This is a genomic window from Streptomyces johnsoniae (assembly GCF_031845565.1).
Taxonomy (GTDB): Bacteria; Actinomycetota; Actinomycetes; order Streptomycetales; family Streptomycetaceae; genus Streptomyces; species Streptomyces johnsoniae.
On record NZ_JAVREV010000009.1, the window covers coordinates 115,344 to 230,225 of the forward strand.

Consider the following 114,882-nt stretch of genomic DNA (forward strand, 5'->3'; position numbering starts at 1 on the left):
TGTCGCTGTTCGACGAGCACACCTGGGGCGCGAGCGACCCGTGGACGCACGGGCACGACCACGGGCACTCGGGCGAGGACCAGTGGCACTGGAAGTACGGGCAGGCCAGGCGCGGCCACGACGACGGGCAGTCGCTGCTGAACCGCGCCACCGCGCGGCTCGGCCAGCGGCTGGCGCGCCCGGCCGGCGCGGCGGCCGCGTTCCACGTGGTCAACACCTGCTCGTGGACGCGCACGGAGGTGGCGCGGATCTTCCTGCCCGAGAGCAGCGTGCCGCTGGAGCAGCCGGTGGCGGTGCTCGACGCGCGCACCGGGGAGCGCCTGGCGCACGAGGAGGAGCCGCAGGCCAACGACACGCACCGGGACGCGGGACGGTTCCTCGTGCTGCGCGTGACGGACGTGCCGCCGGCCGGCTCGGTGCGGCTGGACGTGGTGGCGACCGCCGAGGACGGGAACGGCGGGGACGGTGCGGTGCCGGACTCCATCATGCGCCGGAACCCGACGGGCACGACGGACCGGCAGGACCCGGCCGGGACGGCGGCGCGGGCGCTGGCGCGGCCGGACGCGACGGTGCTGGAGAACGCGCACCTGCGGGTGTGCGTCGACCTGGCGCGGGCGTGCGTCGCCTCGATCGTCGACAAGGCGAGCGGGGCCGAACTGGTGCGGCAGGACGCGGTGGTCGGCTTCAACGGCTACCTGCACGACAGCTACACCACGGCGGGCGCGTTCAACCACAACTCAAGCCGCACCACGGCCTCCGACCGGCTGGAGCACCTGGGGGTCCGCGCGGTGGCGCCACCGGCGGCACTGATCGACCGGCGGTCCACGGCGGTGGCCGAGATCCTGGTGTACGAGACGCACCCCGCGGGCGCGAACCGGGTCCGCACCACGCTGACGCTGCCGCACGGCATCGCCAGGCTCGACGTGGCGAACAGCGTGGACAAGGACGCCACGCTGGGCAAGGAGAGCGCCTACTTCGCGTTCCCGTTCGCCTTCGGCAGCCCGCGGGTGCGGATGGAGGCGTCGGGCGGGGCGACCGGCAGCGGGCTGCCCGTGGTCCCCGGGTCCGCGCGGCACATGCGGGCGGTGCGCCGCTGGGTGACGCTGGAGGAGGACGGGCTGGCGGTGGCGTGGTCGACGCAGGACGCGCCGCTGGTGCAGTTCGGCAACATCGCGCTGCCGTACGCGCCGTTCCCCGCGACCCTGGAGAAGGACGAGCCGGCGACGGTGTTCTCCTGGATTCACAACAACCTGTGGGACACCAACTTCCCGAGTCAGCAGGGCTTCGAGTTCCCCTTCCGCTACAGCGTCGCGTGCGCCCCCGCGGAGCGGGCGGCCGGTCTCGGGCCGCGCACCGCGGCCGCGTTCAGCCGCCCCCTGCACGCGGTGCGCGCCCGCGGCGAAGCCGTCGCCGACGGCGCGGCGGCTGCCGCGCTCGGGTTCGCCGAGGTCGGGGACGCGCGCGTCCGGCTGGTCGGGGCGATCACTCCGGCGGGCGGGCGTTCGGTGCTGCTGCGGCTCCAGTCCTTCGCGGAGGAGCCGTTGTCCTGCCCGGTGCGCGTCCACTTCCCGGTCACCGCCGCGCACGAGGCCGACTACCTGGGAACGGCCCTTGGCGCGCTGCCGGTCGAGGACGGCCGGGTGACGGTGCCCGTTCCCGCGCTCGGCACGGCCGCGGTGCTGCTGGAGCGCCCCTGACCCGGGGCGGCTCCCCACCCCCTTCTGCTTCACGAGAGCAACGAACGCAAGGAGAACGCGTGTACCGGCTCGATCCGCGCTACCCCGCGGCGCCGCAGGCGGCCCTGGCCACCGGGTGGTCCGCCGTGGCGGCGCGACTTCCGTCAGGCCCCGCGGTCGTCGCGGTCGAAGGACCGCCGTCCGTGAACTGGCCCGCCCTGGCCGCCCGGCTGCGGGAGGAGTTGACCGGCCGCGGGACCGCGGTGCAGGTGCTGGACGTGCGCACGCACTACGCGCCGCCGGGAACGGTGAGCCGCCGCACCCTCCCCGATGAGGCCGACGACCCCTATTTCCCCCGCCTGGCGGAAAACGCCCTGGACGACCTGTTCGACGCTCCGCCGTCCGTGCCGCGGCCCGCCGACGGGCTGCTGCTGGTGTACGGCCCGGGGGCGGCACTGACCGCGCACGACGTGCTGTGGTACGCGGACCTGCCGAAGCGGTACGCGGAGGCCGCGGTGGCGGCGGGCGGCGGGGAGAACCTGGGCCTGCCCGGCAGGCCGGCCGATCCGCGGCGGCTGTTCTACGTGGACTGGCCGATGCTCGACCGGCACCGGGACGCCCTGGCGCCCCGGATCGACGGGTGGCTGGACGTGCAGGAGGCCGGGGCGCCGACGTGGCTGGACGGGGACGGGATGCGGGCCACGCTGGCGCGGCTGGCCCGCCGCCCGGTGCGCACCAGGCCGTACTTCAACTCCACGCCGTGGGGCGGCCACTGGGCGCAGCGCGAGCTGGGTTTCGCTCCGCGGGCCCGCAACACCGCCCTCGGCTACGAGCTGATCGCCCCGGAGTCGGGCATCCTCGTCGGCGAGGGGCCGGGGCGCCAGGTGGAGCTGCCGTTCCAGCTGATGTGCGTGCTGCATCCGCGGGAGGTGCTGGGCGAGGCGGTGCACGCGGCGTTCGGCACCTCGTTCCCGATCCGCTTCGACTACCTGGACACGGTGGACGGCGGCAACCTGTCGGTGCACTGCCATCCGCGGGAGCGGTACATGCGGGAGCGGTTCGGCTGGTCCTACACGCAGCACGAGACGTACTACGTGACGTACGGCGGCCCCGACGCGCGGGTGTTCCTCGGCCTGCGCGAGGACGTGGACCTCGACCTGTTCCGCACGGAGGTCGAGAAGGCCGCGGCCGAGCTGGTGCCGATGCGCCCGGAGGACCACGTGCTGACGTTCCCCGCGGAACGCGGGCAGCTGTTCATGATCCCCGCGGGCACCCCGCACTCCAGCGGCGCGGGGAACCTGGTGCTGGAGATCAGCGCCACGCCCTACCTGTACAGCCTGCGGTTCTACGACTGGCAGCGCCCCGACGCGAACGGCCGCCCGCGCCCGCTGCCGTTCCGGCACGGCCTGGCCAACCTCGACACGGCGCGGCGCGGCGCGGCGGTCGAACGCGACCTGGTGCCGCGCCCGCGTACGCTGCGCCGCGGAGAGGGCTGGGAGGAAGAGGTGGTGGGCGCGCTGGACGAGATGTTCTACGAGGTCCGCAGATTCACGCTCCGGGCGGGGGCACGCGCCGAGGACGACACGGCCGGCCGGTTCCACGTGCTGAACGTGGTGGAGGGCGCGGGCGTGACCGTGGAAACGGCGGCGGGCGACCGGCACGAGCTGGCGTTCGCCGAGACGCTGACCGTGCCCGCGGCCGTCGGCGCCTACCGGCTGGTGCCGCACGGCGGCCCGGCGCGCGTGGTCAAGGCGCTCGTGCGGTGATTCCGGTACTCGACATCGGCGGCACCCACGTGACGGCCGCCCTGGTGGACCCGGCGCGGGCGGTGGTCGCCGCCCGCCGCCGGGACCCGCTCCTGCCGCACGGCGCCGCGGACCACATCCTGGGCGCGGTACTCGGCTGCGCCGCGGCGCTGCCCGCGCCGCCGGACGGCGTGTGGGGGGTCGCGGTGCCGGGCCCGTTCGACTACGCGGCCGGGATCGCGCGGTACGAGGGGGTCGGGAAGTTCGACAGCCTGCGCGGGGTGGACATGCGTGCCGCGCTGCTGACCGGGCTGCCCGGCCGTCCGGCGGGCGTGGTCTTCCTCAACGACGCGCACGCCTTCCTGGCCGGCGAGTGGCACGCCGGTGCCGCCCGGGGGCACCGGCGCTGCGTGGGCATCACGCTCGGCACGGGCGTGGGCTCGGCGTTCCTCGACGGCGGCCGGGTGTGCCGCGCGGGGCCCGGGGTGCCGCCGGACGGCCGCGTCGACCTGCTGACGCTGCGCGGGCGCCCGCTGGAGGACACGGTGTCGCGCCGCGCCATCCTCGCCGCGTACGGCGATCGGGACGCCGACGTCGCCGACATCGCCGAGCGGGCGCGCTCCGGCGAGGAACGGGCCGGGCGGGTGCTCGGGGAGGCGCTGCGCGACCTTGGCAGTGTCCTGGCACCCGCTCTAGACTCCTTCGGTGCTTCCGGGCTCGTGGTCGGCGGATCGATGGCGGGCTCCTGGGACCTCGTGGGTCCCGCGCTGCGGGCCGGCCTCGGCCCGGTGGCGACCGCCGTGACGGCGGCCGCCCTGGGCGCCGACGCACCGCTGCTCGGCGCGGCGCATGCCGCGGCCGGGAGCCGATAGCCGAGAAAGGACAGCCGGGCACGATGCCGCACGCGCCAGGGCACAGGGCCGATCGGCCGACTCTCCGGGACGTCGCCAAGCGGGCCGCGGTCAGCGCCATGACCGTCACCCGCGTACTGCGGGACGATCCGCGGGTGCTGCCGGGGACCAGGGAACGGGTGCTCGCCGCCGTCGCCGAGCTGGGGTACCGGCCGAACACGGTCGCGCGCAGCCTGCGGCTCGGGCGCGGCAGCGGCCTCGTCGGACTGGTCGTCACCAACCTGGCCAACCCGTTCTACTCGCGGCTGGCGCTGGGCGTGGACAGCGTGGTCGGGCCGCACGGTCTGAAGACCGTCATCGGGAACACCCGTCAGGATCTGGACGTCGAACGGGAGCTGGTGGCGGACCTGGTGGGCCGCCGCGTCGACGGCATCATCGCGGTGCCCGCGGGCACCGACCAGCGGCACCTGGCCGCCGCGGTGGCGCAGGGGGTGCCGGTGGTCTGCGCCAGCCGGCCGCCGGCGGGGTTCGAGGCGGACCACGTGCTGGTGGACGACTTCGGCGGGGCGCGGGAGGCGACGGAGCGGCTGCTCGCGCTGGGGCACCGGCGGATCGGCTTCCTCGGCCCGCCGGCCGCCGTGTACACCAGCACCGAGCGGCTGCGCGGGTACCGGGCGGCGCTCGAAGCTGCCGGCCTGCCGGCCACGGACGACGTGATCAGCCAGGGGCAGCAGGACATCGCCACCGCGGAGCGGGCCGCGGCGGGGCTGCTGGCGCTGCCCGCGCCGCCGACCGCGCTGTTCTGCTCCAACAACCGCAACACGATCGGCGCCTTCCGGGCGGTGAGCGCGGCGGGCGGCGACACGGCGCTGGCCGGTTTCGACGATTTCGAACTGGCGGACTCGCTGGGTCTGCCGCTGACCATCCAGGCGTACGACAGCGACGAACTCGGCCGCGAGGCCGGCCGGTTGCTGACCGACCGCATGCGGAACGCACCGGCCGCCGGGGGGGCACCGCGGCGGACGGTCGTGCCCACCCGGGCCGTTCAGTACGGCACACCGCGGCCCGCCCGGGCCACGGGCGGGAGCGGGACGGCACCGGCCTGACCGGAACGGTGACCGGGGCGGTGCGGCGCCCGCCGGCCGGGCTGCCGGGCGCGCCCGGCAGCCCGCGGGCGCGGGGCGTCAGCCTTCGGCGTCCGCCGCCGAGAACGTCACCCGGTGCAGGCCGCCGGGCAGGTCGTTCACCACGTACAGCTCGCCCTCCGGCGTGGCGCCGAACGCGGTGACCTGCGTGGGGAACTCGCCGATGGTCGCGCTCTCGTAGCTGCCGTCCTCGGCCTGGCGCAGCCCCCACACCGTGTTCGAGCAGTAGTCGGTGGCGACGTAGGTGCCCTCGGCGAGGTCGGCGAACTCCGCGCCCCGGTACACGTGGCCGCCGATGACCGCGCAGCCCTCGACGGACGTCGGATAGGTGAACACCGGGTCGGTCAGCTCGGCGTCCGGCGCGCACTGGTCGGGGTTGAACTCCTCCAGGCCCTCACGGCAGGACCAGCCGAAGTTCGCGCCGCCCTCGTCGGCGCCGATGTGGTCGATCTCCTCCTGACCGCCCTGGCCGACGTCGCCGATCCACAGCGAGCCGTCCGCCGGGTCGAAGGAGAAGCGCCACGGGTTGCGCAGGCCGTAGGACCAGATCTCGCCGCGCGCGCCCTCGACGCCCGCCAGGGGGTTGTCCTCGGGGATGCAGTAGGCGAGCTCGCCGCAGGTGGCGCTCACGTCGAGGCGCAGGATCTTGCCGAGCAAGGTGTCCGTGCGCTGCCCGTTGCCCGCGGGGTCGCCGGCGCCGCCGCCGTCCCCGATGCCGAAGTAGAGGTGGCCGTCGCTGCCGAACGCCAGCTGGCCGCCGTTGTGGTTGGCGTACTGCGCGTGCTCCTGGGTGAGCAGCACCTCGTGGCCGCCGTCGGCGAGGTCGTGGCGGGCCAGCGTCACCGCACCGTCGGGCAGGGCGGTGTAGGCCAGGTACACCTGCCCGCTCCCGGCGAAGTCGGGCGGCGTGGCGATGCCGAGCAGCCCGCGTTCGTTGCCCGAGTTGTCGACCCGGTCGCCGATGTCGAGCAGCGGCTCGGCGGCGAGCCCGCCCTCGGGGTCGTAGGCACGGACGGTCCCGGCCTTCTCGGTGATGAACAGCCGGCCGCTGCCGTCGTCGGGGGCGGCGACTGCGGTGGGGCGGGCGAGCCCGGAGGCGACCTGGGTGGCGCTCGCCGCCAGTTCGTCGAGCGGGAGGGCCGCCGCCCGGGCGGGCGGCTCCTGCCCCGGGTCGTCGGAGGCACCGGCCGTCCAGCCGGTGAGAGCCAGGGGGATCGGTACGGTCAGGGCGAGGGCCGCGAGCAGGCGGCCGGTCCGGCGGCGTGGCATATCGACTCCAGGAATGTGGGGGCTTCCTTGTGACGATGGCGCTGAGGCCGTCATGTGACACGTGCGACGGGCGAGTTCGGACGCTACCCCGACTGCCGCCCGCCCCGCCAGAGGCCCTCGTCCGGTAAGGCAGGCCGACGCCGCCGCGGAGCGCCTGCGGGAAAACGCGTGCGCCGGGTGGCGGCGTGCCGCTGCGCGGGGGCGCCGCCCCTGGGTGCCGGTATACCGGTGCCATGACCGGCATCAGGCTCCTGCGGCGGGCGCTGCCCGCCGCCGTTCTTCTGCCCCTCGCCCTGCTCGGCGGCGCCCCGCCCGCGGCGGCGGCCCCGGCCGATCCGCTCCACCGCGTGGCCCAGGCGTCCGAACGGCGGCTGGCCACGGCCGCCGACGTGGCCGCGGTCAAGTGGGCCACCGGGGCGCCCGTGGACGACCCGGCGCGCGAGGACGAGGTGCTCGCGCGCGGGCGCGCGCTGGCCGCGGGCGCCGGACTCGATCCCGCCGTGGCGGAACGGGTGCTCGCCGACCAGATCGCGGCGAGCAAGACGGTGCAGCGGGCGTTGCACCGGCGGTGGGCCGTAGGGCCCGCGTCGCGCCCGGCCACGGAGCCCGGCGGGCTGGCGGGGGTGCGCGGGGAGATCGACGCGGCGGACCGCGCGCTGGTGGCGGCGCTCGCCGCGGCGGCGCCGCAGCGGGACGCGCCCGCGTGCGCCCGGCGGCTGGCCGTCCGGCGCACGCACGTCGCCCTGGAACGCCGCCTCGACGGCCTGCGTTCCAGGGCGCTCGCGCAATCGCTCGCGTCCGTGTGCCCGGGGGCCGGTCCCCGGGCACCGGGCGTCAGCGCGCCGGGGTGACCGGCGCCTCGTCCTGCGTCTCGCCGGCGTCCCGCGGCCCGTCCTTGGCCAGGCTCCGCGGCTCGGCGCCCAGCTCCGCCGCCGCCTCCCCGGACGTCTCCTCCGGCGTCTCCCCGGCCTCCTGAAGCCGTGCGGCCTCGGCCTCCTCGGCGAGCCGCTCGGTGCCGCTGGTGGTCTTGAGCGGCTTCTCCTTGATGAAGAGGACGACGATCAGCGCGATGGCGGCGAACGGGGTGGCCACCAGGAACAGGTCCGCGGTGGCGGTGCCGTAGGCGTCCTGCACGACCTCCCGCACCGGCGCGGGGAGCATCGCGATGTCGGGCACGGCGCCGTGCCCGCCTCCGCCGCCCTCGCCGCCGCCCTCGGCGCCCGGGAGGTTGGCGGACATCTCGCTGGCGACCCGGTTGGCCAGGATCGCGCCGAGGACGCTGGTGCCGATGGTGCCGCCCATGCTGCGGAAGAACGAGAGCACGGAGGTGGCCGCACCCAGGTCGGCGGCCGGCACGTCGTTCTGCGCGGCCAGCACCAGGTTCTGCATGAGCAGGCCGACGCCGATGCCGAGGACGGCCATGTAGAGGCTGAGCAGGCCGAAGCCGGTGTCCGCGTCGACGGTGGCGAGCATGGCGAGTCCCGCGGTCATGGCCACGCCGCCGACGACGAGGTAGATCTTCCACTTCCCCGTGGCGGTGATGAGCTGGCCCGCGACGGTGGACGACACCAGCAGGCCGAAGATCATCGGCAGGCTCATCAGCCCGGCCACCGTCGGGGACTTGCCCAGCGCGACCTGGAAGTACTGGGACAGGAAGACGGTGCCGCCGAACATCGCCAGGCCGACCAGCAGGCTGGCCACGGTCGTCAGGGTGACGGTGCGGTTGCGGAAGATGCCCATCGGAATGACCGGTTCGGGCACGCGCGTCTCGACGATCACCGCGGCCACGAGCAGCAGCACGCCGCCGCCGGTCAGTACGGCCGTCTGCCAGGACGCCCAGTCGAACTGGTTGCCCGCGAGGGAGGTCCAGATCAGCAGCGAGCACACGCCCGCGACGATGAGGAACGCACCCAGGTAGTCGATCTTGACGTCCCGCCGCAGAGTGGGGAGCGACAGGGTCCGCTGGAGCAGGAAGATCGCGGCGGTGGCGAAGGGCACCCCGATGAAGAAGCACCAGCGCCAGCCGAGCCAGGAGGTGTCGACCAGCAGGCCGCCGATCAGCGGCCCGGCGACGGTGCCGACGGCGAAGACGGCACCGAAGATCCCGGCGTACTTGCCGAGCCGGCGCGGCGGGATGACGGCGGCCATCACGACCTGGACGAGCGCCGTCAGACCGCCCGCGCCGATGCCCTGCACGACGCGGCTGAAGATCAGCACCTCGATGCCCTGCGAGAAGCCGGCCACCAGCGAGCCGACGACGAACAGGGCGAGCGAAGCCTGAAGCAGCAGCTTCTTGTTGTACAGGTCGGAGAGCTTGCCCCACAGCGGGACGGTGGCGGTCATCGCCAGCAGTTCGGAGGTGACGACCCAGGTGTAGGAGGACTGGCTCGCGCCGAGGTCGGTGATGATGCGGGGCAGCGCGTTGGCCACCACGGTGCCGGCCAGGATGGCGACGAACATGCCGGCCATGAGACCGGACATGGCCTGGAGTATCTGGCGTTCTGTCATGGGCGACGGTGCGTTTTCCGGCACCTCTGTTGTGGTCACAACGTCCTTCTTCATGAACTGTGCGGTGAGGGAAGAGGGGAAAGCGGTCCGACGCGGGCCCGCGGGGGTCAGCGGTCGTCGGGGGGCGGCGCCGGCAGCCCGGCGGCCAGGTGCGTGAAGACCCGCTCGAACACGGCGAGGAACGGCACGGTGGCGCCGGCGGCGCTCCAGTGCTCGATGGAGATGCGCACCGCGGTACCGGCGACCGCCGCCAGCAGGCGCGGGTACAGTCCTGGCCGTTCCGGCTCGGGGGAGCCGGGGTCGAGGCGCTGGGCGATGGCTCTGGCCAGGCCCTGCTCGTCCTCCAGGTGGGCGCCGAGGGTGCGGACCATCAGGTGGGGGGCCTGCTTCAGCACCTCGGCGCGCAGGTTCCACACCTCGTGATGTCTCTCGACGTCGGCCAGTTCGTCCGCGAAGGCGCGGTGGACCGCGGTCAGCGGGTCGAGGGACGGCGGCGCGGCCAGGACGGCCTCCCGAATCCGCGTGCCGACCTCGGCGTCGATCGTGACGAAGGCGTCGTCCCGGCTGTCGAAGTAGTTGAAGAAGGTCCGCGGCGAGACGTCGGCCGCCTCGCTGATCGCCTCCACGGTGACGTTGTCCACGCCGTGCTCGGCGGCGAGCCGCACGGCCGCCTCGGCGAGCGCCGCTCGCGTGGCCCGCTTCTTCCGTTCCCTGAGCCCCACCGGAGCGCCCGCATCCTTCACGCCTTGCAGAGTATGAAAAAATGCAGAGAATGCAAAATCCCTTTTCCGGTCCACGAGCCCCGGGGAACGACCACGGAACGCGTCGAGATCAAACAAGTATCCGCAAGATACTTCGCCAACCCACGGAAACCTCCATAGAGTGCCGGAGGCATCCGGTGTTCGGATGCACACCACCAGGAAAGGACCAGTGCGTTGGCCATGCCGACCTCGACGAACGGCACCCACCGCCGGTACGCGCTCCTCGGCACCGGGAGCCGGGGCCGTGACTACGTGCGCGCCCTGTGCCGCGACCACCGGGACGTCGCCACGCTCGCCGCGTTCCTCGACCCCAACCCCGGACGGCTCGACTTCTACCAGGACCTCGTGCGCGACCTGGGAACGGGCGTGGCCCCGCCCGCCCAGTACGGCGCGGACGACGTGGAACGGATGATCACGGAACAGCGGATCGACCGGGTCATCGTGACGGCCCCCGACCACGCCCACGCCGACATCATCGTGCGGGCGCTGCACGCCGGCGCCGACGTGATCACGGAGAAGCCCCTGACCATCGACGCCGAGGGCACGCGGCGCATCGCCGCCGCGCTCGACGCCACCGGACGGGACCTGGTCGTCACGTTCAACTACCGCTACTCCCCCAGGAACAGCGCACTGCGCGAGCTGATCGCCTCAGGGGCGGTGGGCGAGGTCACCGGCGTGCAGTTCGAGTGGGTGCTCGACACCCAGCACGGCGCCGACTACTTCCGCCGCTGGCACCGGGAGAAGCCCAACTCGGGCGGGCTGCTGGTGCACAAGGCGTCCCACCACTTCGACCTCGTCAACTGGTGGCTCGACGACGCGCCCCGGCGCGTGTTCGCCTCCGGCGGGCTGCGCTTCTACGGCGCGCGGAACGCGGCGCGGCGCGGGCTCGGCCCCCGTCCCGAGCGCGGCACGACCGAGGGCAGCGCCGAGGACCCGTTCCTGCTGGACCTGCGCGACGACGAGAGCCTGCGCCGCCTCTACCTGGAGACCGAGCACCACGACGGCTACCTGCGCGACCTGGACGTGTTCGGCCCCGGCATCACCATCGAGGACAACCTCGCGCTCGTCGTCGACTACGCGGGCGGCGCCGCCCTCTCCTACTCCCTCAACGCCCACAGCCCCTGGGAGGGTTACCGGGTCGCGGTCAACGGGACGGCGGGGCGGGCCGAGCTGGAGGTCGTGGAGCGCGCCGCCGTGGTCACCGGCAAGGACGGGCACGTCGCGGTCGACCCCAGCGTCACCGCCAGGACCGCGGGCGCGGCGGAGGACAGCAGGACCGAGGGCGAACGGCTCGTGCTCCAGCGGCACTGGGAGCCCGCGCGCGAGGTGCCCATCCCTCAGGCCACCGGCGGCCACGGCGGCGGCGACGCGGAGCTGTACCTGGCCCTCTTCCGCGAGGTGCCGCCCGACCCGCTGGGCAGGGCGGCGGGCGTGGCCGACGGGCTGCGGGCCGTCGCGGTCGGCATCGCGGGCAACCGTTCGCTCGACACCGGCCTCCCGGTCCTGATCCACGACCTCGGCCTCGGCGGCGGCAGCCACACGCCTGGCTGACCGGCCGGCGGCGGGGCCGTTCCGCACCTCTTGACACTCCCTCACCTCGCGCCTATGTTCCTCGGCACGTGTTTGAATCGTTTCACGACGCGTTGCACGTGGAAGAACATGTGGAAGAAGGAGTGCCATGTCTGGCCCCGCCGCCGCATCGCCACTGCTCCACCTACGGGACGTCGCCAAATCCTTCGGACCGGTCGCCGCCGTGCAGGGGGTGTCGTTCGCCCTGCACGGCGGGCGCGTGCACGCCCTCGCGGGCGAGAACGGCGCCGGCAAGTCGACCGTCGTCAAAATGCTGGCCGGCGTGCACCGGCCCGACTCCGGCGGCCTCGAACTCGAAGGCCGTCCCATCTCCCCGGACGGCCCGGCCGCGGCGCAGGCGGCCGGCATCGCCGTCATCCATCAGGAACCGACCCTCTTCCCCGATCTGCCGGTCGCCGAGAACATCTTCATGGGCCGTCAGCCCACCGGCAGATTCGGCCGCATCGACCGCGGCGCCATGAACGAGGCGGCCGGCCGCCTCTTCGCCCGGCTCGGCGTCGCCATCGACCCCGACCGGCAGGCCCGCGGCCTGTCCATCGCCGACCAGCAGCTCGTCGAGATCGCGAAGGCCCTCTCCCGCCGGGCGAAGGTCTTCGTGATGGACGAGCCCACCGCCGCGCTGTCCGGCGTCGAGGCCACCCGCCTCTTCGCCGTCATCAGGGGCCTCACCGAACGCGGCGCCGCGGTGCTCTTCATATCCCACCGCTTCGACGAGATCTTCTCGTTGTGCGACGACATCACCGTCATGCGCGACGGCGCCTGGGTCTCCACCGACCGCGTCGCCGACGTCACGGTGGACACGGTGGTGCGGCGCATGGTGGGCCGGGAGGTCTCCGCGCTGTTCCCCAAGCAGGACGTCGATCCTGGCGACGTCGTCCTCGACGTCCGCGGGCTGACCAGAACCGGCGTCTTCGAGGACGTCTCGCTCACCGTCCGCCGCGGCGAGATCGTCGCGCTGGCCGGGCTCGTCGGCGCCGGGCGCAGCGAGGTCGTCCGCGCCGTCTTCGGCGTCGACCGCTACGAGAGCGGCGACGTGCGGGTCGGCGGCCGGCTCCTGCCGCCGGGCTCCCCGGCCGCGGCCATGGCGCAGGGCATCGCCCTGGTGCCGGAGGACCGCCGCCAGCAGGGTCTGGTGATGGAGCTGTCCGTGGAGCGGAACGCGACGCTGACCCGGCTGCGTCCGCTCGCCACGTTCGGGCTGCTCTCCGGCCGCGGCGAACGGCGCGCCGCCGCGGACCTGGCCCGTCGGCTGCACGTGCGGCACGGCGGCCTCGGCGACGCCGTGGGCACGCTGTCCGGCGGCAACCAGCAGAAGCTGGTGCTGGCCAAGTGGCTGGCGACCTCGCCGCAGGTACTGATCCTCGACGAGCCGACGCGCGGCATCGATGTGGGCACCAAGGCCGAGGTGCACCGGATCATGTCCGGCCTCGCCGCCGAGGGCATGGCGGTGCTGATGGTGTCCTCCGAACTGCCCGAAGTGCTGGGCATGGCCGACCGGGTGCTCGTGATGCGCGAGGGCCGGATCACCGCGGAGCTGCCGGGCTCCCGGGCCACCGAGGAATCGGTGATGTTCGCCGCCACCGGGCAGCCGGGGGCGGGGGCATGAGGCGGCCGGGGGAAGGGGCGGCGCCCCCGCGCTCCGGGGCGCGCCGCGTGTGGGCGGCGCGCGAGCTGGGCGTGCTCCTGGCGCTCGCCCTGCTGGTCGCGGTCACGGCGGCGGACAACTCCCGTTTCCTGTCGGCCCAGAGCATCAGGGACGTACTGCTGAGCGCGTCGATCCTGATGGTGCTCGCGGTGGGGCAGACGGTCGTCGTCGTCACGCGCAACATCGACCTGTCGGTCGGCTCGGTGCTCGGCCTGACCGCGTTCGCGACCGGCAAGCTGTTCGTCGCGGCGCCCGGTACGCCGATCCTGCTCGCGGTGCTCGCCGGGGTCGGTCTCGGCGCGCTGTGCGGGCTGCTCAACGGCGCGCTGGTCGCCGCGGCCCGGGTGCCCGCGCTGGTCATCACGCTGGGCACGCTGTACGTGCTGCGCGGCATCGACCACTCCTGGGCTTCGGGCGAGCAGATCAACGCCGCGGACATGCCGCGTTCGTTCCTCGACCTGGGCACGGCCACGCTGCTCGGGGTGCCCGTCCTGGCGCTGCTCGCCGCCGCGGTGCTGGTCGTGGTGGCGGTGTGGCTCTCCTCCTACCGCAGCGGCCGGGAGCTGTACGCGATCGGTTCCGAACCGGCCGCCGCCCGGCTGGCCGGCATCGCGGTCGGGCGCAGGGTGTTCACGGCCTTCCTGGTCAGCGGCGCCCTGGCCGGCCTGGCCGGCGTGCTGCACGCGGCCAGGTACGGCACGGTGGACGCCACCGTGGGCACCGGGCTCGAACTCCAGGTCGTGGCCGCCGTCGTGGTCGGCGGCGTGGCCATCTTCGGCGGCAGCGGAACGGCCTGGGGCGCCGCGCTCGGCGCCCTGCTGCTCGCCACGATCGGCAGTTCGCTCGCGGTTCTGCGGGTCGACCCGTTCTGGCAGCAGGCCGTGGTCGGGGCGCTGATCCTCGCCGCGATCGGCCTGGACCGGCTGCTCGCCGCGCGCATGGCGGCGCGTGCGGTCCGTTCACAGGGACGCGCAAGGGAAGGGGCGAGCCATGGCGCATGACACCCTGTACGCGCAGCCGCAGGAGCCGAAGGGCCAGGCGCCGGGGCGCGGCGGCGGGCGGCTCGCCGCCGTGCTGCGCCGCTGGGACACGACGGTCGTGCTCGGGCTGATCGCGGTGGTGGTGGGCGCGGCGCTGCTGGTGGACGGCTTCGCCACCGGCCGCAACGCGGAGTTCCTGCTCCTGGACGCGGTGGCCATCGGCCTGGTCGCGCTGCCCATGACCCTGATCGTCGTCACCGGCGAGATCGACCTGTCGGTGGCGAGCACGCTGGGCCTGTGCAGCGCGGTGATGGGCCAGCTGTGGCTGTCCGGCTGGCCGCTGGAGCTGATCGTGCCGGCCGCCGTGGCGCTCGGCGCGGTGCTCGGGGCCGTGAACGGGCTGTTCGTGACCGGCTTCGGGCTGCCGTCGCTCGCGGTGACGATCGGAACGCTGGCCGCCTACCGCGGTCTCGCGTTCGTCGTGCTCGGCGACCAGGCGGTCGCGGACTTCCCCGGCGAGTGGACGGACGCCGCCGTCGGGACCGTTCCCGGCGGGGCGCTGCCCTGGGCGATGGTGGGCACGGCGCTGCTCGCGGTCGTCTTCGGCATCCTGCTGCACGCGACGCCCCCGGGCCGGGAGCTCTACGCGATCGGCAGCAACGCCGAGGCCGCCCGCTTCTCCGGCATCGCGGTGGCGCGCCGGAAGTTCTGGCTGTTCGTCGCGTCGGGCGCGGTGTCAGGACTGGCCGGCGTGTACTGGACGCTGCGGTACGCGAGCGCCCGCGCGGACAACGGCGAGGGTCTCGAACTCGCCGTCGTGGCCGCCGTGCTGCTGGGCGGCGTGTCCATTTTCGGCGGCCGGGGCACGCTGGCGGGCGTGTGCGCGGGTGTGCTGCTGCTCGGCACGCTGCGCAACGCGCTGCAACTGGCCGACGTGCCCTCCGACACGCTGGACATCGTCACGGGCTCGCTGCTGATCGCCTCCGTCGTCGTGCCGAACGCCGTGGTACTGCTGCGGGCGCGGCTCGGGCGCCCCCGCGCCGGCTCCGCCCCTCCCCCACGGCCGGGGAACGCCCCGTAGCCGCCCGCGTTCCGCGGCTTCGCCGCGGCACCACGAAGCACCCAGGAACCAGCGAAAGGAACCTTCCGATGAACCTGATTCCTCGCGGTCCGCGCACCGGTGGCCCGCGTACCGGTCCGCGCGTCGGCATCGCCCTGGCCGCCTGCGCGGCCCTGCTCGCCTCCGCGGCCTGCTCGGGAACGACGCGCGGTGACGACGACGAAGACACCGACGACGGCGCGGAGTCCACCGCGCAGGCCGACCCCTCCGCGCCGCTGGCGGAGGATCTGGCCGTCGCGTTCCTGCCCAAGCAGGTCAACAACCCTTATTTCACGGTCGCGGACGAGGGCGGCCGGGTCGCCGTGGAGGAGTTCGGCGGGGAGTACAAGGAGACCGGCCCCTCGGAGGCCAGCGCCTCCTCCCAGGTCAGCTACATCAACACGCTGTCCCAGCAGCAGACCGACGTCATCGCCATCGCCGCGAACGACCCGGGCGCCGTCTGCGGCGCGCTGGACGGGGCGCGCTCCGCGGGCGCGCGGGTGGTGACGTTCGACTCGGACACCGGCCCCGAGTGCCGCGACCTGTTCGTCAACCAGGCGACGGCCGAGGGCATCGCGCAGACGCAGGTCGAGCTGATCGCGGAACAGATCGGCGGCGAGGGCCAGATCGCGATCCTCTCCGCGACCCCCAACGCGACCAACCAGAACGCCTGGATCGCGCTGATGGAGGAGGAGCTGGCGAAGCCCGAGTACGCGGGCATCGAGCTGGTGACGGTGGCCTACGGCAACGACGAGGACGAGAAGTCGTTCCAGGAGACGCAGGGCCTGCTGCGCTCCTACCCCGACCTGGCCGGGATCGTCTCGCCGACCACCGTCGGGCTCGCCGCCGCCGCGCGCTACCTGTCCGGCTCCGAGTACGGCGGCGAGGTCGCGCTGACCGGCCTCGGCACGCCCAACCAGATGCGGGAGTTCGTCGCGGACGGCACCGTGGAGTCGTTCGCCCTGTGGAACCCGGCCGACCTCGGCTACCTGGCCGCCTACGCGGGCGCCGCGCTGGCCTCCGGGCAGATCACGGGCGCGGAGGGCGAGACGTTCACGGCCGGGGAGCTGGGCGAGTACACCATCGCCGAGGAGAGCACGGTCGTCCTCGGCCCGCCGACGGTCTTCACCGAGGAGAACATCGACGACTACTCCTTCTGACCCCGCGCGGCGCACCCCGGGGGCACGGGCGGCCTGCGGCCGTCCGTGCCGGGCCCGGCCGGATCGGCCGGCCCCGGCACGGCGAAGACGACGCCGGCCAGCGCGGCGGCCGCCGACCGGTCGAGGAGCACCGCGGACGCGCAGCCCGCGGGCAGCCGGCCCGCGACCACGTCCGCGACCAGCCGGGCGATGGCCCGCCGGTGCCGCGCGAACACCCGCGGGGACACGGCCCGGCCGCGCTCGCGCTGACCGGCCAGGGCCGTGTCCGCGGGCACGTCGAGGATCAGCAGGTGGAAGCCGGTGCCGCGGCGCCGTGCGTCGCGGCCGAGCCAGCGGCGCACCCACGCCGTTCTGCCGCAGTCGTGCACCAGCACGGCGGACGGCGAGCGCAGCGCCAGCCACAGCCTGGCGTAGTGCGCCAGGCGCACCGCGGGGCGGTACACGGGGTAGGGGAGGCGGCGCGGCAGGCGGCGCGCCCAGCGCTCCCTGACCTCCTGGGAGTCGATGAGCACGGCCGCGGCGCCGCGGGCCCTGAGCATGAGGGTCGACTTGCCGCTGCCGGGCAGGCCGGAGACGACGACGCGCTCGCCGGGCGCCCACCGCAGGGTCTCCGGCAGACCGGCGGCCCCCCGCAGATCGCACACGCGCGGACCGGCACGTTCCTGAACCTCGCGGCCGGTCAGATCCTCGCCGTGCGCCATGACGGTGTCCCCTTCTGGGCGATGGCGCGTTCCCGCGCGGCGGCGCCCGGCCGTGGCGCGGCGACAAGACGTGACCGCGAATCCGAAAACGGTAACCGGCCCTGGGGTTGGTCCGCAATGTCGCCCAAATCCCGTACGGCGGGCAGCAGTCAGGCCGCACCGATATGACCGCTGACCCGGTAGGCCAGCGCGAGAACGGTGAGGACCGGGTTCACGCCGCCGTTGGTGACGTGCAGGGACGCGTCGGCGACGTGCAGGTTGTCGTGGCCCCAGACCGTTCCGAAGGGGTCGGTGACCGAGACAGCCGGGTCGGTGCCCATCCGGCAGGTGCCGGCCTGATGCTGCCCCGCGCTCGGCCCCGCGGCCGGCGGCCCGCCGTGCGGGAACACCGTGGTGGCCCCGGCCGCCGTCAGCCACTCGGCGGCGCGACCGGAGAGGAACGCCGCGTTCCGCGCGTCCTCGGGGTGGAGGTTCCCGGCCAGGCGCGCGACCGGCACGCCGAAGCGGTCGCGCGTGCCCGCGTCCACGGTGACCCGCACGCCGGCCCGCGGGATCTCCTGCACCGGACCGGTGACCAGCGCGAGCCGCGGGTAGAGGGCGCGCATGCCCTCCTTGGCCGCCGCGCCCCACGCCGGAACGGCGCCGAGCGCGGTGAGCGTACCGAAGGTCTGGAGCGGCGTCGGCACGAAGTCGTTGGCGAGCATCCCGCCGCCGACCAGTCCTTCGTTGTGGTGCCTGAAGTCGTTGGTGGCGATGCTCGGTCCCGGCCCGACGCAGTCCTGCACCGGCTCGTCGAACAGGCCGAACGCCCCGGCGTACACGTGGCCCTGGAGATGGCGGCCGACCTGGTCGTGGGCGTTGCCAAGGCCCCGCGGTTCGCGGTCCGAGGCGCTGTTGAGTAGCAGCCGCGCCGTCTCGACGGCACCGGCCGCCAGGACGACGTGGCGGGCGGCGACCTCGCGGCGCAGGACCCGGCCGCCCGCCTCCGCGGCGAGCGCGACACCGCTGACGCGCCCGGCGGGGCCGCCGGTCAGCACGCGTGTGGCCTGCGCGCCGGTGAGCACGTCGCAGCGGCCGGTGGCGACCGCGCGCGGGATGACCGTGTTGTGCGTACCGTTCTTGAACTCGCCTGGGCAGCCGAAACCCACGCAGGTCGCACAGCCGACGCAGCCGCCACGGCCGTCGCGGGGCACGGAGTTGATCAGCAGCGGCACGGGCGAGGTCGCGAGACCGAGGCGCCGCGCGCCCGCGGCCAGCACGCGGGCCGTTCCGTTGGGGCGCACCGGCGGCATGGGGTAGCCGCGGGTGCGCGGCCCGGCACAGGAGTTGCCCGCGGGGTCGCCGCTGACCCCCAGCTCCCACTCGGCGCGGTCGTAGTCGGGGGCGAGGTCGGCCTCGCCGAACGGCCAGTCGGCGAGCGAGCTGTCCTCGGGAACGCCGTAGGTGGTGGCCATCGCGAAGTCCTCCGCGCAGAACCGCCAGGACTGCGCCCCGTACACGCGGGTGCCGCCGCCCGCGGTCATCGCGTTGTTGGACCAGCGCGGGTCGGCGGGCCACACCACCTCGTCCCCCGAAGCCCCGGCGTGGACCCGGGGATTGCCGCGGGCCGGGGGCCCGGCGGGGGTGTCGTAGGCGCCGCCGACCCGCGGAACGCCCCGCTGGTTGCGCAGGTGGTCGGGTATCAGCTCCTCCGGCGTCAGCCACGGGCCGCGCTCGACCAGCAGCACCCGGTGCCCGGCCTCGGCGAGCACGCAGGCCGCGACGCCGCCGCCGGCGCCCGAGCCGACGACGACGGCGTCGTAGCGGTCCGCGACCCGCTCCCATGGCGTCGTGGGCGGCGTCGCGGAGGCGGGCTCGGGCGGGGCGGCGCCCCCGGGCACGGGCCGGTAGCCGATCATGCGCCAGGAGGCGGCGTTCCGGTTGCCGCCGTTGCCCGGATCGCCCCAGTAGCCCTGCGCGCACAGCCGGATCACCGCCAGGACGAACGTGTCGGGCGCGACCTCGCCCCACGGCACGCGGGACCGTCCGGCGAGCAGTTCGGCCACGATGCCGTCCTGCCGCGCCGCGTCCAGGGCCGCGAAGGCGGCGCCCTCGTGGCGGGCGGCGGACTCGGCGTCGAGCAGGACGAGCCCGGCCTCGATCAGGGGCGCGTCGGCCCGCGCCTCGCCGGCCAGCATCCGCGGCAGGAAGCCGTCGGCGCCCGCCTCCCAGGCACCGGGGTGACCGTCCCCTTCCGGGACGATGCGGTCCACCAGGGCCCGCAGGGTCTGGCGCGGTGTCATCGGTACTCCTCGGTGGTCGTCGTCGTGGCGCCGGGCCGCGCCCCGCAGAGAATGCCAGCTCGTGGGCACTTCCCGAAGAGGTTTCCCGTACCGGCCGCCGCGGCACCGGCGCTGCCGGACGCATTGACAGCCACCTGGGCTTGCGGTGCAATCCGCGTTGGGAGCGCTCCCAGACGATCTGTGGGAGGTGAGAGACCTGATGCAACTCCGCACTGCTGTCAGAGGATGCGCGGCCGCCGCGGTGGCGGGCGTGCTGGCGCTGCTCGGCGCACCGTCGACGGCCGGAGCCGCCTCGGCCGGGTCCGCGGGCGGGTCCGCGGGCGGCGACGCCGCCCCGGCCGAGGCCGAGGTGTACGAGGCCGAGGACGGCGAACTCCAGGGGGTGTCGGTCGGCACGACGGCACCCGGCTACTCAGGCACCGGCTATGTGGAGGGCTTCGACGAGGCCGGTGACCAGGTGACGGTCACCATCCCGGACAGCCCGGGCGGCCTGTACGAGCTGACCGTGCACTACCGCGCGCCGTACGGGCAGAAGAACGCCGGACTGCTGCTGAACGGCGCGGGCATGGGCGAGGTGACGCTGACCGAGACGACCGAGTTCGCCACCGCGGCGGCCGGGAAGGTGCTGCTCGAACCCGGGGCCAACACCCTCACCGTCGTCAGCAGCTGGGGCTGGTACGAGATCGACGCGCTCGCCATCGCGCCCGTTCCGCCGCGCCCGCCGCACCAGGTGACGGGCGAGCCGGTGAACCCGCGGGCCACGCCCGAGGCGCGAGCCCTGCTGCGCTACCTCACCGACGGGTACGGCAGCCGCATCCTCAGCGGGCAGCAGGACATGTCCGGCATCACGTGGCTGGAGGAGAACATCGGCCGCACCCCGGCCGTCGCGGGGCTCGACATGATGGACTACTCACCGAGCCGCGTGGAGCGCGGCACGGTCTCCCAGGAGGTGGAGAACGCGCTTGCCTGGGACGAGCGGGGCGGCATCACGACGTTCGTGTGGCATTGGAACGCGCCCACCGGCCTCATCGACGAGCCGGGCCGCGAATGGTGGCGCGGCTTCTACACCGACGCGACCACGTTCGACCTCCAGGCCGCGCTGGCGGACAAGGAGTCCGAGGAATACCGGCTGCTGCTGCGCGACATCGACGCCATCGCCGTCGAGCTGGCCCGGCTGAAGGACGCGGGCGTGCCCGTACTGTGGCGCCCGCTGCACGAGGCGGAGGGCGGCTGGTTCTGGTGGGGCGCCAAGGGGCCGGAGCCCGCCAAGGAGCTGTGGCGGATCATGTACGAGCGGATGACCGAGGTGCACGACCTGCACCACCTCATCTGGGTGTGGAACTCGGTGGACCCGGCCTGGTACCCGGGCGACGACGTCGTGGACATCGTCAGCGCCGACTCCTACCCGCCCGCGGGCGACCACGGCCCGGTCAGCGCGACCTACGAGAAGCTGGTGGAGCTGGCCGACGACCGGAAGCTGGTGGCCCTCACCGAGGTCGGCCCGATCCCGGACCCCGACCTGCTGGAGTCCTACCAGGCCGACTGGGCCTGGTTCGTCACCTGGTCCGGCGACTTCCTGACCGACGGGGTGACCAATTCGCGCGAGCACCTGGAGCACGTCTACAACCATCCACGGGTGATCACGCTGGACGAGCTGGGCGACTTCAAGAACCACGGCGGCTGCACGGCCACCCACCGGGTCGTCGAGGGCTGGGGCACGGGGCATCTGGCCGATGTCACCGTCCGCAGCACCCGCGGGGCGCCGGTCTCCGGCTGGGAGGTGGCCTGGCGGGTGCCGTCCGGGGACACGGTCGGGCAGGCGTGGAACGCCACGCTGTCCACCACCTCGGACACCGTACGGGCCACGCCGAGGCCCTGGAACGCGGAGCTGCCGCCGGGCGGCGAGGTGTCCTTCGGATACCTCGGCACGGCCCCGGCCGCCGCGGAGGTCGTCCCGGCACCAAGCTGCTCCGCGGGGACGCCGTCCGGCGGGTAGGCCCTGGCCCACGCTTCGCGCCGTCCGCCGCGGGCAGGTACGCGACGGACGGCGCCGAGGCGCGGCTGCGCCGCAGCGGCGCCTGTCCTTCCCGTCTCCCGGACCCGCGCGACTTCCTGAACCGGGTTCACACACCTGCCTGACTGAGGCGGAACGGCAGTTTCATCGCCGCACTCACCTGCGCAGGCGGGGATCAATGCGGCGGGCGGCCCACAGCACGGTGGTCGGGTTCATCATGAACATCTCGCCAGTACTGAATTCCAAGCGCTTGCGGCCCGGGCCCACCGCGGTCATATCGCTGACGGTGAATGCCTGGCCCCCGATCATCAGTTGATCATCGCGCTGCACGATACGGGCATCGACCTCGACGGACACCAGGACGGAGGCGCCCGGTGGGATGGTTATGCGGCGGACAGGACGAGCGCTGATTCATGTCGGCTCTTCGGCACCTGTGCATCGTCTCACGCCAATTCACCCTCGGGAAGTCCCTGAATTCGGCGTGATTCAGGCGGCGGGTTTCTCGGTTTTCTCTCCGACATCCTTGAGCGGAATTCCGCCGGGCCGGGCGGGCCGTCGCCGGTCAGCTGCCCTCCGCCTTCTCGGGCAGGCGGACCGCGACGCGGCCGTCTGTTATCCGGGTTTCGAACGCCGGTTGCGGGGCGGTGGCCGGGCCGCCCACGTGCCAGCCGTCGGCGAGCCGGAACACGCTGCCGTGCCAGGGGCAGCGCACGCAGCCGTCCTCGACCTCGCCCTGGGACAGCGGCCCGGCCTGGTGGCTGCACCGGTCGGCGAGGACCCGCACGACGGCGTCGGTCTCGCGCACCACCAGCACCGGCACGTCGCCGATGGTGCGCTGGACGGGCTGCCCGACGGGGAACTCGCCGAGGTCCCCGAGGCGGTGCCAGCCCGGCTCCACCAGGTCGGGCACCGGCTCGGCGTGGTTGACGCCAGCGGCCTGCCGGTAGGCGAGGTGCCCGCCGAGGGCGCCGCCGAGGCTGACGACGGTCAGCCCGGCGAAGCCGAGCCCGCGGCCCGCCATGCGGCGGCCGCGGAGGCGCGCGGTCAGCGACGCGGCGTAGAGGGCGATGGCCGCCGAGTTGGCGGCGGCGTGCACCAGGCCCACGCGCATCTGGGGCTTGCGCAGGTCCGCCCAGTCGGCCCAGCCCGCGACCGCGGCGGGGGCCGCGGTGGCCAGACCGACGGCGACGAGCGCGCCGGCGCCGCGGCGGCGCCCCGGCGCGAGGTCGAGCACGGCCGCGGACAGCCAGGTGCCCATCGGCACCTGCACCATCAGCGGGTGCACCGGATGGCCGAGCCAGGTGCCGTGCAGGACGTCGCGGGCCCCGGCGGGGATCGTGTGCACGGCGCCCCGCAGCACCCGGATCAGCGGGTCGGCCCACCGGGTCGACTCCACGGTGTCCATGGCGGACAGCACCCGCCCGGGCCGTTCGCGGTCGGGCAGCAGGGCGCGGACGGCGGATGAGCTACTGGGCAGTCTCTGGAAGAAGGCCATGCCGCCGAGTTCCCGTCCGGCGGGGAACGAAACGACCCGCCGGTTGCCGGGTCCGGGCGGCCCCGAGCAGATCGCCCGGGACGTGACGGCGACCATGCGTCTGATGGACAACGTGCTCTGCGAGGCCATCGCCCGGCGCTGATTCTCCTTTGCCGACGGCATGCGGGGACTGCCAGGGTCGGGGGCATGCCGATTGATCCGCTGCTCTCCGCGGCCCGCGCCCTGTGGACAGGGTGGGCACGGGTGCCCGTGTCGTTCGCCCCGGTCGGAGGGCTGAACGTGGTCGTCTCACCGGAATCGGGCATGTGCCCGCCCGGCTGGGTCGGTGTGGTCGCTCTGGGCGGATCGGCGATCGCGACCGCGCCGGACGGGAGGACGGCCGCCCTCGTTCGTGACGGCCTGGCTCCTTTGCCCTCGGAGGCGGTCGTGGACGCGGACGCGGTCCGCCAGGTGCTGCCGGTGGCCGGTCTGCTCGGTCCTGCGGCGTTGGCGTATGTGTCGCCCGTGCACTTCCGGCCCGCGGAGGCCGGTGCGCCGACCGTCGAACGACTGCCCGGCAGCCACGCGGACCTGCGGGACCTGGCGGCGTCCGTGGGCGAGGACGAGTCAGGTGAGGCGGAGTTGGACGGGATCACCTCGCCGGCGTTCGCGGTCAGGGAGGGCGGTCAGGTGGTCGCCGCTGCCGGCTACCAGCTCTGGCCGGGCCGGGCGGCCCATGTCAGCGTGCTGGCCGGACGGGAGTGGCGGGGGCGAGGGCTGGCCCGGCTGACAGGTTCGGCGGCGGTCGCCCACGCGCTCGCGGCCGGGCTCCTGCCGCAGTGGCGAGCCCGCGTTCCCGCGTCTCGGCGCGTCGCGGCCGCACTGGGCTTCCAGGAGCTGGGTGCCCAACTCAGCATCGAGATTTCCCGGGGGACGCCCGGGGCGAGCGGCCCGTCGTCCGGTTGAGGCAGAATGCGGCGCATGGAGCAGCGGATACTCGGGAAGTCGGGACGGCCGGTTTCGGTCGTGGGCCTGGGCACGTGGCAGCTGGGCGCGGACTGGGGGGACGTGCCGGAGCAGGCGGCGATGTCCGTCCTCGACGCGGCGGCCGAGGCGGGTGTGACGTTCTTCGACACCGCCGACGTATACGGGGACGGGCGCAGCGAGCGGCTGATCGCGGCCTTCCTGCGGGCCTCGCCCGGTGCGGGGATCACGGTGGCCACCAAGATGGGCCGCCGGCTGCCGCAGCTTCCGGAGAACTACGTGCTGGACAACTTCCGGGCGTGGACGGACCGTTCGCGCACCAACCTGGGCGTGGACACCCTGGACCTGGTGCAGCTGCACTGTCCGCCGACGCCCGTGTTCTCCTCGGACGCCGTCTTCGACGCGCTGGACACGCTGGTGGCCGAGCAGCGGATCGGGGGCTACGGGGTGAGCGTGGAGACGTGCGAGGAGGCGCTGGCGGCGATCGCGCGCCCCGGCACGGTGAGCGTTCAGATCATCCTGAATCCGTTCCGTCGCAAGCCGCTGGAGCGGGTGCTGCCCGCGGCGCGCGAGGCCGGGGTGGGCATCATCGCGCGGGTGCCGCTGGCGTCCGGGCTGCTGTCGGGCCGGTACACGGCGGACACGGTGTTCCCCGCGGACGACCACCGCACCTTCAACCGGCAGGGCGAGGCGTTCGACCGGGGCGAGACGTTCTCCGGGGTCGACTTCGCCGCCGGGGTCGCGGCGGCGGCCGAGTTCGCCGGGCTGGCGCCCGAGGGCGCGACGCCGGCGCAGACGGCGCTGCGGTGGGTGGTCCAGCAGCCGGGGGTGACGACGGTGATCCCGGGCGCGCGCTCGCCGGAGCAGGTGCGGGCGAACGTGGCGGCGGCGGCGCTGCCGCCGCTGTCCGAGGCCACGCTGAGGGCGATCGGGGCGGTGTACGACACGCGTGTCCGGCACCTGGTGCACGGTCGCTGGTAGGGCGGGCTCAGATCTTCCGCTTGAAGACGCGCACGGACAGCGGCGCGAAGACGGCGGCGATGCCGAGGGCCCAGGCGAGGGAGGCGATCACGGGCTCGGCGACCTCGCCGCCGAGCATCAGTCCGCGGCAGGCGTCGGCCAGTTTGCTGACGGGGTTGATGTTGACGAAGCCCTGGAGCCAGCCCGGCATGGAGTCGACGGGCACGAACACGTTGCTGACGAAGGTGAGCGGGAACAGGCTGGTGAAGCCGAAGATCTGGACCCGTTCCGCGTCCTTGGCGAGCAGGCCGACCAGCACCGCGACCCAGGAGAAGGCGAGGGCGAACGCCAGCAGCAGGACCGCCGCCCCGATCACGCCGGGGATGCCGGGCGAGCCGAGGCGGAAGCCGAGGATCAGCCCGACCGCCAGCACCAGCACGATCGACCAGGCCTGCTTCACCTGGTCCGCGGCGATGCGGCCGGCCAGCGGGGCCCAGCGGGCGATGGGCAGTGAGCGCAGGCGGTCGAAGACGCCCTTGGTGACGTCGGTGTTGAGGCCCTGTCCGACGTAGAGGGTGACGAACAGCATGTTCATCACGATCATCCCGGGCAGCATGAACTGCAGGTACGCGTCGGTGGAGCCGGCGACGGCGCCGCCGAACACGTAGGTGAAGAGCAGCACGAACATGATCGGCTGAATGCTGAAGTCGGTCAGTTCGAACGGGTTGTGTCTGACCTGGACCAGGGTGCGCCAGGCCAGCGTCAGGCTCTGCCGCACGCCCTGGGCGAGGGTGACGCGCGGGGCGGGGGCGGTTCCGTTCCCAGGGCCGGTCATGCGGCGCCCGCCTGCCCGCCGCCCGCCCCGTCCTCGGCCGGGCGGCCGGTGAGGGTGAAGAAGACCTCGGCGAGGCTGGAGCCGCGCAGCGTCAGTTCGGTGACCAGGACCCCCGTGTCGTCGAGCCTGCGCACGACGGCCGGCAGGAGCGCGGCGTCGCCGACCGGCGCGGTGATCAGGTCGCCCTTGACGTCGGGGGCCGTTCCGGTCAGGTCCGCGACGGCGGCGCGGGCGTCCTGAACGCGGGCGGGGTCGGCCGGCCGGACGGCGAGGGTGCGGGCGCCGACGCGCGACTTGAGCTCCTCGGAGGTGCCGGTGGCGACGACCTCGCCGTGGTCGATCACGACCACCTCGTCGGCGAGTGCGTCGGCCTCGTCCAGGTACTGGGTGGTGAGCAGCGCCGTGGCGCCGGTGGACACCAGCCGGCGGATGAGGTCCCACAGCTCGCTGCGGGCGCGGGGGTCGAGGCCGGTGGTCGGCTCGTCGAGGAAGAGGACGGGCGGGCGGCCGACCAGGCTGGCGGCCAGGTCGAGGCGGCGGCGCATGCCGCCGGAGAAGGTGCCGACCGCGTTGCCCCCGGCGTCGGCGAGGCCGAACTGGTCGAGCAGTTCGCGGGCGCGGTGCCTGGCTTCGCGCCGGGGCATACCGAGCAGGCGGCCGATGAGCTGGAGGTTCTCCATCCCGGTGAGCTGCGTGTCGACGGAGGCGTACTGGCCGGTGAGGCCGATGAGCTGCCGCACCCGGTGGGCCTCGCGCAGCACGTCGTGGCCGCCGACCTCGGCGCGTCCGGCGTCCGGGCGCAGGAGGGTGGCGAGGACGCGCACGACGGTGGTCTTGCCCGCCCCGTTGGGGCCGAGGAGAGCGAGCACGGTCCCGGCGCGGACGCGGAGGTCGACACCGGCCAGCGCGGTGGTGTCGCCGAACCGCTTGGACAGCCCTTCCGTCAGGATGGCGTCGCCCATGGGCCTGGCTCCCTTCCGCGAGGACACCTCCACTATCCGTGCCTGGGCGGGCCGCCGCGACCTCAAGGGACCGTTCAGTCGGGGTCGCGCTGGCAGACGGGGCACCACACGGTGCCGCGCCCGCCGACGCGGTCGCGGCGCAGTGGCCCGTGGGAACGGGGGCAGCGGGGGTCGTCCGCGTCGCGGTGGCCGGTGAGCCAGTCCTGCCGCGGCGGGACGCGGCCGGCCCGCACGGACGTCCTGAGCACCTGCCGCATGGCCTCGGTCAGCCGGCGGCGCTCCGCGGCGCCGAGGTCGCCGGCCGGGCGGGCGGGGCGGATGCGGGCGCGCCACAGGATCTCGTCGGCGAGGAGGTTGCCGAGCCCGGCAAGGGCCGTCTGGTCGGTCAGGACGGATTTGACTCGGGCGCGGCGCCCGGTGAGGAGGTCGTCGAGCTGCGCGCGGGTGACGTGCAGCGCGTCGGGTCCCTGCTCGCCGATGACCCGGCCGATGTCGTCGTCGGTGGCGGCGAGCCAGATCCCCTTGAGCTTGCGCTGGTCGCGGTAGCGCAGCTCGTGCCGGTCGCCGAGGCCGAACGTGACGCGGTCGTGGCGGTCGGGCGGGTCGTCGGGGTGCTGGCAGACCAGGCGCCCGGTCATGCCGAAGTGCATCAGGGCCGTGGGTCCTTCGGTGCGGGCGACGAGCCATTTGCCGCGGCGTTCCGGCTCGGCCAGGCGGCGGCCCTTGAGGGCCCTGCGCAGCCGGGGCGCGGTCACGTCGTGCAGGACCGAGGCGTCGGCGATGCCGACGCGCGCGATACGCCGCCCGCGGCCGCACTCATCGAGAATGCGCCGGAAACCCTCCACATCAGGCAATTCAGGCATGCACTCACGTTACGTCGCGGGCCGCCGCCTCCGCGCGGGGACGGAGGATGGTCTCTATGTAGTCCTGCGCGGTGGCCTCCAGGCCGACGTCGCGCTGCGCGCGCTCCGAGAGGTACCAGCGGTGCTCCAGCAGCTCGTGGTAGATCTGCGCGGTATCGGCGCCGTCCCGCAGGTCGAGGGGCACCGCGCGCACGGCGGGCCGGAAGACGTCGCGGACCCAGCGGTGGGCGAGCACTTCGGGGCGGGCGCCGAGCGGGTCGCCCGGGGCGTAGTCCTCCTGGCCGGCCATCCACGTCTCCAGGTCGTTGAGCAGGCTCCTGGCCTGGTTCTCCTCGGCGTCGAGGCCGGTGAGGCGCAGCAGTTGGCGCTGGTGGTGGCCGGCGTCGACGACCTTGGGGAGGAAGGTGACGTGGTCGCCGTCGGGGGAACGCTGAATCTGCATCTCCGCGACGTCGAAGCCCAGTTCGTTCAGGCGGCGGATACGGCGGTCGATGTAGTGCCGCTTGTCCTTGGGGTAGATGGAGGTGCGGGTCAGCTCGTGCCACAGGTCGCCGTACCGTTCGACGATCTCCTGGCCGAACGGCACCGGGTCGACCGAGGGGTGCAGGGAGCCGCCGGCCTCCAGGTCCATCAGCTCGCCGACGATGTTGACCTGGGCCACCTCCAGGTCGTAGTCGCGCTGGCCGCGCGTCAGCCGGGGCTGGATCTGGCCGGTCTCGGCGTCGACGAGGTAGGCGGCGTAGGCGCCGGCGTCGCGGCGGAAGAGGGTGTTGGACAGGGAGCAGTCGCCCCAGGCGAAGCCGCTGAGGTGGAGCCGCACGAGGAGGACGGCGAGCGCGTCGAGGAGCCGTTTGATGGTGGTGGGGCGCATCGTCGTCTCGAACATCGAGCGGTAGGGCAGGGAGCCCTTGAGCTGCCGGGTGATCAGCACGGGTTCGAGCGGCTCGCCGTGGGCGCCGGTTCTGCCGGTGACCACCGCGACCGGGTCGACGGACGGCACGGCCAGCCGGTCCAGGTCCCGCAGCAGGGCGTATTCGCGGACGGCCGCCCACTCGCCGACCTCCTTCACCGCCACGACCTCGCTGCCGGCCCTGGCGAAGCGGACCACGTGGCGGGAGATGCCGCGCGGCAGCGCGACGAGGTGCTTCTCCGGCCACTCTGCCAGCGGGACGTCCCACGGCAGGTCCAGGAGGGTTGCGGGGTGGGCGGGGTCGGTGGCGGTGATGTGCAGCTCCATGGGGTCCAGTCTGCGCCAGGTCGCCGCCCGTACGGGCGGCGGTGCCCCGGTGCGGCGGGCCGCCGCGGGCGAACGGGCGGCGACCGGCGGGCGGCGGGGTAGCGGCCGGCCGCCGGCGGGCGGCCGGTGCGCGCCGCCCGCCGGCCCCGGTCGCTCAGCGGTTCCTGACGGTGTCGGCCGCCGAGTCCTTCAGGCTCTGCGCGGCCTGCCGCACCGTGTCACCGCCGTCGGCGCGCACATGGCGGGCGGATTCGAACGCCGCGTCCCGCACCGGCCCGGCGCGTTCGGACAGCCGTTCGGCGGCCTGCTGCTCCTGGCGGCTCGCCGGTGCGAGCGAGGCGGCCATCAGTCCGGCGCCGAAGGCGACCGCCCCGGCGGCCAGCGGGTTGCCCCGCGTGCGGCGCGCGGCCTCCTGCGGGGCGCGGCCCGCGCCGCCGCCGGCCTGGGCCGCGGTGTCGCGGGTGGACCTGGCGGCCCGGCTGCCGCGTTCCCTGGCCCCGCCGACGCTTCCGGAGGCCGAGCCCGCGATGCGCTCGCGCAGTCCTGAGGCGGTGTCGCGCACGCGTGCGCCCCGGCGCTGCGCCATGCGGCGCGGGCTGGCCCGGTCCGCGAGCCGGTCCAGGTCGCCGGCCAGTTTGTTCCTGGTGGCCTCGATGTCGGCCCTTATGCGGTCGGGTGACGTGCCCATCGTGCGTCCTCCTTGAGGGTTTCCACGGTCTGTTCGGGTGTGGGGGACACGCTCTTCATGCGAGCGCGCCCCGCGACGAACAGGACGGCGCCCGCGACCGCCCACAACCCGGCGACGATCAGCCCGGCCCACCCGGCGTCGACGACGTTGGCCAGGCCGAACATCAGCGCCAGGGAGAGGAAGAAGGCGACCATGTAGCCGGCGAATCCCGCGCCGCCGAACATGCCCGCGGCCTTCCCCGCCTTGCCGACCTCCTGGCGGACCTCGGCCTTGGCGAGCTCGACTTCCTGGCGGAAGAGCCGCTGGGCGTCCGCGGTGACCTCGGAGATCGCGCCGCCGATGGACCCGTCCCGTTCCGCGGTGGTTTCCGCCTGTCGCGGTTCCCGTGACGTCAGCGTCATGTCACACCTCCCGCTGCTCGGCCTCGCCGGACCCGTGCCCACCGGACCCGTGCCCGTCGGCCTCGGCGCGGCCGGCCTTGACCAGCCGCCCGATGGCGAGCCCCGCCAGCGCGGCGCCGCCGAGGAAGGCGGCGGGCCGGCGCCGGGCGAAGCCCTGCACGTCCTCGACGAGCCCGCCGAAGCCGTGCCGGTCGAGGTAGTCGGCGGCGCGGTGGCCCTGGTCGGCGGCCTGCGCCACCAGGCTTTTGGCCGGCGAGTCGGCGGGGGCGTTTTGGGCCAGGCCCGCCATGTCGTCGGCCCACTGCCGGACGGCGCCCGCGGTGCGGTGCGTCTGGGTGTCGGCCTCGTCCGTGACGCGGCCGCGCAGGTCGTGGGCGGTGGTCCGCGCCTGGCTCCTGGCCTGGTCCGTCACGGCCCGGGTCTGCTCCCGCGCGGTGTCGGTGAACCCCCGGGACCCGTCTCCGCTCTGCTGGGCACGGTGCGTGTCCACATGCGCAGACTCACTCATGGATCTCTCCTTCTCCGGGATGCGGGTGTGCCTCCCTGTTCCGGAGCCGGGTTACCACCGCAAACCAGACGAAAACCTCGCAAACCGCACGACGAAGGTATTCACGGCACGCGGCCGCGCTCGTATACCTGGAGCAGGCGCCGCGCCACGGCCGCGCCCTCCGACCGCCCTCCGCCCGCCCTCCGCCCGGCCACGGGCGACGACCACCGGGAGTCCCATGTCCGCACCGCGCAGCCCCGCACTGCTCGCCGCCGTCCTGCTGACCGCCGCGGCCACCGGCGGCACCGTGCAGGCGGCGGACCGTGCCGCGACGGCGATCCTCGACGTCACGGACGCCGAGGAGCTGGCGCAGGCCCTGGCCGACGCTGCCCCCGGCGACACCATCCGGCTGGCCGACGGCACCTACCAGGGCAACTTCGACGCCACCACCAGCGGTACGGAGACCGCTCCCATCACCCTCACCGGCTCGTCCGGCGCCGTGCTGACCGCGCGCGGCGGGTACGGCCTGCACCTCGACGGCGCCTCGTACTGGAACCTGTCCGGCTTCACCGTCACCGGCGGGCAGAAGGGCATCGTCACCGACGCGGCCGACCACGTCCACATCGACGCCGTCACCGTCCACGGCCTGACCATGGAGGCCGTCCACTTCCGCAACTCCAGCTCCCACGGCTCGCTCACCGACTCCACCATCCACGACACCGGCAACGACGGCCGCGGCATGGGCGAGGGCGTCTACGTCGGCAGCGCGGGCGGCACCGACGACCACAGCGACCACGTCCTCATCCGCGGCAACACCCTCGGCCCCGGCATCGGCGGCGAGAACATCGACATCAAGGAGGGCACCACCGGCGCCCGCATCATCGGCAACACCTTCGACGGCAGCGGCCTGACCGGCGCCAACTACGACGACTCCTGGGTCGACATCAAGGGCAATCACGTGCTGGTCGAGGGCAACACCGGCGTTCACACCACCAACGACGGTTTCCAGACGCACGAAGTGCAGGACGGCTGGGGCTGCCACACCGTCTTCCGCGGCAACCACGCCGACCTCACCGGCTCAGCCGGGCCCGACCGGTACGCCATCAACGTGACCAGCCACGACCCCGGCACCTGCCCCGTCACGGTCACCGGCGACAACACCGTCACCGGCGGCAACGGCCTCACCAATCCGGGCATCCCGGTCGGCTGAGCGGGCCGGCTCCGGCCCGGACGTGCGGCCCCGGGACGGCGGCCACAGAATGGACGGGCGCCCGCGGAGGAGGGGGCAACGGCCGCGTGGTGAACGGTCGCGCCGTTCTCCGGCCCGGCGGGCGCCCCGCCGACCAAGGAGGAGCAAGTGGCCGCAGCGCCCACCCACACGCTCAACGACTCGCACGACCTGCCCGCGTTCGGTTTCGGCACCTACCCGCTGGACGACGCCGCGGCCGAGACGGCGGTGGCCGGGGCCCTCGGCCTCGGCTACCGGCTCATCGACACCGCGGTGAACTACGGGAACGAGGCGGGCGTCGGCCGCGGCATCGCCGCCTCGGGCCTGCCCAGGGACGAGGTCGTGGTCACCACCAAGCTGCCGGGCCGCCACCACGGCTACGACGAGACCCTGGCCTCCTTCGAGGAGTCCAGGACACGGCTCGGGCTGAGGCACGTCGATCTGTACCTCATCCACTGGCCGCTCCCCGGCGTCGGCGCCTTCACCGAATCCTGGCGGGCGATGATCAAGCTACGGGACGACGGCCTGGTGCGGTCCATCGGCGTCTCCAACTTCACGCCCGCTCACTTGCGCCGCCTCGCCGAGGAGACCGGGGTGCTGCCCGCGGTGAACCAGATCGAATTGCACCCCCTATTTCCCCAGGACGAGGCTCGCGCTTTCCATGCCGAGCACGGCATCATCACGGAGAGCTGGAGCCCGCTGGGCCGCGGCAGCACCCTGCTGCGCGACGCGGGCATCGGGCGGCTCGCCGAGAAGCACGGCGTCACGCCCGCGCAGATCGTGCTGCGGTGGCACGTCCAGCTCGGTGTGGTACCGATCCCGAAGTCGGGCGACCCCGGGCGGCAGCGGGAGAACTTCGACGTGTTCGGCTTCGCGCTGGACGCGGAGGAGATGGCGGCCGTGTCCGACCGCCCGCACCGGCGGCTCGGCGGCGACCCCGACACGCACGAGGAGTTTTGACCGACCGCCCACCACGCCGGGATACGCTCACCGCGCTTTTTGGAAACACGGCCCGCCCGCCCGTAGTTGGGCATTACGACAGCTGATGTGACGACAGGAGTTGATGAGATGGCGCGGCAGGCACAGATCGGTGTCACCGGGCTTGCGGTGATGGGCAGCAATCTCGCCCGTAACTTCGCCAGGCACGGGCACACCGTTGCCGTGCACAACCGCACCGCCGCCAAGACGCGGGCGCTGGTCGAGGAGTTCGGCCACGAGGGGGACTTCGTTCCCGCGGAGTCCGCGCGGGAGTTCGTGGCCGCGCTCGAACGGCCGCGCCGACTGGTGATCATGGTCAAGGCGGGCGCCGCGACGGACGCGGTGATCGACGAGTTCGCCGAGCTGCTTGAGCCCGGCGACATGATCATGGACGGCGGCAACGCCCACTTCGAGGACACCAGGCGCCGCGAGGCCGCGCTGAAGGAGCGCGGCCTGCACTTCGTGGGCTGCGGCATCTCCGGCGGCGAGGAGGGCGCGCTGAACGGCCCGAGCATCATGCCGGGCGGCTCCGCCGAGTCCTACCGGGCGCTCGGCCCCCTGCTGGAGAGCATTTCGGCGAAGGTCGACGGCGAGCCGTGCTGCGCGCACATCGGCCCGGACGGCGCGGGTCACTTCGTCAAGATGGTGCACAACGGCATCGAGTACGCCGACATGCAGCTCATCGCCGAGGCGTACGACCTGCTCCGCAAGGTCGCCGGGTACGAGCCGGCGCAGATCGCCGACATCTTCCGCAAGTGGAACACGGGGCGGCTCGACTCCTACCTCATCGAGATCACCGCCGAGGTCCTGGCCCACACCGACGCGGACACCGGCGGCCCGTTCGTCGACATCGTCGCCGACCGCGCCGAGCAGAAGGGCACCGGCCGGTGGACGGTGCAGACCGCGCTCGACCTCGGGGTGCCCGTCTCCGGCATCGCCGAGGCGGTCTTCGCCCGCTCCGTGTCCGGCCACGCCGAGCTGCGGGCCGCGGCGGCGGACCTGCCGGGGCCCGAGCGGCCGGAGCTGCACCCGGACGACGCGGCCCGCTTCACGGAGCACGTGGAACAGGCGCTGTACGCCTCGAAGATCGTGGCCTACGCGCAGGGCTGGCACCTGATCCAGACCGGCGGCGAGCAGTACGGCTGGGACATCGACCGCGCCTCGGTCGCGGCGATCTGGCGCGGCGGCTGCATCATCAGGGCCAGGTTCCTCGACGAGATCCGCGCCGCCTACCGCGGCGGCCAGGCGCCGGTGACGCTGCTGACCGACCCGACGTTCGGCGAGGCGCTGCGCGCCGCGCAGAACGCGTGGCGGCACGTGGTGGCCCGGGCGACGGAGCTGGGCGTTCCCGCGCCGGGCTTCTCCGCGGCGCTGGCGTACTACGACACGCTGCGGGCGGGCCGGCTGCCCGCGGCGCTGGTGCAGGGGCAGCGGGACTACTTCGGCGCCCACACCTACCAGCGCACGGACAAGGACGGTTCCTACCACACGCTGTGGGGCGGGGACCGCAGCGAGCGCAAGGAGTGAGCCACAGGGCGGTCCGGCACCCGCGCCGGACCGCCCCGCTCTCGCCCGGGGTCAGTGACCGCGCGTCAGGCGCACCGTGTCCCGGTACCAGGCGCCGCTGTCCTTGACCGTCCTGCGCTGGGTGTCGTAGTCCACGCGCACGATGCCGAAGCGCTTCTCGTAGCCGTAGGCCCACTCGAAGTTGTCGAACAGGGACCACGCGAAGTAGCCGCGCACGTCGGCGCCCGCCGCGCGGGCGTCGGCGACGGCCCGCAGGTGGTCCGCCAGGTAGGCGGTGCGGTCCGCGTCGTGCACGGCCCCGTCCGCCGCGCGGGCGTCGTCGAACGCCGCGCCGTTCTCCGTGATGACCGTCGGCAGCCCGTAGTCCCGGTGCAGCCTCAGCAGCAGGCTGGTCAGCCCCTCGGGAACGATCTCCCAGTCCATGGCGGTGCGGGGACGGCCGAACGGCACGCCGCGCACGACGGGCCTGCCCTCCCCGTCGACCGCCGAGCCGTCCTCCGCGGTGCCGGCGAACCGGTGGCTGGAGTAGTAGTTGACGCCGAGCACGTCCAGCGGCGTGGCGATGGCGGCCAGGTCGCCCTCCCGCACCGGCAGGGTGATTCCCCGCTCCCCCAGCTCCGCCACGACGTCCTCGGGATAGCGCCCGTGGACCAGCGGGTCGAGGTAGATACGGGTGCCGAGGCCGTCGGCGCGGCGGGCCGCCTCGCGGTCCTGCGCGGAGTCCGTGGCGGGTGAGCCGTGGCCCAGGTTGAGGGTGATGCCGAGTTCGAGGCCGGGCGCGGCCTGCGCGCGCAGCCGCTGCGCGGCCAGGCCGTGGCCGAGCAGCAGGTGGTGCACGGCGTGCATGGCCGCGCCGAAGTCGCGCCGCCCGGGGGCGTGCACGCCCTGGTCGTAGCCGAGCATGGCGGAGCACCAGGGCTCGTTCAGCGTGGTCCAGTGCGCGACCCGGTCGCCGAGGGCCGCATGGGCCAGCTCCGCGTAATCGGCGAAGCGGTGGGCGGTGTCGCGGGCCGGCCAGCCCCCGGCGTCCTCCAGTTCCTGCGGCAGGTCCCAGTGGTACAGCGTGACCCAGGGGGTGATGCCGCGGTCCAGGAGGGTGTCGACGAGGCGGTCGTAGAACGCGATGCCACGCGGGTTGGCCGGGCCCCGGCCGCCCGGCTGGACACGGGGCCAGGCCAGCGAGAAGCGGTAGGCGTCCACGCCGAGGCCGGCGATCAGGTCGACGTCGTCCGTGACCCGGTGGTAGTGGTCACAGGCGACGTCGCCGTTGTCGCCGCCCGCGACGGCGCCTGGCACGCGGCAGAAGGTGTCCCAGATGGACGGGGTACGGCCGTCCTCGTCCGCCGCGCCCTCGATCTGGTACGCGGAGGTGGCCACGCCCCAGCGGAAGCCGTCGGACAGTTCGGGAATGGGCACGGCGGGCGCCCGGCCGGTGGCGGGCACGGGCGGCTTGGCGGTGGCGGTCATGAGGCTCCTGGTCAGTGGTCGGCGTGCAGCCAGCAGGCGACGGTGCGGTCGGCGCCGCCCGGGGGCGGCGGCGTGTCCCCGCCGGCCCGGGTGAGGGGCAGGAGCCCGGGCACGCGCCGTTCGCAGGGCTCGAACGCCTTGGGGCAGCGGGGGTGGAAGGCACAGCCGGCGGGCATGGCCTTGAGGTCGGGCGGCGATCCCGGGATGCCGGTCAGCTCCCGGCGCGGGCCGTGCAGCGCGGGGAAGGAGTGCAGCAGCCCGTCGCTGTAGGGGTGGAGGGCGGTCTCGTAGATGTCCTTGGCGTTGGCCTCCTCGACGATCCGCCCGCCGTACATGATCGCGATGCGGTCGGAGAACTCGATGAGCAGCGAGATGTCGTGGGTGATGAACACGACAGAGAAGTCCAGCTCGCGGCGCAGCCGCGTCAGCTGCCGCAGGATCTGCCGCTGCATCACCACGTCGAGAGCGGTGGTGGGCTCGTCGAGGATGACGATCTCCGGGTCGAGGGCGAGTGCCATGGCGATCATGACGCGCTGGCGCATGCCGCCGGAGAGCTGGTGCGGGTAGCTGGCGAGCCGGTCGCTGGAAATGCCGACCAGCGACAGCAGTTCCTCGGCGCGGGCGGTCCGCTCGGCCCGGCTCATGCCCGGCCGGTGGGCCCGGAGCACATCCGTCAGCTGGGTGCGAACGGTGTGCACCGGGTTGAGGGAGTTCATCGCGCCCTGGAAGACCAGGGAGATCTCCTGCCAGCGGAACGCGCGCAGCTGGTCCGGCTCCAGGTCGAGGATGTCGGAGCTGCCCCCGGCGCGCGGGTGGTAGCGCACCGAGCCGCCGGTGATGACGCCGGGCGGGGACAGCAGGCGGGTGACGCCGTAGGCGAGGGTGGACTTGCCGCTGCCCGACTCCCCCGCGAGGCCGAGCACTTCGCCGCGGTGCAGGGTGAGGCTGACGTCCCGCACGGCGTGCACGGCGGAGTCCCCGAGGCCGTAGTCGACGCACAGGCCGCTGATGTCGAGGACGGCTGGGCTGCTCATGTGCTGGTGTCCTTCCGGGTCGTCGTCTCGTCCCGGGGGGCGCGCACCACGGGGGTGAAGCCGACGCGCATCCGCACGGACCGGTCGGGGCGGCCCTCCGAGCGCAGCCGGGGATTGATGAACTCGTCGATGCCGAAGTTGATGAGGGACAGGGCGGTGCCGAGCAGGGCGATGCACAGTCCGGCGGGCACGAACCACCACCACGCGTCCTGGGCGAGTGCCTGGTTGCTCTGGGCCCAGAAGAGGACGGTGCCCCAGTTCCAGTGCGAGATGTCGGCGACGCCGATGAAGGCGAGGGTGATCTCGGCGAGCACGGCGAAGATCACCGTGCCGATGAACCCGGAGGCGATGACGGGCGTGAGGTTGGGCAGCAGTTCGAAGACGATGATGCGCCAGGTGGACTCGCCGGTGGCGCGGGCGGCCTGGACGTAGTCGCGGCTGCGCAGCGACAGCGTCTGGGCGCGCAGCACCCGGGCGCCCCAGGCCCACGAGGTGAGCCCGATGACCATGGCGATGGTCAGGTCGTTGGTCTCGGGCAGGAGGCTGGTCACGATGATGATGAGCGGCAGGCCCGGGATCACCAGGAAGACGTTGCTGACCGAGGAGAGCACTTCGTCCCCGACACCGCCGAGGTAGCCGGCGGTGACGCCGATGAGCACGCCGAGCACGGTGGCGACGACGGCGGCGGTGAAGCCGACGACGAGCACGCCCCGGGTGCCGACCAGGATCTGGGAGAAGATGTCCTGCCCGGTCTGCGTGGTGCCGAACGGGTGGTCGAGGGAAGGCGGCTGGAGCAGGTCGTCGCTGCGGGCGGAGGGGTCGTAGGGCGCCAGCCAGGAGCCGGCGACGGCCAGCACGACGAAGACGCCGAGGATGATCAGGCCGATGAGGGTCTTCCGGTTGCGCAGGAATCGCAGCCGGTCCCGCCGGGGGGCCTCGGCCGCTTCCCCGGCGACGACGGCGGTTTCTGTGGCTTGGAGTGCCATGGTCGCTACGCCTCCCGTCGGGTGCGTGGGTCAAGGAGCAGGTACACGAGGTCGGCAACGAGGTTGGCGGCGAGCACGGCGAGGGTGATGAAGAGGAAGACGCCCTGCATGAGGGGGTAGTCCTTGGCGCCGACACCCTGGAACAGCACGTAGCCGATGCCGGGGTAGGAGAAGACCATCTCCACCAGCAGGGTGCCGCCGACGATGAAGCCGAGGGACAGCGCGAAGTTGGAGATGTTCGGCAGGATCGCGTTGCGCGCGGCATAGGAGAACATGACGCGGCGCTCGGGCAGGCCCTTGGCGTGCGCGACGAGCACGTAGTCCTCCGCGGAGACGGAGACCATCATGTTGCGCATGCCGAGTATCCAGCCGGCGATGGCGCTGACGATGATGGTGACGCCCGGCAGGACGCCGTGGTAGATGGCGCTGGAGATGAAATCCCAGCTGAACTCGGGCACCAGGCCGTTGTCGTAGCCGCCCGAGGCGGGGAAGATCGGCCACTGCACCGCGAACAGGGCGATGGCGATGAGGCCGAGCCAGAAGTAGGGGATGGCCGAGAGGAACGTGGTGACGGGCAGCATGCCGTCCAGCCAGGAGCCGCGCCGCCACCCGGCGTAGACGCCGATCCCGGTGCCGAGGAGAAAGCTGATGATGGTGGTGATCCCCATCAGCGACAGCGTCCAGGGCATGCTCTGCCCGATGATCTCCGAGACGCCGGTGGGGAAGTAGGTGAACGAGGTGCCCAGATCGCCGTCGAACAGGTTGCCCCAGTAGTCCAGGTACTGCCGCCACAGGGACGCTTCCTGATCGAGGCCGAACAGGGTGCGCAGGGAGTCGATGGCCTGGGTGCTGAGCTGGCCCTGATAGCGGGTGATCAGGGACTGCACGGGGTCGCCCGGCATCATCCGCGGGATGAAGAAGTTGATGGTGATGGCCGCCCAGGCCGTGAAGACGTAGAACGCCAGGCGTTGAACGAGGTACCTCACGCGGGTGCCTCCTGGGGGGCGGGCCGCTCCTCGGTGGTGCCGTCGTACAGCCAGCAGGCGGCCCACTGGCCGTCGGCGAGGTCGAAGCGCGGCGGCACGTCGGTGCGGCAGCGGGCCATCGCCATCGGGCAGCGCGGGTGGAACCGGCAGCCGGGGGGCGGCGATATGAGGCTGGGCGGCTCGCCGCCGGCCTCCTCGCCCTCGGTGGCGTCGCCGGCCCCGGGCTCCTCGCCCGCGCCGGTGATGCGGTCCGGGTCGGGGGCGGAGCCGATGAGCAGCTGCGTGTAGGGGTGGGCGGGCCGCTGGGTGACGGTCTCGCTGTCGCCGCCCTCGACCATGCGTCCCGCGTACATCACCAGGGTCTCGTCGGCGAAGTAGCGGGCGGAGGCGATGTCGTGGGTGATGTACAGGATCGCCAGGTCGAGGCGTTCCTTGAGGTCGCGCAGGAGGTTGAGGATGCCGAGCCGGATGGACACGTCCAGCATGGACACCGGCTCGTCGGCCAGCAGAACCTTGGGGTCGGCGGCCATGGCGCGGGCGATGGCGACGCGCTGGCGCTGGCCGCCGGACAGCTCGTGGGGAAACTTGTCGACGTAACGGTCCGGCGGCGTGAGGTGCACGCGGCCAAGCAGCTCCGTGAGGGCCTGCTCCAGCTCGGCGGCGGTCCGGCCGGCGCGGCCGTGGATGCGCAGGGCGCGCGTGAGGTGGTAGCGCACCGTGTGCGTGGGGTTGAGGGAGCCGAAGGGGTCCTGGAAGATGAGCTGGACCTGACGGCAGTATGCGCGGAACGACTTGCCGCGGGCGGCGCGCACCGGCTTCCCCGACAGGCGGAGTTCGCCCGAGGTCGCCGGGTAGAGCTGTGCGAGCAGCCGCGCGATGGTGGACTTCCCCGAGCCGGACTCCCCCACCACGGCGGTCACGGTGCCGCGGCGCAGCCGCAGCGACACGTCGTCGACGGCGTGGACCACGGGCCGGTCGCGTTCGGCGATGCTGCGCAGCGTACGCCGCACCCGGAAGTGCTTGCTGAGATCGCGGGCTTCGAGGACCACGTCGGGATGGGGGGCGGCGCGGGGCGCATCAGGTTTTTCGGGCATGACGGATGTCCTTGGGTGACGGGCGGCGTGAGGGGCGCCCGCCCCCGCCGCGGCAGGCGCGCGGGTGGTTGCGGCGGGGGCGGGCGGGCGTGCGGGACCAGCTGACGGCGGTGTCAGTCGGCCGCGTTGGCCGGCTCCAGGTTCAGCACGACGTCGAGCGCTCCGCGCTGCGTGGGCTGCGGCGGCGCGTACGGGTCCTCTTCGGTGGGCCAGCCGACCCAGTTCTTCGTGCTGTACTCCGCCCCGATGGGCCCGGCGACGGTCGGGATCATCGGGACCTCTTCGACGAGGATGCGCTGGAGGGTGTGGAGCGCCTCGGTGCGGGTCTCCTCGTCGGTCGCGTTGGCGTACTCGTCCAGCGCCTGGTCGGCCTCTTCGTCTTGGAAGCGGCCGAAGTTGCCGGCCGGGGAGGCCTCACCGATCGGCTTGTAGCTGTCGCCGTCCATGATGTGCTGGTACATGTCGTACGGCGTGGCGCCGGTGTTGGTCCAGTGCAGGGTGGCGTCGAAGCCGCCGGCGTTCACCGAGTTGGTCCAGGCGTCCACGGTCTGCGTCTCGACGGTGGCCTCGATGCCGATCTCGGCGAGGTTGTCGGAGATGATGGACAGGGCGGTCAGGTAGTCCGACCAGCCGGCGGGGTCGGTCAGGGTGAGGCTGACGGGTTCGCCCTCGGGGGTGTTGAGGGTGTCGCCGTCCAGCTCGTACCCGGCCTCCTGAAGGACCTGCCGGGCGCCCTCGACGTCGATCTCCTGCGTGACGCCCTGGTATTCGGGCGCCAGGAAGGACTCGCCCGCGGGCAGCGGCAGGCCGGTCGGGTTCTCCAGCGCCGGGTAGAGGCCGGCGTGCGCCTGCTCGTGAATGGCCTGCCGGTCGATCACCATGGCCATCGCGCGGCGCAGCGCGGGATCGTCGAACGGCTCACGTTCCACGTTGATCCACAGCCCGTGAATGCCGAGCCCCGTGGGGAACCACAGTTTGTGGTTCTCCGGGTCCCGGTCGACGAAGACGTTCTCGTAGTCGGGCATGAAGACGAACGACCACTCGGTATCGCCGTTGGCGAGGGCCGTGGTCTGCGCGTTGTTGTCGTTGTAGGAGGTGTACCGAAGCTCCTCGACGGCCGGCAGGTCCTGCCAGTAGGAGTCGCGGCGGGTCAGCGTCACCGTCTGCGGGGTGAAGCTCTCCAGCACGTAGGGGCCGGTGCCGACCGGCTCCTGGTTCTCGAAGGTCTCCGGCGCGTCCAGCTCGCCCCATATGTGCTCGGGCACGATGTAGGTGTCAAGAATCCGCGTCTGGTTGACGAACTGGGATTCGGCAAAGTTGACGGTGACGGTGCTGCCGTCGAGGACGACGTCCTCGTAGGGGATGCCCGCGGTGTTGAGCGCGTCGTTGCTCGCGAGCAGCTCGAAGGTGAACGCGACGTCCTCGGCGCTGAACGGCTCCTCGTCCGACCAGGTGGGCCCGTCCTGGATGGTGAAGCTGACCGAGGTGAAGTCCTCGGCCCACTCCCAGGCGGTGGCCAGCCACGGCTTCGGCTCCTGCTCCGGCCGCACCACGTTCGTCATGGCGAGCGGTTCGTAGATCATGGCCCGGTAGCCGAGCGACGCGCCTGCCGAGGTGTCCAGGAACGGGTTGCTGTTGTTGGCCTGGGGCCCGTTCGGCATGCCCACGTTCAGCACGCCGCCGCTGCCGCTCCCCGGCCCCTCGGGGCCGGATGAGCCCGAACAGCCGGCGAGCACGGCGAGTGCCAGCAGGGCGCTGCCGGCGGCCGTGATGGTACTGCGCGTTCGCGCATGGACTCTCATGGGGAAACTCCCGGGATCGTGAACTGTGGGTCGGACCTGCTGGGATGTCGGGGGGACCGTGGGGATCGTCAGCCGGGAGCGGAGGACCGGATGACGAATTCGGTGGGCAGGACGGTCGGGGCCGCCTGGAGCGGGGTGACGCCGCCGAGGTGCTCGATCATGCGGCGGGCCGCCGCCTCCCCCATGGCTCGCATGGGCTGACGGACCGTGGTCAGCGGCGGCTCGGTGTAGGCGGCGATCGGGATGTCGTCGAAGCCGATGACGGCGACGTCGTCCGGCACCCGGCGGCCGGCGGCGCGCAGGGCGTGCAGGGCGCCGGTGGCGCTGAGGTCGTTGTGGGCGAAGACGGAGTCGAAGGGGATGCCCTCGGTAAGGGCGCGTTCGATCACGGTCTGGCCGCAGCGGACGGTGAAGTCCCCCGCGGCGACCCGGGCCGCGGGCTGGGCGACCCCGCGTTCGCGCAGCACCCCGACGAATCCCGTCAGCCGGTCCTGCACACACCCGAAGTGCCGGGGCCCGGTGATGATCAGCGGGGCACGGCGGCCGGAGTCCAGCAGATGCGCGGCGGCGGCCGCGGCGCCCTCGGCGTTGGTGGTCGCCACGGAGGGGAAGTCGGGGCGCTGCCCGCGGTCGTCGACCATGACCAGCGGCAGGCCCTGCCGGTGCAGGGCGGCCATGGAACGCAGCGTGTTCTCGGGCTCTATGACCAGCACCCCGTCGAAGGCGCGCGCGGACACCTGGCTGGTGAACTGGGCCATCGAGTCCTCACCCCGGTTGCAGGTGAAGAGGAGCAGGCCGTACCCGGCCGCCTCGACGGTGTCCGCGACGCCCTGGAGCACTTCCCCAACCCAGGGCCAGGTCAGCGAAGGAACGAGCATGGCCAGGGTGCGGTTGCTGCCGCGCGCCAGGCCGACGGCACGCGAACTGGGGACGTAGCCCAACTTCGCGATGACGGCGCGGACCCGGTCGGCGGTCTCCGCGTCCACCTCGCCCTTGCCGTTGAGCACACGCGAGACCGTGGTCTTGCTGACCGCCGCGTTACGGGCGACATCGGCGATGGTGACACGCATGGACGGGCTCCTCGGCAGCTGAGCAGGCTGCGCGCCGCACGTGCGGCGGCAGCGTCGACACCGGTTCCGGAACCGGTTCCGGCGAAGTTGCGTGGGAGTTAACCGCGCCTCTCACAAGCCGTCAATAGATCACACCAGATTGTTTTGAGAGCGCTCTACTTTTGATTTTGCCTTCAAGAGGTGAAGTGATAAATCCTTTTACTTGGTCTGACCAGCGAGAAGTGTGTCGTGGTCACGATGAGCCTTTGGTTCCACGCGGGCGAAGCGGCGGCCGGGCGGGACCCCGTTCCCCGCGCCGCCGCGGCGGCGCCGACCGTTACGACCGCGAACGCTTTCACGGCTGCCGCGGCCCGCCGGGACGCGGCGGTGGACCCGCGCGTCCCTGCGCCGTTCGAGCGCGCCCGTCACGGCCGGGGGCGCGCGGCCTGCGGAGACGTCGGACACCGGGCGGCACCGGCCGCGAGCGGGACCCGAGCGGGACCCGAGCGAGCCTCAAGAGGTGTTCAAATGCGGCACGTTCACCGTCGCTCGACGGCCGCGGCTCCGACCCGCCTTCGCACCGTGAACGGTCGCTCCGTCGGCCGTACGGGGGACCTGCCGCCGGTGGGCGGCCTGTCGGCCGAAGACGCCTCCCCGCGCCTGGCACCGTGCCCGGCAGGGCGCGGGACGTACGCGCGCACCAGCGGCACGGCCACGGGAATTGAGGAGCACATGCAGATCGGGTACAAGCTGGCGGCGGAGGGATACGGACCGGAAGAGCTGGTGCGGCAGGCCGAGCTGGCGGAGCGGTCCGGATTCGACTTCGTGGAGATCAGCGACCACTTCCACCCCTGGCTCGACAACCAGGGGCACTCACCCTTCGCCTGGAGCGTGCTGGGCGCCATCGCCGCCCGCACCGAACGCATCGGCCTGGCGACGGGCGTCACCTGCCCCACCGTCCGCTACCACCCGGCGATCGTGGCCCAGGCCGCCGCGACCCTCGGCCTGCTCTCCGGCGGCAGGTTCACGCTCGGCATCGGCTCTGGGGAACGGCTCAACGAGCACGTGGTCGGCCGCGGCTTCCCCGACTCCGTCCACGTACGGCACGAGATGCTGCGCGAGGCGCTGGAGATCATCCGCCTGCTGTGGCGGGGCGGATACCGCTCCTACGACGGCAGGTACCTGCGCGTGGAGGACGCCAGGATCTTCGACCTGCCCGCCGCGCCGCCGCTGATCGCGGTGGCCGCCGGCGGCGAGGAGGCGGCGGAGATCGCCGCCGCGCTCGGCGACGGCCTGTTCGCCACCGAGCCGCGCCAGGAGATCGTCCAGCGGTACCGCGACAGCGGCGGCGCCGGGCCCCGCTACGCCGAGGTGCCGGTCGCCTGGGCCGAGGACACCCACCGCGCGGCCGCGGCGGCGCTGGAGACCAGCCGGTGGGCCGTGACCGGCTGGAAGGTCATGAGCGAGCTGCCGAACCCGGTGAACTTCGAGGCCGCCTCCGCGACGGTCCGCGAGGAGGACATCCTCGCCCAGTTCGCGTGCGGCACCGACCCGGACCGTTACGCCGAGGTCGCCCAGACCTACGTCGACGCCGGCTTCGACCGGCTGGTGATGCAGAACGCAGGCCCCGACCCCGACGGCTTCGCGGACTTCTACCACCGCGAACTCGACCAGCGGCTGCGCGCCCTGACGCCGCGGGGCTGAGTCAGCTGATCTCGCTCACCTCGAACTGGAGGTCGACCGGCAGCTGCTGGCGGCCGTCGATGTTGAGCTTGCGGTAGACCCGGGTGAGGTGCTGCTCCACGGTGCTGACGGTGATGTACAGGCGGGAGGAGATGTCGCGGTTGGTGTAACCGCAGGCGGCGAGCACCGCGACCTTCTTCTCCGATTCGCTGAGCAGTGCTTCGTTCCCCTCCTTCACCGGCACCTGCGGAACGGCCTCCCAGGCCGGCTCCTCCTGGCTGAGCCGCATGCGGGCGCACAGCGGCTCGGCCCGGCAGTCCTTGGCCAGCTGCCACGCCCGGCGCGAGCCGACGGCGGCCTCGGCCACGTGCCCGAGACGCCGCTGGGTCTCCGACAGCTCGAAGAGCGCCTTGGCCAGCTCCAGCCGGTCCCCCGCGAGCTGCAACTGCCGCACCGCGCGGGTCAGCAGCGTCAGGCGCGTGCCCGGATCGGTCGAGACACCGAGCAGCCGCAGGCAGATGCCGCGCGCCCTGGCGTGGCTGAGGTCGGTCAGGGCCAGCTCCTCCCGCGCCATCCGATGCGCCTCCTCCGAGTGGCCGAGCTGGAGCCACGCCTCCGCGGCGTCGCTGCGCCAGGCCGCCCACCAGGGCCGGTCGATGCCCCAGCTCTCCACCAGCCGCCCGACGGCCAGAAAATCGTCCAGGGCGGCATGCGGCCGGTTGGTGGCGAGGTTGTAGTGGCCGCGGGCGCGCAGGTGCACGACCCCGTTGATGCTGCCGAACAGCGCGCGCGGGGCCGTGCGGTTCAGCTCCTTGGCCACCGCCTCGAAGTCCCCCATGGCCGTCTGGGCGAGTGCCTTCATCGCCTGAAGTCCGCTGGCCAGGACGCTGCCCTGCCGGTCCTGGAGGCCCGCGAGTCCGCTGTCCACGATGACCAGGACCTCGGCGAGGTCCCCCTGCTGGAAGGCGATGTCGGCCCCCAGGATGGAGACCATCGCGTGCCAGCCGCCCGCGTTCCTGCGCAGGCACTCCTTCAGCAGCGTCTCGGTCCAGTGGCGCGCCTTGTCCACCTTGCCCGCGAAGTGCAGGCACTTGGCGGCGCTGAGGATCGGCTCGATCGTCGCGTCGGTGAGCACGGACCGCCGCAGCAGCTCCTCGGCGGCGACGCTGATCTTGTCGTGGTCGCCCGCGACGAGGGTGCTCCAGGGTTTGAGGCTCTCCCGGTTCCTCGCCTCGGTGAGCGGCGGCCTGCGCCCCTCGCCCTCGGGCGCGGTGGGCGCCGGGCTGTAGGGGTCGACGGCGGCCGTCAGCCCGCTGTCCGACCAGGCGAAGGCCATCGGCGTCTGCGGGGGCGTCTTGTCCCGCAGCGCGGCGAGGATCTCGTTGACCTCGGTGAGCCGCCGGTGGCGCACGAACAGGTCGGCCAGCATGAACAGCTGGTCCTCCGGCACCCGGCCGGCCCGCATCAGGTCGAGCAGCTCCTCGGCGACCCGTTCGGAGGCCGAGGGGTTGCTGCGCCGCAGGACCATTGCCGTCCTGACGCGGATCTCGACGCGGCGCCTCGGCTCGGTCGACATGCCGTGGGCCAGGTCGAGGTAGTCGGCCGCGAGCCGGTCGTCGTCCTCCGCGAGCGCCTCCTCGGCCGCGTCCTGGAGCACGGAGACGCACCACGGCTCGTCGATGCCCTCGGCGCGGCGCACGTGGTGGGCGATGTCCGCGGCGCAGGCGCCGTCGGCGCGCAGGAGGACGGCGGCCCTGCCGTTCAACTCCCGTCGGCGGGCGGCGTCCATGCCCTCCAGAACGCCCACGCGGGTGGCGGGGTGGCGGAAGCGGTGCCCGTCGATGACGGCCGCGGCCTGGAGGGCGCGCAGCCCCTGCGCGGTGGCGGTGCCGGTGAGCCCGCAGAGCTTGCCGAGGCGGTCGAGGCCGCTCAGGCCGCCGAGGATCGCGAGGGCCTCGGCGACCTTGGCGGCCGTCGGCCCGCTGCGGTCCACACAGGTCAGCACGGCCAGGACGAACGCCTCGCTGGTGACGGGCCGCAGGGGGTCCGGCTGGGCGGGTGGCCCGGCCGGTGCCGTGGCGTGCTCCTCGCGCAGCGCGCGCACCAGGAGCGGATTGCCGCCGGTGACCTGCCAGCACTCCTGGACGGTGCGCTCGTCGGGCGGCGGGCAGCCGTCCCGGGTGAGCAGCGCCGCGACGTCCCGGCGGCCGAGGGAGTGCAGCCGCAGGCGCCGGAAGTGCGGCTGGCGCAGGAATTCGGTGCGGTAGGCCGGGTCGCGCTGATGGTGGTACAGGGCCTCGGTGAGGACCATGAGCAGGCGGGCGCCGCGGGAGCGGCCGGCCAGGTACAGGAGGTACTGGAGCGAGGGCGCGTCGACGAACTGGAGGTCGTCCACGGCGATGACGACCAGCCGGTCGCGCATCAGGTCGTGGAAGGCCGTGCCCAGCTTCTGCATGCGGGCGGTGCGCGCGGGAGTCTCCGGGTCGCCGCTGCCGGGCGTCGCCGCCGCCTGGGCGTCGTCCACGAGGGTCCGCAGCCGTTCCGCCGCGGGGGCGGGCAGCGTCGGGCAGTTGACGAGCTGCCGCAGGACGGCCAGGGGGAGAGAGTCCTCCGACCGCAGGGCGGCGGCCCGCAGAACGACGGCCGCTTCGTCGGCCGCATGGGCCGCGATGGCTTCCAGGAGTTCGCTCTTGCCGAAGCCGGCCGGGCCTTCTATGACGACTATTCGCGCCTTGCCTAATGCCGATTCAGCGAGCGCAGATTTCAATTCCCGGAGGCCTGTGTGCAGCATGCAGAACCTTTGTCCCCAGCTTCCCGAACCCATGACCGATGAACGGAACAACCAGTCTCGATACAACCCTGTACGCGGCGCCCCTGTCAACCAAAGGCCTTGAGGCCCGCTGGACGCAAAGCCTACCAATGCGACAAGAAAGACCTAACCGACCTCTCAGCTTTTAAGGGCCTTTATTAACCCTGCACTACTACATCCAGCAACCGGATGGCGACGCACCGGCGTGGCGATACGGCACGAAGGACAGAAAAGGACGTGAGATCGGATAAAAAGCAACAGAAACGTCAGGCATGTGACATGCGATGGCCACCCGACGGAGGCGCCTGCGCAACACAGTGGCAATCTTCGGGCGGCCCCGCGGGAAGTGCTCCGGCGACAGCAAGCGCACGGTTCACCGCCTCTCGAAAATTCGCCGGCTGAACAATATTTGACGCGCCACGGCATAAGCCGTCCGGGCCGCTCGCGATCCACACAAGCGGAATCACCCTTTCACATCGGCCCCACGGGCGAACACCCGGCCCACGCGCCTTCCGTATTCCCCTCCACCCCCCCGCGGCGCGGCCTCGGCGCGCGGGACGCCGTGCGAGACGAACAGGGCGAACAGGGGGCTTGTTGGCCCGTGAGGGTGCCTCGTCCCCCCACCGTTGAGAACGGTTTCGGCCGGATGAAGGGAACGAGGTGCGACCACCCTGATCGACGAACTGTGGCGTGACGCGCCGCCGCGCACGGCGGCGACCACGCTCCAGGTGTACATATCGCAGCTCCGCAAGCTGCTGCACGCAGCCGACCCGGAGGCCGGACGACGCGCCTCGCTGACCACGCGACGCCCCGGCTACCTGCTGCGGCTGACACCAAATCAACTCGACCTGACCGAATTCGAGGAGCTGCACGGGCGTGGCGGAGAGGCCATGCAGCGGCGCGACTACGAGGAGGCCGCCGCACTTGAACGGCGGGCGCTCGCGCTGTGGCGCGGTCCGCTGCTGTGCGACACCCCGCACGGCGCACTGCTCGGAAGCGCGGCGGTGCGGCTGGCCGAGCTGCGCGTCGCCGCACTCGAACGCCGGGCATGCACGGCTCGCTGGTCGGTGAACTCCAGGAGCTCGCAGGCGACTTCCCACTGCGCGAGGACATACACGCCCACCTGATGGTCACTCTGTACCGCACGGGCCGTCAGACCGACGCGCTGGGTGCCTTCGAACGCATGCGGAGCACACTGGCCAACGAGCTCGGCATCGAGCCGGGCCGGAGCCTGCCCCAGCTGCACAGCCGGATCAGGGCCGGGGACGCCGCCCCAGGGCCAGCCGGTCGAGACGGCGGCGTGCCGCGGTGAGCGAGCGCCGGTCGCGGCGCAGCCCGGCCCAGGGGTCACCCCGCTGTTCGAGACGCGCCGGCAGGGTACGCAGCGTGAAATGCCGGGGACCGATGCGCTCGTCCGCGAGTTCGTCCCACGTGAGCGGGGTGGCCACGGGGGCGTGCGGGCGGGCCCTGACGGCGTAGGGGGCGACGGCGGTCTGCGCGTAGGCATTGCGCTGGACGTCGAGGTAGAGCCGGCCGCCGCGCCGGTTCTTGCGGATCTCGGTGGTCAGCCGGTCCGGGTGGCGCGCGGCCAGCACCTCCGCGGCGAGCCGGGCGAAGTCCCGCGCCTCGTCGAAGCCGGCCTTGCCGTCCAGGGGCGCCAGCACGTGCGCCCCGCGGGAGCCGGTCGTCATGGGCGCGGGGCGCAGGCCGACGTCGCGGAGCAGGTCACGGACGGTGAAGGCGGCCCATCGCACCACCCCGAAGTCGTCGCCCGGCGGGTCGAGATCGAAGATCAGCCGGTCCGGCCGGTCGAGGCCGCCGGTGCGGCTGAGCCACGCGTGCGGGGTGAGGCACGCCTGATTGGCCAGGTAGGCCAGGGTGGCCGCGTCGTCGCACACGGCCATGTCCAGCGTGCCGCCCTCCTTGGGGACTTCGAGGCGGTGTATCCAGTCGGGGAAGTAGTCCGGCACGTCCTTGTGGAAGAAGGACCTGCCCCGGTAGCCGTCCGGGTACCGCTCCATCGCCACCGGCCGGTCGCGCAGGTGCGTGAGCATGGGACGGGCGACGGACCGGTAGTAGTCGACCAGGTCCGCCTTCGTGATCCCCTCCTCGGGGAACATCTCCTTGTCCGGGCGGGTGACGGCGACCCGCCGCCCGCCGGCCCGGACCTCGTACCGTCCGCTTCGTGCGCTCATGGCCGACGACGGGTTCCCCGGCCCATGGCCGGAAAACGCCACGCGCCCGGGTTTCCTGCCCGCCCCGCCGGTTACCCGGGTCGCGGGCCACAGACCCGACAGGCACGAAGGACGGTGAAACCCCATGCGTATCGCATTCCTGATGGCACCGGAAGGTGTGGAGCAGATCGAGCTGACCGAGCCCTGGCGGGCGTGTACCGAGACGGGCGAGACGCCTCAGCTGATCTCCACAAGCCCCGGCACCATCCAGGCGTTCGACCACCTCGACAAGGCGGACACGTTCCCCGTGGACGGCACCGTGGACGAGGTGTCCGTGGACGGGTTCGAGGCGCTCGTGCTTCCCGGCGGTGTCGCGAACCCGGACGCGCTCAGGACGCACCCCGGGGCGGTGGCCTTCGCCAAGGGCTTCTTCGACGCCGGCAAGCCGGTCGCCGCGATCTGCCACGCGCCGTGGACGCTGATCGAGGCCGATGTCGTGCGCGGGCGCACCCTGGCCTCGTGGCCCAGCCTGCAGACCGACATCCGCAACGCCGGGGGCACCTGGGTGGACGAGCAGGTGCAGGTCTGCCACGAAGGGCCCAACACCCTGGTCAGCAGCCGGAAGCCGGCCGACCTCGACTACTTCGGCGAGGCGATGCTGCGCGAGTTCGGAAAGGTCGCCGCATAACCATGAATCTCGGATTCCTCAACCCGCTGCTGCACCGGCCGGGGCCCTGGGCCTCGGTGTACATGGACACTTCCGCGATCGCGGAGGACGCGGTGGCGGTCCAGGAGCTCCAGGCCCGCGACGCGGGCGACCGGCTGGCGGGCCTCGGCGCGGACGAGGCGACGTGCCACGCCGTGTACGGCGCGCTCGCCGGGGCCTCCCGCGACGACGCCGGGCGGGCGGTGTTCGCCACGGACGGCGAGGTCGTCCTCGACGTGCCGCTGGCCTCGCCGCCGCCCGCCCCGCCCACGGCGGACTGGGCCGTACTGCCGCGCCTGGCCCCGCTGCTGGAGTACGGCGGCGAGCCCGCGTGCCTGGTCGCGTTCGTGGACCGCAAGGGCGCGGACCTCCAGCTGCGCGGCGGGCACGGCAGGCCGCGCCCGGCGGGCGAGGTCACAGGGCAGCAGTGGCCGTTGCACCGCACCGGCCGCGACGACTGGTCCGAACGCCATTTCCAGCTCGCCGTGGAGAACACCTGGGAGGAGAACGCGGCCCTCATCGCCCGGACGCTGGCCGACGAGGCCGGTCGTACGGAGGCGGAAATCCTGGTCCTGGCCGGGGACCCGCGGGAGCGGCGGGCCGTGCGCGACCGCCTGCCCGAGGAACTGCGCGCGGCGGCCGTCGAGAGCGAGCACGGCGGCCGGGCGGCCGGGTCGTCCCAGGAACTGCTGGACGCGGACGTGGAACGGGCCCGCGCCGACCGGAGCCGCGCGCACGCCGAGGAGGCGCTGAGCCGCTTCCGCGCCGGCCGCGCCCCGGCCGGGGACCGCATCGACGCCGCCGAGGGCGTGCCCGCGCTGGTGGATGCCGCGCGCGAGCACCGCATCGACGAGCTGCTGCTGCGGCCGGGCGGCGCCGACCTGCACCACGACGTCTGGGTCGGCCCCGAGCCCGATCAGCTGGCGATGCGCCGTTCCGAGTCGCAGTACCTCGGCGAGCCGCTGCCCGCGGCCGCCCGCGCGGACGACGCGCTGCTGCGTTCGGCCGCCGCCACCGGCGCCGCGGTGATCGGGCTGCCGGCCGGGGACGGCGGGCGGCGCGGCGCGGATGGGGCCGTGCCGGTCGGCGGGCTCGGCGCGCTGCTGCGCTGGCCGTACCAGGGTGCGGTCCCCGGTGGCGGCGCCCGGCCCGAGCGGTGAGGCCCCGCGCCGCCCCGCGCTTGGCCGATCCGGCCCGGCCCCGTGCCGGGGCCGGGGCCGGCGGCGTTTTCAGCGCGCCGGGCGGGGGGTACCCGCGCACGGACTTCCCCACCGGCCGGCCCATTCGAGGAGGACCGCATGACCACTGACCAGGACCTGGCCGAGCTCGGGCAGCAGTTCCGCGTGGACGCGGTGCGTGCCACGTCGCACGCCGCGTCCGGGCACGCCACCTCGTCGATGTCCGCGGCGGACCTGATGGCCGTGCTGCTGGCACGCCACCTGCGGTACGACTTCGACTGGCCCGACCATCCGGGCAACGACCATCTGATCCTGTCCAAGGGGCACGCGTCGCCGCTGCTGTACGCCGCGTACAAGGCGGCCGGGGCGATCACGGACGAGGAGCTGATGACCTTCCGCGCCTCGGGCAGCCGCCTGGAGGGGCATCCCACGCCCAGGCTGCCGTGGGTGGATGTCGCGACCGGCTCTCTCGGGCAGGGGCTGCCCGTGGGCGTCGGCATCGCGCTGGCGGGGCGCCGGCTCGACCCCATGCCGTACCGGGTGTGGGTGCTGTGCGGGGACAGCGAGCTGGCCGAGGGCTCCAACTGGGAGGCGTTCGAGCACGCGGGGTTCGAGCAGTTGTCGAACCTGACGCTCGTGGTCGACGTCAACCGCCTCGGCCAGCGCGGCCCGACCCGCCACCAGTGGGACCTGGACGCGTACGCGCGCCGCGCCGACGCGTTCGGCTGGCACACCGTCGAGGTGGACGGCCACGATCCGGCGGCGATCGACGCCGCCTACATCGAGGCGGCCGGCGTCACCGACCGGCCGACGGTCGTCCTGGCCCACACGCAGAAGGGCCGCGGCGTGTCCGCCGTGCAGGACCGGGAGGGCATGCACGGCAAGCCGGTGCCGGACACCGACGAGGCGATAGCCGAGCTGGGCGGGGTCCGCGATCTGCGGATCGAGGTGGAACGGCCGGCCGCGACCACCGCTCCCCGGCAGGCGCACGGGGTGCACGCCGACCTGCCGCGCTGGTCGAAGGGTGAGAAGGTCGCCACCCGCAACGCGTACGGGGAAGCGCTGGCCGCCGTGGGCGCCGACCGCGGCGACGTGGTCGCGCTGGACGGCGAGGTCAGCGACTCCACGCGGTCGGAGTTCTTCGCCAAGCAGCACCCCGACCGGTTCTTCGAGTGCTACATCGCGGAACAGGAGCTGGTGGCCACGGCGGTGGGCATGCAGGTCCGCGGCTGGACGCCGTTCGCCTCGACGTTCGCCGCGTTCCTCACCCGGGCGCACGACTTCATCCGCATGGCCGCGGTGAGCCGCGCGAGCCTCAGCCTGGCCGGATCGCACGCCGGGGTGGCCATCGGCGAGGACGGCCCCTCCCAGATGGGTCTTGAGGATCTGGCGATGTTCCGCTCGGTGCACGGCAGCACGGTGCTGTACCCGTGCGACGGCAACCAGACGGCGAAGCTGGTGGCCGCCATGGCCGACGGCGGCGGCATCAGGTACCTGCGGACGTCCCGCGGCGGCAGCCCGGTGATCTACGGCCCTGACGAGGAGTTCCCGGTGGGCGGCAGCAAGCTGCTGCGTTCCTCCGACGAGGACCGGCTGACCGTGGTGGCCGCCGGGGTGACGGTGCACGAGGCGCTGACCGCGGCCGACCGGCTGGCGGCGGACGGCATCCGGGTGCGCGTGCTCGACCTGTACTCGGTGAAGCCCGTCGACGCGCATGCGCTGCTGGAGGCCGCGGAGGCCACCGGCTGCCTGCTGACGGTCGAGGACCATCGCCCGGAGGGCGGCATCGGCGACGCGGTGCTGGACGCGTTCACCGACGGGCGGCCCGTTCCGCGGCTGATCCGGCTGGCGGTGGAGACGATGCCGGGCTCGGCGAGCCCCGAGGAGCAGCTGCGCGACGCGGGGATCGACGCCGCGGCGATCGTGGCGGCGGTGCGGCGTCAGCTCGACGAGCCGACCGTCGCGTGAAAAACGGCCTCCGTCGTCCCCGTCAGCACGGGCAGATAGGCCAGGACGTCCTTGGCGCGGGATTCCAGGTCGGCGGCCGAGGTGATGCCGAGGTCGGCGAGGAAGTCCGCGAAGGGCCCCGCGTGGTCGCGGCGCAGCGCCTCGGGCGCGTCGGCGTCGAGGATGGTGTGGCAGCGGGCGAACGTCGCCGCTATCCAGAAAGCGACCTCGCGGTGCAGGCCGGCGCGGATCAGGCCGAGGATGGCGTCGATCGAGATGGGCCGCGCCGCCGGGGTGATGTCGGAGCTGAAGAAGAACGGGGTGCGGGCCACGGCCGCGGTGGCGTCGAAGGTGCGGGCCAGCGCGTGCAGGTGGTGTTCGGCGCGCCCGGCGGTGAGGGCGGCGCTGCCGAGGAGGGCGAGCAGCTCCTCGTGGCGGTCCAGGAGGCCGTGTTCCGCGAGCAGTTCGCGGGCCGCCACGTAGCGCAGCCGCACGGTGGGGTTGCGCAGCCCCGCGACGAGCAGCACCTGCGTGGTGACGCCGGTGGGGAACAGCCAGGCCGTGACGGCCTGCGGCCAGGGGGCCGTGGTGTCGAGGCCGCCGAGCCCGTCCTCCACGATCCGCAGCGCGGACGCGCAGCGGCGGCGCACCCAGTGCGGCTCGGCGAAGCGGCGGGCGATCTCCTCGTGCAGGGCGCGCAGGCGGCCCGTGGGGTCGGCGATGAGGGTGTCGGTGCGCAGGGAGGGCGCGAGGTGGTGCTGGGAGAGCACGTCCTCGGCCGAGGCCAGCAGTTCCGCGGGCAGCAGGGTGACTTCGAGGAGCGCGCCGCGGTACAGGAACTTGCCGGGTTTGGGCCCCGGGTCCTGATCGTCGACGACGAGCACGATGTCGACGTCGGAGCCCGGCGGAACGGGCTCGTCCGGCGCCAGGGCGATCGTCGATCCGCTGAAGTAGGCGCCGTGGAAACCCGGCCGCTCGCGGCCGTGCCGTGCCACCCAGTCCGCCGCCGCCGCGCGTGCCTCGTTCGCGTCCATGTTCGTCATTCTGTCTCGGGCGCGCGGCGGGCGGGCCTCAGGGGGTTTCTTCGAAGCGGGCGGCGGTCACGTAGTCGGGGCGCGGGTCGAGCGCCGCGGCGAGCCTGAAGTGCCGCAGCGCCTCGGCGTCACGGCCGGCGCGCTCCAGGGTCCTGCCCAGCGCGAAGTGCGCGAAGGAGTTGTCCGGCTCGCGCTCGAGCACGAGCTGGAACTCCAGCTCGGCCAGGCGGAGCTGGGCGCCCAGGAAGAAGGCGCGGGCGCGCAGCAGGCGGGCCGCGGTGTTCTCCGGGTGCACGGTGATCAGCGGGTCGAGCAGCTTCAGGGCCCCGCGCGGGTCGCGGGCTTCGAGGAGCGCTTCCGCCGCGCGGTAGGCGATGACGTGGGTCTCGGGAGTGGCGTCGGGCACGGGCCCTCCTGGGTCGGCGGTCGGCGGCCGGCAGGTGTGCCGGGGTCGGCCCAACGCTGCGCGGGAGGCCGCTATTCCCTCCTGGGATTCCCCGCTCCTCCCGACGCTACCCCGCGCGGCCTGATAAGACATGCCCATGCCTGACAGCCCCGGCCGGCCCCGGCCGTACCTGGTGCTGGCGATCTGCTGCATGAGCCTGCTGATCGTCAGCCTGGACGTGACCGCACTGAACGTCGCGCTGCCGTCGCTGCGGCAAGAGCTGGACGCGGACGTCTCGGGGCTCCAGTGGACGATCGACATCTACACCGTGGTGCTGGCCTCCTTCCTCATGCTGTCCGGCTCGACGGCGGACCGGATCGGCCGGCGGCGGGTCTTCCGGACGGGTCTTGTGCTCTTCACCGCCGGTTCGCTGCTGTGCGCGCTGGCGCCAGGGCTCGGCTGGCTGATCGTCTTCAGAGCGGCGCAGGCCGTCGGGGGCTCGATGCTGAACCCGGTGGCCATGTCGATCATCACCAACACCTTCCGCGAGCCGCGCGAGCTGGCCCGCGCCATCGGGGTGTGGGGCGGGGTGGTGGGGATCTCCATGGCGATCGGCCCGATCCTGGGCGGTGCGCTGACCCACGCCTTCGGCTGGCGGGCCATCTTCTGGCTGAACCTGCCCATCGGCCTGGCCGCGCTGTTCCTCACCGCCCGCTACGTGCCCGAATCCCGCGCCGCCAGGCCGCGCCGCATCGACCCGGTCGGGCAGCTGCTGGTGATCGTGCTGCTGGGCTCGCTGACGTTCGGCATCATCGAGGGCGGGCACGACGGGTGGGGTTCGCCGGTGATGCCGGCGTGCTTCGCCGTCGCCCTCGGCGCGCTGGCCGCTCTGCTGGTGTACGAGCCGCGCCGCCGCGAGCCGCTGCTCGAACTGCGGTTCTTCCGGAGCGCGCCCTTCACCGGCGCGTTCGTCATCGCCATGGCGGCCTTCGCCGCGCTCGGCGGCTTCCTGTTCCTCAACACGCTCTACCTCCAGGACACGCGGGGCCTGTCGGCGCTGGAGGCGGGCCTGTACCTGCTGCCGATGGCCGGCATGACGCTGTTCTTCGCGCCGCTGTCCGGGTATCTGGTGGGCCGTATCGGGCCGCGGGTACCGCTGGTCCCGGCCGGAATCGCCATCGCCTTCAGCGGTTTCCTGCTGACCGGCCTGGACGCGGGCACGCCGCTGCCGGTGCTGTTCACGGCGTACGTGACGTTCGGGATCGGCTTCGGTCTGGTGAACGCCCCGATCACCAACACCGCGGTCACGGGCATGCCGCGGGCACAGTCGGGCGTGGCCGCGGGGATCGCCTCGACCGGCCGCCAGGTGGGCTCCGCCCTCGGCGTCGCCCTGGTCGGCACGGTGCTCGTCGCCGGGTCGCGGACGGCCGGCCTGTGGGTCATCGCCGGCTGCGGCATCGTCGTGCTGATCCTCGGCGTGGTGACGACGGGCCGCTGGGCGGTCGGCACGGCGGAGCGCGCCACGCGCCGCCTGCCGACCGAGGACGAGGGGCAGACCGCCCCCGCGCCCACCTCGTGAGGCGGGGGCGGGGGCGGGGGCGGGGGCGGGGGCTCAGCCGCCGGACGGCGCGGGCGCGGTGGTGCCGCGGGCCGTGAACCGGGCAGGCGGCGACCACCGCCGGTTCACGGGGCCCCCGTCGAGCAGTTCCAGCACGGATTCGGCGACGAGGATGCCGAACTGGTGCACGTCGACGCTCATGGTCGAGAGCGCGGGCGAGGCCAGGCGGCACAGCGTCGAATCGTCCCAGGCGATCAGGGACAGCTCGTCCGGCACGGCGATGCCGAGGTCCTTGGCGACGCCGAGCCCGGCGACGGCCATCACGTCGTTGTCGTACAGGATGGCCGTCGGCCGGTCCCGGCGGCGCAGCAGCTGCGCGGTCAGCTTGGCGCCGACCTCCGCCGAGTAGTCGCCCTCCAGCAGCACCGGCTCGATGCCCGCCGCCCGGCAGCCCGTCCGCAGGGCGGCCGTCCGCGCCTTGGTGTGCACCAGCTCCGCGGGCCCGGTGACGCGCGCCAGGCGCCGGTGCCCGAGGCCGAGGAGCACGCCGAGCGCCTCGCGCACGGGGCCCTCGTTGTCGGTGATCACCGCGGGGGTGTCCGGGCCGCCGTCCCAGGCGCCGACCATGACGGCCGGCAGCCCCAGCTCGGCGAGTACCGCCGGACGGCGGTCGCCGTCGGTCAGGTTGACCACGACGACCGCGTCGACGAGCCGGCGCTCCGACCACCGCCGGTGGGTGGCGATCTCCTCGTCGTGCGCGGCGACGACGTGGAGCAGCACGGAGAGGCCGCGTTCCGCCAGCTTCTCCTCTATCCCGGCGATGAACTCCATGAAGAACGGTTCCACGCCGAGCAGTCGCGCGGGCCTGGCGAGCACCAACCCGATGGCTTCGGTCCGGTTCACTTAGGCCGGCACCGAGTGGAGCGATCCCGCGCTGCGCAGCACCAGCGGCCCCGTCAGCAGTGCCGGGTCGACGTCGGCCTCGGTGCGGACCGTGAAGGACCGCGTCTCGCCGGGCAGGATCGGCACCAGCATGTCGTCGACCTGCGCGTCGGGCGCCACCCGGTCGGCCAGGACGGCGACGTCCCGGGCGAAGGATGTGGCCCGCACGTCGACCCGGTAGCCGCCGGGCACGGCGACCGCCTCGGCCGTCAGCGCCCGCGGGTCGTAGGCGAGATCCCGGTCCTCGGCGAAAAGATGGACCGCGCGGGTCCCTTCCGCGGTTGCCACCAGCACCTCCCGTGCCGCGTCGGCCGGCTTGAGCAGCGAGTCGGCCAGCTCGATCTCGGCGACGGAACGCGCCGAGACACCGAGGGAGATCGTAGCGCTGTCGAGCACCTCACCCGCGAACGACAGCCGCTTCAGGAGCAGTTGCCCGTCCCAGGGCTCGTCGGTGTCGTTGACCGCCACCAGCGTCGGTCGGCCGTCGCGGGGCTGGACGGTCAGCAGGCGGGGGGCGTGGGCGTGGCGCAGCCCGTACCACAGCGGCTTGGGCCGCTCGTCGCCGTCCACGGCGGCCCAGGAGGTCACCGGCCAGCAGTCGTTCAGCTGCCAGACCAGGGAGCCCGCGGTGCGCGGCCAGTGGGAACGGAAGTGCTCGATGCCGAAGGCGACGGCGCGGGCCTGGTTGAGCTGGGTCGCCCAGTGCCAGTCCTCGAAGGTCCGCGGCTCGGGCAGGTGCGGGGCCATGCCGCGGTCCAGCTTGCCGTTGCCGTCCTCGGCCTTCTGGTGCAGCAGGAAACCGGGCGAGGTGGGCGTCATCGGCTCGTCGTGAATCCACCGGGTGAGGGTGGCCCAGGTCGGCGGGCCCTGGAAGCCGAACTCGGAGCAGAACCGCGGGATGTGGTCGCGGTAGTGGGTGTAGTCGACGCGGTTCCACACCGCCCACTCGTGCCGGGTGCCGTGGTCCTGCTCGTTGGGGTGCATGTCCCGCGGCGCGAAACGCGGGCTGAAGGGGCTGCCGTCGGCGTAGGCGCGGGTGGGGTCGAGCTCGGCGACGATGCGGGGGAACAGCTCGGTGTAGTAGCGCAGGCCCCAGGTGAGGTCCTTCAGCTCCTCCTGCCAGCCCCAGTCCATCCAGCCCCAGAGGTTCTCGTTGCCGCCGTTCCACAGGGCGAGCGAGGGATGAGAGGTCAGGCGGGCCACGTTCTCGCGGGCCTCGGCCTCGAACTCGCCCCACAGCGGCTCCTCCTCGGGGTAGGCCGCGCAGGCGAGGAGGAAGTCCTGCCACACGAGGATGCCGCGCTCGTCGCAGACGTCGTAGAAGTCCTCGGTCTCGTAGATGCCGCCGCCCCAGACCCGGAGCATGTTCATGTGCGCGCCGACGGCCTGGTCGACGCGGCGCTCCAGGCGTTCACGGGTGATGCGGGTCAGGAAGTGGTCGTCGGGAATCCAGTTGGCGCCCTTGGCGAAGATCGGCCGGCCGTTGACGACGAAGGTGAACGGGGTGCCGTGCTCGTCGGGCGTCGTGTCGACGGTGATGGTGCGGAAGCCGATGCGGCGTTCGACGGTGTGCAGGGGCGTCCCGACCCGGCCGCCGACGGCGGCGGCGAGGCCGATCTCCAGGTCGTACAGGGGCTGGTCGCCGTGGCCCACGGGCCACCACAGGCGCGCGTCCGGCACCTCGACGGTGACCTGCGCGGTGGTGGCACCGGCCGGGACGACGGTGGTGACGGTGCGGCCGTCGACCGTGGCGGTGAGCGCCAGTTCGGTGTCCTCGCCGAGTCCTGAGCGTTCGATGACGGCGTGCACCTCGGCGCGGCCGGTGCCGTCCTCGGCGACGGTGACCAGGGGGCGCACCTCGGCGAGGCGGGCGACGCGCCAGCGTTCGAGGCGGACGGGCTTCCAGATGCCCGCGGTCTGGAGATCGGGACCCCAGTCCCAGCCGAAGCTGCACGCCATCTTGCGGATGGTGTTCATGGGGTGCGGGTAGGCGCGGGGCCGCGAGCCGAGCCGCTCCTGGATCTCCTCCGCGTAGGCGAGCGCGGAACGGAAGGTGACGACGAGGTCGGTCTCCCGGCCGGTCAGCAGCTCGCGGACGTCGAAGCGGTAGGAGCGGTGCATGTTGGCGACGGTGCCGAGCAGCCGACCGCCGAACAGGACGTCCGCGACGGTGTCCAGGCCCTCGAAGACGAGGTCGACGCGCTCGTCGGCGGCGGCGGGACCGGCCGTGACGGTGGTGGCGTAGCGCCAGTCGGTGCGGTGCGCCCAGACCAGCTCCTCCTCGGCCCGGTCCAGATACGGGTCGGGGATCAGCCCCTGCGCCAGCAGGTCGAGGTGGGCGCTCCCGGGGACCTGCGCGGGAACGGTGCGACCCGCGATGTGCTCGGGTACCGGCCCGGCAGCCGCCGTCAGGTGCCAACCGTCATGCAACGTGTGGCGGATCATCCTTGAACACTCCCTGGAAGTTATCTGCTCGAACCGGGTAGAGATTCTTATGCAACCGAATAAAGTAAGTCAACAGAGTCAACAAACCAGCACACCAACGATCAGCGAAGGACGCAGATCCACGTGGCACCTTCATCCGTCCCCCTCGCCGAGCCCGGTCTGATCCACCTGCGGAGCGCAGGCGTCGGCCTCGTGCTCGACCTCTCCGGCGGCACGCTTCCCCGCGTGGTGCACTGGGGCGCCGACCTCGGTCCGCTGGACCAGACGGCGCTGGCGGCGCTGCGGCTCGCCGCCAGGCCGCAGCCCATCGGCTTCTCGGTCGACAGCCCCGTCGACGTCGCCGTCCTGCCGGAGCAGTCCGCCGGCTGGCTGGGCACCCCCGGCCTGGTCGGCAACCGCGGCGGCGCCGACTTCTCCACGGCCTTCCGCGTCACCGGCGCGGACCTCGACGACGACGGAACGGGCAGCGGCGGGCGGCTCAAGGTGACGGCGCACGACCCCGTCGCCGCCCTCGGCCTGGAGCTCACCGTCGAACTCACCGCGCAGGGACTGGTGCGCCAGCGCGCCACGGTGACCAACCGCGGCACCGGCCCGTTCGCCGTCGACGCGGTGAACCTCACCCTCCCCGTGCCGCCCGACGCGACGGAACTTCTCGACTTCACCGGCCATCACCTGCGCGAACGCAGCCCGCAGCGCACCCCGTTCACCCACGGCCTGCGGGTGCGCGAGAACCGCACCGGGCGCACCGGATACGACGCGGCCTATCTGCTCGCGGCCGGCACCGCCGGTTTCGGCAACCGCTCCGGACGCGTCTGGGCGGTGCACACCGCCTGGTCCGGCAACCACCGTACCTTCGCCGAACGCACCTTCCACTCCGTCTCGTTGCTCGGCTCGGGCGAACTCCTGCTGTCCGGCGAGGTCACGCTCGCACCGGACGCCTCCTACACCACTCCCTGGCAGTACGGTGCGCACGGCAACGGACTTGACGAGGTGTCGGCCCGCTTCCACCGCCACCTCCGCGCCCGCCCGAACCACCCGTCCGGGCCCAGGCCGGTGGTGGTCAACACCTGGGAGGCCGTCTACTTCGACCACGACCTCACCCGCCTGCGCAGCCTGGCCGACGCGGCGGCGGCGGTCGGCGCGGAACGGTTCGTCCTGGACGACGGCTGGTTCGGCTCCCGCCGCAACGACCGCCGCGGCCTGGGCGACTGGTACGTCTCCGACGAGGTGTGGCCCGACGGGCTCGGCCCGCTGACCGACCATGTGACCGGACTCGGCATGCAGTTCGGCATCTGGGTCGAGCCCGAGATGATCAACGAGGACTCCGACCTCGCCCGCGCCCACCCCGACTGGATCATGGCCACCGGCGGCCGGCTGCCCGGCGCGGCCCGCGCGCAGCAGGTCCTCGACCTGGCCAGGCCGGAGGCGTTCGCGTACATACTGGAACGACTGGACGACCTCCTCACCACCTACCCCGTCTCCTATCTCAAGTGGGACCACAACCGCGACCTCGTCGAGGCCGGGCACCAGCCGGACGGCCGCGCCGGGGTGCACGACCAGACGCACGCCGTCTACCGGCTCATGGACGAGCTGCGCGGCCGCCACCCGGAGGTCGAGATCGAGTCCTGCTCCTCCGGCGGCGGACGGGTGGACCTGGAAATTCTGGAGCGCACCGACCGGGTCTGGGTCTCCGACTGCATCGACGCCCTGGAGCGGCAACGCATCCAGCGCTGGACCAACACCCTGATCCCGTTCGAACTCATGGGCACCCACGTCGGCGCGGGGCTGGCCCACACCACCCACCGGCACCACCCGCTGGACTTCCGCGCCGGAACGGCGCTGTTCGGCCACTTCGGCATCGAGTGGGACCTCACCCGCGCCGGTACGGAAGACCTGGCGCGGCTCGGCGCGTGGGTCGCCCTCTACAAGGAGCTGCGCGGGCTGCTGCACACCGGTACGGCCGTGCACGCCGACCACGCGGACCCCGCCTACGACGTGACCGGCGTGGTAGCCGAGGACGGCTCCGACGCGGTGTTCGCGATCGTCGCCTCGGCCACGTCCGAGCTGTACCCGCCGGGACCGGTCCGGCTGCCGGGGCTGCGCCCCGACGTCACGTACCACGTCCGTCCCCTGCCGCCAGGCGACGTGACCGACGGCAATGCCGCGCGGTGGGGCGTTCCCCTGCCGTGGTGGACGCCCGAGGGGGTCCGGCTGCCGGGCAGGGCCCTGGCCGAGGCCGGGCTGCAGGCCCCGGTCCTCTTCCCTGAACGCCTGGTCCTGCTGCGCGCCACGGCCTAGCCGTCCGGCCCGGCGTTCCCCGGCCCCGCGGTGGCGGAGCCGGGGAGCGCCCGGCGGCAGCCGGCGCCTCAGCGGAGCCGGACGACCCGGGCGGTGGCCGCGGGCCCGGAGTCCGGACTCGTCAGGCGCAGTACGCCCGATGCCGCGTCCCATACCAGTGTCCACTCGGCGGCGCCGGTGCCGGGGCCGGGGAAGAGCACCTCGGGGGTGACGTCCACGCCCCGCAGATGCGGCACCGGAACGGTCAGCTCCGGCTCCGCGCCCGGCCGGCGCCACAGCGTCAGCAGCGTGCTCCCCGCGGGCTCCTGCGGTCTGAGGCCCATCGCGACCCACGGGCCCGCCTCCGCGGTGAGGCCCAGCGGCCAGAACGGCAGCGCCGCGGCGATCTCCTCGCGCAGCTCCTTGTGCACGGCCACCGCCTCGCCGACCAGCGCAAGCTGGTCCGGCGTCATGCGATTGAGGTGCCCGGAGAGGTACAGCCGCCCGAGGACGCCGGTCGCCAGCGTGAACGCCGACTCCTCCACGGACATCTCCGGCTGCGTGTACGCCCAGTTCCCCGCCTGCTCCGGCAGCACCGAGGCCGGGGCCGCGGCGGCGATCGGCGGATAGAGCAGCGGATTCTGCTGGTCGGACGTCGACTGCAGGTGCAGCCTGGACAGCATCGCGTAGTCCATGCGCATCGCGCCCGAGGCGCAGTTCTCGATGAGCAGGTCCGGGTGCCGCGCCAGCAGGGCGTCCAGCCACTCCAGATGCGCCCGGTTGTGCGCGAGCAGCCCCTCGCCCGGCGCGGAACCGCCCAGGTCGGTACCAGGGCCCGGCATGATGTTGTAGTCGAACTTGAAGAAGCCGACGCCGAATTCCTCGATCAGCCCGTCGACGATCCCGTCCACGTGGGCCCGCGCGGCGGGGTGGCGCAGATCGAGGTGGTAGCGGCCGTGTTCCACGACGCGTGCGCCGTACCGCTGGAAGAACGCCTCGTCGGGCAGCCGTTCCGCCATCGGCGAGCGGACGCCCACCACTTCGGGTTCGAGCCACAGGCCGGGCACCATGCCGCGGTCCCTGATGCGGTCCACGACCTCGCCGAGACCGTCGGGGAAGCGGGTCGCCGAAGGGCGCCACTCCCCCACGCTGTCCCACCAGCGGCCGTCCTCGTCGTACCAGCCGGCGTCGATGCAGAAGTACTCCGCACCCGCCTGCGCCGCCGCGTCGATCAGCGGCAGCAGCTTGGCCGTCGTCGGGCTGCCCATCAGGGTGTTCATGTAGTCGTTGAAGATCACCGGCAGGTCGCTCGGGCGGCCGGCGCGCAGGGCCCGGCGCTGCCGGGTCAGGGCGCCGAACGCCTCGTCCACCCCGCCGGCGGCGACCGCCAGGGACACCGGGACGGTGGTGAAGCCGCGTTCCGCCGTCACCACCGTGTTCCACTGGTGCTCCGCGTCGGTCGGACCGAGCAGCGCCAGGTACGCGCCCGTCTTGCGCTCCCCCAGCTCCCAGTGCCAGGCGCCGTTGTGCTCGATCTGCCAGGCCATGGACCAGGAGTCGTCGTCCGCCACCACGGCGCCGGTGGGCAGCCGTTCCCCGGTGGACCACGAACTGCGGGAGGTGACGGGGAACCGGCTGCGCGAGGCGTGGTGGTGCACCTCGGGGTCCATCGCGATCAGTCCGCACGCGCGCAGCGGCGCACGGCGCCACCGCGACTCGGCCACCCAGTCCGAGTCGGCGCAGACCACGTCGACCTCGTCCACGGTGCGCCCCGAGTCGGCCAGGAAGGCCCCGGTCACCACCGAGGTGACGGCCTGGAGCCGCACCTCTTCCGCGCCCGCGTCCAGGCCCACCTCGGTCCACACCCGGACCGCGGGCACGCCCTCGGCCGCGACGAAGACGGTGGTGACGGTGAGCCCGGTGACGTCGTCGCTCTGCGTGACCCGCAGCTCCGCACCCGCCGCACCGGCCGATTCCGTGTGCCGCACGTACCGCAGCCGCGCGCCCACGCAGGTGTCCGCGTACCGGTGGCTGCCGGGGAACCGGCCGTGCCCCAGCAGCTGGAGCTCCACCAGGGGCGGGGCCGCCGCCTCGTCGGGCGGGGGCGCGGCGCCGGCCGCGCCGGGGCGCAGCGAGAGCAGCGCCACCGGCAGGTCGCCGCCCACGCCGAGCACCAGGCGCGCGTCGCCGCCGCGCCAGGTCAGCAGGGTCCTGGCCGCCATCACCGCTTCCCTCCGGCCGGGTTGGCCAGGGCCGCGGCGATGGGGGCGGCCTTCTCGAACGGATGCCACGACTTGGTGTGGTGGTCGAACGTCCGGTTCAGGTCCGCCTCGTCGATCGCGCCCACCCCCTCGGCGAGGGACCGGCCGCGCTCCTCCGGGTTCGGCGCGGCGGCGGCGAGCAGCTTGGTGTAGGAGTGCTGCGGCGTGAGGATGACGTCGTCCGCGGGGCCGCGTTCGACGACGTGCCCGCGGTACATCACCAGGATCTCGTCCGAGAAGTGCCGCGCGGTGGCGAGGTCGTGGGTGATGTAGAGCACCGCGAGACGGTCCTCGCGCTGGAGGCGGGCGAGCAGGTTGAGCACGCCGAGCCGGATGGAGACGTCGAGCATGGAGACCGGCTCGTCGGCCACCACCACCTGCGCGCCGGGCGCGAGCGCCCGCGCGATGGCGACACGCTGGCGCTGGCCGCCCGACAGCTCGTGCGGGCGACGCGGCGCGATGGCGTGCGCGGGCGTGAGGTTGACGCGTTCGAGCAGCTGCTCGACCTGGCGCCTGGTGTCCGTTCGCCCCTTGGTCCTGCCGTGCAGCCGCAGCGGCCTGGCCAGGTGGTGCTCGATGGTGTGGAACGGGTTCAGCGACGCGAAAGGGTCCTGGAAGACCATCTGCACGTGATCCCGGTACTCCCTGTCCCCGACCGGACTGCCGTCGGCCTTGGTGGCGACGATCGCGCCGCCGGTCGGCTTCTCCAGGCGGGCGATCATCTTGGCCACGGTCGACTTCCCCGAGCCCGACTCCCCCACCAGCGCCACGGTCCTGCCGGGCGTGAGGGTGAAGGAGACGTGGTCCACCGCGCGCAGGCGGGAGGACCGCAGGCCCGAACGGATGGGGTAGTCCTTGACCAGGTCGCGGACCTCAAGAGCGGTCATCGCGGCGCTCCCTCGTTCTTCGTAAGTGGCGACGACTCGCCGGTGCGGATGAACGCGCCGCGTTCGCCGGTCAGGCTCGGGAAGGAGCCGAGCAGCTGACGGGTGTACGGATGCTCGGGGCGCTCGTAGATCTGCTCCGCGGGCGCGTACTCGACGACCTCGCCCGCCCTCATCACCGCGATGCGGTCGCTCAGTTCGAGCAGCATCGGCAGGTCATGCGTGATGAAGACGACGGCGAAGCCCAGCTCGTCCCGCAGCCGGATGATCTCCCGCAGGATGCCGCGCTGCACGACGACGTCGAGCGCCGTGGTGGGCTCGTCCATGATCATGACCTGCGGGTCGAGCAGCATCGCCATGGCGATCATGACCCGCTGGCGCATGCCGCCGGACAGCTCGTGCGGGAAGGAGTCGAGCCGGGTGGGGTCGACGCGCACCAGGCGCAGGACCTCTTCGCAGCGTTCGCGCCTGGCCTGCTTGGACATGTCCGGCTTGTGCGTGGTGAGCACGTCGTCGAGCTGCTCGTGGATGGAGATCACCGGGTTGAGCGAGTTCATCGCGCCCTGGAAGACCATCGACAGCTTCGCCCAGCGGAACTGGCGCAGCTCCTCCGCGTCCAGGGCCAGCAGGTCGATATCGCCGCCGTCCCGGTCGTGGAAGATCACCGAACCGGAGGCGACCTCGGCCGGCGGGCGGTGCAGCCGGTTCACGGCGTAGGCCAGGGTCGTCTTGCCGCAGCCGGACTCGCCGGCCAGGCCGAGGATCTCGCCACGGCCCAGGGTGATGGAGACGTCCTTGACCGCGTGCACCGGGTTCTCGGTCTGGTAGATGACGTTGAGATCCCGGACGGACAGCACCACGTCCCGGCCGTCCGCCGCCCGCGCGGGGGCGGGCGGCGCCTGGGCCGCAGCGCCGCCGACAGGGGCGGGCGGGGCGGCCGGGGGCGGGGTGCCGCCCTTCGCGGCCACCGGCTTGGGCACCCGCAGCTTGGGGTTGATGATCTCGTCGATGCTGAAGTTGATCAGCGAAAGACCACAGCCGAAGAGCGCGATCATCAGACCGGGCGGGCCGAACCACCACCAGGCTTCGTACTGGAGGGCGAAGCCGTTCTGGGCGTAGTACAGCATGGTGCCCAGCGTGTGGGAGTTGGCCGCGCCGAGGCCGAGGAACGACAGGCCGGCCTCGGCGAGGATCGCCGCGATCACGGCGAAGACGAACTGCGAGGCGAGCAGCGGCAGCAGGTTGGGCAGAATCTCCACCGAGACGATGCGCCACCGCTTCTCGCCCGCGACCCGGGCCGCGGCCACGTAGTCGCGGTTGCGCAGGGACAGTGTCTGGGCGCGCAGCACGCGCGCGGCGGCGGCCCAGCCGGTGATGGCGAGCACCAGCGCGACGGTCCACCAGCCGCGGTCCTGCGGCGGGACGAACCCGGCGATGACGATGACCAGCGGCAGGCCGGGGATGACCAGCATGACGTTGGACAGCAGCGAGAAGCCCTCGTCGACCGCGCCGCCGACGTACCCGCCGATGATGCCGAAGAGGGCGGACAGGATGGTCGCCAGGATGCCGACCACCAGGCCCACCAGCAGCGAGCCGCGGACCGCGTGCGCCAGCTGCGCGAATACGTCCTGGCCGGTCTGCGTGGTGCCGAGCCAGTATTCGCCGCTCGGCTCGGTCATGCCGATGCTGTCGATGGCGTCCGGGTCGCCCACCAGCCACGGGCCGATGATGGCGAACAGCGTGATGCCGAGAACCAGGACGAGGCCGATGACGAGCTTGGGGGACCAGCTCGGCAGCAGCGCGCGCATGCCGCTGCGGCCGCGGGACGGTGGCGCGGACGCGGACTTGACGGGGGCCGCCGCGGCCGCGCCCTCGTCGGCGCTGCCGGTGAGCGGGCTGAGATTGGTCACGATGCCTGCTCCTTCCTGGTCAGTTCTCGACTCGGGTACGCGGGTCGATGAAGCCGTACAGCAGGTCGACGACCAGGTTGGCGGCCAGCACCGCCACCGTGATGATCAGGAAGATCCCCTGCATCAGGGCGTAGTCGCTGTTCTCCACGGCCTGGAGCAGCTTTCCTCCGATGCCGGGATACGAGAAGACCTGTTCGGTGATGATCGAGCCGGAGACCACGAACCCGAGGGAGATCGCGAAGCCCGCCACGGAGGGCAGGACCGCGTTCCGCGCGGCGTAGCGGGTCATGATCCGCCTGTTGCGCAGTCCCTTGGCCTGTGCGGTCAGGATGTAGTCCTCGGACATCGTCGAGACCATCATGTTCCGCATGCCGAGCAGCCAGCCGCCGACGGAGGAGACGACGATCGTCAGCGCCGGCAGGAAGCCGTGGTAGATCGCGGAGTTGATGAACTCCCAGTTCCAGCCGGTCGCGAGCGCGACGTCGTAGCCGCCGTTGAGCGGGAACCAGGCCAGTGACGTGGAGAAGACCATCACGAAGATCAGCGCGAGCCAGAAGTACGGCACGGCCGAGAGCACGGTGGTGGCCGGGATCAGCGAGTCGAGCCAGGTGCCGCGTTTCCAGCCCACCACCATGCCGAGCACGACGCCCACCAGGAACGACAGGAAGGTCGCGATGCCGACCAGGACGATCGTCCAGGGCAGGGACTGCGAGATGACCGTGGTGACCTCCTCGGGGAAGACACTGACGGACACCCCCAGATCGCCGCGGAACATGTTGCCCAGGTACGAGAAGTACTGGTTCCACAGTGCATCGCCCGTGTCCGTGCCGAGCATCAGCTCGTAGGACTCGCGGACATCGGGGCCAACCGAGCCGCCACGCTGCTGGAGCTTCGCCAGCAGCGTGTCGACCGGGTTGCCCGGCATCATTCGAGGAATGAAGAAGTTCAGGGTCAGGGCCGCCCACAGGGCGACCAGGTAGAACCCGAGCTTCCGGGCGTAGTACCTCATGGTTTTACGTCACTCACCAGCCGGTTCGAGGCTGCGGTAGATCTGCGCCTGGTCGGGACGCTGCCACACCGCGGGGTACGCGTGCAGGTTCACGTCCGTCGGCCAGCCGGTGAACTTCTCCGAGTTGAACTGGCTGGTGGTACCGCCGAGCAGGATCGGGATGTACGGCATGTCCCGCTCGATCTCGGCCTGGATCGTGTCGTAGTGCTGCTGCCGCGCCTCGGTGTCGACGGGGTCGATCTGGTTCAGCTGGTTGATGGCCTCGTCGACGGCCGGGTTGGAGTAGCGGGAGAAGTTCGGGTTGGCGGACTCGCCGACCGGAACCGTGTTCTCGCTGTTGAAGAAGTTGTTGTACACGTAGTACGGGTCGGGCGTCGGGCCCGGGTACAGCGAGTCGATCTGGAGCTGGAAGTCACCGCGGCCGCGGGCGTCCATCGTCTCGTTGTTCGAGGCGGGCTGCGGCGTCAGCTCGATGCCGGCTTCCTTCAGCTGCTCGGACATGGTGTTGACGGCGGTGATGTAGTCGGTCCAGCCGGTCACCACGCGCACGGTCAGGGACAGCTTCTCGCCGTCCTTCTCGTAAATGCCGTCGCCGCCCATGGTCCAGCCGGCGCCCTCCAGGATCTCCTGGGCCTGCTGCACGTCGGCGTTCATCGGCACGGTCTGGTTCTCCAGGTCCGCGGAGAGGTAGCCGGCGTCACGCTCCGGGAGCGCGAACCCGGGGGACATCTCGGCGGCGGTGTTCTGGAAGGCCAGCGCGTTCAGCTGCTCGCGGTCCATGGCGTAGTAGATCGCCTGCCGCACGGCCGGGTCGGTCTGCGGTCCCGTGCAGCCGAGGTCCGGGTTGGAGCAGGTGTCCAGCACCATCTGGAAGGCGTTGACCGTGATGGACTTGTAACCCGGGTGGTTCTGCTCGAAGTTCTCCATGTCGGGCACGGGGCCGGTCTGCCAGTCGATCTCGCCGGCGGCCAGCGCGTCGGCACCGGCCTGGTTGCCGGAGAGGGCCACGTAACGGACTTCGGGCAGGGCCGGGGCGCCGTCCCAGTAGGTCTCGTTGGCACTCAGCGTGAACGCCTGCGGGCTGAAGTCGGTCAGCGCGAACGGACCGGTGCCTATGGGCTCCTGGATCTGGTCGGTGGCCGGGTCCTCGATCTGCGACCAGATGTGCTCGGGCACGATCCAGGTCTTGCCGAGCAGGTCGGGCGCCTTCATGTAGGCGGGCTCGTCGAACGACACGGTGAGGTGGGTGTCGTCGACGACGGTGGGCTCGCCCTGGAAGTTCTGGGTGTTGAGGGCCTCGTGCTCCAGCAGCATGTTCAGGGTGAAGGCCACGTCATCGGCGGTGAACGGCTCGCCGTCCGACCACTCGACACCCTCCCTGAGGGTGATGGACAGCTCGGTGCCGTCCTCGTTCCACGCGTATTCGGTGCCGAGGCGGGGCGCGGGGTCGTCCTGCCGCGCGATGTTGTAGAAGAACAGCGGCTCGAAGATCGTGCCCGGCCCCTCCGACACGGTCGGCAGGTACGGGTTGAAGACACGCGGCCAGTCGCCGGCGAGACCGGTGTAGACGATCAGGGTGTCGCTGTCAGTGCTCGAACCGCCGTTGCTGGAACCGCCGCAACCGACGGCCAGCAGCCCGATCGTCACCGCTCCTATCGCCGCTGTTCGTACGCGCCGCCACCTTGCGTGCAAGGACATGCTTCGTTCCTCTCATGGCCTGCCCCACCTTTGGGGCATGGGCGGAGTCACCCGGGGGTATGTGATTGTTAAGCCGCCGAATTAACAAAGTCAACCCTCTAAAGACACGAACAGACAACGACGTGCGTGAATCATGCTCGCCACGCTGCGCGGTCACAAGACCACCTTGCGCAACATGTCGGGATACGTCGTCACCGCTCGAGGAAGACTCTGGCAAACTCGTTCGTCAGGCAAATAAACTAAGCATCGCGCAGCGTTACCACGGGGCTGCGCCACGAAGTCGCCAACTCCCGTGAACGATGCGGAGGACTCAGTGAGCGGACCAGCGGGGGCCACTCCCCACGCCAGCAGCCGGGCTGCGGTCCTCGACGTGATCCGTGCGGCCGGAACCATCAGCCGCGTGGGGCTCGTCAAGGCCACCGGGTTCACCGGCGCGACGATCTCGACGGTGGTCCGGCGGCTGATCGACGACGGACTCGTCCTGGAAACAGGGCGGGCGGAGTCCACCGGCGGCAAACGCCGCGTGCTGCTACAGCTCAACCAGTCCTCCCGGTTTGCTGTCGGCGTGCATCTGGATCACGCGGGACTCACCTACGTGCTCACCAACCTGGGCGGATCGGTGGTCGCCCGGATGTCCCGCGCGGGTGTCGGCGCCGACGACCCCCCGGTCGTGGTGGCCAGGATCGCGACAGAAGTCGACGCGCTGATCGACGGCGCCGGTATCGACCGAAGCAGGATACTGGGCCTCGGGCTCGTCGCTCCCGGCCCCTTGAACCAGACCGGGGGCATGCCTTTGACGCCACCCGCGATGCGGCACTGGAAAAGCTTCCCCCTCGACCGCGAACTGGGCACGGCCGTCGGCCTCCCGGTCGTCCTGGACAACGACGCCACCGCCGCCGCGCTCGGCGAGCACTGGTCGGGGGACGTCGGCGGCACTGCCACGTTCGCCGCCATCTACATGGGCACCGGCATCGGCGCGGGACTGATGATCAACGGCGTGACCTACCGCGGCGCGGGCGGCAACGCGGGGGAGATCGGGCACATCTGCCTCGATGTCGCGGGTCCGGACTGCTGGTGCGGGGCGCGCGGCTGCACCGAGCAGCTGGCCGGGCCGGGCGCCGTCGTGGGCGCGGCCCTGGCCGACGCGGACCTCACCCGCTCCGCCGGCCTCGCGAGCACCGGCGAACGGCCGCGGCGCGTCGCGGACTTCGCGGCCATCACCCGCGCCGCGCTGCGCGGCGACCAGCGCGCCAGGGCGCTGCTTGAGCGCTCGGCGCGCTACCTGGCGGTCGCCGCGCGCACCCTGGCCAACGTCATGGACCTGGAGCAGCTCGTCCTGACCGGCCCGAGCCTGGCCATCGCGGGCTCCATCTACCTCCCTGTGGTCCAGGAGGAGTTGGACCGGGCGTTCTTCTCCCGTGCCACGCACTCCGTGCCGGTCCGCCTCTCCCGCTCCGCGGCGACCGCGCCCGCGATCGGCGCCGCCGCGCTCGTCCTCCAGTCCGAGCTGGTACCGCTGCGCGAGGGCCTGCGGCTGCCGGACAACCTCGGCGACGCCGAGCCCACCGGCCAGCCCGCGGCGCACTAACCGGCAGACGGACCGCGGAGTCCGAGCCCCGGCGGCCCGTCAAGGTCCGTCGGGGCTTCCCTCGTTCGCCGTGACAAACATCACCTCGCCTGTCCTCTAACGGGTTAATTTCACGGGCCGCGCACATGACCTCCGCAACGGGTGGGGACACACCGTTCGTCCAGGCGCGGCCCGGCACGGCCGGCGTCCTGCCATGACGTCCCCGAGGAAAGGAGCGCCCCCGTGGAGAATCCCGGCACCGTGTGGACCTGTCCGTTCGACTTCGCCGAGGGGCTGGAGTTCGACCCGTTGCTGCGGCAACTCATGACCGAGGCGCCCATCGCGAGAATCCGGATGTCCTACGGCCAAGGCGAGGCGTGGCTCGTCACCCGCTACGAGGACGTCAGAACGGTCACCACCGACCGCCGCTTCAGCCGGGCCGCCGTCGCGGGCCGGGATTTCCCGCGCATGACCCCGGCCCCGATCGTGCAGGACGAATCGATCAACCTGCTCGATCCGCCGCAGAGCAGCCGGCTGCGCCGCCTGGTCTCGCAGGCGTTCACCGCGCCCCGCGTGGCCCGGATGAAGCCGGCGACGCAGCGCATCGTGGACGAGCTGCTCGACGGGATGGCCGAGCACGGACCGCCCGCCGACCTCGTCGAGCACCTGTCGACGCGGCTGCCGCTGACGACGATCTGCGAGGTGCTGGACATCCCGGCGGCGGACAGGACCGAGCTGCGCGCCCGCGCCATGGCGATGATGAACACCGGGGCCGCGACACGGGAGAGCGCCGTGCGGGCGAAGGCGGAGCTGCGGGCCTACTTCGCGGATCTCACCCGGCGCCGCCGCGAGCACCCGGGCGACGACCTGATCAGCGTGCTCGCCACCGCCCGCGACGGGGACGAGGTGCTGGGGGCCGACGAGCTGACCGTGATGGCCATGGTGCTGCTGATGACCGGGCACGACACCAGCACCTACCAGCTCAGCAACCTCACCTACACACTGCTGACGCATCCGGACCAGCTGGCGAAGCTGCGGGCCAGGCCCGAGCAACTGCCGCAGGCCATGGAGGAGTTGCTGCGGTACATCCCGTTCCGCAAGGGCGTCGGGATTCCACGCGTCGCCACCGAGGACGTGGAGATCGGCGGCGTCACGATCCGCAAGGACGACACGGTGCACGTCTCGTACCTCGCGGCGAACCGGGACGCGGACCGCTTCCCCGACCCGGACCGGCTGGACCTGGACCGGCCGCCGTCGCCGCACATGACCTTCGGCTGGGGGGCGCACCACTGCATCGGGGCTCCGCTGGCCCTGATGGAGCTCCAGTTGGCCATCGGCACCCTGCTGAGCAGGTTCCCGCGCCTGGCGCTCGCCGTCCCGGCCGCCGAGGTGCGGTGGAACGACGAGTCGATCTGGCGCTATCCGTACGAGCTTCCGGTCACCTGGTGACCGGGTGCACCCGCTGACTCGGCCATTGGTACCGCGACGGCCACGAACGTGGCCGCGCGGCAAGGGGAGGGGATCATGGCAACTCTGTGCAGGCCGTCCATTGCCGTACCTGATCATGTGCTCACGATGGAGCAGACGCTGGAGCTGGCGCGCACGCTTCACGCCGACCATCCGCAACTCGGCCTGGCCCTGCGCCTCATCGAGAACACCGGCGTCCGCACCCGGCATATCGTTCAGCCCATCGAGGAGACGCTGCGGCACCCCGGCTTCGAGCCGCGCAACGGGGTCTACGAGGCCGAGGCCAAACGCCGCGTGCCGCAGGTGGTCTTCGGGGCGCTCGACCACGCGGGGCTCGGCGTCCGCGACATCGACCTGATCGTCTACGTCTCGTGCACCGGGTTCATGATGCCCTCGCTGACGGCCTGGCTCATCAACACCCTGGGCTTCGCGAACGACACCAGACAGCTGCCGATCGCGCAGCTCGGCTGCGCGGCGGGCGGCGCCGCCATCAACCGGGCGCACGACTTCTGCCTGGCCTACCCGCAGGCCAACGTGCTGATCGTGGCCTGCGAGTTCTGTTCCCTGTGCTACCAGCCGACCGATCTCGGCGTCGGTTCGCTGCTGTCCAACGGCCTGTTCGGGGACGCGGTCGCCGCGGCCGTGGTGCGGGGGTGCGGCGGCACCGGGGTGCGCCTGGAGCGCAACGGCTCGCATCTGGTGCCGGACACCGAGGACTGGATCTCGTACGCGGTGAAGGGCACCGGGTTCCACTTCCTGCTCGACAAGAGGGTCCCGACCACGATGAAGATGCTGGCGCCCGCGCTGCGGACGCTGGCAGACGCGCACGAGTGGGACGTGTCGGGCCTGGATTTCCACATCGTCCACGCGGGCGGCCCGCGCATCCTGGACGATCTGTGCCACTACCTCGGCGTGGAGCCGGAGATGTACCGCTACAGCAGGGCCACGCTGACCGAGCGCGGCAACATCGCCAGCTGCGTGGTCTTCGACGCCCTCGACCGGCTGTTCGAGGACGGCGGTGCCCAGGAGTCGGCGCGCGGGGTGATCGCCGGCTTCGGCCCGGGGATCACCGCGGAGATCTCGCTGGGCCGGTGGGCCGCGGCCGAGCCGCTGGCCGGCCAGCGCCGGCCGGCCGCGGAACAGCGGGCCGGCGTGGTCTGACCGCACGGCCCCACGCCCGGCACGTGCTCAGTGTGCGGCGAAGTACGCCTCGGTCACCGCGGTGTGGCCCGGGAACGCGAGCGGCGCCGGCGCGGTGAGCACCAGCCATTCGGTGGCCTCCTCGGTGGCGACCGGCGGCGGCAGCGCCCCGGCCTCCACGGCCGGGAAGAGCGCGTACAGGTTGAGCGTCCGGTCGGCACTCTGCACGTCGAGCAGCGTGGCCTCGGCCGCGGACGCGGTCAGCCTGGTCTCCTCCCACAGCTCCCGCACGGCGGCCTCCTGCCAGGTCTCGCCGATCTCCATGTAGCCGCCGGGGAGGGCCAGCTCGCCGCGGCAGGGCTCGATGTCGCGGCGTACGACCACGAGTCCGCCGCCGTCGGCTCCGGTCACCGGCAGGACGGCGACGGCCACGGGGACCGGGTTGGCCCAGTGGGTCTCCCCGCAGCCGGGGCAGTCCCTGGGCCACGCGGAGCTGACCGTATAGCCGACTCCGCAGTAGGGGCAGTGTGTGACGGTACGCCCGTACGTGTACACCATCAGCGGCTGGCACCCACCTTTCCGATCATTCGAGCTTAACGAACGTGCGCCGGGGCCCTCGTCGCTCGCCCGCGCGTTCACCCGCCGACGCGGCGGTGCGGTCCGCTCAGGATTTGCGGCCGACGCCGCCGAAGACGTCGATCTCGTCCGCCCCGTCCGGCTCCCCGGCCACCGGCCGCCAGCCGGGACAGGAGACGACGCCTGGCTCGACCAGGTCGAGGCCGGTGAAGAATCCGGCGATCTCGGCGGGAGTGCGCAGGTGGTAGGGCGTCGCGCCGCTCTCGTTGTAGGCGTGCTGGGCGGTCACGAACTCGTGGCGGAACACGCCGGTGCCGTCGTTGAGGGTCAGGTGGCTGCCCGCGGGGAGCGCCGCGAGGAGCCTGCCGACGATCGACCTGGCCTCCTCGTAGGCCGCGACGTGACCGAGCACGCCGCTGAGGACGAGCCCGACGGGCCGGGACAGGTCCAGGGTGCGGGCCGCGCCGCTGAGGACGGTCTCGGGGTCGTGCAGATCGGCCCGCACGAAGTCGGTGACGCCCGGCGGACCGCTGGTGAGCAGGGCGCGGGCGTGGGCGATGACCAGCGCGTCGTTGTCGACGTAGACGATGCGGGACTCGGGGGCGACGATCTGGGCGGCCTCGTGAACGTTCTCCGCGGTCGGCAGTCCGGTGCCGATGTCGAGGAACTGGCGGATGCCCGCCTCGGCCGCGAGGTAGCGGACGGATCTGAGGAGGAAGCCGCGGGACGCGCGCGCCACGTCGACGACGCCGGGGAACACACTGCGGTAGTGGTCGCCCGCGACCCGGTCGACTTCGTAGTTGTCCCGTCCGCCGAGCCAGTAGTTCCAGATCCGAGCCGAGTGCGGCACCGAGGTGTCGATCAAGGGTGCTTCATCGGTCACGGGGTGTTTCTCCTGTTGCTGCCGTGCGGTCGTGCCGTGGGAGGTGGCGTGGTGGGACGGTGCGGCGTCCTGCGCTGCGGGAGAACGTCGTGTCAGCGGCGGGCCAAGGGGCCGGTGCCGACGCCGGTGCCGGCGGATTGCCTCCGGGCGCACGGCGGGTCCTGCGCCGCGACCGGGCCGGACGTGACCACGGCGGACGGGGGAGGCGGCTCACGGAGGTCCATAACAGCATCGCATCATAGACGTCGCCTATCGTTTCGTCGACAAAGTGTCTTCGATGCGTGGAGAAACGGCAGCGGGGGCGGGCATCCCCGGCAGGGCGAGTACGTCGTGGACGGCGGCGCGGCCCGCGCGGTTGGCGCCGATGGTGCTCGCGGAGGGGCCGTAGCCGACGAGGTGCACCCGCGGGTCGCGCACGACACGGCTGCCGTCCAGCCGTATCCCGCCGCCCGGCTCGCGCAGCCGCAGCGGGGCGAGGTGGTCGATCGCGGCCCTGAAGCCGGTGGCCCACAGGAGGGTGTCGGCGGCGACGGCACGGCCGTCGGCCCACGCGACGCCCTCGGGGGTGACCCGGTCGAACATCGGCAGCCGGTCGAGGACACCGCGCTCCCTGGCGCGGTGCATGGCCTCGGTCATGGGCAGGCCGGTGACCGAGACGACGCTGCGCGGCGGCAGCCCGCGGCGCACCCGGTCCTCGACCAGGGCGACCGCCGCCCGGCCCTGGACCTCGCCGAAGCCGCCCTCGCGGAAGAGCGGCGGGCGGCGGGTCACCCAGGTGGTGGCGGCGGCCACCTCGGCGATCTCCATGAGGTGCTGCACGGCGGAGGTGCCGCCGCCGACGACGACGACCGACCGGCCGGCGAACGCGTCGGGCCCCGGGTAGCCGGCGGTGTGCAGTTGGCGGCCGCGGAACGTCTCCTGGCCGGGCACGCGCGGCCAGAACGGCCGGTCCCAGGTGCCGGTGGCGTTGATCAGCGCCCGGGTGCGCCACTCCCCCGCCGAGGACTCGACCAGCAGCGTGCCGTCCCCGGCGTCGCGCACGGACCTGACGTGCACCGGGCGGCGCACGGCCAGCGCGAAGGCGCGCTCGTAGTCGGCGAAATACGCGCCGATCACCTCGGAGGAGGGCCGGTCCGGGTCGGCGCCGGTCAGCTCCATCCCGGGCAGGGCGTGCATCCCGTGCACCCGGCCGTAGGTCAGGGTGGGCCAGCGGTGCTGCCAGGCGCCGCCGGGGTGCGGCGCGTGGTCGAGCACCACGAAGTCCGTGCCGGGGCGCAGCCCGCGGCGCCTGAGGTGGTAGGCGCTTGACAGGCCGGCCTGGCCGGCACCGACGACGAGAACAGCCACTTCGTTCATACCGGTTTCAACGGTCGGGCGGCGTTCCGCCTTCCCGGGCGCGGCGGGTAGTTGACTGGGTGCGTGACGTGCGTCTTCTGTTCGATCATCAGCGGTGCGGCGGACGCGCACCGCGTGTACGAGGACGGCGCGGTGGTGGCGTTCCTCGACACCAGGCCGCTGTTCCCCGGCCACGTGCTGGTGGTGCCCCGGCACCACGTGGAGACCCTGACGGATCTGCCGGAGGCGGAGACCGGGCCGTTCTTCCGCCGGGTGCGGGCCGCCGCCCGGGCCGTGGAGCGCGGAATGGGGGCGGACGGGACGTTCGTGGCGGCGAACAACCGGGTCAGCCAGTCCGTTCCGCACTTCCACGTGCACGTGGTGCCGCGCCGCCGCAAGGACGGCCTGCGCGGCTTCTTCTGGCCCAGGACCCGGTATGCCTCCGCGGCGGAGGCGCGGGAGGTGGCGGACCGGCTGCGCGCGGCGTTCAGCGAGGGTGCGGACGGGGCGTGAGGATGTCGGCGAGGTCGAAGCCGACCGGCTCCTCCAGCTGCGCGTAGGTGCAGCTGCGGGGCTCCCGGTCGGGGCGCCAGCGCCGGAAGCGCGCGGTGTGCCGGAAGCGGTCCCCCTGCATGTGGTCGTAGGCCACCTCGACCACGCGCTCGGGCCGCAGTGGCTGCCAGGACAGGTCCTTCGTGCCGCTCCAGCGGCTCGGTGCGCCGGGCATGCGGCGGGTCCCGTGCGCCTCCTCGCGGGCCCAGGCTTCCCACGGGTGCCCCTCGACGGAGTCCATGGCCAGCGGCCGCAGCTCCTCGGCCAGCTCCGCGCGGCGCCGCATCGGGAACGACGCGGACACGCCGACGTGCTGGAGCCGCCCGGCGTCGTCGTACAGGCCGAGGAGCAGCGAGCCGACGACGGGCCCGCTCTTGTGGTGGCGCATCCCGGCCACCACGCAGTCGGCCGTCCGCTCGTGCTTGACCTTCACCATGACCCGTTCGTCGGGCCGGTAGGGCAGGTCGAGGGGCTTGGCGACCACCCCGTCGAGGCCCGCGCCCTCGTAGGCGTCGTACCACTGCCGCGCCACGTCCGGATCACGGGTGGCGGGCGCGAGGAAGACGGGCTCGCGGGTGTCGCGCAGCGCGTCGGCCAGCGCGGCGCGGCGCTCGTGCAGCGGGGTGTCGAGGAGCGAGGTGTCGCCGAGGGCGAGCAGGTCGAAGGCGACGAAGTCGGCCGGGGTGGTTCCGGCGAGCATCCGGATACGGGACTCGGCCGGGTGGATGCGCCCGAGCAGGGCGTCGAAGTCGAGCCGGGGGCCCTGCACGACGACGATCTCGCCGTCCACGACGCAGCGCCGCGGCAGCCTGGCGCGCAGGCCGTCGACGAGCTCCGGGAAGTAGCGGGTGAGCGGCTTGGTGGTGCGGCTGTGGATCTCTACCTCGTCGCCGTCGCGGAAGACCAGGGCCCGGAAGCCGTCCCATTTGGCCTCGTAGTGCATGCCTTCTGGGATGCGCGCCACGGCCTTGGCGAGCATCGGTTTGACGGGCGGCATCACCGGCAGGTCCATGATCCGGATTGTCGCGGCGCCGGCCGGCGGGCGCCCGCCGACGGGCGCGTTCGGGTGCCCCGGCCTACCGTGGGCGCATGGGCGGTGCCAGCAGGAACGCGCTCGACCTCGACGTCGGCGGCAGAACGGTGCGTCTCTCGCACCCGGACCGGGTGTACTTCCCCGAGCGCGGTTTCACCAAGCTCGACCTCGCCCGCTACTACATCGCGGTCGGGGACGGCATCGTGCGCGCGCTGCGGGAGCGGCCCACCACGCTGGAGCGCTACCCGGAGGGTGTGACGGGCGAGTCGTTCTACCAGAAGCGGGCGCCGAAGAACCTGCCGGACTGGATTCCCACCGGCAGGATCGCGTTCCCCAGCGGCAGGTTCGCCGACGAGATCTGTCCGGACGAACCGGCGGCGGTGGTGTGGGCGGCGAACCTCGGCTGCCTGACGTTCCACCCCTGGCCGGTGCGGCGCGGCGACACGGAGCATCCGGACGAGCTGCGGATCGACCTCGACCCGCAGCCGGGAACGGACTACACGGACGCGGTACGCGCCGCGGGCGAGTTGCACGAGCTGCTGGACGAACTGGGCCTGTGCGGCTGGCCGAAGACGTCCGGGGGCCGCGGGGTGCACGTCTTCGTGCCGATCGTCCCGGAGTGGACCTTTCCCCAGGTGCGGCGCGCGGCCATCGCGATCGGCCGGGAGCTTGAGCGGCGCGCGCCGGAGCGCGTCACCACCGCCTGGTGGAAGGAGGAGCGGGGGGAGAAGATCTTCGTCGACTACAACCAGACGGCCAGGGACCGCACGATCGCCAGCGCGTATTCGGTGCGTCCCCGGCCCCGGGCGCCGGTGTCCGCGCCCCTGCGCTGGGCGGAGCTGCCCGACGCCCGGCCGGAGGACTTCGACCTGGCGACGATGCCGGGGCGTTTCGCCGAGGCCGGGGACGTGCACGCCGGCATGGCGGACCGGCCGTGCCGCCTGGACGCCGTGCTCGAACTGGCCGAGCGTGACGAACGCGACCACGGCCTCGGCGACCTGCCCTATCCCCCGGACCACCCGAAGGCGGCGGGCGAGCCGAAGCGGGTGCAGCCGAGCCGGGCCAAGGACCGCGGCGTCAGGCGGGGGCGAACATCCGGCTGACCCCGCCGAGGAACTCGGCGTTGCTGGCCGTCGCCCGCAGCTGTGTCAGAAGCATCTCGACGGCCTGGCGCGGGTCGCGGTCGCCGAGGGCCCGGCGCAGGCCGTGGATCGCGGCGAGTTCGGCGGGCGTGGTGAGGATCTCCTCGCGCCTGGTGCCCGAGGGGTCGAGGTCGATGGCTGGGAAGATCCGCCGGTCCGCCAGGACGCGGTCGAGGCGCAGTTCCATGTTGCCGGTGCTCTTCAGTTCCTCGAAGTAGAAGTCGTCGGCCTTGGACCCGGTGCCGACCAGGGCGGTGGCCAGGATGGTGAGCGAGCCGCCCTCCTCGATGTTGCGGGCGGCGCCGAAGAGGCGCTTGGGCGGGTGCAGGGCGGCGGCGTCGATGCCGCCGGTCAGGATGCGGCCGGTGGTGCGCGTGCTGTTGTTCCAGGCGCGGCACAGGCGGGTGAGGGAGTCGAGCAGCACGACGACGTCGCGGCCCTGCTCGACCAGGCGCTTGGCGCGTTCGACGGCGAGCGCGGCGACGGCGGTGTGATCCTGGGCCGGGCGGTCGAAGTGCGAGGCGATCACCTCGGCGGGCACCGAGCGCTGCATGTCGGTGACCTCCTCGGGCCGTTCGTCGAGGAGCACCATCATCAGATGGCATTCGGGATGGTTGCGGGCGATGCCCGAGGCGATGGTCCGCAGGATGGTGGTCTTGCCGGTTTTCGGCGGCGCCACGACGAGTCCGCGCTGCCCCTTTCCGAGAGGCGTGAGCAGGTCGATGAGACGGCCGGCGAGGTGTCCGCGGCCGGTCTCAAGACGCAGCCTGCTGTCGGGGTGCAGCGGCGTGAGGGCGCCGAAGTCGGGCCGGGCGGCGAGGACGTCCGGCGGGACGTCCGCGACGCCGTTGACGGCGTCGATGCGGGCGAGCGGGCGGGGCGCGCCGGCCCGCCCGCCGCGCACGGGCGGGGCGAGGGCACCGGCGACCGCGTCGCCCCGGCGCAGCCCGGTCCGGTGCACCTGGGCGGCCGGCAGCTGCGGGTCGCGGGGGCCGGGCAGGTAGCCGTCGAGGCGGAGGAACGTCCTGCCGCCGACGGTGTCGACGACGCCGGCGACGGGCTCCTCGCCGGGAGGGGGAAGGACAGACATGCGGGAGACTCCAGCGGGTGAGGGAACGGCGATACGGGAAGGCGGGGTTGAAGGAAGATGCCGTGAGCACGGCGGACGCGGCCGGCCCGCCGCGGCGGGCAGCGGTCGGCGCGGGTGAACCGGCTTCGGAGAAAGCGCACATACCGCGGACGGCAGGCGCCTGGAGAAGGCGGTGAGAAGGGGATCGGCACGGACGCCCGGCAAAGGGGCGTACCGACGTGCCGCTCACAAATATACACCCGCGCCCGCCGGGCGTTCCTCGGCGCCGGCCGGCTGCGGGGCTGCGGTCAGGACTTGCGGCCCACCCCGCCGGCCTGCCCGATGCCGTCGCGGCCGCCGAGGTCCGCGAGTTCGGGCCGCCACCGCGTGACGGGCACCACGCCCGGCTCCATGATGTCGAGACCGTCGAAGTAGCCGGTGATCTCGTCGAGAGACCGCAGGTGGTAGGGCACGGCGCCCGACTCGTTGTAGGCGCGCTGGGCGCGGACGTACGTCTCGTCCGTGTCGGTGCCCTCGTTGAGCGAGAGGTAACTGCCGGACGGCAGGCCGTCCATCAGCTGCCGCACGATCTCCTTCGCGCGGGCGTAGGAGGGCACATGCCCGAGGATGCCGCTGAGGACCAGGGCGACCGGCCGGGACATGTCCAGCGTCGCGGCGGCGGCGGAAAGGATCGCGGCCGGGTCCCGCAGGTCGGCCTCGCGGTAGTCCGTGGCTCCCTCGGGTGCCGAGGTGAGCAGCGCGTGGGCGTGCATCAGCACCAGCGGGTCGTTGTCGACATAGACCACGCGGGACTCCGGCGCGACGCGCTGGGCGATCTGGTGGGTGTTGTCGGCCGTCGGCAGTCCCGTGCCGATGTCGAGGAACTGCCGGACCCCCGCCCGGCGGGCGAGCAGCCGCACGCTGCGCACCAGGAACTCCCTGGAGGACCTGGCGATGTCGACGATGCCGGGGAACGCCTCGCGGTACTGGTCGCCGGCGATGCGGTCGACCTCGTAGTTGTCCGTCCCGCCGAGCCAGTAGTTCCAGATCCGTGCGGAGTGCGGCACGGAGGTGTCGATCTTCGAGACCGGGTCGCCCGAGCCGGCGGACCCGGCGGCCGGGGTGGACGGGTCGTTGGTCACGGGGCCTCCCTGACGCGCGCGATGTGCGTTCGCTCCTCAACGTAACCGCGCGGGCGGCGCGGCGCGCGCCACGCACCCTTGACACGCCCGCCGGACGGGCCGAGACTCCACGCGCCCGGCCGCCCGGCCGCCCCGCGGCGGCGGGCGAAGAACAGCGGCACGTGAGGAGGACAGCCATGACCGTCCGCGAGGTGTACGTCGCCGACGCCGTCAGGACCCCGGTCGGCCGGTACGGCGGAGCGCTGGCCGGCGTACGGCCCGACGATCTGGCGGCGCACGCGCTGACGGCCCTGCTGGCCCGCTCCCCCGGCCTCGACCCGGCCCGCGTGGACGACGTGGTGCTCGGCAACGCCAACGGGGCGGGCGAGGAGAACCGGAACGTCGGCCGCATGGCCGCCCTCCTCGCCGGGCTGCCCGTCACCGTGCCGGGCACGACCGTCAACCGGCTGTGCGCCTCCGGTCTTGAGGCCGTGGTGCAGGCCGCCCGTGCCGTCGCGGTCGGCGACGCCTCCGTGGTGATCGCGGGGGGCGTGGAGTCCATGAGCCGCGCCCCCTGGGTGCTGCCCAAACCGGACCGCGCCTTCCCCGCGGGGCACCAGGAGCTGATCTCCACGACGCTCGGCTGGCGCCTGGTCAACGCGCGGATGCGGCCGGAGTGGACCGTGGCACTCGGCGAGGGCGCGGAGCTGATCGCCGACCGGCACGGCATCGGCAGGGAGCGGCAGGAGGCGTTCGCCCTGGCCAGCCACGCCAAGGCCGCCCGCGCCTGGCGGGACGGCCACTACACCGCGGAAGCGTGTCCCGTGCCGGGGACGGAGCTGCCGCGCGACGAGACGATCCGCGACGGCGGCACCCCGGCGGCGCTGGCGCGCCTGAAGCCGTCCTTCCGCCCCGGCGGCACGGTCACCGCCGCCACCTCGTCACCGCTGAACGACGGCGCCGCGGCCCTGCTGATCACCGACGAGGCGGGCCTGGCGGCGACCGGCCGCGAGCCGCTGGCGCGGGTGGCGGCCGGCGCGGTCACCGGCATCGAGCCGCGGCTGTTCGGCCTCGGTCCGGTGGAGGCGATACGGCGGGCGCTGGCGAAGGCGGGCAGGCGGTTCGCCGACCTGCACACCGTCGAGCTGAACGAGGCGTTCGCCGCGCAGGTGCTCGGCTGCCTCGCCGAGTTGCCCGAACTCGACCCGGCCGTGGTCAACCCGCGCGGCGGGGCGCTCGCCATCGGCCACCCGCTGGGCGCCTCGGGCGCGCGCCTGGCCGGGGCCGTGGCGCACCAGCTCGCCGCCCACGGCTCGGGCACCGGCGTGGCGGCCCTGTGCGTCGGCGTCGGCCAGGGCCTCGCCCTCGTCCTGGAGCGCTGACCCGGCGGCTCAGCCGAGGCCGCGGCCCGCCGCGCCCGGCGGGGCGGCGCGCACGATCTCGTGCACGGCGCGCACCAGTTGGTCCTCCGTCAGGTCGGCGCGTGCGGTCAGCCGCAGCCGGGAGACGCCGTCCGGCACGGAGGGCGGGCGGAAGCAGCCGACGGTCACCCCCGCCGCCCGGCAGGCCGCGGCCCAGCGCACCGCGGTCGCGGGCGAGGGGGCGCGTACGGACACCACGGCCGCGTCCGGGCGGGTGGCGTCGCACCCCGCCGCGGTCAGGCGCCGGTACAGCGCCGTGGCGTTCCCGCGGACGCGCGCCGCGAGTCGCGGCTCCCGGCGCAGCAGCCGCAGCGCACCGAGCGCGGCTCCCGCCGCCGCCGGGGCGAGGCCGGTGTCGAAGATGAACGGGCGTGCCTCGTTGACCAGATGCGCGATCACCCGCGCCGGGCCGAGCACCGCACCGCCCTGGCTGCCCAGGGACTTCGACAGCGTCACCGTCGCCACCACATCCGGCGCCCCGGCCAGGCCCGCCGCCGCCGTCGCGCCGCGCCCGCCGGGGCCGAGCACGCCCAGGCCGTGGGCGTCGTCCACGACCAGTGCCGCGCCCGCCGCGCGGCACACCGGCGCGAGCGCGGCCAGCGGCGCGGCGTCGCCGTCGACGGAGAAGACCGCGTCGGTGACGGCGAGCGCGGGCCCGGTGCGGCCGTCGAGCGCTTTGGCGAAGGCCGGCACGTCGGCGTGCGGCACCACCGCGACCTCGGCGCGCGAAAGGCGGCAGCCGTCGATGAGCGAGGCGTGGTTGCCCGCGTCGGAGACGATCAGGGACTCCCGGCCGCCGAGAGCGGTGAGCGCCGCGAGGTTCGCCGCGTAGCCGGAGGACAGGACCAGGGCGGCCTCGAAGCCGCAGAACGCCGCCAGTTCCCTCTCCAGGTCCGCGTGCAGCCGGGTGCTGCCGGTGACGAGCCTGGAGCCGGTGGCACCCGCCCCCCACTCCCGCAGCGCGGCCTGCGCCGCGCCGGTCACCGCGGGGTGGCGGGACAGGCCGAGGTAGTCGTTCCCCGCGAGATCAAGATCGTGGGCGGCCCGGTCCGCGGCGCGCGGGCGCAGCTCCCTGACGAGGCCGGCCCGCCGACGGCGCTCCGCCGCGGCGTCCAGCCAGTCGAAGACCCTGGCGGAGTCGTCGTCGTGCACCGGCCGCCGTCCTCCGTCGTCTTGTGGGTTGCACATAAACGTAGTGCCCGGCGGAACGCCCCGACAGTGGCGATAACGACACGGGGCACCGGGGCCTGTTGTAGCTTTCATCCTCGACCGGGCCGGTGGCGTTGGGTGAGGATCGGCTCATGGAACTGCTGAACGCCCTGGTGGACAAGGGCCTCCGCCGCGAACTGCCCACCCGTGACGAGGCGCTGGCAGTGCTGGCCACCGCCGACGACGAGCTGCTCGACGTGATCGCCGCCGCGGGCAAGGTGCGCCGCAAGTGGTTCGGGCGGCGGGTGAAGCTGAACTACCTGGTGAACCTCAAGTCCGGGCTGTGCCCCGAGGACTGCTCCTACTGCTCCCAGCGGCTCGGCTCGCGGGCCGGGGTGCTGAAGTACACGTGGCTGAAGCCCTCCGAGGCGGCCGACGTCGCGAGCGCCGGCGTGGCCGGCGGCGCCAAGCGGGTCTGCCTGGTGGCCAGCGGACGCGGGCCGACGGACCGCGACGTGGAGCGTGTGTCGGAGACGATCTCCGCGATCCGCGAACGCCACGCGGACGTCGAGGTGTGCGCCTGCCTCGGCCTGCTCGGCGAGGGCCAGGCCGAACGGCTGCGGGAGGCGGGGACCGACGCCTACAACCACAACCTCAACACCTCGGAGGCGACCTACGCCGACATCTGCACCACGCACGGCTTCGCGGACCGGGTGTCCACCGTGCGGCAGGCGCGGGCGGCCGGGCTCTCCGCCTGCTCCGGCCTGATCGCCGGCATGGGCGAGAGCGACGCGGACCTGGTGGACGTGGTGTTCGCGCTGCGGGACCTCGATCCGGACTCGGTGCCGGTCAACTTCCTGATCCCGTTCGAGGGCACGCCCCTGGCCTCGGAGTGGAACCTGACTCCGCAGCACGCGCTGCGCATCCTGGCGATGGTGCGCTTCGTCTGCCCCGACGCGGAGGTGCGCCTTTCCGGCGGCAGGGAGCTGCACCTGAGGACCTTGCAGCCGCTGGCGCTGCACGTGGTCAACTCGATCTTCCTGGGCGACTACCTCACCAGCGAAGGCCAGGCCGGGCAGGCGGACCTGGAGATGATCGCGGACGCCGGCTTCGAGGTGGAGGGCGCGGAGACCACCACGCTGCCCGGCCACCGCGCCGATCTGGTGGCCGTGCGCCGACGCGGCGCGGGCACGGAGCTGCCGCCCAATGCGTGACGGGAAGGCGGCGGGCGGCGGTCTCTCCCCCGCGGAACTGCTGGCGCTCGACCGGGAGCACGTCTGGCATCCCTACGGCCCGATGCCGGGGCGCCAGGCGCCGTTCGTGGTGGAGTCGGCCGCCGGGGTACGGCTGCGCCTGGCCGAACCGGCCTTCGGACGGGCCGAGTTGGTCGACGGCATGGCCTCCTGGTGGTCGGCGGTGCACGGCTACAACCACCCGGTGCTCAACGCCGCCGCCCGCGACCAGCTGGAGCGCATGAGCCACGTGATGTTCGGCGGGCTGACGCACGAGCCGGGCGTGCGGCTGGCCAAACGCCTGGTGGATGTCACGCCGGGGCCGCTGCGGCACGTGTTCCTCTCCGACTCCGGCTCGGTGTCGGTCGAGGTGGCCGTGAAGATGTGCCTCCAGTACTGGCGTTCCCTGGGCCGCCCCGCCAAGCGGCGCCTGCTGACCTGGCGGGGCGGCTACCACGGCGACACCTGGCACCCCATGTCGGTGTGCGACCCGGACGGCGGGATGCACCACATCTGGTCCGGGGCGCTGCCGCGGCAGATCTTCGCGGACGCGCCGCCGCCCGGCTTCGACGCGGAGCCGCAGCCCCGCTACGCGGCGGCGCTGCGCGAGCTGATCGGGCGGCACGCGGCCGAGACCGCCGCGGTGATCGTGGAGCCGGTGGTGCAGAACGCGGGCGGCATGCGGTTCCACTCCCCGGGCTATCTGCGGGTGCTGCGCGAGGCGTGCGACGAGCACGACGTCCTGCTGGTGTTCGACGAGATCGCGACCGGATTCGGGCGCACCGGCGCGCTGTTCGGGGCGGACCACGCGGGCGTGGCGCCGGACGTGATGTGCGTGGGCAAGGCGCTGACCGGGGGCTATCTGTCGATGGCCGCCACCCTGTGCACGCCGCGCGTCGCGGCGGGCATCTCCCGCGGCGAGGTGCCGGTGCTGGCGCACGGGCCGACGTTCATGGCCAACCCGCTGGCGGCCGCGGTCGCCGACGCGTCCGTCGGGCTGCTGCTCGCCGGGGACTGGGCGGGCGAGGTGGCCCGCGTCGCGGACCGGCTGCGCGAGGGGCTGGCCGAGGCCGCCGGGGTGCCGGGGGTGCGCGACGTGCGGGTGCTCGGCGCGATCGGCGTGGTCGAGCTGGACCACCCGGTGGACATGGCGGCGGCGACCCGGGCCGCGGTGCGCGCCGGGGTCTGGCTCAGGCCGTTCGGGCGGCTGATCTACACGATGCCGCCGTACGTCACGGACGACGCGGACCTGGCACTGATCTGCCGGGCGATGCGCGCGGCGGCGGAAGCGGGTTGAGGTCGATGATCATACCGGGCGAGATCCTAGTGGTGTCCGGAACGGGCACGGAGATCGGCAAGACGGTGGTGACCGCGGCGGTGGCCGCCGCCGCGCTGGCCGCGGGCCGGTCGGTCGCGGTGCTCAAGCCCGCCCAGACGGGCCTGGCGCCCGGCGAGCCGGGCGACGCGGCGGCGGCCGCCCGCCTGGCCGGGCCGGTGACCGCACGCGAACTGGCCCGCTATCCCGAGCCGTTGGCCCCGGCCACGGCGGCGCGGCGGGCGGGTCTGCCGCCGGTGCGGCCGGCGGACGCGGCCAAGGCGGCCGAGGAGCTGGCGCACGACCACGACCTGGTGCTGGTCGAGGGCGCGGGCGGACTGCTGGTGCGGTTCGACGACATGGGCGGCACGCTCGCGGACACCGCCGCGCTGCTCGGCGCGCCGGTGCTCGTCGTCGTCACCGCCGGGCTCGGCACGCTGAACACGACGGCGCTGACGGCGGAGGCGCTGCGCACGCGCGGCCTGCGCTGCCGCGGCCTGGTGGTCGGGAGCAGCCCGGCCGCTTTGGACCTGGCGGCCCGGTGCAACCTCACCGACCTGCCCCTGGCGGCCGGCGCCCCGCTGGCCGGTGCCGTGCCGGCCGGTGCGGGCGCCCTGGCGCCCGCGGACTTCCGGGCCCGCGCCACGGACTGGCTCTCCCCCGCACTCGGCGGCCACTGGCGGAACCCGGCCGGCTGACACCCCGGCCCGGCCCGGCGGCCGGGGCGCCCGCTTCGAAATCGCCTCTTGCCTGCGTCGCACACCTGTGCATAACATGCCGTCGAATCGATTCGACGAATCGATTCGACGAAGCGCTTCACCGCGCTGCGCAGCACGGGCCGCGAAGGAGCGGGAATGGCCACCATCAAGGATGTCGCGGAACGGGCGGGGGTCGCGCCGAGCACCGTGTCGTACGTGCTCAGCGGCTCGCGCCGCATCTCCGAGGACACCGCCAGGGCCGTCCGCGCGGCGATAGCCGAGCTGGGCTACCACCCACGGGCCAGCGCCCGCACGCTGCGCAGCGCGCGCAGCGAGGTGCTGGTGCTGGCCGTGCCAAGGGAGTCGGGCAAGTACCGGGCCATGGACGGCAGATTCGCCATCGAGATCAGCGACGCGGCACGCGGCCACGGCTACGACCTGCTGATGATGACGGAGCCCGACGGCGTGGACGGGCTGCTGCGGATCGCCCGCAGCGGCCTGGCGGACGCGGCCGTGCTGATGGCGGTGGCGCAGGCCGACCCCCGGGTCGCCGCCCTGCGCGAGCTGGGCTTCCCGACCGCCCTGCTGGGACACGGCGACGGGCGCGAGGAGTCCGGCGTCTCCTGGGTCGACCTGGACTGGGCGGCGGCCGTCGCCCTGGCCGTCCACGAAACCGCCGCCGCCGGGCACCGGCGGATGGTGTTCTGGGCGTCGGCCGACCACGAGATCGAGGCCCGCCGCGGCTACGCGCTGCACGGTCTGGCCGGTGCGCGGACCGCCGCCGCCGAAACCGGCGCCGACGTCCGCGTCCAGCCCTCGGCGGCCGACCCGGCGCTGCTGCGCGGGCGGCTGCGCGCGGCGCTGACCGCCGCGCCCGCGCCGACCGCGCTGATCGTTCAGCACCTCATTCCGCTGCCGCTGCTGCTCGCCGAAGTGGCCGCCCTGGGCCTGCGCGTGCCGCAGGACCTGGAGATCGTGCTCGTCGGCAGCCTGCCCGACGAGCCGGGCGGGCCCGCCCTGCCGCGCATCGACCTCCCCGTGGGCCAGATGTCGGCGGCCGTGGCCGGGCTCGCCGTGGAGGCGATCGGCGGCGCCGCCCCCCGGCACGAGCTGATCGCGCCGCGGATGGCAGAAAGCCAGGACGTCCGGCCGCCGGGCGGCCCCGACGACCGCCCCGCCCCCGTCCCGCGAATGGAGACCCAGAACCGATGCGACTGAGAACCGGGCGCATACCGAAGCCCGCCACCGCACTCGCCCTCGCGGGCACGATGGCCGCCCTCGGCCTGACGGGCTGCGCGGCCGAGCCCGACCCGGACACCGTCACCGTGCTCAACTCGGCGACGGACGCCGCCGAGCACGAGGCGAACCAGGACTTCTTCGACCGCTGCGCCGAGCCGCTCGGCCTTGAGGTCGAGCAGATCAGCGTGCCCGCCCCGCAGATCGCGTCCAAGGCGCTGCGCATGGCCTCGTCCGATTCACTGACCGACATCCTGGAGCTGGACGGCTCGGAGCTGCCGCAGTTCGCGGGGACCGACGGGCTGCGCCCGCTCGCCGAGACCGGCGTGGACACCGGCGACTTCTCGACCAGCTCGAACACGCTGGGCTCCTTCGACGGGGTGCAGTACGGCGTCGCCCGCTCGGTGAACTCGCTCGCCCTGATCTACAACACCGAGCTGCTGGCCGAGGCCGGTATCGAGCCGCCGGAGACCTGGGACGAACTCCAGGCCGCCGCCGCGGAGCTGACCCGCGGTGACACGTACGGCATGGCGTTCAGCGCCTCGCCGGACGCGGACGGCGTGTACCAGTTCCTGCCGTTCTTCTGGTCGGCGGGCGGCGACGAGGCGCAGTTGAACGAGGGCGGCGGCGCCGCGGCTCTCCAGCTGTGGCAGGACCTGGTGGACGCGGGCTCCGCCTCCAGGTCGGTCGTCAACTGGAACCAGCAGGACGTCAACGACCAGTTCATCTCCGGCCGCGCCGCCATGATGATCAACGGCCCCTGGCAGGTGCCGGTGCTCGACGGGCAGGACAACGTGGACTGGGCGGTGGCGAGCATCCCCGTGCCGGAGGCGGGCCTGGACCCGGTGGCCCCGATCGGCGGCACGGTGATGACCGTGCCGAAGAACGATGACGACCGGGAGCGGGAGCGGAACGCGGGGCGCATCCTCGACTGCCTGAACTCCGAGGAGAACCAGCTCGCCTGGGGCGAACGCATCAACAACGTGCCGACGCGCGAGGCCGCGGCGCAGACCTACCGGGAGCAGAACCCGAAGCTGGCGCCGTTCGCGGACCTGGTGACCACCGCGCGGTCGCGGACCGCCGAGGTCGGCACCCGCTGGCCGGTGATCAGCGACGCGCTGGCGGGGGCGTTCCAGTCGGTGCTGACCGGCCAGTCCTCGCCGGAGGACGCCCTGGAACGCGCGCAGCAGCAGGCGACGGCGGGTGAGTGAGGTGAGCGGCATGACCACGGCCACCCAGGAGAAGAAGGCGGCGGCGCCGACCGGGCCGAGCCGGCGCGGCGCGGGCCGCAGAAGGCTGTACCAGTGGCTGTTCGTGGCGCCCGCGCTGGTCTACATGCTGGCGTTCTTCGGCTATCCGCTGGTGCGGAACGTCCTGATGAGCTTCCAGGAGTTCACGCCGCGGACGTACTTCACGGGCGAGTCGCCGTTCAACGGCCTGGAGAACTGGCGCGGCGTCTTCGAGAACGACCTCTTCGGGGACGCCCTGTGGCAGACGATCCTGTTCACCATCGGTTCGCTGGTCGGGCAGTTCACCATCGGTCTCGGCCTGGCCGTCTTCTTCTCGCGCAGGTTCCGCCTGTCGGCGTTCGTCCGGGCGATCCTGCTGCTGCCGTGGCTGGTGCCGATGGTGGTCTCCGCGGTCGTGTGGCGCCGGATCATGGACGAGGACCACGGCGTCCTCAACAGCTTCCTCGAAACGGTCGGCCTCTCGTCGGACGGCGTGGCGTGGCTGAGCAGCCCGAGCGTGGCGCTGCTCTCCGCGATCCTGGTGAACATCTGGATCGGCATCCCGTTCAACATGGTGATCCTGTACGGCGGTCTCCAGGAGATCCCCCGCGAGCTGTACGAGGCCGCCTCGCTGGACGGGGCCGGCCCGTGGCGGACCTTCCGCAGCGTGACGCTGCCGATGCTGCGGCCGGTGGTGACGGTGGTGCTCGTGCTCGGCTTCATGTCGACGATCAAGATTCTGGATCTGATCCTGGCGCTGACCGGCGGCGGACCGGCCGACTCGACACAGACGCTGGGCACGCTGACGTACCAGCTGTCGTTCCTCCAGCTCGACTTCGGCCAGGGTGCCGTGGTGGGCAACGTCCTCATCCTGATCAGTGCCGTCTTCGCGGTGCTGTACCTGCGCGTCAACCGCGCCGATCACCAGCCGGGGAAGTGACGAGATGAACCGCACGGATGGGCGCGCCCGGGTGCGCCGCACGTGGAACACCGTGGCCGCGCTGCTGATCCTCGCCGTGATGCTGTTCCCGGTGTACTGGATGATCAGCACGGCGCTCCAGCCGCACACCAGCATCGCCTCGGCCGATCTGATCCCGACCTCGCCGAGCTTCGACAATTTCCGCAACGCACTGGACAGCCAGGGCGGCTCCCTGGTCACCAGCCTGATCGTCGCGCTCGGCGCGGTGGTGGTCTGCCTCGCGCTCGCCGCCCCCGCGGCCTACGGCCTCGCGCAGTTCGGGCTGCGCGGCGGCCGGGCGATCGTGTTCGGCACGCTGATCACGCAGATGGTGCCGGGCATCGTGGTGGCGAACGCGCTGTACAGCGCGTATGCCGAGCTGAATCTCGTGAACTCCTATCTGGGGCTGATCCTGGCCGACGCCTCCCTCGGGCTGCCGTTCGCGATCGTGCTGCTGCGGGCGTTCATGGTGTCGATCCCGTCGGAGGTCGTCGAGGCGGCGATGGTCGACGGGGCCAACCGCTTCACGGCGTTCATGCGCATCGTGCTCCCGATGAGCCGCAACGCCCTGATCACGTCCGGTCTCTTCGCGTTCCTGTTCGCGTGGGCCGACTTCATTTTCGCGCTGACGCTGAACACGACGGACGATGTGAAACCGGTCACGCTGGGCATTTATCAGTTCATCGGCGCGCATGTGAGTGACTGGGGTGCGGTGATGGCCACCGCGGTACTCTCCGCGATTCCCGCGGCGATACTGCTGGTCGTTGCCCAGAAGTACATCGCCGCCGGGATCGCCGGCGGCTCCATCAAGTAAGGCCAGACACCACATATGACTGCCACCGAAACGACCGGGTTCCCCCGGTTCCCGCGCGGCTTCTTCTTCGGCGCCGCCACCGCCAGCTACCAGATCGAGGGCGCCCACGACGAGGGCGGCCGGGGCACGTCCATCTGGGACACCTACTGCCGCGAGCCGGGCCGCGTCGCCGACGGGGCGACGGGCGACGTCGCCTGCGACCACTACCACCGCTACCCCGAGGACGTCGCGCTGCTGCGCGACCTCGGCGTGGACAGCTACCGGTTCTCCGTGGCGTGGCCGCGCATCCAGCCGGACGGCACCGGCAAGGCCAACGCCGAGGGCCTGGACTTCTACGACCGGCTCGTCGACGAGCTGCTCGCCGCCGGCATCGCACCGGCCGCCACCCTGTACCACTGGGATCTGCCGCAGGCCCTGGAGGACCGCGGCGGCTGGCGGGAGCGGGAGACGGCCGAGCGGTTCGCCGACTACACCCGGCTGGTCGTGGACCGGCTCGGGGACCGGGTGCCGCGCTGGATCACGCTGAACGAGCCGTTCTGCTCGGCGTTCGTCGGCTACGCCATCGGCCGGCACGCGCCGGGGGCGCGCGAGGGGCGCGGCGCGCTGGCCGCGGCGCACCACCTGCTGGTCGGCCACGGGCTCGCGGTGCGGGTGCTGCGCGAGGCCGGGGCGACGGACGTCGGCATCACCCTCAACCCGGACCGGCTGCTGCCCGCGACCGGGTCCCCCGAGGACCTGGCCGCGGTGCGGCGCGCGGAGACCCTGCACAACGATGTGTGGCTGGACCCGCTGTTCGCCGGCCGCTACCCGCAGGGCGAGGCGGACACCTGGGGCGCGATGGCGGACGGCTCCTACCGCAGGGACGGCGACCTCATCACGATCGGCGCCCCGCTGGACTTCGTCGGCATCAACTACTACCGCCCCATCACCATCGCCGACGCCCCGTACCGGGACGAGGACCCGGCGACGCGGACCGCGGTGGACATCCGCGTCCGGGAGACGTGGCGGGACGACGTGCGGCACACCACGATGGGCTGGCCCGTCGTGCCGCACACGTTCACCGATCTGCTCGTCGACCTGAGCCGGCGCTACCCGGCGCTGCCGCCGGTGGTCATCACCGAGAACGGCTCCGCGGAGGACGACTCCGTCGCCGCGGACGGCCAGGTCCACGACGCCGACCGCGTCGCCTACCTGCGCGACCACCTCCAGGCGCTGTCCGAGGCCATCGAGGCGGGCGTCGACGTCCGCGGCTACTACGTGTGGTCCCTGATGGACAACTTCGAGTGGGCGTTCGGCTACGCGAAGCGGTTCGGCATTGTCCGCGTCGACTACGACACCCTCGAACGCCTGCCCAAGGACAGCTACCGCTGGTACCGGGACATGATCGGCGCCCACCGGCAATCACACACCTGACCTGCCGCGGGCCCGTCCCCGCACCGGCACGACCCACCGCACCGCCCGAACCTCCCCGCCGCGGGGAAGGGGACATGGAGTAACTGTGAAGTTCACCGATGGCTACTGGCTGATGCGCGACGGCGTCACCGCGGCCTTCGCCAAGCAGGTCGCCGACACGGACGTGTCGGACGACCGGCTCACCCTCTACGCCGCGGTGCGGCCCGTCGAGCGCCGCGGCCACACGCTGAACAGCCCGCTGCTGACGGTGGAGTGTTTCTCCCCCGCGGAGGGCGTGATCGGCGTGCGGACGACCCACCACTCGGGCGGGGAGGAGCGCGGCCCCGGCTTTCCGCTGCGCGGCGAGCCGGGGCACGCGGGCAAGACCAGGTCGGACGGCTCCGTCGCCGAGCTGACCAGCGGTTCGCTCACGCTGCGGGTGGACACCGCCGAGCCCTGGCGGCTCGACTTCACCGCCGACGGTCGCACCCTTACCTCGGCCGGCAAGCGGGGCACCGGCTTCCTCACGGACGACGACGGCCGGCACTTCTCGCTCGGCCAGCTGTCCCTGGGCGTCGGCGAGCTGGTCTACGGGCTCGGCGAACGGTTCACGCCGTTCGTCAAGAACGGCCAGACGGTGGACATCTGGCAGGCGGACGGCGGCACCGCCAGCGAACAGGCGTACAAGAACGTGCCGTTCTACCTGACCAACCGCGGCTACGGCGTGTTCGTGAACCACCCGGGCCTGGTCTCCTACGAGATCGGCTCTGAGTCGGTCGGGCAGGTGCAGTTCAGCGTCGAGGGCCAGTCCATCGAGTACCTGATCATCCACGGCCCGACGCCCAAGGAGATCCTGGACCGCTACACGGCGCTGACCGGCCGGCCCGCGCTGCCGCCCGCCTGGTCGTTCGGCCTGTGGCTGTCCACGTCCTTCACCACGGACTACGACGAGGCCACCGTCAACCGCTTCGTCCGCGGCATGGCCGAACGCGACATCCCGCTCAGCGTCTTCCACTTCGACTGCTTCTGGATGCGCGAGTACCAGTGGTGCGACTTCACCTGGGACCCGGCGGTCTTCCCCGACCCCGAGGGGATGCTCGCCCGCCTGAAGGAGCAGGACCTGCGGATCTCGGTGTGGATCAATCCCTACATCGGGCAGAAGTCGCCGCTGTTCGCCGAGGCCCGGCGGCACGGCTACCTGGTGCGCAGGGCGGACGGCGGCGTCTGGCAGTGGGACATGTGGCAGGCCGGCATGGCCCTGGTGGACTTCACCAACCCGGAGGCCCGCGCCTGGTTCGCGGACAAGCTGCGCGGGCTGGTCCGGCAGGGCGTGGACTGCTTCAAGACGGACTTCGGCGAACGGGTGCCCACCGACGTGGTCTGGCACGACGGCTCCGACCCCGAGTTCATGCACAACTACTACACCGAGCTGTACAACCGGACGGTGTTCGAGGTGCTCACCGAGGAGCGCGGCGCCGGGGAGGCGGTCCTCTTCGCCCGCTCGGCGACCGCCGGCGGCCAGCAGTACCCGGTGCACTGGGGCGGCGACTGCGAGTCCAGCTTCGACGCGATGGCCGAGTCCCTGCGCGGCGGCCTCTCGCTCGGCCTGTCCGGCTTCGGCTTCTGGAGCCACGACATCGGCGGCTTCGAGGGCACCCCGACACCGGCGGTGTTCAAGCGGTGGGTGCAGTTCGGACTGCTGTCCTCGCACAGCAGGCTGCACGGCAGCAACTCCTACCGGGTGCCGTGGGACTACGACGAGGAGGCCGTCGCGGTCACCCGCGACTTCACCCGGCTCAAGCACCGCCTGATGCCGTATCTGTTCCGGGCCGCGGAGCAGGCCGGCGAGCAGGGCACCCCGGTGATGCGGGCGATGCTGCTCGAATTCCCCGACGACCCGGGCTGCCACCCGCTGGACCGGCAGTACATGCTGGGCGGCGACCTCCTGGTCGCGCCCGTCCTCGACGAGGACGGCGTCGCGGAGTACTACGTGCCGGCGGGCACCTGGACGCACCTGCTGTCCGGCGAGCAGATAGAGGGGCCGGGGTGGCGGCGCGAGCGGTTCGGCTTCGACAGCCTGCCGCTGCTCGCCAGGCCCGGCTCGGTCATCCCGTTCGGCGCCCAGGACGACACGCCCGAGTACGACTGGGCGAACGGCGTGACCCTGCGCGTCCACGCGCCGGCCGACGGCGTCGAGACCGTCACGCGCGTCCCCGCACCCGGCGGGGAGGGCGGCGCCGTCTTCCGCACGACGCGCCACGGCGACGTCGTCACGGTGGCGGCCGCGGGTGCGCCCGGGCCGTGGCGGGTCACGGTGGCGGGTCCTGACGGCTACGCCGAGCCGGTGACCGTCCCCGAGGGCGCCTCGTCCGTGTCGGTCCGGCTCGCCGACGGCCGGCGCGTCTGAGCCGGTCCGCGGGTGCGCACGTTTCGCCGGGGGACCAGGGGGAACCCGGCGGCGCGAGGTGATGAGGATGCCTGAACCGGGCAGCAAGAAGTACGACATCCACCGCGCGCACCTGCGGAAGGACGCCGAGGGGCACGGAGTTCCCGACCGGCATGCCAACGCGCAGGCCAACGAGACCCTGCAAAGCGACCCGCACTGGCAGTCCCGCGGGCCGCGCACCGAGCGCGGCCTCGGCCCGGAGTCCGAGCGCGGCGGCTTCGAGGAGCAGCTGCCGGAGACGGACTGACCGGCGGCCAGGGGGAGGCGGCACGGGAAGGCGGCACGGAAGGCGGTCGTTCCGCATGAGCGAGAAGACGGAGAAAACCGCGCGCGCCCTGCTGGAACGGTGCGGGCAGACGTACGCCGAGCAGGCCGGAATCCGGCTGAGGAACACGCCGGGCCCGCTCTACCAGGTGCTGGTGCTCGCGCACCTGCTGTCCGCGCGCATCCGCAGCGACATCGCGGTGGATGCCGCGCGGGCCCTGTTCGACGCCGGGATGCGCGATCCGCGGCGCATGCGGGACGCCACCTGGCAGCAGCGCGTCGACGCGCTGGGCGTCGGCGGCTACCGCAGGTACGACGAGCGGACCGCGACCCAGCTGGGCGACGGCGCGCGCCTGCTCCTCGACCGGTACGGCGGTGACCCGCGCCGGCTGCGCGGGGAGAACGTGACCGAACGGCTGCGCGAGTATCCCGGCATCGGGCCCATGGGCGTGGACATCTTCCTGCGCGAGGTCCAGGCCGTGTGGCCCGAGTACGCGCCCTACATCGACCGCAAGGCGCAGGACGGCGCCGAACGCGTCGGCCTGCCGCGTTCCCCCAAGAGCCTGGGCGGGCTGGTCGGCGACGCCGATGTGACGCGGCTGACGGCGGGCCTGGTCCGGGTCGCGCTGGACAAGGGCCTCGCCGAGGATGTGCGGGAGCTCGCGGGCCGCTGAGAGGTTTCCGGGCGGCCCGGCCGGAAACCCGCAGGACGATCCGTACGACCCACCGGGAGGCGCACGATGGCCGACACCGAAGCTCTGGAACTGGAAGCGCTGTGGGCGGAGTTCCACGACGTCGTCAACATGACGTCCCAGGAGCTGGCGGCGTGGCTGCGCACCAGCAGCGCGGGCGAGGAGACGGAGCAGCCGCCCGAGGAGGCGGGGCCCGAACAGGGCCGGGGCGTGCTCGCCATCCTCCGCAAGCGGCAGATGGACCTCACGGACGCCGACGTCGACCTGATGTACGACATCGTGGACACGGTACGCAACGAGCGCGCCGCCGGCCCCCGCGCGACCGTGCCGGAGCCGGACTGGCGCAGGCGGCTGATGAGCCTGGGACACGACCCGCTGCGCGCCGAAGAGGTGTAGCACCGGGCCGCACGGTTCGGGCCCGGCCTGTGGGGGGCCGGGCCCGGGCCGTGTCAGGGGCCGGGGTGCGGGCGGGGCGGGCCGGCCTCGACGGCCAGCTCGGTCGCCCAGAACTCCCCGTCCGGGTACGCGTATTCGGCGAGTGCGGCCGGGCGCATCGCCGCGGAGAAACCGGGGGCGGTGGGAGCGAGGTAGCGCCCGGAACGGATGCGCACCGGGTCGGTGAAGTGCTCGTGCAGGTGGTCGGCGTACTCGATGACCCGCTCGGGCGTGGCGCCCGCCAGGGCCACGAAGTCGAACATGGCCAGGTGCTGCACCAGCTCGGACAGGCCCACACCGCCCGCGTGCGGGCAGACCGGCACGCCGAACTTGGCGGCCAGCAGCAGGATGGCGAGGTTCTCGTTGACGCCCGCCACGCGCGTCGCGTCGAGCTGGAAGATGTCGATGGCCCCGGCCTGGAGCAGCTGCTTGACCACCACCCGGTTCTGCGCGTGCTCACCGGTGGCCACCCGCACCGGCGCGACGCCCCTGCGGACGGCCGCGTGGCCGAGCACGTCGTCCGGGCTGGTGGGCTCCTCGATCCAGTACGGGTCGAACTCCCGCAGCGCCGACACCCACTGGACGGCCTGGTCCACGTCCCAGCGCTGGTTGGCGTCCACGGCGATGCGCACACCGGGGCCGACGGCGGCGCGGGCCGCGCGCAGGCGCCGGCGGTCCGCCTCCAGGTCGGCCCCCACCTTGAGCTTGATCTGGGTGAAGCCCTCGGCGACCGCCCGCTCGGCCAGCCGGGTCAGCTTGGCGTCGGAGTACCCGAGCCAGCCGGGTGAGGTGGTGTAGGCCGGGCAGCCCTCGGCCCGCAGCAGCGCGGTCCGCTCCGCGGCACCCTGCCTGCCGCGGCGCAGCAGCCCGAGGGCCTCGTCGGGGGTCAGTGCGTCGGTGAGGTACCTGAAGTCGACCTGCGTGAGCAGCCATTCGGGCTCGGCCTCGGCGAGCAGCTGCCACAGCGGCAGGCCCGCGCGGCGGGCCGCGAGGTCCCAGGCCGCGTTGACGACGGCCCCGATGGCCATGTGCATCACGCCCTTCTCGGGGCCGAGCCAGCGCAGCTGGCTGTCGCCGATCAGGTCCCGGTACAGGGCGCCGGGGTCGGCGGCGAGCGCGGCGGCGTCCCGGCCCACGAGGTGGGGCGCGAGCGAGCGGATCGCCGCCACCTGCACGTCGTTGCCGCGGCCGATGGTGAACGTGAAGCCGTGGCCGTCGGGCTCGTCCTCCTGTGAGGTGCGCAGGACGACGTAGGCGGCCGAGTAGTCGGGGTCGGGGTTCATCGCGTCCGACCCGTCCAGCTCTCTTGAGGTGGGGAACCGGACGTCGTAGGTCTCGATGGCGGTGATCCGGGGCGTGCTCGACGGCATCGGAGGACCTCTTTCGGGGCGGCGGCTCACTGCCGGAACCCTAAAGTCGCACATCATCCCCCACAAGCGAACGATGGCGCACGCCCGTCGTGTCAGCCGTCCGCCGGTCTGGCGTTCAGCGAGGGGTCGGGCGCGCACCTCCGGGCGGCCGGGCGCACGGCGAACGCCTCCCACCAGGGGTCGAGCGGGAGCCCGGTCGCCGGCTCGAAGGACTCCCCCGGCCGCGGCACCGCGACCGTCACCTCGGTGGCCCCGGCCTCCCGCACGGTGCGCTCGACGGGCTCCTCCCAGGGGTGGAGCGCCAAATTGAACGTGCCCCAGTGGATGGGCAGCAGCACCCCGCCCGGCTCGCCGCCCGACAGGTCGAGGTGGGCCCGCACGCCCTCCTCCGGCGTCATGTGGATGTCCGGCCAGTACTCGCTGCTGTAGGCGCCTATCTGGATCATGGTGGCGTCGAACGGGCCGTGCCGCTCGCCGATCTCGGCGAAACCGGGGAAATAGCCGGTGTCGCCACTGTGGTAGACGCGGTGCTCGGGACCGGCCACCACCCACGAGGCCCACAGAGTCTGCCACCGGTCGCGCAGCCCGCGGCCGCAGAAGTGCTGGCCCGGCGTGGCGGTCAGCGTCAGGCCGGCGACGTCCGCCGACTCGTGCCAGTCCAGCTCGGCCAGGCGGGCGGCGGGCACGCCCCACCGCTCCAGGTGCGCTCCGACCCCGAGCGGCACGGCGAACACGGCGTCGGTGGCGATCAGGGCCCTGATCGTCGGCATGTCCAAGTGGTCGTAGTGGTCGTGGGAGATGACGACGGCGTCCAGCGGCCCCAGCTCGGACAGCTCGGCCGGCACCGGGTGCAGCCGCCGGGGCCCGGCGAAGGAGAACGGTGAACAGCGCTCGCCCCACACCGGGTCGAACAGCACGCGCCGGCCGTCGATCTCGACCAGGACACTGGCGTGCCCGAGCCACGTGACGCGCAGCCCCGAGGCCGGCGGGCCGCCGGTGACGGCCGCCGGCTTCGCCAGCGGCAGCCGGCCGGCCGGGGCCCTGCGGAGCCGGTCGGCCCTGCGCAGCGTCTCCCGCAGCATCGGCAGCATCTCGAACGGGCCGCTCATGCGCACCGGCCGGGCGTTGCGGAACGCGCCGTCGCGGTACTGCGGCGAGCGCCGGATGCGCTCCAGGCGCTCGCCCGTGGGCCGGCCGCCGAACGAGGCGGGCCACAGGCGGGCGGACAGCGGGGCGCGGGCACGGGTGCGGGTCGGAGGAGACGAGGAATCGGGCACGTGGACCTCCCAGGACGCGGCTGCCGCCACTTTAATCCATCGGGGTGACAACCAGTCACCCTGCGCAAGGCCGGGGACCGGCCACGCGGCATCCCCGCGGCGCATCCACCCTGAAGGGGATGTGCGGGAACGCCGGATCGGCCCTGGGGCCGACTTCGGGGCGCGGCGACGGCCGTAACCTGGCGGCCATGAATATGGCCGCCGTGAAGCCGGGCCCCCCGCACCGGCGCCCCGTGGACGCCGACCTCGTCTGGGCGGTGCTCCTACTCGTGCTGTGCGGCGTGAACATCGTGGCCGACCCTGAGCTGCGGGGCTGGGCCGCGGCGGCGAGCGCGGTGACGGCGCTGTCCCTGTCCCTGGGAGTCGCGCTGCGGCGGCGGGTCCCGGAGCGCACCCTGGTGCTCGCCCTGGCGGTGTGCCTGGCGCAGATCGTGTGGTCGGGCGGACCCGCCGTCGCCGCGTTCGCCGTGTATGCCATCGTCTGCGCCGCGGCCGATCTGGGCGCCCGGTGGGCCGTGCGGCTCGCCCTGATCGGCGGCCTGGGCGCGGCCGCCCTCGCCGCGGTACGGCAGGACCGCGGCCTGGGCACGGCGGTGGAGATGACCGTTGCCCTGTCGGTGCCGATCGCGCTCAGCTGGGCGCTCGGCTTCCGGGCCCGCTGCCGCCGCTGTTACCGCAGGCAGCTCGCGGAGCGCGCCGACGGCCTGGCGCAGCTGCGCTCGGACCGGCACCGAGCGGCGGTGGCGGACCAACGCGCCGAGATCTGCCGGGAGATGTACGACCTGACCGGCCACCGCGTCGCGGGCATGGTGGTGCACGCGGAGGCGGCGGACCGGGTGCTGGACGCGGCACCAGAACGGGCCGGGCAGTCCCTGCACGTGATCGCCACGATGGGCAGGGAGTCCGAGGCGGAGCTGCGGCGGGCCAGGACGCTGCTGCGCGATCCGGAGTGAGCCGGAGCGAGCCGGACGCCGGGTCCTGCCCGCGTTTGGAGAAGCCGCCCGGAGCGCCGGATAGTAGGGGCATGGCTTACTCGACCGTCGTCGTCATGGGTGTCTCCGGCGTGGGCAAGACCACCGTCGCCCGGGCCCTGGCCGAGCGACTGGGCGTGCCGTTCGCCGAGGCGGACGACTTCCACCCGCCCGCCAACGTCGCCAAGATGTCCGCCGGCACTCCCCTGACCGACGCCGACCGCGAGCCGTGGCTCCGCTCGCTCGGCGCGTGGCTCGGCGAGCGCGAGAAGGAGGACAGCGGCGGGGTGATGACCTGCTCGGCGCTGAAGCGGGCGTACCGCGAGACGCTGCGGGCGGGCGCGCCCGGTGTCTTCTTCCTCCACCTGGAGGGCAGCAGGGAGCTGATAGAGGAGCGGCTCGGGCGCCGCACCGGGCACTTCATGCCGCCGGCGCTGCTGGCCTCGCAGTTCGCCGATCTGGAGCCGCTCGGCGCCGGGGAGAACGGCGCGGTGCTCGACGTCCAACCGACGCCTGAGGAGCTCGTGGACCGGGCGATCGAGGTACTCGCGGCACGGTGAGCCCGCGGCGGGCGACCGCCGCGTCCTTCAACTGCCTCACCGGGTACGCATCGCGATGGCACTCAGCACGCCATGCGTACCCGGTGGCCGGCTCAAGCCCGCTTGTTCCGCACCGCTCCGGTGCGGGACGCCGGGGTCACTCGCTGCCGAAGGCCGCGTCGAACGACGCGGTGGGCGGCGGGTAGTCGTAGGAGCGCAGCCGTGCCAGGGCCTCGGGCGCACCGGCCAGCCGGTCCATGCCGGCGTCCTCCCACTCCACGGATACCGGCCCGTCGTAGCCGATGGAGCGCAGCATCCGGAACACGTCCTCCCAGACCACGTCGCCGTGCCCGGCGGAGACGAAGTCCCAGCCGCGGCGCGGGTCGCCCCACGGCAGGTGGGACCCGAGGCGGCCGTTGCGGCCGTCGAGGCGGCGGCGGGCCTCCTTGCAGTCCACGTGGTAGATGCGGTCCCTGAAGTCGTACAGGAAGTTGACCGGGTCCAGGTCCTGCCACACGAAGTGGCTCGGGTCGAAGTTCAGCCCGAACGCCGGGCGGTGGTCGACCGCTTCGAGGGCCTGCTTGGTGGTCCAGTAGTCGTAGGCGATCTCGCTGGGGTGCACCTCGTGCGCGAAGCGCACGCCCTCGGCGTCGAAGACGTCGAGGATCGGGTTCCAGCGTGTCGCGAAGTCCTCGTAGCCGCGCTCGATCATGCCGGGCGGGACCGGCGGGAACATGGCGACGAGGTGCCAGATCGAGGAGCCGGTGAAGCCGATGACGGTCCGCACCCCGAAGGCCGCGGCGGCGCGGGCGGTGTCGGCCATCTCCTTGGCGGCCCTGGTGCGCACGCCCTCGGGCTCGCCGTCGCCCCAGATCCTGGCGGGCACGATGCCCTGGTGGCGTTCGTCGATGGGGTGGTCGCACACCGCCTGGCCGACGAGGTGGTTGGAGATGGCGAAGCACTCCAGGCCGTACTTCTCCAGCAGGGCGTGCCGCCCCGCGACGTAGTCGGGCTCTGCGAGGGCGCGGTCGACCTCGAAGTGGTCGCCCCAGCAGGCCAGTTCCAGGCCGTCGTAGCCGAAGTCGCGGGCGAGCCGGCAGACCTCTTCCAGGGGCAGGTCAGCCCACTGGCCGGTGAACAGGGTGAACTTGCGTGGCATGGCGCTTACTCCTGCCTCTCCTCACTCGGGAACGGGGACGGGGGTGAAGACGGCGTTCTTCGCCGCGCTCTCCTCGATCGCGGTCAGGACCCGCTGGACCTGGAGGCCGTCGGCGAAGCTCGGCTCCGGCTGGGTACCGGCGGCGATCGCGTGCACCAGGTCCCTGGCCTGGTGGGTGAAGGTGTGCTCGTAGCCGAGGCCGTGGCCGGGCGGCCACCAGCCCTCCAGGTAGGGGTGGTCCCCCTCGGTCACCTGGATGCGGCGGAAGCCGCCTTCGGCCGCGGGCAGGGTGTGGTCGTGGAACTCCAGCTCGTTCAGCCGTTCCAGGTCGAAGGCGAGGGAGCCCGCGGCACCGTTCAGCTCGATCCGCAGCTGGTTCTTGCGGCCCGCGGCGAGCCGGCTGACCTCGAACGAGGTGAGGGCGCCCGAGGCGAGCCGGCCGGTGAACACGGCGGCGTCGTCCACGGTGACCTCGCCGAGCTGCCCGGCCTCCCCGCCGGGCAGGGCCCGCTGCTTGACGAAGGTCTCGGTCTGTGCGGAGACGCCCGTCAGCAGCTCGCCCGAGAGGTGCTGGGCGAGGTCGACGATGTGCGCGCCGAGGTCGCCCAGCGCGCCGGAGCCCGCCTTGTCCTTCGTCAGGCGCCAGACCAGGGGGAGGTCGGGGTCCTCCCCCCAGTCCTGGAGGTAGCTGACCCTGACGTGGCGCAGGGTGCCGATGCGGCCCTCGGCGATCAGGCGGCGCGCCAGGGCCAGCGCCGGAACGCGCCGGTAGTTGAAGCCGACCATGGCGAGCTGGCCCCGTTCCCGGGCGGCCTGCGCCGCCTCGGTCATGGCCTCGGCCTCGGCCACGGTGTTGGCCAGCGGCTTCTCGCACAGCACGTGTTTGCCCGCCTCCAGGGCGGCGATGGCGATTTCGGCGTGGCTGTCGCCGGGTGTGCAGATGTCGACGAGGCTCACGTCGTCGCGGGCGATGAGCGCCCGCCAGTCGGTCTCGGCGGCGGCCCAGCCGAGGCGGTCGGCCGCCGCCGATACGGCCGCCCGGTCACGACCGCACACGGCGGCGAGCACGGGGGACAGCGGCAGGTCGAACGCCCGGCCCACGGTGCGCCAGCCCTGCGAGTGGGCGGCTCCCATGAAGGCGTAGCCGACCATGCCGACGCCGAGTGGAGGGGCGGAGGTGGAATGCGGCATCTGGTTCCCTGTCGGTTGCGGATGAAGCGTCAGTTGAAGCCTGTCGGCAGGTACTGCTCGACGTTCTCCTTCGTGACGACGGCGGAGTAGAGGGTGACGGAGGACGGGATCTCGAACTCGGCGAGCCCGCCGATACCCTTCGCCTGGCCCAGCGCGCGGGCCAGGTCGATGGCCGAGGCGGCCATCGTCGGCGGGTAGAGCACCGTGGCCTTGAGGACCGAATTGTCGGCCTGGATGGCGTCCATCGCCGACCTGGCGCCCGCCCCGCCCACCATGATGAACTCGTCGCGCCCGGCCTGGTCGATGGCGCGCAGGGCGCCGACGCCCTGGTCGTCGTCGTGGTTCCACAGCGCGTCGAACTCCGACTGCGCCTGGAGCAGTCCGGACATGACCTCCTGCCCCGACTCGACGGTGAACTCGGCCGCCTGCCTGGCCACCTTCTCGATGTTGGGGTAGTTGGCCAGCGCGTCGTCGAAGCCCTGGGTGCGCTGACCGGTCAGCTCCAGGTTGTCCGGCCCCGACAGCTCCACGACCCGGGCGTTCTGCACGTCACGGAGCTGTTCCCCGATGAAGTGTCCGGCGTTGAGTCCCATGCCGTAATTGTCGCCGCCGATCCAGCAGCGGTACGCCTGGGGGCTGTCGAAGATCCGGTCCAGGTTGATCACGGGGATACCGGCCCGCATCGCGGTGAGGCCGATCTGGGTCAACGCGATGCCGTCGGCCGGGAGGATGACGAGGACATCGACCTCGCTGTTGATCAGCGTCTCGATCTGGCCGATCTGGGTGGCCGTGTCGTTGGAGCCCTCGGTGATCTCCAGCGTGACGTCCGCGTAGGTCTCGGCGCGCGAACGGGCGTTCTCGTTGATGGCGTTCAGCCAGCCGTGGTCGGCCTGCGGGCCGGCGAAACCTATGGTGACCGGCGGGCCCTCGCTCTCCTCGGCGGCCGGGGCCTGCTGGCTGTCCTCCTCGTCGTCGCCGGTGTCGTTGCTGGTACAGCCGGCGAGCAGCACGCCTGCGGAGGCGGCGGCGCCGCCGAACAGGAGACCTCTGCGGCTGGCGAAACGCCTGGCGGGTGAAGCACTCATGGATGCGGACCTTCCGTAATCGTCAATCGTCAGGGTTGCTGTGCGGCGGAGCGGCGCTGGAGCAGGACGGCGGCCACGATGATCGCGCCCTGGGCGATCTGCTGGCCCGCGCTGTCCAGGTTGTTCAGGGTGAACAAGTTGGTGATCGTGGTGAACACGAGGACGCCGAGCACGGAGCCGATGATCGTGCCGCGCCCGCCGCTGAGCAGGGTGCCGCCGATGATCGCGGCGGCGATGGCGTTCAGCTCGTAGAGGTTGCCGTTCGTGTTCTGTCCTGAGCCGCTGAGCACGACGAGCATGAACGCGGCGATGCCGCAGCACAGGCCGGACAGGGCGTAGATCATCAGGCGCTGGCGTTTGACGGCGATGCCGGCCAGCCGCGCGGCCTCGGGGTTGCCGCCGATCGCCACGGTGCGCCGGCCGAAGGTGGTGCGGTTGAGCAGGACCCAGCCGATGGCCGTCACCCCGGCGAAGATGAGCACGAGCGGGGGTATGCCGAAGATGTAGGCGTCACGGCCGCCGAGGTCGAGCACGGCGTCGACGGAGACGACCTGGGTGCGGCCCTCGGTGATCTGGAGGGCCAGGCCGCGCGCGGAGGCGAGCATGGCCAGCGTCGCGACGAACGGGACCATCGGCCCGTAGGCGATGAGCACGCCGTTGACCAGGCCGCAGCCGAGGCCCACGATGAGGGCGGTGAAGATCATTCCCGCCATGCCGTAGTCCTGCGTGGCCACGGTGGTGCACCACACGGAGGCGAGGGCGACGATGGCGCCGACGGACAGGTCGATGCCGCCGCCGATGATGACGAACGTCACGCCGACGGTGACCACGCCGATGACGGACGCCTGGGTCAGGATCAGCTGAAGGTTGTCCGTGCTCAGGAACGCGTCGGGCTTGGTGATGGCCCCGATGATCGCCAGGACGGCGAGCACGCCGATCAGCGAGAGGCTGTGCACGTCGGCGAGGCGGCCGAGCAGGACGCGGGCGACCGGCTTGCCGGGCGCCGGGGGCGGCGGGGCGTCCGGCTGCGGCTTGCCGAGCGGGGGCGACGATGCGGGTTCGGAGGTGGCGCCGTGGGTCACGCCTGACTCCCTTCCATGACGAGATCGAGAACCCGGTGCTCGTCGAGCTCCCGGGCGGGGGCGGTGTGCACGACCTGGCCCTCCCGCAGCACCAGCACCCGGTCGGCGAGGCCGAGAACCTCCGGGATCTCGCTGGAGACCAGCAGGACCGCCACGCCGTCGTCGGCCAGGCGGCGGATCAGGGTGTACAGCTCGGCCCGCGCGCCGACGTCCACTCCCCTGGTGGGTTCGTCGAGCAGCAGGACCTTGCAGTGGCGCAGCAGCCAGCGGGCCAGTACGGCCTTCTGCTGGTTGCCGCCGGAGAGGGTGCGGATCTGGACGTCGGGGTTGGCGGGCCGCAGCGACAGCTCCTGGGTGAATCCGGCGGCGGCGCCGCGTTCACCGGCCCGGTCGATCCAGCCGCCCCTGGAGAAGCGCGGGAGGGAGGAGATGGAGACGTTGCGGGTCACCGAATCCAGCAGGAACAGGCCCTGGCCCTTGCGTTCCTCGGGGGCGAGGCCGAGGCCCGCGCGGACGGCGGCCGTGACGTTCCCGGGGCGCAGCGGGCGGCCCTCGACCAGGACGCGGCCGGTGTCGGGGCGGCGGGCGCCGTAGATCGTCTCCAGGACCTCGGAGCGTCCCGAGCCGACGAGTCCGGCGAGACCGACGATCTCGCCCGCCTGGATCTGGAGGTCGAGCGGGGCGAACTCCCCGCGCCTGCTGAGCCCTTCGACCGCGAGGACGGGGGTGGCACCGGATTCCCGTGCCTTGGGCGCGGGGCGTTCGGGGAAGGCGTACTCGATATCGCGGCCGGTCATCAGGGCGACGATCTCGCGGGTCTCGGTGGTGCCGGCGGGCAGGCCGCGCGCGACGGCCCGCCCGTCCTTGAGCACGGTGACCCGGTCGCCGATCTCGCGGATCTCCTCAAGGCGGTGGGAGATGTAGACGATGGCGACGCCCTCGGCGGTGAGGTCCCGGACGATGCGGAAGAGGTTGCCGACCTCGTCCGGGTCGAGCACGGCGGACGGCTCGTCCATGACGATCAGCCGGGCCTCGTGGGACAGGGCCCTGGCCATGCTGACGACCTGGCGCCCGGCCGCGGAGAGCGTGCTGACGATGCGGTCGGGCGATATCTCCGGGTGGCCGAGGCGGCTGAGCAGCGCGGCGGTGGCGGAACGGGCCGCGCCCCGGCGGATGAACCCGGCGCTGGACGCCTCGTGCCCGAGGTGGACGTTCTCCGCGACGGACAGGTGCTCGACGAGGTCGAGTTCCTGGTAGATGGTGGCGATGCCGAGCCGCATGGCCGCGGTCGGCGAGCCGATGGCGACGGTCTCGCCCTGCCAGGCCAGCTCCCCGGTGTCCGGGGGCTGGGCACCGGAGATCACCTTGATGAGCGTGGACTTCCCGGCGCCGTTCTGCCCGAGGAGGCAGTGGACCTCGCCGGGTGCCACGTCGAGGTCGACGCCGTCCAGGGCGCGGACGCCGGGGAAGGACTTGGTGATGCCGGTCAGGGTGAGAAGCGGCGTTTGCGCGCTTTCCATGCTGGCCTCCTCGGCGACTGTGCCGGCGCACGGGCGTGCGTGGGTAGGGACGTGGCGTGCGGTGCTGGTGTGCGGCTCGTGTGTGCGGCCGGTGCGGACGCGCCCGGTGCGGGCCGTGTGGTGCTCTTGAGGGGCGCCGTGGCCCCCGGTCGGTCAGGTCGGGTTGTAGCTGAACAGGTGGTCGCTGATCAGGCGGCCCGCGCCGGTCACGCCGGCCACGGGGCCGAGTTCGCCGAGAACGATGGGGAGGTTGCCGGTGGCCAGCGGGAGCGACTGCCGGTAGACCTGGGTGCGAATGGCGGCCAGCAGTGTGTGGCCGAGGCCGGTCACGCCGCCGCCGATCACCACGAGCGCGGGGTTGAAGAAGCTGACGAGGCCGGCGATGACCTGCCCGGTGCGGCTGCCGCCCTGCCTTATGAGATCGAGGGAGGCCACGTCGCCGGCCGACGCGGCCGCGGCCACGTCGGCCGCCGAGAGTACGCCCGCGGCCGAGAGCCGGGCGGCCAGTTCCGGGGAACGTCCGTCCCGCACGGCCGACTCGGCGTCGGCGGCGAGCGCGGCGCCGCCGAAGTACGCCTCAAGACAGCCACGGTTGCCGCACGGGCACTGCCTGCCGTCGGCCTCGACGCGGATGTGGCCGATGTCGCCCGCGCTGCCCGTGGCGCCGCGGTGCACCTTGCCGTCCGCGACGATGCCGCAGCCGATGCCGGTGCCGATCTTGACGCAGATGAAGTCCTGGACGGAGTGGGCGACTCCGGCGTGCTGTTCGCCGAGCGCCATCAGGTTCACGTCGTTGTCCACCATGACCGGGCAGCCCAGCTCCTGGCCGAGCGCCTCGCGCACGGGGAAGCCGTCCCAGCCGGGCATGATGGGCGGCGCCACCGGGACCCCGTCGGGGAAGCGTACGGGGCCGGGGACGCCGATGCCGGCGCCGTCGAAGCGCTCCGCGAGACCGGCGTCGCGGAGCTTGTTGGCCATGGACAGCACCTGTTCGAAGACCGCGACCGGGCCTTCGCGGACGTCCATCGGCTCGGTCAGGTGGCCGAGGATCTCCAGTTCCGGGCTGGTCACGGCCACGTCGACGGACGTGGCGCCGATGTCGACGCCGAGGAAGCGCAGCCGCGGCGCGAGCCGCACGTTGTGGGACCGGCGTCCGCCGCGGGAAGCGGCGAATCCGTCACCCACCACCAGGCCGGTCTCCAGCAGCCGGTCGATCTCGACCGCCAGCTTGGACCGCGACAGCTCGATCCGGTCGCCCAGTTGGGCGCGCGAACTGGGCCCGCCATCGCGCAGCAGCCTCAGCAGCCGCGCCTGGTGCGCGTTCCCGGGCCGAGCCGTCATGCGCCTCACGCTGTCCCTCCCGCCACCGTCGGCATCGGGCGCCGACGCGAGATCCGCGCCGGGCTTGGGTGGGGAATCTAGCAGCGGCCCGGCGGAGTGGGAAGAAGTTCTGCACGGATCGCTTCAACTTTTTCCTCAACGAGGACAAAGCAGGAGAACGGGGGGCCATGACCTGCACCGACGCCGCCCCCCGGACGAGCGCGGATCCCGGAGGCCCGGCGGGCCGGTGCACTCGCGTGTGGCAGTGCGGGACGCCGGGAAGGCGCACCGTAAACTCAATGCGGGGAACAGAAGATCGAGACCTGAACGATCGGGGTGTTCATGTCTCATCACCGCGGTCCGCCAACCCTGCCTATCGGGAATAGTGCCTATGCCAAGCGCGCGCGTGCTGAAACGACCTTTCACCACGCGGGACCGGGAGCGGTCCATGCCCACCTCCCGCCCGCCGCTCATCCGTGAGCTTCCGCTGGTCATTGCCCTGTACATGGCGTACAAGTTCGGCAGACGGGCGGCCAACGGGCAGTTCGAGGACGCCTTCCGGAACGCCGAACGCGTGTGGGATTTCCAACGCGCCCTGCGGCTGCCGAGCGAGGCGTGGGTGCAGGACCTCGTGCTGAACAGCGAGACACTCATCCGTGGCATCAACGTGTACTACGCGACGGTCCACTTCCCCGCGATCGTCGTCTTCCTCATCTGGATGTACTGGCGCCGCCCCGGCCATTACCTGTGGGTCCGCTGGGTGCTGACCTGGCTGACCGGCGCCGCGCTCGTCCTGCACCTGCTGGTGCCCCTCGCCCCGCCGCGCCTGTTCGGCAAGGCGGACATGATCGACACGGGCGTGGTGTACGGGCCCGCCGTCTACGACAAGCCCGAGCCCGACTCCATGGCCAACCAGTTCGCCGCGATGCCCTCGCTGCACGTCGGCTGGGCCGTGTTCATCGCCGTGGCGCTCATCGTCGCGACCCGCAGCCGCCTGCGCTGGCTGTGGCTGCTGCACCCGCTGATCACCATTCTCGCGGTCGTCGCCACCGCCCATCACTACTGGATGGACGGCCTCGTGGCGTGCGCGATCCTCGCGGTCGTGCTGATGGTGCTGCGCCCGCCGCGGCCCGCACGCGCGCCGGCGGCACGGCCCGCCGCGGCCGGCGCCCCCGGCGCCCCGGCCCAGGACGCGGACGCCTCGGCGGCCGCACCCGCGGCCGCGGGTGCGGCGGCACCCGGCACGGAAGGGCAGCGGCTCGGCGCGGTCCGGGAGGCCGCCCCCGCGCCGCCCCCGGTGGAAGCGGCGCGCCCCGAGAAGTGAACGGCGCCGGCACCCCCGAGGCCCCGCGGTCCATCAGGACCGCGGGGCCTCGGCCGTGCGGGAGCGGGCGGCGGGCCGTCTTCCCCCCGCGCCCGCTCCTGTGCCACCGTGCGCCTGATGGGGCATCAGGCTGCCGCCGCGACTCCCTTGCCCCGTGCATTCCGCACCCATATCGTTGATCCGCCGTACAACTCGCTTGATCAGGACATAATCTGACGCGGCGCTCACGCACTCGGCCCGGGGAGGGACCCGCCCATGACCACACGTGGACGTCACCGCCGATACCGGCCGAATGCCGTGTCCCGTGCCTCGCTCACCGTCACCGCGAGCGGGGCCGGCCTGGCGATTCCGCTGATGGGCGCGAGCGGCGCGGCCGCCGCCTCCGCGGACACCTGGGAGGAGGTCGCCGAGTGCGAGAGCAGCGGCCGGTGGGACATCAACACCGGCAACGGCTACTTCGGCGGGCTTCAATTCCTCCAGACCACCTGGGAGGCGTACGGCGGCACCGAGTACGCCGCGCGCGCCGACCTGGCCACCAGGGACCAGCAGATAGCGGTGGCCGAGAAGGTGCTGGAGGGCCAGGGGCCGAACGCCTGGCCCGCCTGCTCCGCCGAGGCCGGGCTGACCCGCGACGGAGTGCGGCCCGACATCGCCACGGACCCGGCGCCCGCGGCCGAGCAGGCCGCCGCCCCCGCGACGCAGACGCGCCCGCAGGCGGAGCGCGGGGAGCGCGCGGCCGACCTGTACGAGGTGGTCCGCGGCGACACCCTGTCCGGCATCGCCCGCACCGAGGAGGTCCGCGGCGGCTGGCAGTCCCTCTACGAGATGAACCGGCAGACGGTCGGCGGCAATCCGGACCTGATCCTGCCCGGCCAGGAGCTGCGGCTGCGCGCGCAGGCCCGCGACGCGGAGGCCGAGGAGCAGCAGGAGGAGGAGCCGGAGGAGCCCGCGGCCGAGCAGCCCCGCCAGGAGCCCGAGCCCGAGCCAGAGCCCGAGCCCGAGCCGGAAGAGGCCGAGGAGCCCCAGGGCGAGCGGGCCGAGGAGCCCGCCGACCCGGCCCCCGCCTACTCCGCGCCGGTCGGCGGCGGCACCGGCACCGCCTACCGCGCCTCGGGCGGCTCCTGGTCGCTCGGCTACCACACCGGGGTGGACTTCCCGGTCGCCACGGGCACGTCCGTGAAGTCGGTGACGGCCGGCGAGGTGGTCTCGGCGGGCTGGTCCGGCTCGTACGGCTACGAGGTCATCGTCCGGCACCCGGACGGGCACTTCAGCCAGTACGCGCACCTGTCCGCGATCTCCGTCTCCGAGGGGCAGCCGGTCGGCAACGGCCAGCAGGTGGGGCGTTCCGGCTCGACGGGCAACTCCAGCGGACCGCATCTGCACTTCGAAATCAGGACAGGAGAGTCCTTCGGCACGGACATCGATCCGCTCGCCTATCTGCGGGGGAACGGCGTCTCCCTCTGAGCGTGGGCGCATTCCGGCCATGCGGTGGCTTGATGCCACCGCATGGCGGGCGCTCAATACGGGACAGATGGATAGGTAACCGCCCCGCAGAAGGATGTTGCTCCTCCGTTTCCTTCCCCGATCTGCCGGAGGGTCAGTAGTCTCGACCGCCTGGGTTCAATTCGTGCATATGCAGGGGACATTGGAGACGCCGATGGAACGATCCGCCTGGGCGCAGCCCGGCATCGATCCATCCGTGCCCAGCCTGTCCCGGATGTATGACTTCTACCTGGGCGGTTCCCACAACTTCGAGGCGGACCGCGCGGCCGCCAGGGAGGCCATCGCGGCGTTCCCCGGCCTGCCCGCGCTGGCCCTGGCCAACCGGGCCTTCCTGCGGCGCGCCGTGCGCTACGCGGTGGCGGAGGGCGTCTCCCAGTTCGTCGACATCGGCTCGGGCATCCTGACCTTCGGCAATGTGCATGAGATCGCCCGGCGGACCGGTGGCGACACCCGCGTCGTCTACGTCGACAACGACCCCGTCACCGTCGCCCACAGCCGTGCCGTCCTCGCGGGCGACGACCGAACGGACATCCTCGCCGCCGACCTGCGCGGCCCGTCCGCGATCCTGGACAGCGAGCAGGTCGGCCGGCTGATCGACCTCGGCCGGCCGGTGGCCCTGCTACTCGTGGCCGTCATGCACTTCCTCGGCGAGGACGACAAGCCCCACGAGCGGATCGCCGAGCTGCGCGACATGCTCGCGCCGGGCAGTCTGCTCGCCCTCACCCACGCCTCCCCCGAACACCGCCCGACGGCCTCGGCGCCGGACGCGCGGATCTCGGAGGTCTACCGCAAGGCGGGCGCAACGCTGGCGCTGCGCTCCGGCGCGGAGATCACGCACTTCTTCGAGGGCTTCGACCTCGTTCCCCCAGGCGTGGTCCCATTGCCCGACTGGCGGCCCGACGGGCCGCCCGACGAGGAGGGTCCCAAGGTGAACAGCGGCTTCGCGGGAGTAGGACGCAAAGGGTGACATCCTCGCCAACGGGGCCCACCGGCCACCATCGCACCGGCGACAGCACGGAGCCGTCCGACGGCCTGCGCCGCTTCGCCGCCCTCTGGTGCCGCGCGGTCCACCCGCGCGCCGCCACCCCGCTCTCCAGATCCGAGTTCGAGGCGCTGCTGCTCGGTCTCGCGCGCCGGCTCGCCGACGCGCTGCGCGCCCCCCGTTTCGACCCCGCGCCCGGCCACGCCGTCGGCGCCGCCCTGGTCGCGGCCCACTGCACGTCCCCCGACGCGCTGCCCGGCATCCTGGCGGTCATCGACTCCCACCTGGTGGCGCACTGCGGCCCGGCGGACGGGGAGGCCGGGGAGGCCGGTCCCGACGCCTCGGAGAGCAGGGCCCGCTGCACCCGGCTCCAGCACGCGGTGTCCGCCGGTTTCGCGCGTGCCCTCCAGGAGCGCACCAGGAGCGAACAGGAGGCGCTGTCGCGCGCCGCCCTCGCCGCGCAGACGGAGATGGCGGACGCGCTGCACGAGAGCGAGGCGCGCTTCCGCGCGGTCTTCAAGGGGGCCGCGCTCGGCATCGGCATCGCCGACATGGACGGCACCATCCTCGACGTCAACGACGCCCTCAACCAGATGTTCGGCGGCTCGGAGCAGCACATCCGCCACCGGAACGTGCTGGACTGGGCGCGCCCCGGAAACCACCCCGAGGCGGGGCGCATGCTCCAGGAGCTGATGCGCGGCGAACGCGAGCACTACCAGGTCGAGAAGTCCTATCCCCGGGACGACGGCACGACGCTGTGGACCAATCTCACGGTCTCGCTGCTGCGCGACGCCTCGGGGGAGCCGCGCTACATGCTCGCGATGACCGAGGACGTCAGCGAACGCCGCCTGCTGAATCTCCGGCTGCGCTACCAGGCGACCCACGACGCACTGACGGACCTGCCCAACCGTTCCCTCTTCTTCGAGCGCCTCGAACAGGCGCTGGACCGCAGCGGCTCGGGCCCGGCCCGCATCGGCCTGTGCTACCTCGACCTGGACGGGTTCAAGGCCGTCAACGACAGCCTCGGGCACGCCGTCGGCGACCAGTTGCTGATCGCCGTGGCGGAGCGCCTCCAGGGCTGCGCCTCGGGACCCGGCCAGATGCTGGCCCGGATCGGCGGCGACGAGTTCGTCGCGCTGGTGGCCGACCCGCCCGAGCCGCGGGCCGTCACCGAGCTCGCCGAGCGGGCACTCGAAGCCCTGGCCACACCCGTGGAGGTCGGCGGCAGGGAACTGCTGGTCCGGGCCAGCATCGGCGTCGTCGAGGGGGCCACCCGGCACCTGACGTCGGCCGAGGTGCTGCGCAGCGCCGACATCACGATGTACCGGGCCAAGGCCGAGGGCGGCAACCGTTACGCGCTGGCCGATCCCGACTCCGACGCCAGGGCGATCAGCCGCCACCACCTCACGCACCACCTGCCGGCCGCGCTGAAGGGCTGCGAGTTCTTCATCGAGTACCAGCCGCTGGTCAAGATGGAGGACGGCAGCATCGAGGGCGCCGAGGCGCTGGTGCGCTGGAGCCACCCCCGGCACGGCGTGCTCGGCCCCGACCGGTTCATCCCGCTCGCCGAGCACACCGGGCTGATCGTTCCGCTCGGCCGCTGGGTCCTTGAGGAGGCGGTGCGGCAGGCGTGCCAGTGGCAGGTCCGCGGGATAGGCGGGGCCAGGCCGCTGAAGATCAATGTGAACCTCTCGCCGCGCCAGCTGCACCACCCGGAGCTGGTCACGGACACCATCGCCGTGCTGGAGGAGGCCGGGCTGGAACCCAGCTCGCTGTGTCTCGAAGTCACCGAGACCGCCATGATCAAGGCCGACGAGAACGAGCTGCGGCCCCTGCGCGAGCTGGCCGAGTACGGAGTCGGCATCGCGCTGGACGACTTCGGCACCGGCTACTCCAACCTGGCCAACCTGCGCCGCCTGCCCGCCGACACGCTCAAGCTGGACCGTTCCTTCACGCAGGGCCTCCAGCGCGACCCGGCGGACCCGGTCGATCTGAAGATCGTCGAGGGCATCGTCTCGCTGGCCCACACCCTCCAGCTGTCCGTCACCGTGGAGGGCGTGGAGACGTCCGCCCAGGCCGAGCAGCTGCGCGAACTGGGCTGCGACTCCGCCCAGGGCTGGTTCTACGCACGCCCCGGCCCCCCGGAGCGCCTGCCCGAGGCGGTCTGAGCGGGCGGCAGCCCGCCTCAGGTCACGATCCGCAGGCGCCGCGGCGGCGCCGTACGCGGCGCGGGCAGCCGCAGCGGCGCGGCGCCCGGGGTCAGCGAGCCGAGGACCGCGGGACCGCCGGCGCCGGTGGCCGAGGGCACGGAGCCCGCGAGGCCGTGCACGGTGAGGAAGCCGAGCAGGGCGAACAGGTACGCCTCCTTCGCCTGCGCCGGCAGGCCGAAGCGCTCCGGCGGAACGAGCGCGGCCGGTGCGGCGAGCGCGCGCAGCCGGTCCATCAGCACCGGGTTCCGCACGCCGCCGCCCGAGACGACCAGCTCCGTCAGCGCGTGCTCGCGGCAGGCCGCCGCGACCAGGCGCGCGGTCAGCTCGGTGAGCGTGGCGACCAGGTCGTCCGCGGCCGGGTGCCGGCCCACGGCGCGCAGCCGCGTTCGCAGGTAGTCGGCGTGGAACAGCTCCTTGCCGGTCGACTTCGGCGGCGGCAGCCGGTAGTACGGCTCGTCCAGCAGCGCGTCGAGCAGCGCGGTGTCCACGGTGCCGCGGGCCGCGCGGGCGCCCCCGGTGTCCATGCGCTCCGCTCCCCCGCTCGCCTCGGTGACGGCCGCGTCGATCAGCGCGTTGGCCGGGCCGAGGTCATAGGCGAGGACACCGCCGTCGGCGCCGCGGACGGTGATGTTGGCGATTCCGCCGAGGTTGAGCGCCCCGCGCGCGGGCGCGCCCGGCTCCTCGTCGAGGATCAGCAGCGCGTCGAGCAGCGCGGCCAGCGGCGCGCCCTGCCCGCCGCGTGCGATGTCGCGGGTGCGCAGGTCGGAGACCACGGGCAGGCCGGTGGCCTCGGCGATCCAGGCGGCGGCGCCGAG

At 73.0% G+C, this 114,882-nt stretch carries 95 protein-coding genes and 1 pseudogene (2 of these 96 running past the window's edge); 48 read left to right on the forward strand and 48 right to left on the reverse strand.

The window, feature by feature from the left end:
- The 4 genes in view from RM779_RS17590 to RM779_RS17605 are tightly spaced (at most 59 nt apart) and all read left to right on the forward strand, a layout consistent with a single transcriptional unit that may run on beyond the window.
- Positions 1-1,697: the 3' portion of a glycoside hydrolase family 38 N-terminal domain-containing protein gene (locus RM779_RS17590; RefSeq protein WP_311618661.1), read on the forward strand. It extends 1,492 nt beyond the left edge of the window; only the last 1,697 of its 3,189 coding nucleotides appear in the window; the start codon falls outside the window, past its left edge; it ends in the stop codon at positions 1,695-1,697.
- 59 nt (positions 1,698-1,756) lie between these two features.
- Entirely contained in the window at positions 1,757-3,442 is a 1,686-nt protein-coding gene (locus RM779_RS17595) for a class I mannose-6-phosphate isomerase (RefSeq protein ID WP_311618662.1), read from the forward strand.
- A complete protein-coding gene (locus tag RM779_RS17600) occupies positions 3,439-4,293 on the forward strand; it encodes an ROK family protein (RefSeq protein ID WP_311618663.1) in 855 nt (284 codons plus the stop codon). The genes RM779_RS17595 and RM779_RS17600 overlap by 4 nt, the downstream gene beginning before the upstream one ends.
- A gap of 23 nt (positions 4,294-4,316) precedes the next feature.
- Positions 4,317-5,378, forward strand: coding sequence for a LacI family DNA-binding transcriptional regulator (locus RM779_RS17605; RefSeq protein ID WP_077057746.1), 1,062 nt, complete (start codon positions 4,317-4,319; stop codon positions 5,376-5,378).
- A gap of 78 nt (positions 5,379-5,456) precedes the next feature.
- Here RM779_RS17605 and RM779_RS17610 read toward each other — a convergent pair whose 3' ends face one another.
- Positions 5,457-6,686: a PQQ-dependent sugar dehydrogenase gene (locus RM779_RS17610; RefSeq protein WP_311618664.1), complete on the reverse strand. Its 1,230-nt coding sequence runs from the start codon at positions 6,684-6,686 to the stop codon at positions 5,457-5,459.
- Positions 6,687-6,919: 233 nt separating this feature from the next.
- On the opposite strand from RM779_RS17610, the gene RM779_RS17615 reads away from it, so the two are divergent.
- Positions 6,920-7,537: a chorismate mutase gene (locus RM779_RS17615; protein ID WP_311618665.1), complete on the forward strand. Its 618-nt coding sequence runs from the start codon at positions 6,920-6,922 to the stop codon at positions 7,535-7,537.
- Here RM779_RS17615 and RM779_RS17620 read toward each other — a convergent pair.
- Entirely contained in the window at positions 7,521-9,194 is a 1,674-nt protein-coding gene (locus tag RM779_RS17620) for an MDR family MFS transporter (protein ID WP_311618666.1), read from the reverse strand. The genes RM779_RS17615 and RM779_RS17620 overlap by 17 nt on opposite strands.
- 107 nt (positions 9,195-9,301) lie before the next feature.
- On the reverse strand, positions 9,302-9,946 hold the full coding sequence (locus RM779_RS17625) for a TetR/AcrR family transcriptional regulator (protein WP_311618818.1): 645 nt from the start codon (positions 9,944-9,946) through the stop codon (positions 9,302-9,304).
- A gap of 189 nt (positions 9,947-10,135) precedes the next feature.
- On the opposite strand from RM779_RS17625, the gene RM779_RS17630 reads away from it, so the two are divergent.
- The 5 genes from RM779_RS17630 (at position 10,136) to rhaS (ending at position 16,429) form a co-directional block, all read left to right on the forward strand.
- Positions 10,136-11,506 (forward strand): Gfo/Idh/MocA family protein, encoded by a 1,371-nt coding sequence (locus RM779_RS17630; RefSeq protein WP_311618667.1) that lies wholly within the window; start codon positions 10,136-10,138, stop codon positions 11,504-11,506.
- 127 nt (positions 11,507-11,633) lie between these two features.
- Positions 11,634-13,151 (forward strand): sugar ABC transporter ATP-binding protein, encoded by a 1,518-nt coding sequence (locus RM779_RS17635; protein ID WP_311618668.1) that lies wholly within the window; start codon positions 11,634-11,636, stop codon positions 13,149-13,151.
- A complete protein-coding gene (locus tag RM779_RS17640) occupies positions 13,148-14,191 on the forward strand; it encodes an ABC transporter permease (protein ID WP_311618669.1) in 1,044 nt (347 codons plus the stop codon). Before RM779_RS17635 ends, RM779_RS17640 begins: the two co-directional genes overlap by 4 nt.
- A complete protein-coding gene (locus RM779_RS17645) occupies positions 14,181-15,251 on the forward strand; it encodes an ABC transporter permease (RefSeq protein ID WP_311618670.1) in 1,071 nt (356 codons plus the stop codon). Before RM779_RS17640 ends, RM779_RS17645 begins: the two co-directional genes overlap by 11 nt.
- Positions 15,252-15,319: 68 nt before the next feature.
- Positions 15,320-16,429 carry a rhamnose ABC transporter substrate-binding protein gene (gene rhaS, locus RM779_RS17650; protein WP_311618671.1) on the forward strand — a complete coding sequence of 370 codons (1,110 nt, stop codon included), beginning with the start codon at positions 15,320-15,322 and terminating at the stop codon, positions 16,427-16,429.
- Here rhaS and RM779_RS17655 read toward each other — a convergent pair.
- The gene (locus tag RM779_RS17655; protein WP_311618672.1) at positions 16,417-17,130 is read right to left on the reverse strand and encodes an AAA family ATPase; all 714 of its coding nucleotides are present in this window, start codon (positions 17,128-17,130) and stop codon (positions 16,417-16,419) included. The genes rhaS and RM779_RS17655 overlap by 13 nt on opposite strands.
- A 149-nt stretch (positions 17,131-17,279) precedes the next feature.
- Positions 17,280-19,412, reverse strand: a complete 2,133-nt coding sequence (locus RM779_RS17660; protein ID WP_311618673.1) for a GMC family oxidoreductase — start codon at positions 19,410-19,412, stop codon at positions 17,280-17,282.
- Positions 19,413-19,611: 199 nt separating this feature from the next.
- Between RM779_RS17660 and RM779_RS17665 the strand changes: the two genes are divergently transcribed.
- Complete coding sequence (locus tag RM779_RS17665; protein WP_311618674.1) at positions 19,612-21,408, forward strand: glycosyl hydrolase; 1,797 nt, start codon at positions 19,612-19,614, stop codon at positions 21,406-21,408.
- A 174-nt stretch (positions 21,409-21,582) separates the two neighbouring features.
- Here RM779_RS17665 and RM779_RS17670 read toward each other — a convergent pair whose 3' ends face one another.
- Together RM779_RS17670 and RM779_RS17675 are read right to left on the reverse strand one after the other, a co-directional pair.
- Complete coding sequence (locus RM779_RS17670) at positions 21,583-21,783, reverse strand: hypothetical protein (protein WP_311618675.1); 201 nt, start codon at positions 21,781-21,783, stop codon at positions 21,583-21,585.
- Positions 21,784-21,988: 205 nt separating this feature from the next.
- Positions 21,989-22,921: a Rieske 2Fe-2S domain-containing protein gene (locus RM779_RS17675; protein WP_394813332.1), complete on the reverse strand. Its 933-nt coding sequence runs from the start codon at positions 22,919-22,921 to the stop codon at positions 21,989-21,991.
- Between the two features lie 186 nt (positions 22,922-23,107).
- Here RM779_RS17675 and RM779_RS17680 point away from each other — a divergent pair, with 186 nt between their 5' ends.
- Together RM779_RS17680 and RM779_RS17685 are read left to right on the forward strand one after the other, a co-directional pair.
- Positions 23,108-23,866 (forward strand): GNAT family N-acetyltransferase, encoded by a 759-nt coding sequence (locus RM779_RS17680; RefSeq protein WP_311618676.1) that lies wholly within the window; start codon positions 23,108-23,110, stop codon positions 23,864-23,866.
- Between the two features lie 15 nt (positions 23,867-23,881).
- Positions 23,882-24,865, forward strand: a complete 984-nt coding sequence (locus RM779_RS17685) for an aldo/keto reductase (protein ID WP_394813322.1) — start codon at positions 23,882-23,884, stop codon at positions 24,863-24,865.
- A 7-nt stretch (positions 24,866-24,872) separates the two neighbouring features.
- On the opposite strand, the gene RM779_RS17690 is transcribed toward RM779_RS17685, so the two are convergent.
- From RM779_RS17690 to RM779_RS17720, 7 genes are all read right to left on the reverse strand, one after another.
- Positions 24,873-25,679, reverse strand: a complete 807-nt coding sequence (locus RM779_RS17690) for an ABC transporter permease (protein ID WP_311618678.1) — start codon at positions 25,677-25,679, stop codon at positions 24,873-24,875.
- Positions 25,676-26,641 (reverse strand): ATP-binding cassette domain-containing protein, encoded by a 966-nt coding sequence (locus RM779_RS17695; RefSeq protein WP_311618679.1) that lies wholly within the window; start codon positions 26,639-26,641, stop codon positions 25,676-25,678. The genes RM779_RS17690 and RM779_RS17695 overlap by 4 nt, the downstream gene beginning before the upstream one ends.
- Before the next feature lie 74 nt (positions 26,642-26,715).
- Positions 26,716-27,504, reverse strand: coding sequence for an Fpg/Nei family DNA glycosylase (locus tag RM779_RS17700; protein ID WP_311618680.1), 789 nt, complete (start codon positions 27,502-27,504; stop codon positions 26,716-26,718).
- Between the two features lie 4 nt (positions 27,505-27,508).
- Complete coding sequence (locus RM779_RS17705; RefSeq protein WP_311618681.1) at positions 27,509-28,741, reverse strand: DUF4032 domain-containing protein; 1,233 nt, start codon at positions 28,739-28,741, stop codon at positions 27,509-27,511.
- A 154-nt stretch (positions 28,742-28,895) separates the two neighbouring features.
- Complete coding sequence (locus RM779_RS17710) at positions 28,896-29,429, reverse strand: DUF3618 domain-containing protein (protein ID WP_311618682.1); 534 nt, start codon at positions 29,427-29,429, stop codon at positions 28,896-28,898.
- Positions 29,405-29,830, reverse strand: coding sequence for a phage holin family protein (locus RM779_RS17715; protein ID WP_311618683.1), 426 nt, complete (start codon positions 29,828-29,830; stop codon positions 29,405-29,407). Before RM779_RS17715 ends, RM779_RS17710 begins: the two co-directional genes overlap by 25 nt.
- 1 nt (position 29,831) lies before the next feature.
- Complete coding sequence (locus tag RM779_RS17720) at positions 29,832-30,338, reverse strand: hypothetical protein (RefSeq protein ID WP_311618684.1); 507 nt, start codon at positions 30,336-30,338, stop codon at positions 29,832-29,834.
- 217 nt (positions 30,339-30,555) lie between these two features.
- Between RM779_RS17720 and RM779_RS17725 the strand changes: the two genes are divergently transcribed.
- The 3 genes from RM779_RS17725 (at position 30,556) to gndA (ending at position 34,050) form a co-directional block, all read left to right on the forward strand.
- Positions 30,556-31,527: a right-handed parallel beta-helix repeat-containing protein gene (locus RM779_RS17725; RefSeq protein WP_311618685.1), complete on the forward strand. Its 972-nt coding sequence runs from the start codon at positions 30,556-30,558 to the stop codon at positions 31,525-31,527.
- A 147-nt stretch (positions 31,528-31,674) separates the two neighbouring features.
- Positions 31,675-32,505, forward strand: a complete 831-nt coding sequence (locus tag RM779_RS17730; RefSeq protein WP_311618686.1) for an aldo/keto reductase — start codon at positions 31,675-31,677, stop codon at positions 32,503-32,505.
- Positions 32,506-32,613: 108 nt separating this feature from the next.
- Positions 32,614-34,050 carry an NADP-dependent phosphogluconate dehydrogenase gene (gndA, locus tag RM779_RS17735; RefSeq protein ID WP_311618687.1) on the forward strand — a complete coding sequence of 479 codons (1,437 nt, stop codon included), beginning with the start codon at positions 32,614-32,616 and terminating at the stop codon, positions 34,048-34,050.
- Between the two features lie 51 nt (positions 34,051-34,101).
- On the opposite strand, the gene RM779_RS17740 is transcribed toward gndA, so the two are convergent.
- The 7 genes from RM779_RS17740 to RM779_RS17770 all read right to left on the reverse strand — a co-directional run bounded on the left by RM779_RS17740 (position 34,102) and on the right by RM779_RS17770 (position 42,489).
- Positions 34,102-35,517, reverse strand: coding sequence for a GH1 family beta-glucosidase (locus tag RM779_RS17740; protein WP_311618688.1), 1,416 nt, complete (start codon positions 35,515-35,517; stop codon positions 34,102-34,104).
- 11 nt (positions 35,518-35,528) lie between these two features.
- Complete coding sequence (locus tag RM779_RS17745) at positions 35,529-36,551, reverse strand: ABC transporter ATP-binding protein (RefSeq protein ID WP_311618689.1); 1,023 nt, start codon at positions 36,549-36,551, stop codon at positions 35,529-35,531.
- Positions 36,548-37,537 carry an ABC transporter permease gene (locus RM779_RS17750; protein ID WP_077057770.1) on the reverse strand — a complete coding sequence of 330 codons (990 nt, stop codon included), beginning with the start codon at positions 37,535-37,537 and terminating at the stop codon, positions 36,548-36,550. The genes RM779_RS17745 and RM779_RS17750 overlap by 4 nt, the downstream gene beginning before the upstream one ends.
- Positions 37,538-37,542: 5 nt before the next feature.
- Positions 37,543-38,523, reverse strand: coding sequence for an ABC transporter permease (locus RM779_RS17755; protein ID WP_311618690.1), 981 nt, complete (start codon positions 38,521-38,523; stop codon positions 37,543-37,545).
- Positions 38,520-39,617, reverse strand: coding sequence for an ABC transporter ATP-binding protein (locus RM779_RS17760; RefSeq protein ID WP_311618691.1), 1,098 nt, complete (start codon positions 39,615-39,617; stop codon positions 38,520-38,522). The genes RM779_RS17755 and RM779_RS17760 overlap by 4 nt, the downstream gene beginning before the upstream one ends.
- 113 nt (positions 39,618-39,730) lie before the next feature.
- On the reverse strand, positions 39,731-41,419 hold the full coding sequence (locus RM779_RS17765; protein ID WP_311618692.1) for an ABC transporter substrate-binding protein: 1,689 nt from the start codon (positions 41,417-41,419) through the stop codon (positions 39,731-39,733).
- Positions 41,420-41,487: 68 nt separating this feature from the next.
- Positions 41,488-42,489 (reverse strand): LacI family DNA-binding transcriptional regulator, encoded by a 1,002-nt coding sequence (locus RM779_RS17770; protein ID WP_311618693.1) that lies wholly within the window; start codon positions 42,487-42,489, stop codon positions 41,488-41,490.
- A gap of 711 nt (positions 42,490-43,200) precedes the next feature.
- Here RM779_RS17770 and RM779_RS17775 point away from each other — a divergent pair.
- Entirely contained in the window at positions 43,201-44,172 is a 972-nt protein-coding gene (locus RM779_RS17775; RefSeq protein ID WP_311618694.1) for a TIGR03557 family F420-dependent LLM class oxidoreductase, read from the forward strand.
- A 1-nt stretch (position 44,173) separates the two neighbouring features.
- On the opposite strand, the gene RM779_RS17780 is transcribed toward RM779_RS17775, so the two are convergent.
- The gene (locus RM779_RS17780; RefSeq protein WP_311618695.1) at positions 44,174-46,942 is read right to left on the reverse strand and encodes a helix-turn-helix transcriptional regulator; all 2,769 of its coding nucleotides are present in this window, start codon (positions 46,940-46,942) and stop codon (positions 44,174-44,176) included.
- Positions 46,943-47,634: 692 nt separating this feature from the next.
- Between RM779_RS17780 and RM779_RS33745 the strand changes: the two are divergent.
- Positions 47,635-47,904, forward strand: a pseudogene (locus RM779_RS33745) (AfsR/SARP family transcriptional regulator); the annotation flags it as partial.
- 20 nt (positions 47,905-47,924) lie between these two features.
- Complete coding sequence (locus RM779_RS33750) at positions 47,925-48,272, forward strand: BTAD domain-containing putative transcriptional regulator (RefSeq protein WP_394813323.1); 348 nt, start codon at positions 47,925-47,927, stop codon at positions 48,270-48,272.
- Here RM779_RS33750 and ligD (RM779_RS17790) read toward each other — a convergent pair.
- Complete coding sequence (gene ligD / locus RM779_RS17790; RefSeq protein WP_311618696.1) at positions 48,214-49,155, reverse strand: non-homologous end-joining DNA ligase; 942 nt, start codon at positions 49,153-49,155, stop codon at positions 48,214-48,216. The genes RM779_RS33750 and ligD (RM779_RS17790) overlap by 59 nt on opposite strands.
- A gap of 124 nt (positions 49,156-49,279) precedes the next feature.
- Between ligD (RM779_RS17790) and RM779_RS17795 the strand changes: the two genes are divergently transcribed.
- The 3 genes from RM779_RS17795 to RM779_RS17805 all read left to right on the forward strand — a co-directional run bounded on the left by RM779_RS17795 (position 49,280) and on the right by RM779_RS17805 (position 52,986).
- Positions 49,280-49,822 (forward strand): type 1 glutamine amidotransferase domain-containing protein, encoded by a 543-nt coding sequence (locus RM779_RS17795; RefSeq protein WP_311618697.1) that lies wholly within the window; start codon positions 49,280-49,282, stop codon positions 49,820-49,822.
- A 2-nt stretch (positions 49,823-49,824) separates the two neighbouring features.
- A complete protein-coding gene (locus RM779_RS17800; protein ID WP_311618698.1) occupies positions 49,825-51,000 on the forward strand; it encodes a baeRF2 domain-containing protein in 1,176 nt (391 codons plus the stop codon).
- A 138-nt stretch (positions 51,001-51,138) separates the two neighbouring features.
- Positions 51,139-52,986 (forward strand): transketolase, encoded by a 1,848-nt coding sequence (locus RM779_RS17805; RefSeq protein WP_311618699.1) that lies wholly within the window; start codon positions 51,139-51,141, stop codon positions 52,984-52,986.
- Here the strand turns inward: RM779_RS17805 and RM779_RS17810 are convergent.
- Together RM779_RS17810 and RM779_RS17815 are read right to left on the reverse strand one after the other, a co-directional pair.
- On the reverse strand, positions 52,959-53,999 hold the full coding sequence (locus tag RM779_RS17810; protein WP_311618700.1) for a hypothetical protein: 1,041 nt from the start codon (positions 53,997-53,999) through the stop codon (positions 52,959-52,961). The two genes, RM779_RS17805 and RM779_RS17810, sit on opposite strands and share 28 nt — an antisense overlap.
- Before the next feature lie 37 nt (positions 54,000-54,036).
- Positions 54,037-54,405 (reverse strand): tetratricopeptide repeat protein, encoded by a 369-nt coding sequence (locus RM779_RS17815; RefSeq protein ID WP_311618701.1) that lies wholly within the window; start codon positions 54,403-54,405, stop codon positions 54,037-54,039.
- 136 nt (positions 54,406-54,541) lie between these two features.
- Here RM779_RS17815 and RM779_RS17820 point away from each other — a divergent pair, with 136 nt between their 5' ends.
- Positions 54,542-55,963, forward strand: a complete 1,422-nt coding sequence (locus RM779_RS17820; RefSeq protein ID WP_311618702.1) for an MFS transporter — start codon at positions 54,542-54,544, stop codon at positions 55,961-55,963.
- A gap of 33 nt (positions 55,964-55,996) precedes the next feature.
- On the opposite strand, the gene RM779_RS17825 is transcribed toward RM779_RS17820, so the two are convergent.
- Positions 55,997-56,845, reverse strand: a complete 849-nt coding sequence (locus RM779_RS17825; protein WP_311618703.1) for a LacI family DNA-binding transcriptional regulator — start codon at positions 56,843-56,845, stop codon at positions 55,997-55,999.
- On the reverse strand, positions 56,846-59,329 hold the full coding sequence (locus RM779_RS17830) for a glycoside hydrolase family 2 protein (RefSeq protein ID WP_311618704.1): 2,484 nt from the start codon (positions 59,327-59,329) through the stop codon (positions 56,846-56,848). It abuts the gene before it with no gap.
- A gap of 123 nt (positions 59,330-59,452) precedes the next feature.
- Here RM779_RS17830 and RM779_RS17835 point away from each other — a divergent pair, with 123 nt between their 5' ends.
- On the forward strand, positions 59,453-61,627 hold the full coding sequence (locus tag RM779_RS17835; protein WP_311618705.1) for an alpha-galactosidase: 2,175 nt from the start codon (positions 59,453-59,455) through the stop codon (positions 61,625-61,627).
- A gap of 68 nt (positions 61,628-61,695) precedes the next feature.
- Here RM779_RS17835 and RM779_RS17840 read toward each other — a convergent pair whose 3' ends face one another.
- From RM779_RS17840 to RM779_RS17860, 5 genes are read right to left on the reverse strand one after another with little or no spacing between them, the layout of a single operon-like run.
- Positions 61,696-63,828 (reverse strand): glycoside hydrolase family 36 protein, encoded by a 2,133-nt coding sequence (locus RM779_RS17840; RefSeq protein ID WP_311618706.1) that lies wholly within the window; start codon positions 63,826-63,828, stop codon positions 61,696-61,698.
- Positions 63,828-64,754, reverse strand: a complete 927-nt coding sequence (locus RM779_RS17845; protein ID WP_311618707.1) for an ABC transporter ATP-binding protein — start codon at positions 64,752-64,754, stop codon at positions 63,828-63,830. Before RM779_RS17845 ends, RM779_RS17840 begins: the two co-directional genes overlap by 1 nt.
- A complete protein-coding gene (locus RM779_RS17850; protein ID WP_311618708.1) occupies positions 64,751-66,661 on the reverse strand; it encodes a dipeptide/oligopeptide/nickel ABC transporter permease/ATP-binding protein in 1,911 nt (636 codons plus the stop codon). Before RM779_RS17850 ends, RM779_RS17845 begins: the two co-directional genes overlap by 4 nt.
- A 19-nt stretch (positions 66,662-66,680) precedes the next feature.
- Positions 66,681-67,670: an ABC transporter permease gene (locus RM779_RS17855; protein ID WP_311618709.1), complete on the reverse strand. Its 990-nt coding sequence runs from the start codon at positions 67,668-67,670 to the stop codon at positions 66,681-66,683.
- Between the two features lie 9 nt (positions 67,671-67,679).
- Positions 67,680-69,368, reverse strand: a complete 1,689-nt coding sequence (locus RM779_RS17860; RefSeq protein ID WP_311618710.1) for an ABC transporter substrate-binding protein — start codon at positions 69,366-69,368, stop codon at positions 67,680-67,682.
- A gap of 400 nt (positions 69,369-69,768) precedes the next feature.
- Here RM779_RS17860 and RM779_RS17865 point away from each other — a divergent pair, with 400 nt between their 5' ends.
- The 3 genes from RM779_RS17865 (at position 69,769) to RM779_RS17875 (ending at position 73,563) form a co-directional block, all read left to right on the forward strand.
- Positions 69,769-70,956 (forward strand): ROK family transcriptional regulator, encoded by a 1,188-nt coding sequence (locus RM779_RS17865; RefSeq protein WP_311618711.1) that lies wholly within the window; start codon positions 69,769-69,771, stop codon positions 70,954-70,956.
- Positions 70,957-71,178: 222 nt separating this feature from the next.
- A complete protein-coding gene (locus RM779_RS17870; RefSeq protein WP_311618712.1) occupies positions 71,179-72,384 on the forward strand; it encodes a cytochrome P450 in 1,206 nt (401 codons plus the stop codon).
- 75 nt (positions 72,385-72,459) lie between these two features.
- Positions 72,460-73,563 (forward strand): type III polyketide synthase, encoded by a 1,104-nt coding sequence (locus tag RM779_RS17875; RefSeq protein ID WP_311618713.1) that lies wholly within the window; start codon positions 72,460-72,462, stop codon positions 73,561-73,563.
- Between the two features lie 27 nt (positions 73,564-73,590).
- Here RM779_RS17875 and RM779_RS17880 read toward each other — a convergent pair whose 3' ends face one another.
- The 3 genes from RM779_RS17880 to RM779_RS17890 form a co-directional block, all read right to left on the reverse strand.
- Positions 73,591-74,100 carry an NUDIX domain-containing protein gene (locus RM779_RS17880; protein WP_311618714.1) on the reverse strand — a complete coding sequence of 170 codons (510 nt, stop codon included), beginning with the start codon at positions 74,098-74,100 and terminating at the stop codon, positions 73,591-73,593.
- 106 nt (positions 74,101-74,206) lie between these two features.
- Positions 74,207-75,001 carry an SAM-dependent methyltransferase gene (locus RM779_RS17885; RefSeq protein WP_311618715.1) on the reverse strand — a complete coding sequence of 265 codons (795 nt, stop codon included), beginning with the start codon at positions 74,999-75,001 and terminating at the stop codon, positions 74,207-74,209.
- Positions 75,002-75,250: 249 nt separating this feature from the next.
- A complete protein-coding gene (locus RM779_RS17890) occupies positions 75,251-76,357 on the reverse strand; it encodes an NAD(P)-binding domain-containing protein (protein WP_311618716.1) in 1,107 nt (368 codons plus the stop codon).
- Between the two features lie 63 nt (positions 76,358-76,420).
- On the opposite strand from RM779_RS17890, the gene RM779_RS17895 reads away from it, so the two are divergent.
- The gene (locus tag RM779_RS17895) at positions 76,421-76,849 is read left to right on the forward strand and encodes an HIT family protein (RefSeq protein WP_311618717.1); all 429 of its coding nucleotides are present in this window, start codon (positions 76,421-76,423) and stop codon (positions 76,847-76,849) included.
- Here RM779_RS17895 and RM779_RS17900 read toward each other — a convergent pair.
- On the reverse strand, positions 76,824-77,900 hold the full coding sequence (locus tag RM779_RS17900) for an ATP-dependent DNA ligase (RefSeq protein WP_311618718.1): 1,077 nt from the start codon (positions 77,898-77,900) through the stop codon (positions 76,824-76,826). The two genes, RM779_RS17895 and RM779_RS17900, sit on opposite strands and share 26 nt — an antisense overlap.
- A 77-nt stretch (positions 77,901-77,977) precedes the next feature.
- Here RM779_RS17900 and ligD (RM779_RS17905) point away from each other — a divergent pair, with 77 nt between their 5' ends.
- Positions 77,978-79,024: a non-homologous end-joining DNA ligase gene (gene ligD, locus RM779_RS17905; protein WP_311618719.1), complete on the forward strand. Its 1,047-nt coding sequence runs from the start codon at positions 77,978-77,980 to the stop codon at positions 79,022-79,024.
- Here the strand turns inward: ligD (RM779_RS17905) and rho are convergent.
- Both rho and RM779_RS17915 read right to left on the reverse strand, forming a co-directional pair.
- A complete protein-coding gene (gene rho / locus RM779_RS17910) occupies positions 78,999-80,153 on the reverse strand; it encodes a transcription termination factor Rho (RefSeq protein WP_311618720.1) in 1,155 nt (384 codons plus the stop codon). The two genes, ligD (RM779_RS17905) and rho, sit on opposite strands and share 26 nt — an antisense overlap.
- 287 nt (positions 80,154-80,440) lie before the next feature.
- Entirely contained in the window at positions 80,441-81,274 is an 834-nt protein-coding gene (locus RM779_RS17915; protein ID WP_311618721.1) for an SAM-dependent methyltransferase, read from the reverse strand.
- 176 nt (positions 81,275-81,450) lie between these two features.
- On the opposite strand from RM779_RS17915, the gene RM779_RS17920 reads away from it, so the two are divergent.
- Positions 81,451-82,635, forward strand: a complete 1,185-nt coding sequence (locus tag RM779_RS17920) for a thiolase family protein (RefSeq protein WP_311618722.1) — start codon at positions 81,451-81,453, stop codon at positions 82,633-82,635.
- Between the two features lie 9 nt (positions 82,636-82,644).
- On the opposite strand, the gene RM779_RS17925 is transcribed toward RM779_RS17920, so the two are convergent.
- Positions 82,645-83,862, reverse strand: coding sequence for an 8-amino-7-oxononanoate synthase (locus RM779_RS17925; protein ID WP_394813324.1), 1,218 nt, complete (start codon positions 83,860-83,862; stop codon positions 82,645-82,647).
- 113 nt (positions 83,863-83,975) lie between these two features.
- On the opposite strand from RM779_RS17925, the gene bioB reads away from it, so the two are divergent.
- The 12 genes from bioB (at position 83,976) to RM779_RS17985 (ending at position 96,495) form a co-directional block, all read left to right on the forward strand.
- Positions 83,976-85,037: a biotin synthase BioB gene (gene bioB / locus RM779_RS17930; RefSeq protein ID WP_311618724.1), complete on the forward strand. Its 1,062-nt coding sequence runs from the start codon at positions 83,976-83,978 to the stop codon at positions 85,035-85,037.
- Positions 85,030-86,352: an adenosylmethionine--8-amino-7-oxononanoate transaminase gene (locus tag RM779_RS17935; RefSeq protein WP_311618725.1), complete on the forward strand. Its 1,323-nt coding sequence runs from the start codon at positions 85,030-85,032 to the stop codon at positions 86,350-86,352. The genes bioB and RM779_RS17935 overlap by 8 nt, the downstream gene beginning before the upstream one ends.
- 5 nt (positions 86,353-86,357) lie before the next feature.
- On the forward strand, positions 86,358-87,068 hold the full coding sequence (gene bioD, locus RM779_RS17940) for a dethiobiotin synthase (protein WP_311618726.1): 711 nt from the start codon (positions 86,358-86,360) through the stop codon (positions 87,066-87,068).
- Positions 87,069-87,224: 156 nt separating this feature from the next.
- On the forward strand, positions 87,225-88,286 hold the full coding sequence (locus RM779_RS17945) for a LacI family DNA-binding transcriptional regulator (protein WP_311618727.1): 1,062 nt from the start codon (positions 87,225-87,227) through the stop codon (positions 88,284-88,286).
- Complete coding sequence (locus RM779_RS17950) at positions 88,277-89,515, forward strand: sugar ABC transporter substrate-binding protein (protein ID WP_311618728.1); 1,239 nt, start codon at positions 88,277-88,279, stop codon at positions 89,513-89,515. Before RM779_RS17945 ends, RM779_RS17950 begins: the two co-directional genes overlap by 10 nt.
- Before the next feature lie 10 nt (positions 89,516-89,525).
- Positions 89,526-90,473: a carbohydrate ABC transporter permease gene (locus RM779_RS17955; protein WP_311618729.1), complete on the forward strand. Its 948-nt coding sequence runs from the start codon at positions 89,526-89,528 to the stop codon at positions 90,471-90,473.
- A 4-nt stretch (positions 90,474-90,477) separates the two neighbouring features.
- The gene (locus RM779_RS17960) at positions 90,478-91,305 is read left to right on the forward strand and encodes a carbohydrate ABC transporter permease (protein WP_311618730.1); all 828 of its coding nucleotides are present in this window, start codon (positions 90,478-90,480) and stop codon (positions 91,303-91,305) included.
- A 15-nt stretch (positions 91,306-91,320) separates the two neighbouring features.
- Positions 91,321-92,718 carry a GH1 family beta-glucosidase gene (locus RM779_RS17965; protein WP_311618731.1) on the forward strand — a complete coding sequence of 466 codons (1,398 nt, stop codon included), beginning with the start codon at positions 91,321-91,323 and terminating at the stop codon, positions 92,716-92,718.
- Between the two features lie 85 nt (positions 92,719-92,803).
- Entirely contained in the window at positions 92,804-95,104 is a 2,301-nt protein-coding gene (yicI, locus tag RM779_RS17970; RefSeq protein WP_311618732.1) for an alpha-xylosidase, read from the forward strand.
- 67 nt (positions 95,105-95,171) lie between these two features.
- Positions 95,172-95,390: a hypothetical protein gene (locus RM779_RS17975; RefSeq protein ID WP_077057811.1), complete on the forward strand. Its 219-nt coding sequence runs from the start codon at positions 95,172-95,174 to the stop codon at positions 95,388-95,390.
- A gap of 55 nt (positions 95,391-95,445) precedes the next feature.
- Complete coding sequence (locus RM779_RS17980) at positions 95,446-96,081, forward strand: HhH-GDP family DNA glycosylase (RefSeq protein WP_311618733.1); 636 nt, start codon at positions 95,446-95,448, stop codon at positions 96,079-96,081.
- Positions 96,082-96,147: 66 nt separating this feature from the next.
- On the forward strand, positions 96,148-96,495 hold the full coding sequence (locus RM779_RS17985) for a DUF3140 domain-containing protein (RefSeq protein ID WP_311618734.1): 348 nt from the start codon (positions 96,148-96,150) through the stop codon (positions 96,493-96,495).
- A gap of 53 nt (positions 96,496-96,548) precedes the next feature.
- On the opposite strand, the gene RM779_RS17990 is transcribed toward RM779_RS17985, so the two are convergent.
- Both RM779_RS17990 and RM779_RS17995 read right to left on the reverse strand, forming a co-directional pair.
- Positions 96,549-97,904 carry an enolase C-terminal domain-like protein gene (locus tag RM779_RS17990; protein WP_311618735.1) on the reverse strand — a complete coding sequence of 452 codons (1,356 nt, stop codon included), beginning with the start codon at positions 97,902-97,904 and terminating at the stop codon, positions 96,549-96,551.
- 92 nt (positions 97,905-97,996) lie between these two features.
- Positions 97,997-99,211 carry an MBL fold metallo-hydrolase gene (locus tag RM779_RS17995; protein ID WP_394813325.1) on the reverse strand — a complete coding sequence of 405 codons (1,215 nt, stop codon included), beginning with the start codon at positions 99,209-99,211 and terminating at the stop codon, positions 97,997-97,999.
- 158 nt (positions 99,212-99,369) lie between these two features.
- Here RM779_RS17995 and RM779_RS18000 point away from each other — a divergent pair, with 158 nt between their 5' ends.
- Positions 99,370-100,134, forward strand: a complete 765-nt coding sequence (locus RM779_RS18000) for a histidine kinase dimerization/phosphoacceptor domain-containing protein (RefSeq protein WP_311618736.1) — start codon at positions 99,370-99,372, stop codon at positions 100,132-100,134.
- 71 nt (positions 100,135-100,205) lie between these two features.
- Positions 100,206-100,712: a gluconokinase gene (locus RM779_RS18005; RefSeq protein ID WP_311618737.1), complete on the forward strand. Its 507-nt coding sequence runs from the start codon at positions 100,206-100,208 to the stop codon at positions 100,710-100,712.
- A gap of 136 nt (positions 100,713-100,848) precedes the next feature.
- Here the strand turns inward: RM779_RS18005 and RM779_RS18010 are convergent, their stop codons facing one another.
- The 6 genes from RM779_RS18010 to RM779_RS18035 all read right to left on the reverse strand — a co-directional run bounded on the left by RM779_RS18010 (position 100,849) and on the right by RM779_RS18035 (position 108,069).
- The gene (locus tag RM779_RS18010; protein ID WP_311618738.1) at positions 100,849-101,850 is read right to left on the reverse strand and encodes a sugar phosphate isomerase/epimerase family protein; all 1,002 of its coding nucleotides are present in this window, start codon (positions 101,848-101,850) and stop codon (positions 100,849-100,851) included.
- A gap of 21 nt (positions 101,851-101,871) precedes the next feature.
- The gene (locus RM779_RS18015) at positions 101,872-103,041 is read right to left on the reverse strand and encodes a Gfo/Idh/MocA family protein (RefSeq protein WP_311618739.1); all 1,170 of its coding nucleotides are present in this window, start codon (positions 103,039-103,041) and stop codon (positions 101,872-101,874) included.
- A gap of 29 nt (positions 103,042-103,070) precedes the next feature.
- Positions 103,071-104,126, reverse strand: coding sequence for a substrate-binding domain-containing protein (locus tag RM779_RS18020; RefSeq protein WP_311618740.1), 1,056 nt, complete (start codon positions 104,124-104,126; stop codon positions 103,071-103,073).
- Between the two features lie 29 nt (positions 104,127-104,155).
- The gene (locus RM779_RS18025) at positions 104,156-105,208 is read right to left on the reverse strand and encodes an ABC transporter permease (protein ID WP_311618741.1); all 1,053 of its coding nucleotides are present in this window, start codon (positions 105,206-105,208) and stop codon (positions 104,156-104,158) included.
- The gene (locus tag RM779_RS18030; protein WP_311618742.1) at positions 105,205-106,728 is read right to left on the reverse strand and encodes a sugar ABC transporter ATP-binding protein; all 1,524 of its coding nucleotides are present in this window, start codon (positions 106,726-106,728) and stop codon (positions 105,205-105,207) included. The genes RM779_RS18025 and RM779_RS18030 overlap by 4 nt, the downstream gene beginning before the upstream one ends.
- A gap of 153 nt (positions 106,729-106,881) precedes the next feature.
- On the reverse strand, positions 106,882-108,069 hold the full coding sequence (locus RM779_RS18035) for an ROK family transcriptional regulator (RefSeq protein WP_077057822.1): 1,188 nt from the start codon (positions 108,067-108,069) through the stop codon (positions 106,882-106,884).
- A 427-nt stretch (positions 108,070-108,496) separates the two neighbouring features.
- Between RM779_RS18035 and RM779_RS18040 the strand changes: the two genes are divergently transcribed.
- The 4 genes from RM779_RS18040 (at position 108,497) to RM779_RS18055 (ending at position 114,025) form a co-directional block, all read left to right on the forward strand.
- Positions 108,497-109,372 (forward strand): phosphatase PAP2 family protein, encoded by an 876-nt coding sequence (locus RM779_RS18040; protein ID WP_311618743.1) that lies wholly within the window; start codon positions 108,497-108,499, stop codon positions 109,370-109,372.
- 255 nt (positions 109,373-109,627) lie between these two features.
- On the forward strand, positions 109,628-110,836 hold the full coding sequence (locus RM779_RS18045; RefSeq protein WP_311618744.1) for a transglycosylase family protein: 1,209 nt from the start codon (positions 109,628-109,630) through the stop codon (positions 110,834-110,836).
- A gap of 193 nt (positions 110,837-111,029) precedes the next feature.
- Positions 111,030-111,842 carry an SAM-dependent methyltransferase gene (locus tag RM779_RS18050; RefSeq protein WP_311618745.1) on the forward strand — a complete coding sequence of 271 codons (813 nt, stop codon included), beginning with the start codon at positions 111,030-111,032 and terminating at the stop codon, positions 111,840-111,842.
- Entirely contained in the window at positions 111,839-114,025 is a 2,187-nt protein-coding gene (locus tag RM779_RS18055; RefSeq protein ID WP_311618746.1) for a putative bifunctional diguanylate cyclase/phosphodiesterase, read from the forward strand. Before RM779_RS18050 ends, RM779_RS18055 begins: the two co-directional genes overlap by 4 nt.
- Before the next feature lie 17 nt (positions 114,026-114,042).
- Here the strand turns inward: RM779_RS18055 and RM779_RS18060 are convergent, their stop codons facing one another.
- Positions 114,043-114,882, reverse strand: the 3' portion of a protein-coding gene (locus RM779_RS18060; RefSeq protein WP_311618822.1) for an anhydro-N-acetylmuramic acid kinase. The gene runs 327 nt beyond the window's last position; the window shows 840 of its 1,167 coding nt (coding positions 328-1,167); its start codon lies beyond the right edge, outside the window; it ends in the stop codon at positions 114,043-114,045.

Bases quoted from the DNA above. Each gene is read 5' to 3' on its own strand.
- RM779_RS17660 (WP_311618673.1), bottom strand. From the start codon at position 19,412: ATGACACCGCGCCAGACCCTGCGGGCCCTGGTGGACCGCATCGTCCCG.
- RM779_RS17675 (WP_394813332.1), bottom strand. From the start codon at position 22,921: ATGGCCTTCTTCCAGAGACTGCCCAGTAGCTCATCCGCCGTCCGCGCC.
- RM779_RS17645 (WP_311618670.1), top strand. From the start codon at position 14,181: ATGGCGCATGACACCCTGTACGCGCAGCCGCAGGAGCCGAAGGGCCAG.
- RM779_RS17720 (WP_311618684.1), bottom strand. From the start codon at position 30,338: ATGAGTGAGTCTGCGCATGTGGACACGCACCGTGCCCAGCAGAGCGGA.
- RM779_RS18000 (WP_311618736.1), top strand. From the start codon at position 99,370: ATGAATATGGCCGCCGTGAAGCCGGGCCCCCCGCACCGGCGCCCCGTG.
- RM779_RS17830 (WP_311618704.1), bottom strand. From the start codon at position 59,329: ATGATCCGCCACACGTTGCATGACGGTTGGCACCTGACGGCGGCTGCC.
- RM779_RS17705 (WP_311618681.1), bottom strand. From the start codon at position 28,741: ATGGAGCTGCACATCACCGCCACCGACCCCGCCCACCCCGCAACCCTC.
- RM779_RS17800 (WP_311618698.1), top strand. From the start codon at position 49,825: ATGAATCTCGGATTCCTCAACCCGCTGCTGCACCGGCCGGGGCCCTGG.
- rho (WP_311618720.1), bottom strand. From the start codon at position 80,153: ATGTCTGTCCTTCCCCCTCCCGGCGAGGAGCCCGTCGCCGGCGTCGTC.
- RM779_RS17620 (WP_311618666.1), bottom strand. From the start codon at position 9,194: ATGACAGAACGCCAGATACTCCAGGCCATGTCCGGTCTCATGGCCGGC.
- RM779_RS17805 (WP_311618699.1), top strand. From the start codon at position 51,139: ATGACCACTGACCAGGACCTGGCCGAGCTCGGGCAGCAGTTCCGCGTG.
- RM779_RS18045 (WP_311618744.1), top strand. From the start codon at position 109,628: ATGACCACACGTGGACGTCACCGCCGATACCGGCCGAATGCCGTGTCC.
- RM779_RS17745 (WP_311618689.1), bottom strand. From the start codon at position 36,551: ATGAGCAGCCCAGCCGTCCTCGACATCAGCGGCCTGTGCGTCGACTAC.
- RM779_RS17665 (WP_311618674.1), top strand. From the start codon at position 19,612: ATGCAACTCCGCACTGCTGTCAGAGGATGCGCGGCCGCCGCGGTGGCG.
- RM779_RS17630 (WP_311618667.1), top strand. From the start codon at position 10,136: ATGCCGACCTCGACGAACGGCACCCACCGCCGGTACGCGCTCCTCGGC.
- RM779_RS17690 (WP_311618678.1), bottom strand. From the start codon at position 25,679: ATGACCGGCCCTGGGAACGGAACCGCCCCCGCCCCGCGCGTCACCCTC.
- RM779_RS17985 (WP_311618734.1), top strand. From the start codon at position 96,148: ATGGCCGACACCGAAGCTCTGGAACTGGAAGCGCTGTGGGCGGAGTTC.
- RM779_RS17775 (WP_311618694.1), top strand. From the start codon at position 43,201: ATGCAGATCGGGTACAAGCTGGCGGCGGAGGGATACGGACCGGAAGAG.
- RM779_RS17700 (WP_311618680.1), bottom strand. From the start codon at position 27,504: ATGCCTGAATTGCCTGATGTGGAGGGTTTCCGGCGCATTCTCGATGAG.
- RM779_RS17740 (WP_311618688.1), bottom strand. From the start codon at position 35,517: ATGACCGCCACCGCCAAGCCGCCCGTGCCCGCCACCGGCCGGGCGCCC.
- RM779_RS17695 (WP_311618679.1), bottom strand. From the start codon at position 26,641: ATGGGCGACGCCATCCTGACGGAAGGGCTGTCCAAGCGGTTCGGCGAC.
- RM779_RS17950 (WP_311618728.1), top strand. From the start codon at position 88,277: ATGCGACTGAGAACCGGGCGCATACCGAAGCCCGCCACCGCACTCGCC.
- RM779_RS17820 (WP_311618702.1), top strand. From the start codon at position 54,542: ATGCCTGACAGCCCCGGCCGGCCCCGGCCGTACCTGGTGCTGGCGATC.
- RM779_RS17880 (WP_311618714.1), bottom strand. From the start codon at position 74,100: ATGGTGTACACGTACGGGCGTACCGTCACACACTGCCCCTACTGCGGA.
- RM779_RS17960 (WP_311618730.1), top strand. From the start codon at position 90,478: ATGAACCGCACGGATGGGCGCGCCCGGGTGCGCCGCACGTGGAACACC.
- RM779_RS17935 (WP_311618725.1), top strand. From the start codon at position 85,030: ATGCGTGACGGGAAGGCGGCGGGCGGCGGTCTCTCCCCCGCGGAACTG.
- RM779_RS17770 (WP_311618693.1), bottom strand. From the start codon at position 42,489: ATGCGTGTCACCATCGCCGATGTCGCCCGTAACGCGGCGGTCAGCAAG.
- RM779_RS17925 (WP_394813324.1), bottom strand. From the start codon at position 83,862: ATGTGCAACCCACAAGACGACGGAGGACGGCGGCCGGTGCACGACGAC.
- RM779_RS17605 (WP_077057746.1), top strand. From the start codon at position 4,317: ATGCCGCACGCGCCAGGGCACAGGGCCGATCGGCCGACTCTCCGGGAC.
- RM779_RS17810 (WP_311618700.1), bottom strand. From the start codon at position 53,999: ATGGACGCGAACGAGGCACGCGCGGCGGCGGCGGACTGGGTGGCACGG.
- RM779_RS18020 (WP_311618740.1), bottom strand. From the start codon at position 104,126: ATGAGTGCTTCACCCGCCAGGCGTTTCGCCAGCCGCAGAGGTCTCCTG.
- RM779_RS18035 (WP_077057822.1), bottom strand. From the start codon at position 108,069: ATGACGGCTCGGCCCGGGAACGCGCACCAGGCGCGGCTGCTGAGGCTG.
- RM779_RS17760 (WP_311618691.1), bottom strand. From the start codon at position 39,617: ATGCCCGAAAAACCTGATGCGCCCCGCGCCGCCCCCCATCCCGACGTG.
- RM779_RS17715 (WP_311618683.1), bottom strand. From the start codon at position 29,830: ATGACGCTGACGTCACGGGAACCGCGACAGGCGGAAACCACCGCGGAA.
- RM779_RS17975 (WP_077057811.1), top strand. From the start codon at position 95,172: ATGCCTGAACCGGGCAGCAAGAAGTACGACATCCACCGCGCGCACCTG.
- RM779_RS17860 (WP_311618710.1), bottom strand. From the start codon at position 69,368: ATGTCCTTGCACGCAAGGTGGCGGCGCGTACGAACAGCGGCGATAGGA.
- RM779_RS18010 (WP_311618738.1), bottom strand. From the start codon at position 101,850: ATGCCACGCAAGTTCACCCTGTTCACCGGCCAGTGGGCTGACCTGCCC.
- RM779_RS17655 (WP_311618672.1), bottom strand. From the start codon at position 17,130: ATGGCGCACGGCGAGGATCTGACCGGCCGCGAGGTTCAGGAACGTGCC.
- RM779_RS17980 (WP_311618733.1), top strand. From the start codon at position 95,446: ATGAGCGAGAAGACGGAGAAAACCGCGCGCGCCCTGCTGGAACGGTGC.
- RM779_RS17750 (WP_077057770.1), bottom strand. From the start codon at position 37,537: ATGGCACTCCAAGCCACAGAAACCGCCGTCGTCGCCGGGGAAGCGGCC.
- RM779_RS17890 (WP_311618716.1), bottom strand. From the start codon at position 76,357: ATGAACGAAGTGGCTGTTCTCGTCGTCGGTGCCGGCCAGGCCGGCCTG.
- RM779_RS18040 (WP_311618743.1), top strand. From the start codon at position 108,497: ATGCCCACCTCCCGCCCGCCGCTCATCCGTGAGCTTCCGCTGGTCATT.
- RM779_RS17990 (WP_311618735.1), bottom strand. From the start codon at position 97,904: ATGCCGTCGAGCACGCCCCGGATCACCGCCATCGAGACCTACGACGTC.
- RM779_RS17900 (WP_311618718.1), bottom strand. From the start codon at position 77,900: ATGGACCTGCCGGTGATGCCGCCCGTCAAACCGATGCTCGCCAAGGCC.
- RM779_RS17765 (WP_311618692.1), bottom strand. From the start codon at position 41,419: ATGAGAGTCCATGCGCGAACGCGCAGTACCATCACGGCCGCCGGCAGC.
- RM779_RS17635 (WP_311618668.1), top strand. From the start codon at position 11,634: ATGTCTGGCCCCGCCGCCGCATCGCCACTGCTCCACCTACGGGACGTC.
- RM779_RS17795 (WP_311618697.1), top strand. From the start codon at position 49,280: ATGCGTATCGCATTCCTGATGGCACCGGAAGGTGTGGAGCAGATCGAG.
- RM779_RS17965 (WP_311618731.1), top strand. From the start codon at position 91,321: ATGACTGCCACCGAAACGACCGGGTTCCCCCGGTTCCCGCGCGGCTTC.
- rhaS (WP_311618671.1), top strand. From the start codon at position 15,320: ATGAACCTGATTCCTCGCGGTCCGCGCACCGGTGGCCCGCGTACCGGT.
- ligD (WP_311618719.1), top strand. From the start codon at position 77,978: ATGGGCGGTGCCAGCAGGAACGCGCTCGACCTCGACGTCGGCGGCAGA.
- RM779_RS17680 (WP_311618676.1), top strand. From the start codon at position 23,108: ATGCCGATTGATCCGCTGCTCTCCGCGGCCCGCGCCCTGTGGACAGGG.
- RM779_RS17685 (WP_394813322.1), top strand. From the start codon at position 23,882: ATGGAGCAGCGGATACTCGGGAAGTCGGGACGGCCGGTTTCGGTCGTG.
- gndA (WP_311618687.1), top strand. From the start codon at position 32,614: ATGGCGCGGCAGGCACAGATCGGTGTCACCGGGCTTGCGGTGATGGGC.
- RM779_RS18005 (WP_311618737.1), top strand. From the start codon at position 100,206: ATGGCTTACTCGACCGTCGTCGTCATGGGTGTCTCCGGCGTGGGCAAG.
- RM779_RS17945 (WP_311618727.1), top strand. From the start codon at position 87,225: ATGGCCACCATCAAGGATGTCGCGGAACGGGCGGGGGTCGCGCCGAGC.
- ligD (WP_311618696.1), bottom strand. From the start codon at position 49,155: ATGAGCGCACGAAGCGGACGGTACGAGGTCCGGGCCGGCGGGCGGCGG.
- RM779_RS17610 (WP_311618664.1), bottom strand. From the start codon at position 6,686: ATGCCACGCCGCCGGACCGGCCGCCTGCTCGCGGCCCTCGCCCTGACC.
- bioB (WP_311618724.1), top strand. From the start codon at position 83,976: ATGGAACTGCTGAACGCCCTGGTGGACAAGGGCCTCCGCCGCGAACTG.
- RM779_RS17840 (WP_311618706.1), bottom strand. From the start codon at position 63,828: ATGGCGGCCAGGACCCTGCTGACCTGGCGCGGCGGCGACGCGCGCCTG.
- bioD (WP_311618726.1), top strand. From the start codon at position 86,358: ATGATCATACCGGGCGAGATCCTAGTGGTGTCCGGAACGGGCACGGAG.
- RM779_RS17855 (WP_311618709.1), bottom strand. From the start codon at position 67,670: ATGAGGTACTACGCCCGGAAGCTCGGGTTCTACCTGGTCGCCCTGTGG.
- RM779_RS18030 (WP_311618742.1), bottom strand. From the start codon at position 106,728: ATGGAAAGCGCGCAAACGCCGCTTCTCACCCTGACCGGCATCACCAAG.
- RM779_RS17920 (WP_311618722.1), top strand. From the start codon at position 81,451: ATGACCGTCCGCGAGGTGTACGTCGCCGACGCCGTCAGGACCCCGGTC.
- RM779_RS17955 (WP_311618729.1), top strand. From the start codon at position 89,526: ATGACCACGGCCACCCAGGAGAAGAAGGCGGCGGCGCCGACCGGGCCG.
- RM779_RS17875 (WP_311618713.1), top strand. From the start codon at position 72,460: ATGGCAACTCTGTGCAGGCCGTCCATTGCCGTACCTGATCATGTGCTC.
- RM779_RS18050 (WP_311618745.1), top strand. From the start codon at position 111,030: ATGGAACGATCCGCCTGGGCGCAGCCCGGCATCGATCCATCCGTGCCC.
- RM779_RS17640 (WP_311618669.1), top strand. From the start codon at position 13,148: ATGAGGCGGCCGGGGGAAGGGGCGGCGCCCCCGCGCTCCGGGGCGCGC.
- RM779_RS18015 (WP_311618739.1), bottom strand. From the start codon at position 103,041: ATGCCGCATTCCACCTCCGCCCCTCCACTCGGCGTCGGCATGGTCGGC.
- RM779_RS17725 (WP_311618685.1), top strand. From the start codon at position 30,556: ATGTCCGCACCGCGCAGCCCCGCACTGCTCGCCGCCGTCCTGCTGACC.
- RM779_RS17780 (WP_311618695.1), bottom strand. From the start codon at position 46,942: ATGCTGCACACAGGCCTCCGGGAATTGAAATCTGCGCTCGCTGAATCG.
- RM779_RS17710 (WP_311618682.1), bottom strand. From the start codon at position 29,429: ATGGGCACGTCACCCGACCGCATAAGGGCCGACATCGAGGCCACCAGG.
- RM779_RS17845 (WP_311618707.1), bottom strand. From the start codon at position 64,754: ATGACCGCTCTTGAGGTCCGCGACCTGGTCAAGGACTACCCCATCCGT.
- RM779_RS17615 (WP_311618665.1), top strand. From the start codon at position 6,920: ATGACCGGCATCAGGCTCCTGCGGCGGGCGCTGCCCGCCGCCGTTCTT.